At 39.6% G+C, this 115,343-nt stretch carries 98 protein-coding genes, 2 tRNA genes and 7 pseudogenes (1 of these 107 running past the window's edge); 41 read left to right on the top strand and 66 right to left on the bottom strand.

What is annotated here, in order from left to right; all coding sequences use genetic code 11:
* Both DTA23_RS15550 and DTA23_RS15545 read left to right on the top strand, forming a co-directional pair.
* Positions 1 to 126, top strand: the end of a protein-coding gene (locus DTA23_RS15550) for a DUF5712 family protein (protein WP_112375226.1). 852 nt of this gene lie to the left of the window's left edge; 126 of the gene's 978 nt are visible here — the last part of the coding sequence; its start codon lies off the left edge, out of view; it ends in the stop codon at positions 124 to 126.
* A gap of 643 nt (positions 127 to 769) precedes the next feature.
* The gene (locus DTA23_RS15545; RefSeq protein ID WP_112375225.1) at positions 770 to 1,204 is read left to right on the top strand and encodes a hypothetical protein; all 435 of its coding nucleotides are present in this window, start codon (positions 770 to 772) and stop codon (positions 1,202 to 1,204) included.
* 313 nt (positions 1,205 to 1,517) lie between these two features.
* Here DTA23_RS15545 and DTA23_RS15540 read toward each other — a convergent pair whose 3' ends face one another.
* The 3 genes from DTA23_RS15540 to DTA23_RS15530 form a co-directional block, all read right to left on the bottom strand.
* On the bottom strand, positions 1,518 to 1,979 hold the full coding sequence (locus DTA23_RS15540) for a hypothetical protein (RefSeq protein WP_146753084.1): 462 nt from the start codon (positions 1,977 to 1,979) through the stop codon (positions 1,518 to 1,520).
* Positions 1,980 to 2,078: 99 nt separating this feature from the next.
* Entirely contained in the window at positions 2,079 to 3,287 is a 1,209-nt protein-coding gene (locus DTA23_RS15535) for a hypothetical protein (protein WP_112375223.1), read from the bottom strand.
* A 414-nt stretch (positions 3,288 to 3,701) separates the two neighbouring features.
* A complete protein-coding gene (locus DTA23_RS15530; RefSeq protein WP_112375222.1) occupies positions 3,702 to 4,145 on the bottom strand; it encodes a hypothetical protein in 444 nt (147 codons plus the stop codon).
* Positions 4,146 to 4,908: 763 nt separating this feature from the next.
* Here DTA23_RS15530 and DTA23_RS15525 point away from each other — a divergent pair.
* From DTA23_RS15525 to DTA23_RS15510, 4 genes are read left to right on the top strand one after another with little or no spacing between them, the layout of a single operon-like run.
* Positions 4,909 to 5,700 (top strand): TlpA family protein disulfide reductase, encoded by a 792-nt coding sequence (locus tag DTA23_RS15525; RefSeq protein ID WP_112375221.1) that lies wholly within the window; start codon positions 4,909 to 4,911, stop codon positions 5,698 to 5,700.
* 12 nt (positions 5,701 to 5,712) lie between these two features.
* Complete coding sequence (locus DTA23_RS15520; protein WP_112375220.1) at positions 5,713 to 6,429, top strand: TonB-dependent receptor plug domain-containing protein; 717 nt, start codon at positions 5,713 to 5,715, stop codon at positions 6,427 to 6,429.
* Between the two features lie 31 nt (positions 6,430 to 6,460).
* Positions 6,461 to 8,914: a SusC/RagA family TonB-linked outer membrane protein gene (locus DTA23_RS15515; protein ID WP_112375219.1), complete on the top strand. Its 2,454-nt coding sequence runs from the start codon at positions 6,461 to 6,463 to the stop codon at positions 8,912 to 8,914.
* Between the two features lie 10 nt (positions 8,915 to 8,924).
* Complete coding sequence (locus DTA23_RS15510) at positions 8,925 to 10,319, top strand: RagB/SusD family nutrient uptake outer membrane protein (RefSeq protein ID WP_112375218.1); 1,395 nt, start codon at positions 8,925 to 8,927, stop codon at positions 10,317 to 10,319.
* Positions 10,320 to 10,391: 72 nt separating this feature from the next.
* Here the strand turns inward: DTA23_RS15510 and DTA23_RS15505 are convergent, their stop codons facing one another.
* From DTA23_RS15505 to DTA23_RS29255, 6 genes and pseudogenes are all read right to left on the bottom strand, one after another.
* On the bottom strand, positions 10,392 to 10,691 hold the full coding sequence (locus DTA23_RS15505; protein WP_146753083.1) for a hypothetical protein: 300 nt from the start codon (positions 10,689 to 10,691) through the stop codon (positions 10,392 to 10,394).
* Positions 10,692 to 10,870: 179 nt separating this feature from the next.
* A complete protein-coding gene (locus tag DTA23_RS15500) occupies positions 10,871 to 11,341 on the bottom strand; it encodes a MauE/DoxX family redox-associated membrane protein (RefSeq protein ID WP_112375216.1) in 471 nt (156 codons plus the stop codon).
* A 609-nt stretch (positions 11,342 to 11,950) separates the two neighbouring features.
* Entirely contained in the window at positions 11,951 to 12,229 is a 279-nt protein-coding gene (locus DTA23_RS15495; protein WP_112375215.1) for a hypothetical protein, read from the bottom strand.
* Between the two features lie 19 nt (positions 12,230 to 12,248).
* A pseudogene (gene cap12, locus DTA23_RS30895) lies at positions 12,249 to 13,219 on the bottom strand (CBASS system CD-NTase-associated NAD(+) hydrolase Cap12).
* A complete protein-coding gene (locus DTA23_RS15480) occupies positions 13,216 to 14,271 on the bottom strand; it encodes a nucleotidyltransferase-like protein (protein ID WP_112375212.1) in 1,056 nt (351 codons plus the stop codon). Before DTA23_RS15480 ends, cap12 begins: the two are co-directional and overlap by 4 nt.
* Positions 14,255 to 14,386, bottom strand: coding sequence for a hypothetical protein (locus DTA23_RS29255; protein ID WP_256603932.1), 132 nt, complete (start codon positions 14,384 to 14,386; stop codon positions 14,255 to 14,257). Before DTA23_RS29255 ends, DTA23_RS15480 begins: the two co-directional genes overlap by 17 nt.
* A gap of 609 nt (positions 14,387 to 14,995) precedes the next feature.
* On the opposite strand from DTA23_RS29255, the gene DTA23_RS15470 reads away from it, so the two are divergent.
* Positions 14,996 to 15,433 (top strand): hypothetical protein, encoded by a 438-nt coding sequence (locus DTA23_RS15470; RefSeq protein WP_146753082.1) that lies wholly within the window; start codon positions 14,996 to 14,998, stop codon positions 15,431 to 15,433.
* 96 nt (positions 15,434 to 15,529) lie between these two features.
* On the opposite strand, the gene DTA23_RS15465 is transcribed toward DTA23_RS15470, so the two are convergent.
* The gene (locus tag DTA23_RS15465) at positions 15,530 to 16,825 is read right to left on the bottom strand and encodes a site-specific integrase (protein ID WP_112375209.1); all 1,296 of its coding nucleotides are present in this window, start codon (positions 16,823 to 16,825) and stop codon (positions 15,530 to 15,532) included.
* Between the two features lie 247 nt (positions 16,826 to 17,072).
* A tRNA-Glu gene (locus DTA23_RS15460) sits at positions 17,073 to 17,144 on the bottom strand.
* A gap of 140 nt (positions 17,145 to 17,284) precedes the next feature.
* Here DTA23_RS15460 and DTA23_RS15455 point away from each other — a divergent pair.
* Positions 17,285 to 19,801 (top strand): family 20 glycosylhydrolase, encoded by a 2,517-nt coding sequence (locus DTA23_RS15455; protein WP_112375208.1) that lies wholly within the window; start codon positions 17,285 to 17,287, stop codon positions 19,799 to 19,801.
* 276 nt (positions 19,802 to 20,077) lie between these two features.
* On the opposite strand, the gene DTA23_RS15445 is transcribed toward DTA23_RS15455, so the two are convergent.
* The 3 genes from DTA23_RS15445 to DTA23_RS15435 form a co-directional block, all read right to left on the bottom strand.
* On the bottom strand, positions 20,078 to 22,567 hold the full coding sequence (locus DTA23_RS15445) for a TonB-dependent receptor (RefSeq protein ID WP_112375206.1): 2,490 nt from the start codon (positions 22,565 to 22,567) through the stop codon (positions 20,078 to 20,080).
* 161 nt (positions 22,568 to 22,728) lie between these two features.
* Complete coding sequence (gene nagB, locus DTA23_RS15440; RefSeq protein WP_112375205.1) at positions 22,729 to 24,657, bottom strand: glucosamine-6-phosphate deaminase; 1,929 nt, start codon at positions 24,655 to 24,657, stop codon at positions 22,729 to 22,731.
* A gap of 141 nt (positions 24,658 to 24,798) precedes the next feature.
* Positions 24,799 to 25,947: a methionine aminotransferase gene (locus DTA23_RS15435; RefSeq protein ID WP_112375204.1), complete on the bottom strand. Its 1,149-nt coding sequence runs from the start codon at positions 25,945 to 25,947 to the stop codon at positions 24,799 to 24,801.
* A 72-nt stretch (positions 25,948 to 26,019) separates the two neighbouring features.
* On the opposite strand from DTA23_RS15435, the gene DTA23_RS15430 reads away from it, so the two are divergent.
* Entirely contained in the window at positions 26,020 to 26,703 is a 684-nt protein-coding gene (locus tag DTA23_RS15430; protein WP_112375203.1) for a peroxiredoxin family protein, read from the top strand.
* A 153-nt stretch (positions 26,704 to 26,856) separates the two neighbouring features.
* On the opposite strand, the pseudogene radA reads toward DTA23_RS15430, so the two are convergent.
* The 3 genes and pseudogenes from radA to DTA23_RS15415 all read right to left on the bottom strand — a co-directional run bounded on the left by radA (position 26,857) and on the right by DTA23_RS15415 (position 31,363).
* Positions 26,857 to 28,243, bottom strand: a pseudogene (radA, locus tag DTA23_RS15425) (DNA repair protein RadA).
* Positions 28,244 to 28,481: 238 nt separating this feature from the next.
* Positions 28,482 to 29,642, bottom strand: a complete 1,161-nt coding sequence (locus DTA23_RS15420) for a dipeptidase (RefSeq protein ID WP_112375202.1) — start codon at positions 29,640 to 29,642, stop codon at positions 28,482 to 28,484.
* Positions 29,639 to 31,363 carry a serine hydrolase domain-containing protein gene (locus DTA23_RS15415; protein ID WP_112375201.1) on the bottom strand — a complete coding sequence of 575 codons (1,725 nt, stop codon included), beginning with the start codon at positions 31,361 to 31,363 and terminating at the stop codon, positions 29,639 to 29,641. The genes DTA23_RS15420 and DTA23_RS15415 overlap by 4 nt, the downstream gene beginning before the upstream one ends.
* A gap of 196 nt (positions 31,364 to 31,559) precedes the next feature.
* Here DTA23_RS15415 and xseA point away from each other — a divergent pair, with 196 nt between their 5' ends.
* Both xseA and xseB read left to right on the top strand, forming a co-directional pair.
* Entirely contained in the window at positions 31,560 to 32,846 is a 1,287-nt protein-coding gene (gene xseA / locus DTA23_RS15410) for an exodeoxyribonuclease VII large subunit (protein ID WP_112375200.1), read from the top strand.
* A 42-nt stretch (positions 32,847 to 32,888) separates the two neighbouring features.
* Complete coding sequence (gene xseB / locus DTA23_RS15405) at positions 32,889 to 33,110, top strand: exodeoxyribonuclease VII small subunit (RefSeq protein WP_075990493.1); 222 nt, start codon at positions 32,889 to 32,891, stop codon at positions 33,108 to 33,110.
* A 25-nt stretch (positions 33,111 to 33,135) separates the two neighbouring features.
* On the opposite strand, the gene DTA23_RS15400 is transcribed toward xseB, so the two are convergent.
* The 5 genes and pseudogenes from DTA23_RS15400 to DTA23_RS15385 form a co-directional block, all read right to left on the bottom strand.
* Entirely contained in the window at positions 33,136 to 33,780 is a 645-nt protein-coding gene (locus tag DTA23_RS15400; RefSeq protein ID WP_112375199.1) for an MgtC/SapB family protein, read from the bottom strand.
* 148 nt (positions 33,781 to 33,928) lie between these two features.
* Complete coding sequence (locus DTA23_RS15395) at positions 33,929 to 34,522, bottom strand: pirin family protein (protein WP_236586143.1); 594 nt, start codon at positions 34,520 to 34,522, stop codon at positions 33,929 to 33,931.
* Positions 34,519 to 34,641, bottom strand: a complete 123-nt coding sequence (locus DTA23_RS29250) for a hypothetical protein (protein WP_256603926.1) — start codon at positions 34,639 to 34,641, stop codon at positions 34,519 to 34,521. Before DTA23_RS29250 ends, DTA23_RS15395 begins: the two co-directional genes overlap by 4 nt.
* Before the next feature lie 98 nt (positions 34,642 to 34,739).
* On the bottom strand, positions 34,740 to 35,486 hold the full coding sequence (locus DTA23_RS15390) for an aspartate/glutamate racemase family protein (RefSeq protein WP_112375198.1): 747 nt from the start codon (positions 35,484 to 35,486) through the stop codon (positions 34,740 to 34,742).
* Positions 35,487 to 35,542: 56 nt separating this feature from the next.
* Positions 35,543 to 35,752 (bottom strand): annotated as a pseudogene (locus DTA23_RS15385) (DUF4973 domain-containing protein); the annotation flags it as partial.
* Positions 35,753 to 35,869: 117 nt separating this feature from the next.
* Here DTA23_RS15385 and DTA23_RS15380 point away from each other — a divergent pair.
* Entirely contained in the window at positions 35,870 to 37,216 is a 1,347-nt protein-coding gene (locus DTA23_RS15380; protein ID WP_112373584.1) for an IS5 family transposase, read from the top strand.
* Here the strand turns inward: DTA23_RS15380 and DTA23_RS15375 are convergent.
* From DTA23_RS15375 to purD, 6 genes and pseudogenes are all read right to left on the bottom strand, one after another.
* Complete coding sequence (locus DTA23_RS15375) at positions 37,196 to 37,996, bottom strand: DUF4973 domain-containing protein (protein WP_112375197.1); 801 nt, start codon at positions 37,994 to 37,996, stop codon at positions 37,196 to 37,198. The genes DTA23_RS15380 and DTA23_RS15375 overlap by 21 nt on opposite strands.
* A gap of 15 nt (positions 37,997 to 38,011) precedes the next feature.
* A complete protein-coding gene (locus tag DTA23_RS15370) occupies positions 38,012 to 40,069 on the bottom strand; it encodes a RagB/SusD family nutrient uptake outer membrane protein (protein ID WP_070562409.1) in 2,058 nt (685 codons plus the stop codon).
* 11 nt (positions 40,070 to 40,080) lie between these two features.
* Positions 40,081 to 43,058: pseudogene (locus DTA23_RS15365) on the bottom strand (SusC/RagA family TonB-linked outer membrane protein).
* Positions 43,059 to 43,182: 124 nt separating this feature from the next.
* Positions 43,183 to 44,649 carry an IPT/TIG domain-containing protein gene (locus DTA23_RS15360; RefSeq protein WP_112375196.1) on the bottom strand — a complete coding sequence of 489 codons (1,467 nt, stop codon included), beginning with the start codon at positions 44,647 to 44,649 and terminating at the stop codon, positions 43,183 to 43,185.
* Positions 44,650 to 45,382: 733 nt separating this feature from the next.
* A tRNA-Glu gene (locus DTA23_RS15350) sits at positions 45,383 to 45,454 on the bottom strand.
* Between the two features lie 89 nt (positions 45,455 to 45,543).
* Positions 45,544 to 46,818 (bottom strand): phosphoribosylamine--glycine ligase, encoded by a 1,275-nt coding sequence (gene purD / locus DTA23_RS15345; RefSeq protein ID WP_112375194.1) that lies wholly within the window; start codon positions 46,816 to 46,818, stop codon positions 45,544 to 45,546.
* A gap of 124 nt (positions 46,819 to 46,942) precedes the next feature.
* On the opposite strand from purD, the gene DTA23_RS15340 reads away from it, so the two are divergent.
* The 7 genes and pseudogenes from DTA23_RS15340 to DTA23_RS29245 form a co-directional block, all read left to right on the top strand.
* Positions 46,943 to 49,615, top strand: coding sequence for a carboxypeptidase-like regulatory domain-containing protein (locus DTA23_RS15340; protein ID WP_112375193.1), 2,673 nt, complete (start codon positions 46,943 to 46,945; stop codon positions 49,613 to 49,615).
* A gap of 36 nt (positions 49,616 to 49,651) precedes the next feature.
* Positions 49,652 to 50,416: an enoyl-CoA hydratase/isomerase family protein gene (locus DTA23_RS15335; RefSeq protein WP_112375192.1), complete on the top strand. Its 765-nt coding sequence runs from the start codon at positions 49,652 to 49,654 to the stop codon at positions 50,414 to 50,416.
* 17 nt (positions 50,417 to 50,433) lie between these two features.
* Positions 50,434 to 51,117: a hypothetical protein gene (locus DTA23_RS15330; protein ID WP_112375191.1), complete on the top strand. Its 684-nt coding sequence runs from the start codon at positions 50,434 to 50,436 to the stop codon at positions 51,115 to 51,117.
* Between the two features lie 32 nt (positions 51,118 to 51,149).
* The gene (locus tag DTA23_RS15325) at positions 51,150 to 52,886 is read left to right on the top strand and encodes a phospho-sugar mutase (RefSeq protein WP_112375190.1); all 1,737 of its coding nucleotides are present in this window, start codon (positions 51,150 to 51,152) and stop codon (positions 52,884 to 52,886) included.
* Positions 52,886 to 53,428 carry an NUDIX hydrolase gene (locus DTA23_RS15320; RefSeq protein ID WP_112375189.1) on the top strand — a complete coding sequence of 181 codons (543 nt, stop codon included), beginning with the start codon at positions 52,886 to 52,888 and terminating at the stop codon, positions 53,426 to 53,428. Before DTA23_RS15325 ends, DTA23_RS15320 begins: the two co-directional genes overlap by 1 nt.
* A gap of 79 nt (positions 53,429 to 53,507) precedes the next feature.
* A pseudogene (locus DTA23_RS15315) lies at positions 53,508 to 54,818 on the top strand (nicotinamide mononucleotide adenylyltransferase).
* A 249-nt stretch (positions 54,819 to 55,067) separates the two neighbouring features.
* A pseudogene (locus DTA23_RS29245) lies at positions 55,068 to 55,430 on the top strand (isopentenyl-diphosphate Delta-isomerase); the annotation flags it as partial.
* 75 nt (positions 55,431 to 55,505) lie between these two features.
* On the opposite strand, the gene DTA23_RS15305 reads toward DTA23_RS29245, so the two are convergent.
* From DTA23_RS15305 to gcvP, 3 genes are all read right to left on the bottom strand, one after another.
* Positions 55,506 to 56,333 (bottom strand): N-acetylmuramoyl-L-alanine amidase, encoded by an 828-nt coding sequence (locus DTA23_RS15305; protein WP_112375188.1) that lies wholly within the window; start codon positions 56,331 to 56,333, stop codon positions 55,506 to 55,508.
* Between the two features lie 226 nt (positions 56,334 to 56,559).
* Complete coding sequence (locus tag DTA23_RS15300) at positions 56,560 to 57,216, bottom strand: hypothetical protein (protein ID WP_070562550.1); 657 nt, start codon at positions 57,214 to 57,216, stop codon at positions 56,560 to 56,562.
* Positions 57,217 to 57,422: 206 nt separating this feature from the next.
* Positions 57,423 to 60,296, bottom strand: a complete 2,874-nt coding sequence (gene gcvP, locus DTA23_RS15295) for an aminomethyl-transferring glycine dehydrogenase (protein ID WP_112375187.1) — start codon at positions 60,294 to 60,296, stop codon at positions 57,423 to 57,425.
* Positions 60,297 to 60,870: 574 nt separating this feature from the next.
* Here gcvP and ctlX point away from each other — a divergent pair.
* Positions 60,871 to 61,821, top strand: a complete 951-nt coding sequence (gene ctlX / locus DTA23_RS15290) for a citrulline utilization hydrolase CtlX (RefSeq protein ID WP_112375186.1) — start codon at positions 60,871 to 60,873, stop codon at positions 61,819 to 61,821.
* A 141-nt stretch (positions 61,822 to 61,962) separates the two neighbouring features.
* Here the strand turns inward: ctlX and DTA23_RS15285 are convergent, their stop codons facing one another.
* The 7 genes from DTA23_RS15285 to rpmB form a co-directional block, all read right to left on the bottom strand.
* Positions 61,963 to 65,142, bottom strand: coding sequence for a TonB-dependent receptor (locus DTA23_RS15285; RefSeq protein ID WP_112375185.1), 3,180 nt, complete (start codon positions 65,140 to 65,142; stop codon positions 61,963 to 61,965).
* Positions 65,143 to 65,434: 292 nt separating this feature from the next.
* Positions 65,435 to 67,024 carry a bacillithiol biosynthesis cysteine-adding enzyme BshC gene (gene bshC / locus DTA23_RS15280; protein ID WP_112375184.1) on the bottom strand — a complete coding sequence of 530 codons (1,590 nt, stop codon included), beginning with the start codon at positions 67,022 to 67,024 and terminating at the stop codon, positions 65,435 to 65,437.
* A 361-nt stretch (positions 67,025 to 67,385) separates the two neighbouring features.
* Positions 67,386 to 68,723, bottom strand: a complete 1,338-nt coding sequence (rimO, locus tag DTA23_RS15275) for a 30S ribosomal protein S12 methylthiotransferase RimO (RefSeq protein ID WP_070562563.1) — start codon at positions 68,721 to 68,723, stop codon at positions 67,386 to 67,388.
* An 18-nt stretch (positions 68,724 to 68,741) separates the two neighbouring features.
* Complete coding sequence (gene ftsY / locus DTA23_RS15270) at positions 68,742 to 69,704, bottom strand: signal recognition particle-docking protein FtsY (protein ID WP_046672598.1); 963 nt, start codon at positions 69,702 to 69,704, stop codon at positions 68,742 to 68,744.
* Between the two features lie 139 nt (positions 69,705 to 69,843).
* Positions 69,844 to 69,972, bottom strand: coding sequence for a DUF4295 family protein (locus tag DTA23_RS15265; RefSeq protein ID WP_370445111.1), 129 nt, complete (start codon positions 69,970 to 69,972; stop codon positions 69,844 to 69,846).
* Positions 69,973 to 70,057: 85 nt separating this feature from the next.
* Entirely contained in the window at positions 70,058 to 70,240 is a 183-nt protein-coding gene (rpmG, locus tag DTA23_RS15260; RefSeq protein WP_002998409.1) for a 50S ribosomal protein L33, read from the bottom strand.
* Between the two features lie 76 nt (positions 70,241 to 70,316).
* Positions 70,317 to 70,550 (bottom strand): 50S ribosomal protein L28, encoded by a 234-nt coding sequence (gene rpmB, locus DTA23_RS15255; protein WP_046672597.1) that lies wholly within the window; start codon positions 70,548 to 70,550, stop codon positions 70,317 to 70,319.
* 217 nt (positions 70,551 to 70,767) lie between these two features.
* On the opposite strand from rpmB, the gene DTA23_RS15250 reads away from it, so the two are divergent.
* The 3 genes from DTA23_RS15250 (at position 70,768) to DTA23_RS15240 (ending at position 72,455) form a co-directional block, all read left to right on the top strand.
* A complete protein-coding gene (locus DTA23_RS15250) occupies positions 70,768 to 71,019 on the top strand; it encodes a signal peptidase (protein WP_112375183.1) in 252 nt (83 codons plus the stop codon).
* On the top strand, positions 71,003 to 71,725 hold the full coding sequence (gene recO, locus DTA23_RS15245; protein WP_112375182.1) for a DNA repair protein RecO: 723 nt from the start codon (positions 71,003 to 71,005) through the stop codon (positions 71,723 to 71,725). Before DTA23_RS15250 ends, recO begins: the two co-directional genes overlap by 17 nt.
* Positions 71,726 to 71,966: 241 nt before the next feature.
* The gene (locus tag DTA23_RS15240) at positions 71,967 to 72,455 is read left to right on the top strand and encodes a DUF805 domain-containing protein (RefSeq protein WP_112375181.1); all 489 of its coding nucleotides are present in this window, start codon (positions 71,967 to 71,969) and stop codon (positions 72,453 to 72,455) included.
* Positions 72,456 to 72,606: 151 nt separating this feature from the next.
* On the opposite strand, the gene DTA23_RS15235 is transcribed toward DTA23_RS15240, so the two are convergent.
* Positions 72,607 to 72,801, bottom strand: a complete 195-nt coding sequence (locus tag DTA23_RS15235) for a quinol oxidase subunit 4 (protein ID WP_112375180.1) — start codon at positions 72,799 to 72,801, stop codon at positions 72,607 to 72,609.
* Positions 72,802 to 72,977: 176 nt separating this feature from the next.
* Positions 72,978 to 73,169 (bottom strand): cold-shock protein, encoded by a 192-nt coding sequence (locus DTA23_RS15230; protein ID WP_046672593.1) that lies wholly within the window; start codon positions 73,167 to 73,169, stop codon positions 72,978 to 72,980.
* A 162-nt stretch (positions 73,170 to 73,331) separates the two neighbouring features.
* Here DTA23_RS15230 and DTA23_RS15225 point away from each other — a divergent pair, with 162 nt between their 5' ends.
* From DTA23_RS15225 to gcvT, 6 genes are all read left to right on the top strand, one after another.
* Positions 73,332 to 74,048: an SIMPL domain-containing protein gene (locus DTA23_RS15225; protein WP_046672592.1), complete on the top strand. Its 717-nt coding sequence runs from the start codon at positions 73,332 to 73,334 to the stop codon at positions 74,046 to 74,048.
* A 2-nt stretch (positions 74,049 to 74,050) separates the two neighbouring features.
* Positions 74,051 to 74,548 (top strand): DUF4112 domain-containing protein, encoded by a 498-nt coding sequence (locus tag DTA23_RS15220; RefSeq protein WP_112375179.1) that lies wholly within the window; start codon positions 74,051 to 74,053, stop codon positions 74,546 to 74,548.
* 140 nt (positions 74,549 to 74,688) lie between these two features.
* Positions 74,689 to 75,057 (top strand): DUF4359 domain-containing protein, encoded by a 369-nt coding sequence (locus tag DTA23_RS15215; protein WP_046672590.1) that lies wholly within the window; start codon positions 74,689 to 74,691, stop codon positions 75,055 to 75,057.
* A 1-nt stretch (position 75,058) separates the two neighbouring features.
* Complete coding sequence (locus DTA23_RS15210) at positions 75,059 to 75,751, top strand: pseudouridine synthase (protein WP_112375178.1); 693 nt, start codon at positions 75,059 to 75,061, stop codon at positions 75,749 to 75,751.
* Complete coding sequence (locus tag DTA23_RS15205; protein WP_112375177.1) at positions 75,745 to 76,563, top strand: DUF6929 family protein; 819 nt, start codon at positions 75,745 to 75,747, stop codon at positions 76,561 to 76,563. The genes DTA23_RS15210 and DTA23_RS15205 overlap by 7 nt, the downstream gene beginning before the upstream one ends.
* 80 nt (positions 76,564 to 76,643) lie before the next feature.
* Positions 76,644 to 77,726, top strand: coding sequence for a glycine cleavage system aminomethyltransferase GcvT (gene gcvT, locus DTA23_RS15200; protein WP_070562585.1), 1,083 nt, complete (start codon positions 76,644 to 76,646; stop codon positions 77,724 to 77,726).
* 33 nt (positions 77,727 to 77,759) lie between these two features.
* Here gcvT and DTA23_RS15195 read toward each other — a convergent pair whose 3' ends face one another.
* The 3 genes from DTA23_RS15195 to DTA23_RS15185 are packed head-to-tail and all read right to left on the bottom strand — an operon-like array spanning position 77,760 to position 78,607.
* Entirely contained in the window at positions 77,760 to 77,990 is a 231-nt protein-coding gene (locus tag DTA23_RS15195) for a DUF6358 family protein (protein WP_070562589.1), read from the bottom strand.
* A gap of 1 nt (position 77,991) precedes the next feature.
* Complete coding sequence (locus tag DTA23_RS15190) at positions 77,992 to 78,291, bottom strand: hypothetical protein (protein ID WP_046672585.1); 300 nt, start codon at positions 78,289 to 78,291, stop codon at positions 77,992 to 77,994.
* Between the two features lies 1 nt (position 78,292).
* A complete protein-coding gene (locus tag DTA23_RS15185) occupies positions 78,293 to 78,607 on the bottom strand; it encodes a rhodanese-like domain-containing protein (protein ID WP_070562591.1) in 315 nt (104 codons plus the stop codon).
* A gap of 247 nt (positions 78,608 to 78,854) precedes the next feature.
* Here DTA23_RS15185 and DTA23_RS15180 point away from each other — a divergent pair, with 247 nt between their 5' ends.
* Positions 78,855 to 80,159: a M20/M25/M40 family metallo-hydrolase gene (locus DTA23_RS15180; protein WP_112375176.1), complete on the top strand. Its 1,305-nt coding sequence runs from the start codon at positions 78,855 to 78,857 to the stop codon at positions 80,157 to 80,159.
* 9 nt (positions 80,160 to 80,168) lie between these two features.
* Here the strand turns inward: DTA23_RS15180 and DTA23_RS15175 are convergent, their stop codons facing one another.
* From DTA23_RS15175 to surE, 8 genes are all read right to left on the bottom strand, one after another.
* Positions 80,169 to 80,657, bottom strand: a complete 489-nt coding sequence (locus DTA23_RS15175) for a GNAT family N-acetyltransferase (protein ID WP_070562594.1) — start codon at positions 80,655 to 80,657, stop codon at positions 80,169 to 80,171.
* Positions 80,654 to 81,232, bottom strand: a complete 579-nt coding sequence (locus tag DTA23_RS15170; protein ID WP_070562597.1) for a hypothetical protein — start codon at positions 81,230 to 81,232, stop codon at positions 80,654 to 80,656. Before DTA23_RS15170 ends, DTA23_RS15175 begins: the two co-directional genes overlap by 4 nt.
* A 7-nt stretch (positions 81,233 to 81,239) precedes the next feature.
* Positions 81,240 to 82,430 (bottom strand): M20 metallopeptidase family protein, encoded by a 1,191-nt coding sequence (locus DTA23_RS15165; protein ID WP_112375450.1) that lies wholly within the window; start codon positions 82,428 to 82,430, stop codon positions 81,240 to 81,242.
* A 13-nt stretch (positions 82,431 to 82,443) separates the two neighbouring features.
* Positions 82,444 to 82,902, bottom strand: coding sequence for an SPOR domain-containing protein (locus tag DTA23_RS15160; RefSeq protein WP_088159759.1), 459 nt, complete (start codon positions 82,900 to 82,902; stop codon positions 82,444 to 82,446).
* Positions 82,903 to 82,922: 20 nt separating this feature from the next.
* The gene (gene secA, locus DTA23_RS15155; RefSeq protein WP_112375175.1) at positions 82,923 to 86,210 is read right to left on the bottom strand and encodes a preprotein translocase subunit SecA; all 3,288 of its coding nucleotides are present in this window, start codon (positions 86,208 to 86,210) and stop codon (positions 82,923 to 82,925) included.
* A 257-nt stretch (positions 86,211 to 86,467) separates the two neighbouring features.
* A complete protein-coding gene (locus tag DTA23_RS15150; RefSeq protein WP_070562601.1) occupies positions 86,468 to 87,337 on the bottom strand; it encodes a menaquinone biosynthesis family protein in 870 nt (289 codons plus the stop codon).
* A 48-nt stretch (positions 87,338 to 87,385) separates the two neighbouring features.
* The gene (locus DTA23_RS15145; protein WP_070562604.1) at positions 87,386 to 87,646 is read right to left on the bottom strand and encodes a hypothetical protein; all 261 of its coding nucleotides are present in this window, start codon (positions 87,644 to 87,646) and stop codon (positions 87,386 to 87,388) included.
* A complete protein-coding gene (gene surE / locus DTA23_RS15140; protein WP_046672576.1) occupies positions 87,636 to 88,436 on the bottom strand; it encodes a 5'/3'-nucleotidase SurE in 801 nt (266 codons plus the stop codon). The genes DTA23_RS15145 and surE overlap by 11 nt, the downstream gene beginning before the upstream one ends.
* A 585-nt stretch (positions 88,437 to 89,021) precedes the next feature.
* On the opposite strand from surE, the gene kduI reads away from it, so the two are divergent.
* From kduI to DTA23_RS15125, 3 genes are read left to right on the top strand one after another with little or no spacing between them, the layout of a single operon-like run.
* Positions 89,022 to 89,867 carry a 5-dehydro-4-deoxy-D-glucuronate isomerase gene (gene kduI, locus DTA23_RS15135; RefSeq protein ID WP_070562607.1) on the top strand — a complete coding sequence of 282 codons (846 nt, stop codon included), beginning with the start codon at positions 89,022 to 89,024 and terminating at the stop codon, positions 89,865 to 89,867.
* Between the two features lies 1 nt (position 89,868).
* A complete protein-coding gene (locus tag DTA23_RS15130; RefSeq protein ID WP_112375174.1) occupies positions 89,869 to 90,990 on the top strand; it encodes a BT3233 family polysaccharide utilization protein in 1,122 nt (373 codons plus the stop codon).
* 5 nt (positions 90,991 to 90,995) lie between these two features.
* The gene (locus DTA23_RS15125; RefSeq protein WP_172462444.1) at positions 90,996 to 91,760 is read left to right on the top strand and encodes an SDR family oxidoreductase; all 765 of its coding nucleotides are present in this window, start codon (positions 90,996 to 90,998) and stop codon (positions 91,758 to 91,760) included.
* A 26-nt stretch (positions 91,761 to 91,786) separates the two neighbouring features.
* On the opposite strand, the gene DTA23_RS15120 is transcribed toward DTA23_RS15125, so the two are convergent.
* The 9 genes from DTA23_RS15120 to dnaN all read right to left on the bottom strand — a co-directional run bounded on the left by DTA23_RS15120 (position 91,787) and on the right by dnaN (position 99,067).
* Positions 91,787 to 92,626: an SUMF1/EgtB/PvdO family nonheme iron enzyme gene (locus tag DTA23_RS15120; RefSeq protein ID WP_112375173.1), complete on the bottom strand. Its 840-nt coding sequence runs from the start codon at positions 92,624 to 92,626 to the stop codon at positions 91,787 to 91,789.
* Positions 92,627 to 92,686: 60 nt separating this feature from the next.
* Entirely contained in the window at positions 92,687 to 93,442 is a 756-nt protein-coding gene (locus DTA23_RS15115; RefSeq protein ID WP_146753081.1) for a hypothetical protein, read from the bottom strand.
* Positions 93,443 to 93,743: 301 nt separating this feature from the next.
* Positions 93,744 to 94,319 carry a nicotinate (nicotinamide) nucleotide adenylyltransferase gene (gene nadD / locus DTA23_RS15110; protein WP_070562618.1) on the bottom strand — a complete coding sequence of 192 codons (576 nt, stop codon included), beginning with the start codon at positions 94,317 to 94,319 and terminating at the stop codon, positions 93,744 to 93,746.
* 4 nt (positions 94,320 to 94,323) lie between these two features.
* Positions 94,324 to 94,893 carry a guanylate kinase gene (gene gmk, locus DTA23_RS15105; protein WP_070562620.1) on the bottom strand — a complete coding sequence of 190 codons (570 nt, stop codon included), beginning with the start codon at positions 94,891 to 94,893 and terminating at the stop codon, positions 94,324 to 94,326.
* A gap of 2 nt (positions 94,894 to 94,895) precedes the next feature.
* Complete coding sequence (locus DTA23_RS15100; RefSeq protein WP_112375171.1) at positions 94,896 to 95,771, bottom strand: YicC/YloC family endoribonuclease; 876 nt, start codon at positions 95,769 to 95,771, stop codon at positions 94,896 to 94,898.
* A gap of 83 nt (positions 95,772 to 95,854) precedes the next feature.
* Positions 95,855 to 96,427 carry a CAP domain-containing protein gene (locus DTA23_RS15095; protein WP_070562622.1) on the bottom strand — a complete coding sequence of 191 codons (573 nt, stop codon included), beginning with the start codon at positions 96,425 to 96,427 and terminating at the stop codon, positions 95,855 to 95,857.
* A 167-nt stretch (positions 96,428 to 96,594) separates the two neighbouring features.
* On the bottom strand, positions 96,595 to 97,242 hold the full coding sequence (locus DTA23_RS15090) for a DedA family protein (protein WP_070562625.1): 648 nt from the start codon (positions 97,240 to 97,242) through the stop codon (positions 96,595 to 96,597).
* Positions 97,243 to 97,269: 27 nt separating this feature from the next.
* On the bottom strand, positions 97,270 to 97,932 hold the full coding sequence (locus DTA23_RS15085) for a DedA family protein (RefSeq protein ID WP_083295820.1): 663 nt from the start codon (positions 97,930 to 97,932) through the stop codon (positions 97,270 to 97,272).
* A 13-nt stretch (positions 97,933 to 97,945) separates the two neighbouring features.
* The gene (gene dnaN / locus DTA23_RS15080) at positions 97,946 to 99,067 is read right to left on the bottom strand and encodes a DNA polymerase III subunit beta (RefSeq protein ID WP_046672565.1); all 1,122 of its coding nucleotides are present in this window, start codon (positions 99,065 to 99,067) and stop codon (positions 97,946 to 97,948) included.
* A gap of 209 nt (positions 99,068 to 99,276) precedes the next feature.
* On the opposite strand from dnaN, the gene DTA23_RS15075 reads away from it, so the two are divergent.
* From DTA23_RS15075 to DTA23_RS15045, 7 genes are all read left to right on the top strand, one after another.
* On the top strand, positions 99,277 to 100,419 hold the full coding sequence (locus tag DTA23_RS15075; RefSeq protein WP_070562628.1) for a DNA polymerase III subunit: 1,143 nt from the start codon (positions 99,277 to 99,279) through the stop codon (positions 100,417 to 100,419).
* Positions 100,420 to 100,429: 10 nt separating this feature from the next.
* A complete protein-coding gene (locus tag DTA23_RS15070; protein WP_172462425.1) occupies positions 100,430 to 101,803 on the top strand; it encodes a PSP1 domain-containing protein in 1,374 nt (457 codons plus the stop codon).
* 53 nt (positions 101,804 to 101,856) lie between these two features.
* Positions 101,857 to 102,327 carry a gliding motility lipoprotein GldH gene (locus DTA23_RS15065; protein WP_112375170.1) on the top strand — a complete coding sequence of 157 codons (471 nt, stop codon included), beginning with the start codon at positions 101,857 to 101,859 and terminating at the stop codon, positions 102,325 to 102,327.
* A complete protein-coding gene (gene lpxK, locus DTA23_RS15060; RefSeq protein ID WP_112375169.1) occupies positions 102,324 to 103,373 on the top strand; it encodes a tetraacyldisaccharide 4'-kinase in 1,050 nt (349 codons plus the stop codon). The genes DTA23_RS15065 and lpxK overlap by 4 nt, the downstream gene beginning before the upstream one ends.
* Positions 103,374 to 103,635: 262 nt before the next feature.
* Positions 103,636 to 103,902, top strand: coding sequence for a hypothetical protein (locus DTA23_RS15055; protein ID WP_112375168.1), 267 nt, complete (start codon positions 103,636 to 103,638; stop codon positions 103,900 to 103,902).
* 347 nt (positions 103,903 to 104,249) lie between these two features.
* Complete coding sequence (locus DTA23_RS15050; protein ID WP_112375167.1) at positions 104,250 to 104,633, top strand: DUF4890 domain-containing protein; 384 nt, start codon at positions 104,250 to 104,252, stop codon at positions 104,631 to 104,633.
* A gap of 54 nt (positions 104,634 to 104,687) precedes the next feature.
* Positions 104,688 to 105,089 (top strand): hypothetical protein, encoded by a 402-nt coding sequence (locus DTA23_RS15045; RefSeq protein WP_070562646.1) that lies wholly within the window; start codon positions 104,688 to 104,690, stop codon positions 105,087 to 105,089.
* 148 nt (positions 105,090 to 105,237) lie between these two features.
* Here DTA23_RS15045 and dnaA read toward each other — a convergent pair.
* Both dnaA and dxs read right to left on the bottom strand, forming a co-directional pair.
* Positions 105,238 to 106,660: pseudogene (gene dnaA, locus DTA23_RS15040) on the bottom strand (chromosomal replication initiator protein DnaA).
* A gap of 548 nt (positions 106,661 to 107,208) precedes the next feature.
* The gene (dxs, locus tag DTA23_RS15035; protein ID WP_070562653.1) at positions 107,209 to 109,137 is read right to left on the bottom strand and encodes a 1-deoxy-D-xylulose-5-phosphate synthase; all 1,929 of its coding nucleotides are present in this window, start codon (positions 109,135 to 109,137) and stop codon (positions 107,209 to 107,211) included.
* Positions 109,138 to 109,296: 159 nt separating this feature from the next.
* On the opposite strand from dxs, the gene DTA23_RS15030 reads away from it, so the two are divergent.
* Entirely contained in the window at positions 109,297 to 110,085 is a 789-nt protein-coding gene (locus DTA23_RS15030; protein ID WP_070562657.1) for a segregation and condensation protein A, read from the top strand.
* Between the two features lie 33 nt (positions 110,086 to 110,118).
* Here the strand turns inward: DTA23_RS15030 and thiL are convergent, their stop codons facing one another.
* From thiL to nadA, 4 genes are all read right to left on the bottom strand, one after another.
* A complete protein-coding gene (gene thiL / locus DTA23_RS15025; protein WP_070562660.1) occupies positions 110,119 to 111,171 on the bottom strand; it encodes a thiamine-phosphate kinase in 1,053 nt (350 codons plus the stop codon).
* A gap of 225 nt (positions 111,172 to 111,396) precedes the next feature.
* Complete coding sequence (locus DTA23_RS31090; protein WP_502263827.1) at positions 111,397 to 111,783, bottom strand: quinolinate synthase NadA; 387 nt, start codon at positions 111,781 to 111,783, stop codon at positions 111,397 to 111,399.
* A complete protein-coding gene (locus tag DTA23_RS31085) occupies positions 111,780 to 112,148 on the bottom strand; it encodes a quinolinate synthase NadA (RefSeq protein WP_502263826.1) in 369 nt (122 codons plus the stop codon). The genes DTA23_RS31090 and DTA23_RS31085 overlap by 4 nt, the downstream gene beginning before the upstream one ends.
* On the bottom strand, positions 112,141 to 112,392 hold the full coding sequence (gene nadA / locus DTA23_RS31080) for a quinolinate synthase NadA (protein WP_502263825.1): 252 nt from the start codon (positions 112,390 to 112,392) through the stop codon (positions 112,141 to 112,143). The genes DTA23_RS31085 and nadA overlap by 8 nt, the downstream gene beginning before the upstream one ends.
* Positions 112,393 to 115,343 lie beyond the last annotated feature (2,951 nt).

The following is a 115,343-nucleotide window of genomic DNA, read 5'->3' as shown; positions in this document are numbered from 1 at the left end:
AATGGCCTTGGACTCCTGGATATGCTTCTTGATCCTGTTCAGGAGTTTGGCGGTCAGGGAACGGTCACTGATGAGGAAGAAAGAAGAAGAAAACGAAAGAAGAAAAAAAGGGGCCTGCGGAGATAAAAACGCTATTCAATTAATTATGGAAGTGGATAGAACAATGATCCAGCATGATACAAAAATTATCTGCTGGATCATTATTTCGGCTTTCCCCAAGCTATCACGCTTCATTTTTTCGGCAAATGTAGGATAGATATATAGTTTACTGAATATAACCAAAAACTTATATACAGTAAAAGATATAGACACATATCTACGGTTACATATTGCTGGCAATATGGATATTCATCTTCACCGCTTCTGCAAATTTACCCAAGATGGCACAAAGGTCAAGGGTATATTAAACGCCCCTACGCACGCATCCATCGCTTGCGCCCTTGACCCAATTGTGCCGTCTTGGTTTTTGGTGGCCTAAGCGGTGAGGATGGAATGGTGTGTCCCGACCATCGGGCAACAAGGGGGGAGTAAATATGTATTTATCAGAACAGTAATAAGCTATTTCAGAGTAACAATCGAAAATGGATGAATAGGGAATGTTATTTTTATAAAGCTGACCATGATCAAGACCGATAGAGGGAAAACAATAAAAAAGATAGACGCCCCAACATATAAAAATGTCAAATAGACCAAATAAATCGTATATTAGGTTTATTTGCTCAATTTCACAGGTTAAGTTGGTGCTACCAACTTATTAATAACTTAAAGCATGAAAAAATTAAAATCATTAGTATTTATCCTATTGATTGGAATAGGAATTTGTAGTGCCCAAACCGAAAACCACTTTGTCGACCTGCCTTCAACCGATCCGAAAACGACTTTTGAGAACGTATTACAGCTTTTTCTTTCGAGCGATTATTTTGTCCTTTCGGCGGATAAAGGCTCGGGGCTTATACAATGTAAAATCGTTAACGATGACAGCAAAGTTTTTACAAAGCTAAAGGTAGAGATTCTCGAATACAATCTCCTTTTACGAGAAAACAAAGATAAAGGTACACGGATATATATTCAGGCCAACCTTAAACAAAAAATTCGTTCTGCGAGCGTGAATAACGACGGAGTTTACAATGATGATGTCGGTGTCACTAAAAAGCCAAAATATTATGAACCCTTGATAACATTCCTCAAATCCAATTTGAACTAGAGCTTGTATCGGCATACGGATAAACCTCATCACTGTTACAGGGTTTTGGCAGAAAACTGCGTATTACGCATAGAACGATTAAACATAGTTTATTTTTAGTTTTCGTATCTCTATAAATTAATCGAACGGATCGTTTTTTGTTATTTTCATCTGTTTACACTCCTGCCCCAACTGAGACATCTTACCTTTTGGTTGCCTTAGCGATGACAATAGTATCGATTGTCCCAACCTATTTGGCCCAAGTTCTTAATTCTTCAATTTTATACATCATCTGTGACACTCAAACAATCCGAAAAATCAGCTAAAATGTGATTTAACTCTTTTGTTTTTTTTGTCCCAGATAAAGAATCTTTCCACTTTTTAGGATAACTCTTAAACTATATCGCCCCTGGAGAACAAAATAGTTTCTGTTACGGAGCAGATCCAAGCCATAGATCCGATAGAATTTTGTCCGTTTATGTTCCACCAGATAAGCTTCTTTTATCGCGTACCATGGTATAATCACGAAATGCGGGTATAACGGAAAGAACCGAAATTGAATCTCCCTGGATGTGATCCGTAATTCCATTTTGATCAGAAGAAAATAAACGGTAAACAGGACTGACAACGGGGCACCTGCAATAAAAAGAATATTACCGGCAGGAACATTGCCAAAAGGCTGCCCCAATACAACCTGGACTATAAATTCCGCGACAAATAGAATGTTTAAACCAATCTGGATGATCCAGAATAAAGAGCTGGTAATTTTTTGTTTTTCCCGGTACAGTATTGCCATATTATTCATTGTATTATTTTGGGTGAAATAATGTGCCTAGAGGAAATCAACATTGATAAGGCTTCCTTATAGTATTTCAGACAGGTTCATTAATTCTTTTTACTTCAACTGTGACATATAGCGGTATATAAAATCGGGGCTCTTGAGCCGCTCTTTACCATATTTATTGATCTGGTCGGCATATTGCATCAGTGACCCGCAGCCGGCTTTATTAAAGAGTTTTCGGAGACCTTTATCCCCTGAAATATCATAAAGCAGAAAAGCATCCATGCAGTCGATCATAAGGTGTTTTTTGTCCAGCAGTTTGAGCTTGGTCATTTCTTCCAGCTTATTGCCCTCCGGTGTTCCCGAATTGGTCAGGAAGAGAAAAGTCCGGATCAGCCACTTGTCCCGCTGGAGCGAGATGATAAAGTAGCCCACTTTGTAGGTAGCAAGATAACATTCCAGCAGTACATAATCCTTTTTTACAATGGTTTTAGCCGTGCCTTCCCGTATGACATATCCAATATAGGCCTGCACATAACCCCGCCAAAAAACTGCCCGCTCTTCGAAACGTTCAAGTGCATGCTGCTGGGCGTATATTGGTAGGGCGATATCATCGTCGACATTGATTAATCCCAGCTGGCTCGGTCTGATGGAGATCCAGTCAAACTCATCTACTTTGGTCGCTGAGGGCACTCCCATGCGGACAACCGTTCTCTTCTTTCCGTCAACATCCTGCAGGGCGGTGGAATGGGACAGCCTGTGCACATGGATTTCGTTTGTCCCGCCGAACTGTTCAACCGCCATCCGGTCAAAACTGAACCGTACAGTACCTTTATAAAAATCATAGAGCTGCAGGTCATTGAGGCTCATGATCTGGATAATCTTCATCCGCTGCTCGGCGAACCATTCGGTAGTGGTAAAATAGGGTGCGAAAACTTCCCTTAATCTGGAAAACCCTTTTATCCTGCCACCGACCCTATACTGGATATAATGCAGGAGTACCAATGCATCGGTCAGAAAACGGGCATAGGAAATCTTCTCGCCCAATAAGGTCTCGATATGTTGACCACTGAGCAGCTCAGCCAGAGTCTGTTTATAGCTTCTCAGCTCTTCGGCATTCAGGACACGTTTGCCGTGGGGTATCACCCTAATATCGGGATAACGGTATAGGTATAAAAGACGGAGGCTACTTTCTGGCAGTAGTTCGAAATATCCGATACCGACCATTTTCTCACAGATAATGCGTAAACGATGGTAAAACACCTGCCGGCGGGCCTGTTCTTTTTGGCCAAAATTGGTTTTTCTGTGGCTGGATCTACTCATACGCATTTCTTTTTATCTGACAAGCAGATAGCTTATTTTCACTTTTGGTGTGATATAAATACTCATTAAGTTAATAAAATTTGGGTATAATACCAACTATTAGAAGGCGGAAGTGGACTGTGGCTAAATTGGTGTCACTTTTTGGATTGAGGGAGGATAGTAAGCATAAATAATATTTTGGGCGAAATCTAAAGTAAACCTAGCATAAGGATTCATATTGAGCATGTGAAGAACAGATGCCTAGATAGCCAATAAGCTAGTCCAATAATAGGTAACTTTGTTATTAGGCATGTAAGCAGATAAATTAGTAAAGCACTTATCAGACAGGCTAATGCCAGTAAAGAAAAAAGGCCCCCACCCCGAGAGATAGAGACCAAGTTCTCAATTTTAAATTTCTTGAAATGAAGATATTGTCTAATTAGTCTTTAAAGACCGAATCTCTTTTTTCAACTCTTCTATTGTTCGATTTGCTTCAGATAATTCCTCTCTACAAATTGTATGCGCTCTTAACAATTCATTATGACTTTCAAGCAGATTAGTATATTTCTGTTGAACTCCTTCAAACTGTAATTTCAACTCTGTATAACTCTTCTCACCTCCAACTGGATTGGACCGGAAATAGGGTGCCAATTCAGGGAAATCAATGGAGAAATCATGAGGTATAGCCTTCCCATATTTTACCATGATTGAATCGGATAAAAATTCCTTTTTAAAATGATTATACAATGTATTAGATTTATACCCAGCTCTTTGAGCGATACTCTCATTCGTATCTGTACTCAACGACACTGCGATATATAAAGCTAATCCTCTCCCTATATATTCTTTATCAGTTACTCTGCTATTCTTTTTTCTCACAAAAAATATTATCTCAATTGATATAAAGATACGCAGGCTTTATGTTGATAATAAAATTGAAAATAAGTTGATTTATATTGATTTTTATTTATATTTGTAATATAAAGTGTTTGTAAAACTATTTTTTTATTGATTTTAATGGAGTAAAATAGAATTAAATCAATAAGATTGGATCAATTGAAGTTAACGAACTCTCGTATCTGAATTTGGCGATTTGCAATGCGAGTGTGAGTACTGCGTCAATTTTCCTATCTTTGAGAAATCTTTTCTCAGGGTAGGGTTGACGCTTGCTTAGACCATGCATTGCAATATAATCTTCGGGTTATACATTGAAAATTACTTCCCTGAGAGTAGTGAGTAAAGGTTTCGCCAAAGCCTCAGATGCAAAAGGAAGGCAAGTAGTCAACCCACTTTTAGCTTTTCGAGAGTTCTTAGAAATAAGAACTGATGAGAACAACAAGAATACAAGATAAGCATTATTGTATGCCATCAAAGAATGGCACCAATAGCGCTTATCTTGTTTTTTTCTCTAGCAAAAAGCAACTGCTTCAAAAATTAGCTTGTCCCCCCGAATAATCAGGTGAGATAACCCTATACCGCTCCCTCTTTGTCCCGACCGAATCCGTCATAAATTTTCCAAGGGCTGGGAGCGGCTATTTTATAGCCCTAAAAAAAACAGACCAATTTTCATCGAAGAAATGAACGCTATCAGCGTAACGGGCAAACCATACCCTGATTTTTTCGACCACAAACAGACCCTATTATGATCACACTTATACTATTACTACTAAAAGATATCCTAAAAACACGCCTTTACAGGGGGAACAACCTGTTAAAGATGCTCACGGCAATTTTCGTTTCTATGTTTAGTTTATGCTCAGCACAGTCCGTGGAAACACGGGCTGATGCCGGGCAGACTACCACGAAGATAACACGGGAGACTATCCCTTATTTCGTTACAACCACTGATAAGGATGATATCCGGGGGCAGATACTACATTTTAACCCTGATGCCAACCTGGCCAAATATCCCTTGTTTGAATATAATGTGAAGATGGACCGGATACCTCCGCTTAAAATAGGACAAAAGGTACCAGACGATATTATTGATCTACCTATACGCATAGCTGGCGATAGATACGGCAGGGACAGTGTCACGCTAAGGGAACTCTCTGCGGGCAGGATGCTCGTTCTTGACTTTTGGGCAACCTGGTGTGCTCCCTGTCTCGCTTCGATGGACAAATGGAAGCAGCTACAGCCAAAGTATGGCGATCATGTTCAGTCTGTCGGTCTCATGCTTGACTATGATTATAAAGCTGAACTCACCGCCAGAAAAAGGGACTGGACTTCGCCACAGCTTATAGGCCCCGAGGTATACCTGCTAAATGCCTATTTCTGCGGCACACCGGTTACGGGCCCCTCGGCATGGATAAAAGACGGAATCTTGGTCGGTATTACCGATGCGGCAACCAATATCGAGCCCATCCTCGAAAAAATGGATACAGGGGAAATTACCGCCATTCCCGAGAAGTATATGTGGAAATCACCATTTTAACAGAGAGGAGATATGAAAGAACGAATTATTATTACGATCCTATTTATTCTGTCCATTCTAACTGTAGAAGCACAGGTTTCGGGCCACGTAAGGGATGAAAACAGTGCTCCCCTGCACGGTGCCACACTGGCACTAAAGGGGTCAGGTATTTCGGCAAAGACAGACAAAAACGGCTTCTTTTCTTTTGGTAAAATGGAGCTACCGGACAGCCTGACCATCAGCTTTATGGGGTATAACACGCAGAGAATAGCGGTTACCTCAGCCAATGGCAACATATCTATTGTTCTACAGAAAAGTAGCCATACTATTGAGGAGGTACAGGTTGTCAATACCGGATTTTACAGTATCCCAAAAGAAAGGGCTACGGGATCTTTTACAGTCGTTGACAATAAACTGCTGAACCGTTCGGTGGGTGGCAATATCCTCCAGCGGCTCGACGGCGTCACTCCCGGAGTTCAGTTTATCACACCAAATGGCACCAAAGCATCCGACATCCGAGTAAGAGGACTGGCGACCATACAGTCGGATGCGAGCCCGCTCATTGTTGTCGACAACTTTCCCTATGACGGTGATATCAGCTCCATAAATCCCAATGATATTGATAACATCACGATCCTGAAAGACGGTGCCACAGCATCTATATGGGGAGCACGCGCGGGAAATGGTGTGATCGTGATCACAACAAAAAAAAGGACAATATGGACAGAAAGGGCAGCTTTCCATCAATAGCAATGTAACTATTGGCCAAAAACCCGACCTGATGTACAGCCGGAACCGTCTACCCTCTGAGACTGTCATGGCGATTGAAAAAGAGAAATACGAAAAAGGAGGGTATTATCTGGAAAATGCACAGCAGACTGCTTTTCCAGCGTATGTGGAAATGCTGATCGCACGGAATGAGGGAACACTCAGCCCCGAAGAATTTGCGCGGCAAGAAGCTATTTTAAAAAATACAGAGGTTCGTCAAGAAGCGATGAAGTATCTTTACCAGCCCGCCATATACCAGCAGTATGCGCTTAATGCACGTGGAGGTGGTGATAGTTTTACCTATTATGTCTCGGGCGGATATGACAAAAATCGCTCCAGCGAAGTTGGAGCCTTCAATGACCGAATAAATCTCAACCTACAAAACACCTTCAGGCCATTTCCCCATCTGGAACTGTCCACAGCACTTTGGTACAGCAGACAGGCGAATCAGAACAATCAGATCACATTGGACGATCTCAGGGGAAATGCCACCAATATTGGTCTTTCTCCTTACACCCGCTTATTTGATGAAAACGGAAATCCTGCATCTGTCATTAAAGAGTACAGACAGCCTTATGTGGACCAGGCAGCGACTAACGGCTTACTTGACTGGCAATATCGCCCACTGGAAGAGCGAGGTCTTATGGACAGACGGGGAAACAGCGACGAGCTCAGGGCAAACCTTGGGTTGAGGTACGATTTTCTCCGGCATTTCAACATCAACGCTACTTATCAATACATAAGGGGAAGCTCATCCAGTACAGCCGAGTATGATAAAGACAGCTATTACGCGCGCAATATCGTCAACCGCTTCACACAGGCCGACGGCACACGGATTATCCCCTATGGCGGAGTATTCCGCGAGCTGCCGTCCACCTTTTCGCGGAGCCATTCCGCACGCGCACAGCTGGACTATTCACAGAAATTTAGCGAAGAACATGAGATAACGGCACTGGCAGGTGCTGAGATCAGGGAAATGATACAGCTTACCGACCCGGGCTATACGCTCTACAATTATGATCCCGATCTGATGATCGGGGATAATAATTACAACTATACCGAAAATTATAAGACACGGCCCAGCGGCAGGTCAAGACTACTTGCCCCTCCTTCTGCAAAACAGCAGCTTACAGACCGTTACCTGTCCTATTTTGGAAATGCGAGCTACACCTATAAAGCCAGATATATTCTGTCCGGTTCACTCCGATGGGACGGGTCAAATCTGTTCGGAGTAAAAACCAACCAGAAAGGAACGCCATTATGGTCCGTGGGCGGAAGCTGGGAGCTTACCAAAGAACCCTGGTTCAGATTGCCTGCCATGGATTATCTACGCCTGAGAGCAACTTATGGAGTCGCAGGAAATGTCAATAAAAATGTAAGTTCCCTTCCAACTATTGAACATGCTGCAACCAATGAAAACACCGGGCTTCCACAGGCGATTGTGCGAAGTATCGGAAATCCATCCCTGCGCTGGGAACAGGTAAAAACATTTAACCTGGGGCTGGATACACGATTGCTAGATAATCGCATTTCGGTAAGCGCCGATTATTACGTAAAAAATGCAAACGACCTGATCGGAGCAAGCGTACTTCCACCCAGTAGCGGAATTTATCCGGAAAGCTTTGCTGAAAGCTCGAATCTTGTCAACTATGCGAACCTGAAAACAAAAGGAATGGACTTACAGATCAGCAGCCGAAATATCCGTGGGGCTTTTAACTGGAACAGTATGCTTCTTTTTAATATCGTCCATAATGAAGTCACCCGATATTCAGCAAATAATAATATAGGATTATACAATTATCTGCTTCCACCTTCTTTTCCCGTAGTCGGTAAAAGCAAAGATATTTTATATGCCTTACCTAAATATTCGCTCGATCCTGAAGATGGTACAGTGCTCATGTTTATAGATGGACAACGTGCCCGGAACGGAGTGGAATATTATAACAGTCTTTCGCCAGGAGATCTGATTGGCGCAGGCGTCACCGTTCCGACCGCTTACGGCTCCTTACGGAATGAGATCAGATGGAAGAAAATGAGCCTGTCTTTTCTTATTTCATGGAAAATGGGGCATGTATTCAGACGTTCGACAACTGTTCCCGACGGAGAATATAGGTTGCAGTATCATATGGATTATCTAAAACGATGGCAAAATCCGGGGGACGAACGCTGGACAGACATACCGGCAACATCGCCTAACCCTTCAGACAATATGTACAGCATGTTTGAACAGTATGAAAATTTTGTGACCAGCGGCAATCATCTGAGGCTCCAGGATCTCAGCTTTTCCTATGATTTCCCTGCATCCATGTTACCAAAATCGGTGTTTAAGAATATGCAGTTCTATGCATATGCCCGGAACCTGGGGATAATCTGGAAAGCTAACCATTACGGTATAGATCCTGATTATCCTAATGCAGATTATGTTGCGCCAAAAAGTTTTGCTTTTGGGCTGAGGTTGGACTTTTGATAAGGAAACTATGAAAGATTTAAGAAACTATTTGATTTTTTGCCTTGCCATTATTTTGACAGGCTGCGGAAAAGATTTTCTGGATGCGAAGCGGACATCCAATCAGGTTGTGCCCAAGACTGCTAAGGATTATCTGACGATCCTGAGTAGGGATAACATGTATTATACTTCAAGCGATCTGGCCTATCTTGGAGCCGACGAATATTATGTCAAAAATTCCGCAGACCTTGTTGCGGGCTCACAGTATACACCATTCCATCAGTATGCCTATACCTGGCAGGACAATCCCTATGGAAACCAGCGAAATATCAAGGACTGGGATTTAGCATATGAAAGGATCATGTACGCCAATCTCGCCCTGGATGTTGAGTCTGCCCCAGCCGGTCAGGGTGAGACCGCTGACAGGGACAGGGCAAGGGTGGCCGCCCGCTTTCACCGGGCATGGAATTTTTATCAGCTAGCCCAGCTGTTCTGCAGTCCATATAATGAACCAACTGTTGCACAGGATCCAGGTTTACCCCTGCGACTAGATTATGATGTTTCAGTCAGATATGACCGCTCATCATTGAAAGAGGTTTACGACCAGATAATCAATGACCTGACGGAAGCAGAGAATATTCCAATAGTAGACGATACCAACCCCTATATGCCGGGCACCACCGCAGTGCAGGCACTTTTGGCAAAGGTTTATCTCCAGCAGGGAAAGTTTGATATGGCACTCCGATATGCAGATATTGTTTTACAAAAGAAAAAGGTGCTGATAGATTATAATAAGCTGACGGGGTCAGTCACTGATATCTATGGAAGCTATTTTGCGCCTTATGGCAAAAATAATCCGGCTATCATTTTCTACTCGGCTGCAGCTGTCGGTGGTGTATTGGGAGCTACAAGAAGAACCGCAGACACCATGTTTTCTCGTTCTCTTGACCAGCATGATCTCAGGAAAAAAATTTACTTCTTCAAACGGCCCGATGGCACCCAGGCATATACCGGTTCATACTGTGGTTATGGGGCGAATGAATCCTTTACAGGACTCAGCGTAGAGGAAATGTTACTGATCCGTGCAGAATGTCGGGCCCGCTCGGGTATGGATCAGCAGGCTTTAGATGACATCAACCTACTTAGAAAACACCGAACTGACGCTGACGCATATCATGAACATAAACTTTCCGATGTGTCCGATATATTAACCTATGTTCTGACTGAAAGAAGAAAGGAATTATACATGCGCGGTATAAGATGGGAAGATGCCCGAAGGCTGAACCAAGAAGGGAGATATCCGGTCTCTTTTACCAGGATTTTAGATGGTATAAAATACTCGTTGGCGCCAAATAGTAAAAAATGGGTCTGGCCAATTCCGCAGTCAGAAATTGATGCAAATGGAATCGAGCAGAACCAGAGATAGGAAAGGGAGGCAAATTTGCCTCCCTTTTTTGGATATGAACCGGTTTGATGAATTTTAATTAGTTAATAGGTACTATTGATGCTGGCGGAAAGCTTGGGAAGTGAAACCGTCATCGTTCGCTTCCTTGACTGTCGCGGGCATATCAGTCGGATCAAGGGCGTCGCTCAGCTGAACAGCACAGGTAGCTCCCGGCGAAGTGTTGCAGCTACCGCTCGGTGCGCCACCCGGATATAAACCGTCAATCTTCTGATTGGTCGCAATATTTCCCCCTGCAGGGTTGATCAGGCTCACCTGATACCAGGTTGGGGTTGCCTTTTTACTTTCATGGTTCTTCCATGAAACAGTAAGTGTCACAACCGACGCCAAGACCACTAGTGCGCCGAAGTTCAAATTTTTAAGTAATGATTTCATAACAAAAAATTTAAGGATTAGCATGCGCTGATTTCATCAGGCCCATTGCATGGCCTGCCCCTATACCTTCATAAGGTCCCGGTTTTGGGGTAGTTCGCAGATGATGGCAGGGGAACCTTTACCCTGCACGTTCAGTCGTGTTATGATAAGACCGTATCCTCCTTTCTGCCAACCCCGGAAATGACGTCTTTTTCCGTGTGGCTTTTATGGTCCGATATCCAGTATATTAAACCTAATAGGATAAACAGAGTATTGAGTGCGATATGCAGCCAGTGATTATTTGTCGGCCAGATGCCTGCACAGGCACAGGGCGTGTAACCGAGTACCCCAGACACGCCGACCAGTAGATACAATGTAAAAATAGTCATCACGATGGTCGATAGTCTGACCCCGAGCTGTACAGTTGCTTTATAGAGCAGCAGTAGGATCAGGACTATATACAGAGCTGGAAGGCCCCACAAAAGGCTGCGTTCCAACCATTGTGGAAATGACTGCAGTGCCAGCTCACTTTTGGTCTGCTCCCAGCCCGAGAGTTTCAGCGTGACAGTGATCCCCCACAGCAATATAAAGCTGTACTGAGCAGTAACTTTTATTATCTTTCCTGTTTTCATAACCTTGCTTTTATAATGTCTTGCTCCCTAAACTTGGGAGTCTACAGACAAAAGATTTATAATGCTAAATTAAAGCTATTCGCAAACCACCGTTAGGCAGAAACGTACCTATCGATAGGCAGAAAATGACCTATGGCAAAAATTGAACAACTGGCTTATATTTTATCGTCGTTGTCAGCTATAGTAAAGTTCAGGATATGGATTGGATCACAGGTAGGTAAAAACAAACCAAATACTTTAATTTCTTGTTGATTATCAACAATACTGGGTGTGTTTTGTATACTTTAGTTAGTTAATTGGATTTTTTGATCTCCGGCTATGTTAGAATAAATTTAGAAACTGGAGAATAGCTTATTAGAGCTTTTAACCAGCCTATTAACAAGCGAAGCCGTCAAATTGACGGCCGCTCATAAATTTAAATAGGGTGTTTTGAAAAACCGTGTCAAATTACTTTTTTCCAGGGAGTTTTCAAAACATAAATTCTCCCATAAAATTTTCTATGAAAATAACTGGACATCTGATTCTGAATCTCAGGTTTAATTAAAAGTGACCCCGGTACAAAATCTAAATTTTCTTACCAGGGTCCTAAGCTAAAAAACAAATAGGGGATTATCTACCGTTCCAGTTAAAATCTACAGCCAATTCGGCACAAAATATATTGTCCAGCCCACCGTTGTGTTCATTGATTACACCAACAACAAAATTCATGACATCTAATGTATTTGATGCATTGTACTTTATCAAAGTTGTGTTTGGTAGCTTTTGATCAACCGGAGTTCGATCGTTAAGACTTACTCCACTTATTGTATCCTTATAGCCCAAACGTTTAAGTTCATCTTTTATCTCGGTATGATTTCTTTTTATATCATAAGTGATTATAATATTCATATAATTATCTTGGTTTAGTTTACAATTTGACATTTGTCACAACATTCACATAGCCTTTGGTCGCTGCATTTCTGCCAATAAGATATTTCAGCGCTTTTGCGAAATTTTCCAGTTCCCGCATTTCAAGATAATCCATATCAAAATCCTGTCCGATCTGGTTTGATGGTAGGTACAGCTTCAGGCTTTCAACAATAGTACTCAGGGTCGAAGGAATATCCGATAGATGAATATCTAAGGGACTTTCCTGATCAGCATCCGGAGGATCAACCTTAAAATGGAAAGGATAACCTCTAGTGCCTAATACAGCAGGATTGGTACATGTTGTTGCCTTACTCAGCCCATAACGCTTATTGTAAAGCGTTGTAAAACTCCCTACACCATTATCGTCGAGGGTTTCCGGAATGATAACATCGATCTTGAAACTTTTAACTTTCATTTTCTTCCCCTCAAGTTCAATACACTCAGAGCTGTGAATTTCCTCACACACACGCTTGATAAAACTATTATAATAACCTATTGCCAATGCCGTTGATGGCAATAGGCCCAGCTGACTCGTTTCGGCGACCCTTTCCACCTGAGCCACTATGGACTCAACAATTTTATCAAGAGAATTGTACTGGCCATTGTTACGTGTAAATTTAGCGACAGTGATACCATCGAGATCCGTTGGTAGGTCTGTATCTTCTTCTGCGATTAAGTAACATTTTTCCGGTCCTGCAGCCCCCAAAAATAACCCGAATTCAAAATAACATTGTCGCGTGGTTTTGTTAAAGATTCGCCGCGCTGTTTGGTAAGGTCATCTTTTGTTGCAATCAGAATTGAAAAATCTGCCAGCCTCGTCTGTTTGATCAGGGAGTCCAGTCCACTTTTGTTCAAAGCGAAAGCATCTGTCCATGGGATACATTCAATACGATCCCCAAAAAGATCTACAATCTCGTTTAATGTTGTTAGCTGTTCGGATGATGATCCTATAAATATTCTTTTTTTCATAATAATAGCCGCGCATTTTTTAGGTCTAATAAAATAGCATTAATTTCAATGAGCAGATTCTGAAGACTCTTCATCTTATCAGGTTTACCACGAAAGATATATTCTCGCCCATCAACAGATAACAGATTGTTTGCCAGACTCGTATTATTAGCCAGTCTCGTCAGCTGCTGATATAGCACAGGTACAAGTTCATAAAAAGCCGCATGGCGGTAGTCTGAAATATCAATATCATAACATATTGCATTAAAATCAAAGCTTGATAGATCAATCTGCAGGTCTGATTTTGCCTTCAGGTTCTTAAGAAAGCGTATCATTTTTTTAAGCCGACCAAACGTTTCTGCGCTCCTTGCGTTGATACGGTCAATACTAACAAAAGGAAAGTCTACTTTTCCTTTTTGATGAAGTTCTTTATTATAAACCTGAATTCCTCTGTTTGTACCTTTATCATTGACGATCGAGGTAACATCATCATACCAATTCGAAATAACGACATCAACTTCCCTTTTTAGATCTCTATTCTCAATTTTAATGGATTTAGGTTTAGAAATATCACAGGCGATATATTTTCTCTGGAGGATTTCTTCACTATCCAGCCGTAACCGGCGAAGATCATCGAGTGCATTGCCGGTATAGCTACCCACTTCCTTCTCAGTACGGAGCTTTTGAAGCTGGGAAGGCTGATAGTAATCGCTTTCATTTAAAGCTTGGGTTACCCCAATACTGTCAAAAGTGTAAAATAAATCTGAAATAACTAATAGATCTATATCGCTGTATCCACGGATATGTGTATCGGTCATAACTGATCCCTGATAACGAAAAGTAGCACTGGTTATTCCACCATTATAAAGGTGGGTCTTCACTCTTTCTCCCGCCTCTTTGCTACGTTGAGTATAAGCAGGCTCTACGCCGTTCATTGCGTAACGGACATATTCGAGTACGTCCGAATAGCTGATACTTGATAATTCTTCATTAATTGATTTTTCAAGGATCTGATTTTCTGGGTCAAGTCTGTTCCGAAGCTGCCGTGTGAGTTCTCTATAGTTTTGTGCCATAGTAAACCTCCCTTCCAATTATAGTTAGATAATCAATGCTGTAGCCGGCTACTGCTCCAGCAGCCCTCCCGTTTGTCTCTGGAAGTGCCAGAATGAACTGTTTTAATTTTTGCATAAACTGAAAATTTGTTAAAAAATTCCCCGCCCATTTCTTGAAAGGCGGGGGCTTGATACGTACCAGTGTTTGGCAGGAAGTACCACCCCAGCTTAGCATTGCGATAAGGAACAAACTATAAATCGTTGTTTAAAATACTTTTTTTAGTTTTACGCCGTTATAATTGAACATAAGAAGCATACTAAGCTTTAAAAATCATTGCCCCGAAGTATTGCTGTACCAAGGGGCTTTTTAAGCCAATTAATGTGATCATAGTCCATGCCAACCCCCAATTTGAGATTTCTCCTTTTTATACGGATATTTCACTTTTTAATGAAATAAACACAATAACGACATAATTGATGATTTTAAAAAGATTTTCAATTGACACATTGTCATTATTTAAGTGTTTGTATGTCAGCAATTATTAGTTCACATGGAGAATAACTGACAGAATTACCTGCTTCAGTAGCAATGCCTCCAAAAAGGTTCAAGTATCCAAAATTGTTATCTCGAGGCAATAAGACCAAAAATCAGAAACCTTCAACATAGATTATTTTATAAATAATTCAACAGCACATATAACAAGATATGAAAGTGGCTATCTTCGTATAATTAATACTTAAAAATATGTCAGAATTTATACTCCACCCACTTAATATTACTATAAATCAAATGTCCATCGGAAACAAAAAACTGACAAAGACTATTTTTAACCAAATCGAAGAAGAAAATTATTTCACCAGATCGCTTGATTTTAAAGGAGATGCAATAATTGGATATATCAATGACAGGAACAATCGTTATCTGCTATGGTCAAAGAATGGTAAATTGCGGAAAACAAACATCACTTTATATTATAAGTTGGAAAGAGATCCTTCTTATGCAGAGCTTAATCGTGTAGAGTGGTTCTTAAAGAAAGTAGGCATAAAGTATTCTGTCGATCAGAGTGACCGGTATGATATAAAGATCCATCATGTGCTAGAAAACACACAGCTATATAGTGAACTGGTCGATAAAGCGGACAGTTTTCTCCAAGAATTGACTGACAAGCAGATATACTTGTAGAAACATATTTATGGCTGATTTTCGATTTATTAGTCGCCAAAGCAAGGAAGCAATGTCTTAGATATTGCTTCCAGTAAAATTTAAGCAATGGTCCGATCAACAATGATCTGTTCTTAAAAAGACAAAAGCTTGAGGAGTACATAGGTCTGCTATTCTAGCCTTTTTAAATTGCTCTATTTTATTCTCAATCTTTCTCTCCAGTTTATCCATATCCACAGCAACTCTATTATCCAAAAGTTTCGCATAATGCTGTGTGGTCTTAATATCCGTATGTCCAAGCATCTTTGAAACGGTTTCTATTGGAACACTATTGGCAAGCGTCACAGACGTAGCGAACGTATGGCGAGACTTGTGAAAGGTCAGTTCTTTGGAGATTTCGCACAGATCAGCTATTTCCTTAAGATAACTGTTCATTTTTTGATTACTCAGAACAGGTAGTACAATATTTTTTGCCACGCATGGTGGATAGTCTCGATATTTTTCAATGATTTCAAGCGCCTTGGGAAGCAATGGAATATTCGATGAAGTTTCAGTTTTCTCCCTGCTAGTGAATATCCAGAGCTTTCCATCCACTCCCTCAGCAATATCGGCCCATTTTAATTTCTTTACATCGGCATAAGACAGACCGGTATAGCAACAGAAGACAAAAATATCACGCACATGCGCTAGACGCGGTATCTTGAATAATTTCCCCTCTATCCTCCGAAGTTCTGCATCCGTCAGAAACTCCTTTTCTTTAGCTTTCGCCTTGATCTTATAAAAAGTAAATGGATCGTCCGTTATCCATCTATGCGCAATGCAGATCTTGATAATCTTTCGCAAATGCTTCATATATTTTGCTGCCGACACGGCTGAACAGCCCATAGCGGCACGCAAAAAGAATTCATACCCTGTGACAAAAGCATGGTCAATCTTCCTTGTGTCGATATCTGCTAGTCTAAATTCTTTCTCTAAATACCCTTCAATATGTGAAAGCGAGGTTTTATACCCTTTGAGTGTATTGGGTTTGAATCCATTTCCCAGAAGTGTTTCCATCTGCATATTATGTTCTCTAAAAACATCAAGAAATTGCTTTCGTTTGATATCCTTTCCTTGATACCTCAACTTGATGGATTCTGCTGTAATTTCCTCCGCTGCAGCTGTCATAGCGGTATGGATCGCACTTACTTTGCTGACGAGAGTGTCAAGGTAAGAGTTTAGAGTCTTGACAGCTTCGATAGTACCTTTCATACGATTAGCTTTGGAGTTCCATCTCGACGGATCGCATTCCCGTCCTGTGGAAACTTCTTTTGGGATACCTTCTACAGTAATCCGCATGTAGATCGGCCTAGGACCGCTAACATAATTTTGGGGTTTCTTCAAATAGAAGAGTAAGGAATAATTTGTACTCATGATAACATCATTTAAGTGAAACAAAATTAGCCTTGCAACTAAAACGGATCAAGATGTTTAATATTTGAATAAGCTGATAATCAAAATATTAAATATGTTTCAGTGAGTAACCATGTCGGAGAAAATGACTCACTGAATGACTCACTTTTTTATTGGGAATTCGTGTAAGTTTTGTAGATACTGAAAAACAAAAAAGCCTGCAAACGTTTAATTTGCAGGCTTTTGTATGTTTTGACTTTTAGACGTGTAGCCCGTAGGGGAATCGAACCCCTGTTTCAAGAATGAAAATCTTGCGTCCTAACCCCTAGACGAACGGGCCGTTTTCTGTTTCGGTGTGCAAATATAGAAATATTTATAAATGTGTCAAAATTTTTATCTTTTTTTTATTCATTTTTTTTGAAATAGATCATAAAACCCTCTAGAATAGCTATATTTAGAGTCATTGAAAAAGTAACCAACATGACTAATTTTAAAAAAATCAAAAAACCGCTACTCTATGCCGGACTAGGCTTGGCTTTATTAAGTCAGGAAGCCTATGGCCAGAAATCGAGCGCTATCGCAGATCAACTGCAACTCACCTGGAAGGTCAAAGACGGACAGAATATCCGTAAAAATCCGGTATCCACCCTAATTTTAAAAAACAAGGGGAAAAGTGCTGTTCAACTCAACGACTGGAGCATCTGGTTTAATTTTATTCGCTCTATTGATCCCGATAAGGTCGACAAACGTTTTGCGATAGACCACCGAAACGGAGATCTCTTTCAGGTTAGCTTTAAGAAAAATAACTTTTTATTAAATGCGCAAGATACAGTCCACATCGATTTTATCACGACTGGACTGGTCAATTATACGGATGGACCAATTGGTCTATACCTAAAAAATAATAAGACTGGGCTTGCAACAAATATTTCGGATTATGCTGCGGTTAAAATTGCTCCCCAGTCGGACGCTGAAAAAACAGCTTACTTTGCTTATAAATACGATCAAAATAAGCTGGTAGACGGTATAGCAGCACAGTATATCATCCCTTTACCAAGCAATATCAGCATCAATAATAACGAAAAATTCAACTTATCGACAGGTACAAAACTGTTTGTTGACCATGAATTTGCTAGCGAAGGAGGCTTTCTGACAGACTTCCTGAACGGCTATTCAGGCGTTAAGCTAGCAGCTTCATCCAGTCCACAAGGCGGCATTGAAATTGTCAAAGCAAACAACTTAAAGCCCGAATCCTATCACTTGACGATTGGTGCGAAAGGTGTGCGAATAGAAGCATCAGATAAAGCTGGTGCATTTTATGCCATACAGTCGTTAAAATCGTTGATCAATCACAGCCAATGGAATAAAGCCGCAAAATCGATCACATTACCATTGGGTAACATTGAGGATAGCCCGCGCTATAGCTACCGTGGATTTATGCTGGATGCTGCCCGTAATTTCCATAGCAAAGCCGAGGTTTTAAGAATATTGGATCTCATGGCTTCCTACAAGTTGAACAAGTTCCATTTCCACTTCATTGACGACGAAGGTTGGCGATTGGAAATTCCGGCCCTACCCGAATTAACGGCTATCGGAGCCAACCGTTCGGCCAATTTTGAAGATGGAAAGGCAATACAGTCTGCTTATGGATCTGGCGCTACCGCTAAGCCGCATCAATTCTACAGTGTTGCTGACTATATAGAAATTTTAAAATATGCTCAGGCAAGACATATAGACGTCATACCCGAGGTAGAAACTCCTGGTCATGCCCGCGCAGCGATCAAAGCGATGCGCGCGCGTTTTGCACATTACTCAAAACTTGGTGATAAACAAAAGGCGGAGGAATTCCTGCTTGACGATGCAGAGGACAAATCTGTTTATAATTCTGCACAAAACTGGAATGACAATGTCATGAACCCTGCCCTACCGTCAACCTATCACTTCCTGAGCAAAGTGATCGATGAAATCAAAGCGATGCATGATCAAGCTGGAGTTCCGTTGAAAATTATCGATCTGGGCGGCGACGAAACGCCAAGTGGTGTTTGGGAAAAATCGCCAAAGGTATTGGCCTTTATGAAGGAAAATAATATCGCCAATGTACTCGACGTATGGCCGCTGTATATTACCAAAATTAATACCCTTGTTCAAGGAAAAGGGTTAACGATGTCTGGATGGGAAGAAATGGGTATGCGCAATAAAGGAAAAGGCATGGTTGTCAATGCCGATCTAGGAAAATCCGGCATCTATTTGAACGTATGGAACAATCTCCCTGGCCAGGGACAGGAAGACCTCGCTTATCGATTGGCAAATGCAGGATATAAAGTTGTTTATACGAGTGCTGCAAACAACTACCTGGATATGTCTTGGGACCGTGATTTTGCTGATCCAGGACACAGTTGGGTCGGTACGGTTAATCTGAATAGAACTTATTCGTTTTCTCCTGAAAATTTCTTCATCAATCTGCGCAAAGATGACACCGGAAAAGATCTTAGACCTGAGGCATACACCAATAAAGAACAGCTTACAGCGGAAGGGAAGAAAAACCTCCTCGGTATCAAAGGCGCCTTATGGGCAGAAAAGGTATCTACTGACCAGCGTCTTGAGGAAATGATATTTCCACGTTTAATAGGAATTGCTGATCGCGCGTGGGCACCCGAACAAACCTGGGAAAAAGGAAATTCTTTTGACGAGGCCACTTATCGTAAATCGTATACCTCCTTTATCAAAAAATTAGGTGAGGATGAATTGAGAAAACTGGATAGGATAAATGGAGGCTATACCTATCGACTTCCTAAAATTGGAATCAAGAAAGAGGGTAGCCAACTCCTTATCAATACCGATTATCCTGGTTTCAAAGTCTATTACAGCGACAACAGCACTACGCCAACTTTGAAATCCAAAATAGTGAACGGTCCGATACCATTTCAGACTGGAAAGAAATACTTATTTAAAGTATTTGATGCGAAAGGACGATCAGGTGATGTAATCAGCTATTAATTCATTGGTCCGCAAAATGATAAACGCTATTGGCATTGACAATAAAAAAAAGCGGCCTAAAATAACATCAGTCACTTCAAAAATCGGCTGTTTGAACTGGCACTTAAGCTGATAAAGGCAAAATAGAATAAAACCTTCATGACTTCGCAAGACACCAACAGCGATGAAAGCGACAGAAGGTTCTTTCTGGCCAATAAGATCAGACACGTTCAGAAAAAAATAGGGCTGTCCAAACTTCTTTGGACAGCCCTTCTATTTTATATCGATATTGTATCCTTAAAACTTATAACTCAATGCAACAGCAGCATTTCTTGGATCGATCTGATTAATAAAACCACCTCGGAAGTATGAATTCAATCCAATCTCATTGGTGATATTATTTACAAAGACTTTCGCATCAAATTTGCGCCATTTGTATCCCACCTGTGCATTTAATGTGGTATATGCTGGCATATTGAAAGGTTCTGTACCATAATATTCACCATGTCCATTTGGTGTTAAGCTATATTCATTGACAGGTCGGTCTCCAACATAATAAACACCCGCACTTAAACTCAGGTTCCGAAGAGCTCCTTGATTAAATACATATTGTATCCATGCATTTGCCGTATGTTTTGGCGCATTCATCGGTGCCGATCCATCCATATAGGAAGGTGAATTTTTATATCGCGCATCTAAATAGGCATAACCAAACATCACAGTCAAATTTTCCAATACACGACCGTTCAACTCAGCCTCAATACCATCGCGTACCAGATCCCCTGCCTTAAAGTATAATCCTGTAGCAACATTAGTGCCCGGTGTATACTCAGCGTTGGTCAAGTTAGAGGTATAAATATGGAAATAGGTTAAATTGAAACGTAACCGATTATTCAGCCAATCGGATTTAATCCCCCCTTCAAATTGTTCGGTTTTAGAAGCACCTGCTGCTGTACCATCGGTTAATGGATTTGCAGCATTCCTTAAATTCGTTGAGTTTGTATAAGACCCAAATACATTAAAATTCTCAAATGGCGTAACAATCACCCCCGCCATTGGATTCCATGCAGACTCCCTTTTATTACCGTTTGATGTGAAATCTTTTGTTGTAATTTCGGAATAACGTAAACCTAATACAGCCTTAATGTATTTATTAAATTCAATAACGTCTTGCCCCATAAATCCTATAGAAGAATAATAACTCCGTACAGGAGTTCCTGCTGTATAGACAATTTGCTTTCCTTTCCGCTGGTTACCCAACGAATCGACGTATACCACTTCCGAAAGATCATTCACCCAATCACCATGGATATCAATAATATCAATTACATTGCTATTTTGATCGGCTTTTTTCAAAAGAACATTTTTCTCCAGTGGACTTAATTTTCCGGCAAAAGAAGTTGTTGTCGCATCAGCAATACGATAGTCCACCCCTGCCTGAACCAAATGTTTTACTTTACCCGTATAAAGATCTTTTCCGATCAAGTCAAACTGAAAAGTTTTATTCTTGTCATCGCGCAGGCTTTTGCTCATTGAGCGCGAGAATGTATTATATTGTTTTGCATCGTCTTTAATCAATGTGGAAGAAGATGACTGGTTATCAACCTGATAAGAGGACGTTGCAATAGAAGCTCTGATGCTCCAGCGATCGGTCAATTCATGATTGATCTGGGCCATAAAGCTCTTCATCTCTGTATTATTATTATCGGAATTGAAGCCCAAAAACTTATTGTTCGGGATAACATATAGCGCATTCACCCCTTGCGAAGGATTTAAATTGACTGCGGAATTAACGGGCGTACGATTATCATTAAAATAATCACCCTCCAAAGTAACTGTCGTCTTATCCGTTGGTTTCCAAGCTAAGGATGGATTTAGATAAACACGGTTGGAGGATACACTTTTGCGGTAGCTATCACTACGTTCATAAGCGCCATCCATTCGAAAAGCAACGGTCTCTTTCTTATCTAGTACCGTTTGGAAATCAAAGGTTGGGCGGAATTGCCCCCAGCTTCCTGCACGGACACCAATCTCTCCAGAATTCGTGAAATTAGGGGTTTTAGTGACCACATTAATTACCCCTCCTGCATTACCGATATCCGTAATAACACCCTGCGTAACCGCAGCAGACCCTTTAATCATCTGAATAGACTCCACACCTTGCATATCAACGACTCCAGATGCAGTCTGAAATTGAGAGTCCATCCGCACACCGTTCTTCAAGACAGGTACCCCTCTGAAACCACGTGTTGACAAAGATTCTTTAACACCGCCATAAGAACCGAACAAGGTTACACCCGGAATATTTCTTACAGCATCCGTCAACGTAAGAATACCCTGATCTTGAATGACCTTATTGGAGATGACAGAAATACTCTGAATTTGATCCGAAGGTTTTAATGGCATACGTGTAATCATTTCCAAGCCTTTTGGCTTTTTGTTGCGTTCACCAAACACTTCCACCTCATCAATCGCCTGCTCATTGCTCACCAGGATAATTGGATCAATAATCACTTCAGGGCTCTTCGTGCTAAAAACATAATCAATAACGGTTGTTTGGTAGCCCATATAAGTGAATTTAATGACCGTATTTTGGTCGATGCCATGTAGTCTAAAATGACCTCTATGGTCTGTACGGACCTTTTTATCTCCGATTGAAACGGTTACTGAACTTAAAGGATTATTTTGTGTATCGACGACTTTACCTTTGACGATTCCCGAGGTTTGACCATATACTGCACCTCCGATTAAAAATGTAGAAGCGAGAGCTCGTAAGTGTTTGTCCATGTTAATAATTTTGGTAATTATTTTTAATTATTCTAAATAATAGCGCAAAGGTATAAAAAATAACCTATTTAGAATGATTAAAAACAAAAAAGTCCTGAACCACCTCAGGCTCAGGACTTTTTTATGTCGTCAGACAGTTATTATATAGTCAGATAGTTATTTTAGTCAAATTTCCATCTTACGAACGCTTCAATAGCTTCATAATTTGCAAGACCTAATTGGTCATATAAAGCTGCGGTTTCGCTTGTACGGTCTTCAGCACGTACCCAGAATTCACGCGGATCATCTCCAGGGAATACAGGTAAATCTTTTTGAGATTGGTGTTTGAAGATCGCTAAACGTTTGCGATAAACTTCTTGTGGAGATAATGGAACGGCCATTTGGATCTCGTGGATTGGGTATTCATGCCATGCACCTCTGTATAACCATAACCAACAATCTTTGGTCCATTCATCTGTTTTGCTCAATCTGCTCAATGCTTCAAACAAGATATCGAAACATACTTTATGCGTACCGTGTGGGTCAGCAAAGTCACCTGCAGCAAATACCTGATGTGGTTTTACCTGACGCAACAATTCCATTGTTTGTTGAATATCATCTTCAAAAGATACATTTTTTGAAAACTTTTGTCTATCATAGAAAGGCAGATCCTGGAAATGGATATTTTCATCTGGCAAACCAACCAAACGAGCTCCTGCGATCGCCTCACCCTTACGGATCAATGCTTTGATTTTACGGACAAGTTCAGTATCGATCTGATTTGGTTTTTTTGTCGCAAAAATTGCTCTTTCCTCATCATAAATTCGACCGATCTGAGAAGCTTCCGCCTCTGCCCCTATTTGTTTTGCTAAATCTTCAGCAAACTCCAGATAACGTACCACATCATCATCCCAAACAGCTGTATTACCACAAGTTTGATAAGCAACATGGACATTGTGTCCTTGGTCTGCCAGACGAATAAATGTACCTCCCATCGAAATCACATCATCATCAGGGTGCGGCGAAAATACAATCACATTTTTCTTCGCTGGATTGGCACGCTCAGGACGTTGTGAATCGTCAACATTGGGTTTACCTCCCGGCCATCCCGTGATCGTATGTTGAAGTTCGTTGAATATACGGATGTTGATATTATATGCCGGACCGGTTTCTGTAACCAACTTCGCCATTCCGTGTGCATTATAATCCTCGTCGGTAAGTTTCAGGATTGGTTTTTTGATCTCTAAAGCTAACCAAACAACTGCTTTTTTAATTAACGAAGGCGTCCAAGTAACATCTTCTGCCAACCAAGGAAGATCAAAACGTGTCAACAATGAAGCTGCAGCTTCATCAAGAATAAATTCAACGTTATCCGATAATTGTAGATAAGTTGCAGGAATCTCTGAGGAGATTTCACCTTCAACTGCTTTTTTAATGATCTCAGCCTTTGTTTCGGTCCAAGCCATCAAAATGATCTCTCTCGCTTTGAAAATTGTACCTACGCCCATGGTAATCGCTTTTGTTGGTACATTTTCTTTTCCACCAAAAGCACGGGAAGCATCGCGACGAGTTAAATCGTCCAACGTTACCACACGTGTACCTGAGTTAGGTGCAGAACCTGGCTCATTGAAACCGATATGGCCGGTACGGCCAATACCTAATAATTGAATATCTAAACCTCCAGCTGCCGTAATCTTCTGTTCGTACGCCTCGCAGAATGCATTTACTTGGTCAGGAGCTAAGGTACCATCTGGAATATTTACATTGGCCGCATCAATATCTACGTGATCGAACAAGTTTTTGTTCATAAAGGTCACATAGCTCTGATCAGCATCAGGTTGCATCGGGTAGTATTCGTCAAGATTGAAGGTAATCACGTTCTTAAAGCTTAAACCTTCTTCTTTATGCAAACGAATCAATTCTTGATAGACTTTTACCGGTGTGGCACCAGTAGCAAGGCCCAGAACAGCTTTCTCACCTTTCTCTTGCTTTGCACGAATAATTTCAGCAATACGATTTGCAACGTTTTTCGAAGCTGAATTTTGATCTGGATAGACGCTCACAGGGACTTTTTCGAAGCGCGTTTCTTCCAATAAATTTAATCTAGCCATTTTATGGGTATGTTGATAAACGTGAATTACAAATTTATAAAATTAGTACCTCAAGTTGAAGTAAAATTTTAATAAAGTGGTTCTTTCTTAGCAATATTTTAAATAAAACCTTTTAGCTATTCTTTTAGGTCAATAATACGATTATACCCTATTCAAAATCTCGACGGCTTTTAATAGCGTTTCATCCTTTTTAGCGAAACAGACCCGCAAAACGTGTTGATTTGTAGCTTCTTTATAAAACGCCGAAAGTGGGATTGTTGCAATTTTGTGTTGCCTGGTTAACGAACAAGCAAACTCAAATTCTTTCTCCTGACTGATAGCACTATAATCTATATTAAGGAAATAAGTTCCTTCGCAAGGAAGAATCTTAAACCGGGATCCCCTTAATCCGTCCTTCAACAATTTCCTTTTCCGCTCAAAAAAATCCGATAGGCCTTTGACATAGCTTATATCCTCCAAATATTCCGCGATAGCGAATTGCATGGGTGTATTTACGCTAAATACATTGAATTGATGCACTTTTCTAAATTCCTGCGTTAATTGCGGCGGGGCAATGCAATAACCAATCTTCCAACCCGTGGTATGCAACAACTTTCCAAAGGAAGCAATAACAAAGCTTCGCTCGCGCAAAGTCGGGATTTCCAGCACCGATTGTGAGGAAGCACCATCGAAAACAATATGCTCGTATACCTCATCGCTCAGCAACAACGCATTGGTACCTGATAACAAATCTCCAAGTTTAATCAATTCTTCTCTACCAAGTACTTTGCCTGTTGGATTATTCGGATTATTGATGATGATTAAACGGGTTTTGGAATTAATTAACGTAGCGACGTAATACCAGTCAATCTGAAAATCCGGAGCCAATAATCGCACGGGAACAACTTTACCGCCGAACAATTCGATCGTCGGCGCATAACAATCGTATGCCGGTTCAAAGATAATAACCTCATCTTGTGGCCTAACAACTGTGGCAATAGCTGTAAAAATTGCTTGTGTACCGCCAGATGTCACAGTAAGCTCCGCTGTTGCATCAACCGCCACGTCATAAACTTCACGATATTTTTTAGCGATCGTATCACGTAATGCCTGTGCCCCAATCATTGGCGCATATTGGTTATGCCCCTGTTCCATTGCCTTAGACACTAATTGAACCAACTTCGGATCAGTCTCAAAGTCAGGAAAACCTTGCGACAGATTTAAGGCTTGCTGCTCATTGGCAAGCATCGTCATTTTGGTAAAAATCGTCGTGCCGACATGTGGAAGTTTAGAAGTTAGGTTGAAGTTCATTTTTTGACATTTTATTAATCTACTAAATTAGTGGATTTTCTTATATTTGTAAATATATATAAGAATAATAACATGATAAAATACATCACACTACTTTTTTTAGTTCTGCCATTCTTTGGTTCTGCACAAAAAAAAGAACTTACCAAAGAGGAGTATATTGCACGCGTTAAGGCCGCCCCGGATTCTATATCGACATTGGTTGACTTGCGTAGAGTCGGCGGTTATGACCCTGTATACCCCGAGCTTCAGGCGCTTTATAATACCTTGAGTAAAAATGTCAAGAATTCAAGTGAAGGGAAAGAGTTCCAAGACTACTTAAATACATTGGAAACGGTTCAAGTTGGAAAAACAGCTCCCGCGTTTACGCAAAATGATACTACTGGTAACCCTGTAAAGCTTTCGGACTTTAAAGGAAAGTATGTTCTCCTTGATTTCTGGGCATCTTGGTGTCCGGATTGCCGTGTCGAAAGCCCAGATCTTGTAAAAACATACCAACAATTTAAAGGTGAAAACTTTGAAATATTGGGTATATCCTTTGATAAGGATCGCAATTCTTGGATTAAAGCCATCCATGCAGATAAATTGCACTGGCGTCATGTTTCGGATCTCAAACGTTGGCAAAATGATGTCGGAACATTATATGGCGTAAAATCTATTCCTCAGAATGTACTGATCGATCCCAATGGGAAAATCGTCGTCAAGAATTTACATGGTGATGCTTTACGCGCAAAATTGAAAGAAGTCTTGAAAAAGTAAACTATAGACGATCCATAAAAAAGACCATGTTTTAGTAAAAGCATGGTCTTTTAATTTTTATTCTTTGAAGAAGGCCATTTTTCTGAAAAAATATATTTTAAGATGATCCCAGTAAATTAGGATATTAAACGATTGATTGCCCCTTTTTCTCGTTTAGCCAAACAAAGCACTGAAGATGTCCTCCAATTTGGCAACCGGACGAATGGCAATATCATATTTTTTAGCATCCAATCCTTTGGTATTGAATTTAGAAATAAAAATACCATCAAAGCCCAACTTCTCGGCCTCCTGTATACGCTGTTCAATGCGATTTACGGCCCTTATCTCGCCCGATAAACCAACCTCACCGGCAAAAGTCAGATTGGATCGAATCGCGATATCTTGTTGTGAAGAAATAATCGCCACAACAACAGCCAAATCGATCGCAGGATCTTCGACACGTAACCCACCGGCAATATTCAAAAACACATCCTGTGCACTTAACCTAAAACCAAAGCGTTTCTCCAAAACAGCCAGCAGCATATTTAATCGTTTCGTATCGTAGCCTGTAGAAGAGCGCTGAGCATTTCCAAACGCCGAATTACTCACCAGTGCCTGCACTTCAATCATCATAGGGCGCACTCCTTCGAGCATCGCCGCAATGGAAACGCCACTAACAGGTTCATCGCGCTGGGAAATCATAATCTCCGAAGGATTTGACACTTCCCTAAGCCCCGACCCCTGCATTTCATAAATACCTAGTTCTGAAGCAGATCCAAAACGATTCTTTACGGCCCGTAAAATTCGGTATACATGATGACGATCACCCTCGAATTGAAGCACCGTATCCACCATATGTTCTAAAACCTTGGGACCTGCAATAGATCCGTCCTTGGTAATATGTCCTACAATAAAAACTGGTGTACTGGTTTCTTTTGCAAACCGCAGCAATTCTGCGGTACATTCGCGTACCTGAGAAACCGATCCTGGCGCCGATTCAATTTGTGCGGAATGTAAAGTCTGTATAGAATCTATTACAATGACGTTCGGCTGTACCGTCTCGATCTGCTTGAAAATATTTTGAGTCGATGTCTCGGTAAGGATATAACAATTTGCTTTAGAAGATTGTGACAATCGCTCTGCCCGCATCTTAATTTGCTGTTCGCTTTCTTCCCCAGAAATATAAAGTGTCTTGACTTGTGGGATCGATAACGCGAGCTGTAACATCAACGTAGACTTCCCAATACCGGGGTTCGCCTCCGATAAGTACCAAGGATCCCGGAACGATACCACCACCAAGAACCCGGTTAAATTCCTGATCAGGAGTCAATATCCGTAATTCATCCTGATAGACAATTTCGTGGATGATCGCAGCTTTATTCGCTCTTTTCGTGCTTCCGCCTGTGGTAGAACTACGCCATTCGGGCACTTTTGAACTCGCCTTTTCGACGACTTCCTCAACAAAACTATTCCATTGCTTGCAAGAAGGGCATTGTCCCATCCATTTGGGCGATTCGTAGCCACAGTTTTGACAGAAGTATGCTGATTTTGATTTTGCCATGCTACGAAATTACAAATTTATAGCTGTTAAAAGCGTAATATCATGCCCCATACGTATTATATTACCCAGGATATTATGCAAGGAATGATCAGCCTTCCCATAATGCTACTCCTATGGCGGCTTAAGTCAATATACAGTATATTACATTACTAGATACCACATCAGTATTTTAACAATACCTCAACACTGCTGTGTATATACTGGAACCTTACTGACAAACTTTAAAGAAAGGAAGTGTCTATTCTTCATTTTCCTTTAAGATCCGCAAGAAATTTTGTCCCATGATCTTCGCAACATCTGTGTTTGTATAACCTCTCTCCAACAGCGCTTTGGTCAGTAGTGGAAATTTAGAAACATCTTCCAGACCTTGGGGTGAGGATTCTATGCCATCGAAGTCCGAGCCTACGGCAACATGATCAATACCCACTTTTTTGACCAAATAGTCGATATGATCCAATAATTTCGACAGTGGAGCATCGGCTTGCCGTTGAAGTTCTTTTGGCAACTTTTCATACATAGACCAAGTACTCAATTTTGTATCCCCGGTATCACCAAATTTACCCACATACAAATCCTTAAGCCTTGTTTCATAGGCCGGATCCAAAAAACCTGAATAAAAATTTACACCAACAACGCCCCCATTTTTTTTCAAAGCTTCCAATTGTGCATCTTTTAGATTGCGGAAATGTGGACATAATTCATAGGCGTTGCTATGGGAAACCAAGATCGGCTTGGTCGTTATCGCCAGCACGTCATAGAAAGTCTGCTCTCCTCCATGAGACAGATCAATCATCATCCCCAATTCGTTCATTTTGCGAATAATTGCTCGCCCTTGCGCTATCAATCCCTTATCTTTGGAACGCATATCTCCCGATTCCATCGCGGCACAGCTTGCCCAAGGCAAATTGTAGTTCCAGGTCAAAGTGAGGTATTTGGCGCCGCGCTCATGAAGCCGGACCAGATGGTCAACACTTCCTTCAATCATATTTCCACCTTCCACACCGATCAACGCAACTATTTTACCTGTTTTTAAGATCGCATCGATGTCACCTGAAGATTTTGCCAAACTTATTTTATCGGCATTTGCTGCAATCATCTTTTCTAATGCATCGATCTGGTCATTGGCGTGCTTAAATGCCCCGGATTTCCACTTCGCATCATCGGACCACACAGCAAATACCTGCACATCGACACCTCCCTCCCGCAGTCGCGGTAAATCAGTAGCTCCCGTACTTATTCGCTGACCAATATTTTTCCCTGGGAAAATGGATTCGTAAATCACATCATTGTGTCCGTCGACGACCACCAAATCTTGGTGTATCTGTTTATAGTCTTGACTATATCCAACATTGTTGAGTGTCGTCATTGCTAGTCCAAGTAATAAGAGGCTTTTTATCATTTTTGACTTTCATTGATCGTTTCATAAATAGCGTCCTGAATCCTGCTTCTGATATTCAGATCCAACAGCCTAGTACTCACCTGAGGATGTACGCGATTAGACAAAAAGATATAGATCAGTTGATTTTGTGGATCAATCCAGATACATGTCCCTGTATAGCCAGTATGTCCAAATACAGAGCTATTTGCTAACTTAGATGGATATTCATTTTTTGGGTTTGGATCCCAACGGTCAAAACCTAAGCCTCGACGACTGCTTGTCGATTGCCTGGAGGTAAATAAATCTATTGTTTCGGTTTTAAAGTAGCGCTCCCCCCCGTACTCTCCTCTATTCAATAACAGTTGACCATAGATTGCCAAATCATTTGCTGTAGCAAATAATCCGGCATGCCCGGCAATACCGCCAGCCATTGCCGCACCCTGATCGTGGACATAGCCTTCTAGTAATGTTTTCCGAAAGGAGGTATCCTGCTCGGTAGGAACGATTTCATCCTTTGCAAAACGCTCTCGGGGAAGGTAACCCGCACGCGTCATCCCCAATGGCCTGTAAAAGTTCTCCTGCACATAATCTTGCAGCGGTTCAGCGGTCTGATGTTCTGCAACTTCCTTCATCACGTACATACTGATATCACTATACACATAATTTCCAGTGGGTTTTACAGGTGATTTTAGCATCTCGGGCCACATGACATCGCGGTAATAATTGTTGAGGATATAGCTATTGTCGGCCATTTTTACTTGATGGTTATCATCGCGGACTGAAACAACGTCTCCAACTTTCAGATATTTATAGAAGGGAATAAAAGGTGTAAATCCTGCTTCATGCAACATGACGGAACGAAGCTTGATATCCTTTTTATTGGTATACTTTGCCTGCCATAGGTAATGTCCCATGGTACTATCCAAATTAATAATATTCCGCTCGGTAAGACGCATAATCACAGGAGTAGTACCGGCAATCTTACTGACAGATGCGAGATCAAAAATATCAGTTGTTTTTGTGGAAATAGCTTTCGCATACGTGTGAAATCCGTAAGATTTCTCCAAGAGTACTTGCCCGTCTTTCACGATCATGACAACAGCTCCCGGTGTTGCTTGCTTATCGATGGCTTCTTGTGCAATGGCATCAATTTTCTTCGTCAATTTGGTCAGGTTCAGATTAGAACTTGATGCAGCGCCATATTGCAGCCTTGTCTGTGTGGTTTTGACCTGACCGGCGGTTATAGGAATCCCACCAAAAATAGACATTGCCATCTGACGCTGTCCCATTTCTGAAAAAGGAGCAAGTAATTCGATCAAATCAGACTGTGGGTGCTCCGATAAACTCTTTTTGTTCTTTTCGTTTTCAAAAAAATGACAAAGGATAACTTTTTTATTGTTTAATACGGCCTGCTTCAACTGTGCTAGACAATCTGCATCTAAGTCATCTTCCTTTCCAGCCACAATAATGGTGTTATAATATTTGATGTCCTCATCAAATTTATTAAAATCAAAAATTTTGATGTTTGCATAGCGGGCCAACTGTTCTGTGAACATCGCATATTTTGCAGCGTTAGGAACGACAACTGCAATACGAAGTTGATCCAGGTTTTCTAAAGGCAGCAACTGATCGAGGTTATTAAACAGTATCGTTTCGTTCTTAATCGTAGACTTATATTGAGCAAACAGGGGGCTAATACAGAACAAACCTGCAAATAAAGCCCCAAAAAATCGTTTTTTCATTCTGCTTTTATCGTTTTTTAGGTTCTATCAAATAAAAATACGAATTAAATAACGAAGGAATATACTCGCTCGAAAAAAAATCAATTTTGTTACTCGACTTGACTATCGGGGTTAATAAATTCTGTCTCCCTTTGGTCATAGCAGATTCAACCATCCCCGGATTGCATCATGAAGGTTTTTTCTGTAAGTTTGACTAATGCCAGAATTGATTCAAGATAAAACAATATTTTCCTTGCTGGAAGTCAGCCGCAGTATCCAAAAGACACTTGCAGAGCGGTATAAGAGTTTGTACTGGATCAAAGCTGAAATGAACAAGCTCAATCATTATACGCATTCTGGCCACTGTTACCCTGAGCTGGTAGAAAAACAGGATGGTAAAATTGTCGCTGAAATTCGGTCGATCCTATGGAAAGCTGATTACAATCGTATCAACAACAATTTTCTTAAAGTCGCCCAAGAACCTTTGCGAGAAGGGATCACGATGTTATTTCAGGCAAGTATTTCCTATGATCCCATGTACGGATTAAGTTTGCGCATTGTTGATATTGATCCGACTTTTACCTTAGGTGAACTTGAAAAGGAGAAGTTAGACAGTATTCGAAAGCTGAAAGCAGAGGGCATATATGAGTCCAATAAATTATTGGGCTTTCCGGTGGTTCCCAAAAGATTGGCGATTATTTCAGTAGAAACAAGTAAGGGACTTTCTGATTTTTACAAAATTATTAATCAAAACCCTTGGGGTTACCGCATAGAATGCACGCTCTTTCCGGCATTATTACAAGGAGACAAGTCAGTACCTTCTATTATCAATCAGCTTACAGTTATTGCTGAAAAAATCGACAAATACGATGTCGTCGCCATCATACGTGGAGGGGGTGGTGAGGTTGGGCTTTCCAGTTATAACAACTACTTATTGGCACGTGCTATCGCTATCTTTCCAATCCCTGTATTGACGGGCATTGGACATTCGACGAATTACACGGTTAGCGAAATGGTCGCCTATAAAAACGCGATCACTCCCAGTGAGCTCGCCGATTTTCTGATTCAGAAGTTTCATAACTTTGCTATTCCGGTTGATAAGGCAGCGGAAAGTATACAGCAACTCATTCTTACCCGATTTAAAGAAGAGCGCAATGTACTATCTCAGCTCGCAACACATATACAATGGATTGGCAAAAGGGAAATTCAGACCTCGAGAGCCGCTGTTCAGCAATTTCAACATGAGCTGAACTCCTTGATAAAATTACGGCTTTACGAGCACAAGACGGCTTTGGCTCATACCGAGCGAATTATTCAACTCTCTGATCCAATTCGGTTATTGAAACAAGGTTTTTCAATTACTAAGGTTAACGGAAAACTACTGCAGTCGGTGACACAGGTATCACCGGGCGATGTGATACAGACGATACTCGAATATGGTGAACTTACCAGTACTGTAACGGATAAATCTCCGAAAGAAGGTCTGGATGCGAACCAGGCTTAATTTGGCCATCGGTACACAAAATTTTAAAGAAAGCATATCATAATGGAACAAAATTATACCTATACAGACGCCTTTAACGAGTTGCAAACAATCGTAAGGGAAATTGAAAATGGCACAACAAATATTGATGAGCTCGCGGGAAAAATCAAAAGGGCTTCCGACCTCATTCAAGTCTGCAAAGCCAAGTTAACAGCGACGGAGGACGAGGTAAACAGTTTATTACAGAAAATATCCCCTGCTCAGGAAACGGATGATGACGAATAAATAAAGCAGATAATGTCGTAATTCCTTAATATTGATAAGCCACCACCTGTCTTTCGCGCCGCAGGGTTTCTACAAGCGCTCTATGCTGGGTAACATTACCCGTCAATCGCCAAATGGTATTCAAACATTCTTTGTTATAGCGTTGACTTACAATGACAGCCTTAAAACCCATCCGTCTGATTAACTGCTCGGTATGTTCAAAATCTGCCTCAGATGAGGTCTGCAGTTCATAGTCTTTTATCTTGTGGTAATTGTCAATATAGGTTTGCAAATAAGTTAGCAGCGCTAAAATCATCAGAACCAAGCCTACACCAATAAACGCTAAAAATATATATCCGGCACCAACACACATGCCCAAAGAAGCTGCAGCCCAAATTGTCGTAGCGGTTGTTATACCACTTACTTTATTGTCTTCTTTGAAAATCACGCCTGCTCCTAGGAAACCGATACCAGTAATAATGTTTGCCGCCAATCGATCTGGATTTGCCAATCCAATTTTTAACGAAAGAATAGTAAAAAGACAAGATCCAAAGCTCACCAATATAAACGTCCTCAAACCCGCGGATTTATTGCGATATTCACGTTCAATCCCAATCAGCAGACCTATTAAGACTGATAACATGATAAGTAAAACGTCACGCGATTCAAAAGGTTGTAATAGGCTATCCATGAGTTTATTTCTTCTTCATCCAATTTAAGAAAAATAGGGAGATCTATCAAATGACCCCCCTATTCAAGAATAACTTTTTATCGATCTAATACATCGGAACTTTAATCAGCAATAACGATATATCATAGTAACCTTCATTTTCATCGACCTAATACATTGGTACTTCAATTAGCAGTAATGATGTATCATAGTAAGCTTCAAGCGCTATTTTTTCAGTTTCGTATAAACCAATGGCATCTCTTCTTGATAGCATTTCATTTGCTACGGCGATCTTTCCTTCCAAAACAAAAAGATAAAGCCCATTTTGCTCCGAATGAACAGTATATTCTATCTTTTTACCCACCTCGATGTCTGCCAAGTTAAAATATGCATCCTGATGTATGTGTACAGCATTGTTATCCATTTTATCCGGTGAAACAATCGTTGCAAATTTATTGTGTCGATCCAGTTGAAGGTAGGATTTCTGATCGCATCTGGGCTCCAACCCTATTTCGTTGGGAATTACCCAAATTTGTAAAAATTTAACAAGATCCTTCTGATTGCTATTAAACTCGGCATGCTGCACACCTGTACCTGCAGACATGATCTGCACATCTCCTGTTTGGATCGTACAGCCATTGCCCATACTATCTTGATGCGCCAGCGCCCCCTCCAGTGGTATGCTAACAATTTCCATATTATCGTGTCCATGCCGATCAAAACCTTGACCACCTTCCACCTGATCATCGTTCAATACCCTCAAGGCACCAAAATCATCCCTTCGGGATCAAGATATTGTCTAAAACTGAATGAATGCGCACTTTTCAGCCAGCCGAAATCGACGTGGCCACGATCACCTTCCCGATGTATAATCTTTTGCATGTTGTCCTCCTTACTGCATAAGCTTCTAACTATCAAGGACAAAACCCATACCAACAGGAATATAAACACAAAATCTGACAATTTGTCAAAAGAGAGGACTACAGTGGCTTTAATTTATCCGGAGCGAACGAATGAACAAGTGCACGAGCGAGAATTCTATTCGGGTCTATAAGAATCATCCCATTGTGATCCCTTTCGGGAATAGCCAAAGGCAACTCTGCACAACCCAAAATAATGACCTGTGCGCCTTTCTTTTTCAGGTCGTCCATAACCAACAATAGATCTTCCCTTGCTTTATTCGCAATCGGTACGGGTTGGGCCTTTATTCCATAATCCTCATCATAGATTGCATTATTTACCTTCTCTTGCTGCGATCCTTCTGGTTCAAGAACAACGAAACCTTTTCGAATAAATGCTTCCCGATATAAACTGCAGATCTGTTCTCCTGCGGTAGACAAAATCCCGACTGTCGTGTCGGGATAGTTTTCCACTACAAACCGAACCGTTTCATGAACGATATGCAATAGTTTTAACCCACTCCCCACACGCGCCATTTCATCTTGAACGACGGAAAAAATAGGCTCTGCATGTGCTGTATTGGACGGAATCGCGGCTATGGTCGCTCCAGCCGTTTCAAGTTGTCTTAAAATTGCAGCAATAGCCTTACCTGGATTAACATTGGATTTATCCAATAAATACGCCGTTCGGTCAGGGATCAAATTTGGACATGAGAATAACAAGAGCGGCAAGTGTTCCTGATCGGATCTTGCCGCCGTCTCATCTATAATTTTCTTCGTAATATCCAAGCCGCCATAAGGGCCTAGTCCACCTACTATTCCAATCATAAAACTATTTTTATATCATAGATATAACCAATAGTCTTACAAATGGTTTGTAGAAATTACCATTCTATCGCTTGGTCCTCGTCAGGAATCTGCGTATTTAACTTTCGTTCTAAAGTAAGCGATCCAGCAACTTTATAGCGAATCGGCACATTTGGAATCATGGTATAATCCGTAAATTCATAATCAATATTATTGATCGTAAGCCAACGCCATTTCAAATAGGGGCGAACTTTGTCCATTGCTTCTGAGATGGTATAACTTGCGTCTTTATTTAGTCTCTCCTTAAACCACCTATAATTTACTGATTATTAGTATTTTGGGTTTAAAATAGCTTGTTTTTTATTGCAAGAATTTGTATCTTCGAGCTTTAAAACCTTGCAAATATGTTGGGGAAAAATCCAGAAAAGAAGCCAGAATTATTCCGCCCAATGTTGGTGGATTTTATTGACCACGAGCATGAACTTGTTCTACTTTCAGAAAAAATAGATTGGAATTATTTTGAGAAAGAATTTTCGCCCTTGTATTCCAAAGTGGGCAATCCGAGCCATCCGATTCGGTTTATGGTGGGTTGTTTGCTACTGAAACATTTGTATAATTTGGGCGATGAGACGTTGGAAAAAGCCTGGATCATGAATCCTTATATGCAGCATTTTTGTGGCAGGGTTTTCTTTGAACACGAATTTCCTTGTGACCCGAGTAATTTTGTTCATTTCCGAAAAAGAATTGGCGAAAAAGGTATCGAAAAAATCTTTGCCTACAGCGTAAGAATGCACGATGCCAAGACGAACACCTCAAATTTTGTTTTGTCCGATACTACCGTTCAGGAGAATAATACCTCTTTTCCTACCGATGCAAAATTGTGCAAAAAAGTGATCGATTATTGCAACAAAATAGCCGGAAATGAAGGCATAAAACAAAGACAACGCTACACAAAAGTCAGCAAACAAATGGTGCGCAACACCTACAACGGAAAACATCCCAAGCGGGCAAAAGCGGCAAGGAAATCTCAAAGACAGCTCAAAACCATCGCCATGAGACTGATTCGTGAATTGCAACGGAATTTTAATGCAGAACAGCAAGAATTTTATAAAGATTTAATGACATTGTACACCAAGGTTGTCACACAAAAAAGAAACGATGCCGATAAAATTTACAGCATTCACAAGCCTTTTACCCGATGTATTGCCAAAGGAAAAGCGCATAGCCAGTATGAATTTGGGAATAAGGTAGGTTTGATAACCACCGCCAACAAAGGCAAGAAAATCATTCTCGGGATTAAAGCATTTTTGCAAACTCCTTACGATGGTCACACCATAGAACCACTTTTGGAACAGATGGAAACCGGTGGTCAAAAGCTCCCAAAAGAACTCCTTTACGATAGAGGTGGCAGAGGAAAATCAGAAATAAAGGGCGTGAAAATCTCCATCCCAAGCACTCCAAGAAAAAAAGACACTGCTTATCAAAAGCAGACAAAGCGCAAAAAATTTAGAACCAGAGCGGCAATAGAACCTATCATCGGACATTTAAAAACCGATTTTAGGCTGGCAAAAAATTACTTCATGGGAGAAACGGGACCACAAATCAATGCATTACTAGCTGCAACCGCTTGGAACATGAAGAAAATGATGGAACTACTGAAACAGAAAATTATTTTCTTATTTTATAAGATACAAATTATGCTGTTTTCTAATCCTGTTTTTAAAAATAAATTAAATAGTGGGTTTTGTTAAGGAACGACTATTTACAACAAATTTAATACTCGGGTTATCCGACCGGAAGGTCACTGTGCCAGTCTTGGTAAAGGTTGCATATATTTTGTAATTCCGTCGGTCTTGTCGTTCTTCGTCAATATTTCCTGCATAGAAAAAAACAGTATTTTCGTCGACGACATAGCTCCTAATTTCACTTTTCACTACGGGGGTTTCATTCTCTTGTCCCTCCATTCTGGTTAAGAGGGCAGCCCCCGAATAATTACCCGAATAATCGTTGAAGGGATTAACGCGAAGAATCGCTTTCCTGTAGTACTTACGCGGATGTCCTTTATAATTCGCTGAAGGGTCGTCCATAATCGTAAGCGGCAATACCCACTTTTCAGTCATATCAATGCCCTTTAAAGAGAAATCTATAGCCAGTAAGCCTGTATTTTCCCCGGCATTAATGTTTACTGTAGCAGGGAACGAATAATAATTGCTACTTAATTGTTGATAATAGAAATCTTTCCGGTTTTGAAATCTTTCAAAATTCAGCACATTCAAAGTATCCGCATCCACTCCAACCTGAACCGAAAAATTTGATTCATTATTGGTCGATCCGCTCACAATCAAAGGTTGTAAAAAGGTGCTTTTAGCAGCATCCTTATAACGAACATGAATATTAGCGACCCCGTTGTTGTCTAAAGGAGCTTTAAAGGAAATATAATGTTCATATTGTTCTTCCTTCCATTCATCATTGCATGCTCCAAAAATGGAGAGAATCAGCAATAGAAAGAATTGTATATATAACTTGTTCATAAGATATCTATTTGATTAATCGTTATAAGTCCATCCTGGATTTTGTGTTAAGTTCTTATTGCGTTTTAGTTCGCTATGACTAATCGGCCAAAACCACATTTTATCTGCAAAAGTTGTTTTCAAAGCCCATACCGCAACTGGCTGATGAAAGAGATCCCGATCTTTTTGGTTCATGAGGATATTACAACCATAGATAGGCAGAGCCTCTTCGACGGGAGCATCCATCCAACGGCGTAAATCATAGTAACGTTGCCCCTCTCCCATAAGCTCGATAAAACGCTCGCGTTTTAATGTTTTTCTCAGCTCGACTTTATTGCTATATACACTTACACTGTAATCTGGTACGCCACCGCGAATCCGTACAGGCTGTATTCCTTTTTTCATCTCTGCAATATCTCGGCTAATGGTGTAAACACCACCTCGCCAAGATGGAATACTATAGGATCCGCCCAGCTCATTTAATGCTTCAGCGTACATGAGTAAAATATCCGCATATCGAATTGCCGGCTCCGCTTTTGGCACGATACGAGCCATACTTCCTCCTTCATAAGTATCATTTTGATGAACAAACTTTTTAACACCGAAACCTGTGCGGAGCCAATAGGCATTGGACGAGTTAAACCCATTCCCCTTGTCATTATCGCGGTAATAAAACACCTGTTGGTTCCGATTGCGTTCTTGTGTTTCGTTCAACAATGTCCAGAAACTACCATTGAAAGCAACAGAAGCATAAAAGCGAGGTTCGCGATTCGCATACTGCAAAGAGACTCCCGGGCGCAAGGGCTTGTATTTTCCCTTGTCATAATCTTCTTGTGAAACATAGCCGCTCAAGCGATTTGAACCATTTCCACGACCGATTTCTTTATCCATTCCCGGTACATCCAAACCATTATCCATATAGTAAGCGTCTACAAGTTTTTGCGTCAGCCCGTGTGTGTTCCATCCAGTTGCCGAACGTGGAAGCTGATGGGCAACCATAGCATCAATCCCTTCGTTCTCCTGATTGGTACCACGTGTGAAGATTAACTCAGGGTTTCCAGAGGCTGGCAACGTACCGTCAAATACCTGGGCATAAGATTTAGCCGGGTCGATATTTGCCCAGCCATCGGGCCAGCTCTTTTCCGAGAAATTGTTGTCTTTAGGCGGTATTACTGTGGCATCATTTCCTGTTGTTTGTAATCCTGTCCAATACAGTTGATACACGCCTAGTTCCATAACATCCCGCGCCGCTGCCGCAGCCTTAGCCCACTTCTCTTCTTTATATTCTGCGGAAAGGAGACGTTTTCCTTGATTGTCAACCAACCTTGCCCCAATACTTGCATTATTACCATTGGCCAGCGGACTTGCAGCATACAGTAAGGCTTTGGCTCGCGTTGCCAAAGCTGCACCTACACTCGGACGGGCAGAGCCATCTTGGCTCCTTTTCATACCCAAAGCTTCCATTTCTTTTGCCGCCAACAACATTTCATCACTAATATAGTTAGCGCACTCTTCATACGTATTACGTGGAACCGCCAAATTATCATAGCTATCCGTATAGTCTAAGCCCTCATCTGGCAACAATGGAATCGGTCCATATTTACGAAGCAAAAGCCAGTATAAATAGGCCCGTGCAAAACGCGCTTGCCCGCGGTAATCCGCAATTTCAGCAGTAGACATTTCAGTATTCATATAAATATGCTGAATAAAGGTGGTTGCATTCCGAATCCCACGGTAACATTGCGCCCATGTCCCCTGTTTATCATTCTCCGTATAAAGGCCCATCTTAAACATGTTGTAAGACAATTCATTTTTTGATGGATCATAATCTTTATCGCGATCACCATAGTACATATCATCTGCAAAACAATGCGGAGTAAGCCCTTTACTTGCTACATCTGCATTTTCACCCTTGAATTCTAAAAATACATTGGCAAGCCACTCTTCCGAATAGAGCTTGCTCTTAAAGACTTTCTCGGTTGTGAGGCGGTCTTTGAAATATTGATCAGACTTTAAATAATCTTTTGTACAGGAAGAAATGACGCCTGTGCCAAGTAGAAGCATCAATACAACATATAATTTCTTATTTTTCATTTCTTTAAATTTTAAAGGTTAACATTGACACCAAAAGTGAACGACTTTGGCAATGGATAATCTTCTCCCCTTGGGCTTGCTAATTCGGGATCCCATAATTTAAATGTTGACCAAGTCAGGAGGTTGCTACCAATGACAAAAAATCGAATGCTATTTGCCCGGATACGATTGGCCAGATGTTTGGGCAAGCTATAACCAATATCTACAGTTTTAAGTCGGAGATATTGACCATTACGCAGCCAAAAGGTAGACTCCCGGAAGTTATTCGGATTAGGGCCATAACTCAGCCGCGGGTACGAAGCATTCGGATCTTCCGTCGCTGGATTTCCAGAAATATCGGCTGAAATCCACCGATTATCGCCCATACTACCTTTCATCACTTGCCCCCACTCGCCTTCACTAAAGGCATATACAGTCTTTCCATAGGTGAAGAAAGTAGATTTACCTGCTCCCTGAAAATACACACTGATATCCAAATTTTTCCAGCTTGCCGACGCGCCCACACCATAGATTAGATTGGGTCTTCTGGTTGCTCCGACAGCGACCCGATCGCCATCATCGATAACGCCGTCGCCATTTACATCTTTGTATTTGATATCACCTGGTTGGTAGGTCCCAAATGTTTGTTTTGGACTATTGCGGATATCATCGTAATCTTTAAAAAGCCCTAAAGCGATCAATCCAACCGCCTGATCTACACGGTAGCCTTTTCGATTTTGATAACCATACACATTATTTTCTTCATCGATTGTCGTAATTTCATTTTTACTATAGGTAATATTACTTCGCCCTGTCAGATTCACCTCGCCCAATTTTCCCTTATACTCCAACCGTCCATCGAAACCACGTGATTTAACCGCCCCCACATTTGCCCTTGGTGTACTTTCCAAGCCCACCAAGCTTGGCAAATACCTACGTTCCATATAAATTCCGGTCCGTTTTTCATCAAAGAAATCCAAGTTGGCAATAACTTTATCCTTAAACAAGGCGAGGTCAAAGCCTAAATTTTTCTTGACAGCCATCTCCCAGGTCACATATGGCGAAGCAACTTGGCTATATCTTAAGCCCGTATAATTCCGATCAACGCCATAGTCTCCCCACTTGTAAACACTAGAAATTCCAGAAATTGTGTATAAATAAGGGAAACGCTCTTGATCGTTTCCAATTTTTAGCTGATCGTTCCCCACTTTACCCCAAGAATAGCGGATCTTGAACATATTCATCCAAGGCATATTTTCTTTGACAAATGTTTCTTCTGAAACATTCCAAGCCCCTGAAATGCCGGAAAAAATCCATACTGCTGACCAATGGCAAAGTTCTCTGATCCATTATAACCGAAGTTAAAATCAACAAAATAACGTGATTTCCAATTGTAGGTAACTCGACCGGCCATTCCTTGATTACGTCTTGCTATACCATTTTTTATATCATCGCCGAGATCTACCGTTTTTACAAGAGCATCGCGTGTAAATCGAGCAACCGCTCCGATATTATGATCACCAATATTTCTATCATAATTAAACATCAGATCATAGAATTCACGTCGATCTCCCTTGGAGAAACTGTATTGATACATTTCTCTCGGATCTGATATATGCCGATAAACTATTTGACCATTTTCATCTCTTGCACGTTCGGCAAGCCATTGCTCAGGCCATTTTCGTCGCTGAATATTATTCTCATTAAAAGTGTCGTAGCCGACAATTCCCCGGAAACGAAGGCCTTTAGTAATAAAATCAAAATTTTGTTCGAGGGTAATATTGGTCTGCACTTTATTGGTCCAGTTCTCATTGAACCCTGTTTGTGTTGCTACTACCCATGGATTTGTCATATTACCTTCACCGATCGCAGGAACCCGGCCATCAGAGTACATTATCGGGGTTCTTATGGGTGAATATCCAAATAGTACTCCCCAAAAGAAATCATCACCTAATCCGGGGCTATTCCTTTTACTGAGATCTCCAGCCACACCAACTTTAAGCAAAGTTGATTTGGTCACATTGATATCCGTATTTAAGCGATAGTTCCAACGTCTAAAATTCGCATTTGTATTATAGTCTTTACGCAGGGCTTCATCTGTTTTGTACATCCCGCCCTCATCAACGTAACTTCCTGACACAAAATAACGGGCAGTTGGTCCGCCGCCACTTAAATTTAAATTCGCACGATAGGTCATCGCTCCTTTTTTGAGCAACATATCTTTCCAGTTCACATTCGGATAAAGATCGGGGTCTAGGCCCAATCGCAAGATTTCGAGTTCTTCAGGTTGATAGACCGGAGCATTGTTTCGCGTAATACGCGCTTCATTCAGTAGGTTTGCATAAGTTACACCGTCCTCAAACTCGGGCGTAATGGTCCGCGTGTTGTAAATATTTTCATCTTTTACGTTAATGCTGATTTTTCCCTCTTTACCATGTTTGGTAGTAATTAAAATAACACCATTAGCCCCCTTAGATCCATAAATCGCCGTTACAGCGGCATCTTTGAGCACTGTAATGGTAGCAATATCTTCGATGTTGATATCATTGATATCCCGTTCAATATTGTCAACGAGGACCAAGGCAGCGGTCCCACCGCCAAAAGTTGAGATCCCACGTATCCAAAATTCAGAAATGTTTTTACCGGGTTGGCCAGATTGCATCATCGCCATCACGCCGGGTACATTTCCGGCGAGCGCATTTGTAATGCTGGATGTAGGATTTGATTTCATGGTCTCGACATCCACTGTACTGACAGCCCCTGTTAATGTCAACCTTTTTTGTGTACCAGTACCCGTTACAACAACCTCATCTAACACACTCGTTTCCGCCTCCAGCAAGGTTACGTTGATAGTCAAGTTATCTTTTACCAAAACCTCCTTTTTTTGATAGCCAACAGAGGAAAAAATAAGTGTTTTATAGCGATCGACTTTAATTTTATATCGTCCATTATTATCGGTTACCACACCCCATCCCGGAGCATCTTTTACCGACACGCTCACACCGATCATAGGTGTCTTCTGAGCGTCGGAGACTAGCCCAATAACCTCCACGCTTTCTTGGGCCATGGTTAAGCCAATTACCGTGAGCAGTAGCGTACATAGCAGTAATAATCTTTTCATAATTCTTTTTAGTTTATTGGTTTTGGCTAGCTTGGTCCATCTCTTCTAGCGCAATCTTACGAATACGACGATTGGCTTGATCTCCAATATAAAACGCTCCTTCCGCTTCATTATAAGCAATACCTGAAGGGCGATCAAAACGCGCTTCTAGTCGCAGGTCCCCGTTTACATAACCGTAAGGATTACTATTGAGGCTAGAACTTCCCCTACCTGCAAAGGTTGTAACGCTTGCTTCAGGGGTTAAAATCCGTATCGCATGGTTCATCTGATCCGTGAAATAGAAATCATACGCATCATTCTTACCCGCATCAACATAGGCTTGATTTTTTACAAATACACCTTGATAGGGATTATTTAAGCGCGCTGAAGAGCCGACGCCATCTTGATAACCAAAAGCTCTAATTTGACCACACACGAGGTAGGGCTGTGTAAATCGTTTCTTTTCCCAGTTGTAGTTTACCCGGAGAATATAGCCTTGATTAATGACAACGATATAGGCATAGTTGCCCGTCGGATGGATGAAAATCTTGTACTCCCACTGTGGATCATGCACCACAAATAATGTCTCATAATCTTTAACACCCAGCACTTCGCTAAAATATTTATTGAGGTCGAATCGAAAAAATTGTCCCTTTTCATAACTATTGAAATACATTTCTCCATTCACAGGATGGATTGAGGCACCATTACACTGTTTATAAGTCGTTAGAACTTCTCTATCCTGCCAGTTTCTGTCACGAGATAAGCGATAAGTCGCCCGATCATTTTCTCCGCCACGATCCTCTGCAATAATCATATACTTTTTATCGAGCGTAAAATCAACACTACGGGGGCGGTCAAAATCCGAACGTTTTTTGGTGATGGTACTATCCTCGAAATTGACGAGGTATAAGCCATTATTGTTATCAAAGGTCATCCAGAGATGTTTGGGGTTGGCAGGATCAAACTTCATAAAAGAAGGTTCCCAAAAACCGCTGGCCATTTTATTTTCATCAGCATGCTTAAATTTTCCATCCCGCCAGGGTTCATCACCACGCGCATTTCTATAGCCTGCAAGCGTTGAGACAACCATCTTACGTTGATAATCGAACAGCCTTTCTGCTTTACCAACAATCTGTTTGTCCTGATTACCCACGCGAACCTCAATATCCCCTCTAAAAGCCTGTTTAGGCACAAGGCAGTACAGAGACTCACCCAATACATTGACAACGACTGCTTTCTTTCCGCCAATAAGGACCGAAACATTCTTTGGATCGTTTCCAAAGTTTTTGCCATAGATAACAAGGCGCTGGCCAACACCTCCGGATGTCGGTGCAAAATCAGACACAACTACAGGCTGAGAAGGATCAAAAGGAATTCCTTCATTTACAGCGGCAGGCTTATCCTCTTTACAACCTACAACGCTTAAGCTTAGCCAGACAATAGCCCAGATTAATCGATACAATAGCCAGCAGCCGCTTGCTGCTTGTTTAGTTTTCATAAGATATTATTATTGGTTAGAATTTATTCTATAAACATTACATATAACCGCCAATGAATCCCAGAGTCATTGATCTTCTGATACATCCATTAAAATTTCGTCAGCATAAAAGCTATTTCAGGGGGTATTTTTAGGACGAACGGATTGAGGCTCGCCTCATCATCGAGCGAACGATTAGTTTTAATTTCCACATAATTGGTTACTTTTATATAAAGCTAAATGGTATTAGCTATCTTAAGCTAAAAAAAGACTTTCTGACAATCGATTCAAAGTCTTCCGGTTTTTAAAATTACTTTTCTACTTATTTTTCTATTTTAAACTCACAATAGCTATCGACCTTAACGGTTCTCATTCCCCGTGCTCTACACTATTTTTTCTTCACGAAGAAAATGGACGAATGATTTCTGATTTAACTTTCTAAATGCTTCTCTAAGGTTTTCTTTCTATAATTGATTACTCAAATTTAGGGATTGTAAAGATTCTGATACTATAGAATTATCTCAATAAACTGCTTATTTGTATCACAGCAAATAAAGATGACCACATACTTGCGTACACACCACTTCTTGGATATTATTTTGAAAAAAGGTTGGCATGTGAAAAGCATTTTGCTTTGGCTGACTGGAGAATTAGCCCGCTATTCGGAGATCTTATGGATCAAGCTGTATCATTTGCTGCTCGCTTGGGTTCAAACAAAAAAACCTGCAAAATATTTGCAGGTTTTTATCTTTTGTAGCCCGTAGGGGAATCGAACCCCTGTTTCAAGAATGAAAATCTTGCGTCCTAACCCCTAGACGAACGGGCCTTTTAATGCAACTCCAATAACATTGTTGTTTTTGGAGTTGCAAATATAGACCTTAAAATCAGTATTCCAAAAATAATTTTAAATATTTTTTAAATAAGGTCGAAACCGATATCTCTTCTGAAGTATTTACCTTCAAAATATATCCTTCCGGCATCTGCAGTTGCCTGCTGAAGGGCTTCGAACAGCGAATCTTGCAATGTGGTAACAGCAATTACACGTCCACCTGCAGTAACAATCTTACCATCTACTTCTTTCGTACCTGCTTGAAATACGATGGATTCTTTGACATTTTCAATATTGGCGATCTCTTTTCCCGACTCATAATCTCCAGGATAACCTCCCGCAACCAACATGACAGTTACGGCAGTTTTAGGAGATACCGTATAGGAACGTTGCTCCAGATTACCCTGTGCAACACCTTCCAGCAAATCTAACAGATCCGATTCAATACGCGGCAATACAGATTCAGTCTCTGGATCTCCCATACGAACATTATACTCGATGACATAAGGCTCTCCTTCCACATTCATCAAACCGATGAAAATAAATCCTTTATATGGAATGCCATCTTTTTTAAGTCCTTCAACTGTTGGTCTGATAATACGCTCTTCTACTTTATTTAAAAATGTCTCATCTGCAAAAGGAACCGGAGATATCGATCCCATACCACCCGTGTTTAGGCCTGTATCCCCCTCTCCAATACGTTTGTAATCTTTTGCAGAAGGAAGCACTTTATATGAATTCCCATCTGTCAAAACAAAAACAGACAATTCAATTCCTTTTAAGAATTCTTCAACAACCACAACTCGGCTAGCTTCTCCAAACTTTGAATCTGCGATCATCGCCTTTAACTCTGCTTTAGCATCTTCCAGCGTCTCACAGATCAACACTCCTTTGCCTGCAGCTAAACCATCGGCCTTAAGCACAATCGGCAATTTTTGCGTTTCAAGGTAAGCCAATCCATCTTCCAACGATGTTGCATCAAACGATCTTGAAGCAGCCGTAGGTACGCCATGGCGATCCATAAATTGCTTTGAAAAATCTTTTGAGCCCTCCAATTGAGCCCCCTCCTGTTGCGGCCCTATTACCGGGATATCTTTTAAATCTTCCCGATTTAAAAAATAATCATGAATACCTTTTACCAAAGGCTCTTCGGGACCGACGAGCACCATTTGCACGTTATTCTCCAAAACGAAGGAAGCAATAGCAGCAAAGTCAGTAACTTTAATATTTACATTCTGACCATACGCACCTGTTCCAGCATTTCCTGGAGCAATAAACAATTGATCTAAACGTGGACTTTTCGACAACTTATAGGCGAAGGCAGATTCACGACCTCCTGAACCGATTATTAGGATATTCATAACACAAAGATATTTTTTTTATGCTAATTTTAAGGTATCAGATCGTTTAAAATGAGACTAATATTTTGATTTATAAATTGATTAAAGGAAAAATATTTTCTAATTTTCATAAAACATTAGTCATATGTACGCTAAATTACTGCTGTTAGTAAACTGCCTGTTATTCGCTTTGCTGGCGTCGGCCCAGATCGATCAGACCTTGCAGAAACTGGATACTTACCATGAACGGCACATCAAGGAAAAGATTTATCTCCATTTGGACAAAAATGATTATTCGGCTGGCGAAACTATGTGGTTTAAACTTTACTGTACCACCGCCCCTTTTAATTATTTGAGCAACATCAGTAAAATTGCTAATGTAGAATTGATTTCTCCCACCAATAAGATCATTAAGAGTATCAAAATTCCTATTACACTCGGTCTAAGTATAGGCGACTTCAATCTGCCGGACACTTTGGAAGAAGGCTCCTACCGCGTTAGATCATTTACCCGATGGATGCAAAATGACTCTGTAGCCAATTTCTATGAACGCGTCGTCCCCATTACAAATGGTCGATCTGATCATATCATAACGAAAAGTGAACTGGTCAAAAACGGAACAGAAAACATGTTCCAGATTAATCTGAAAACCATTCAGGGAGCCCCGCTGATTAATAACAACATCAGTTATACCCTACAACCGAACAACAATAAAGAGAAATCCGGCCGACTGAAATCAAACGATAATGGAACAATAGCGCTGGAATTGAAAGATGATTTTAAAGGCGGGACACTGTCTTTACAATTTCTTTCGCTGGATAAAAGACGTATTCTAAAAAGTTTTGTCATCCCGGATCCAAACAACCAAAATAGCATCCAAATTTTCCCCGAAAGTGGCGAACTAGTCAACAACATATTATCCAAAACTGGGTTCAAAATCCTTAGCCCTAATGGTTTAGGAAAAAAAGCAAAAATAAAAGTTGTGGAGGAAAATCAAACAACAGTTGCCGATTTTGAAACCAATGCACTGGGAATGGGAAGTATCCCGCTCGTCTTACAGACAGGAAAAAAATACGTCGCTACAGCCCTCTTCGAAGATGGATCGTCAACAAGTGCGTCATTACCGCCTGTACAGAATTCCGGATATGTTCTAACCGTAAATTCGGTACTAAAGGATAAGATTGCAGCGCAACTTTCCGCTACTGCAGACTTGGTCAATGGCAAAGATATTTATCTAATAGCCCAATACAATGGCCTTGTACTTCATGCCGCCAAGCAGAAACTAAACGGAGCGGAGATCCTATTCAATATTCCCAAAAAAAACCTGCCATCCGGAGTTTTACAGTTGTCTATCTTAACAGACCAAATGATTCCTATTGTGGAAAGACTCGTGTTTAACTACAATACGACATCGACTTTACTTCCTGTCTCCGTAGAACTCAACAAACCCAGCTTCTCAACACGCGATAAAGTGATCGCAAATCTTTCCGTTAACTATGAAGATAGTGACACCACGAGGTTTGCCGCGCTTTCTGCATCAGTGGTAAACCTCAGTAAGGTTGATTCTACGACAGACCGTTATTATTCATCTATTGTCTCGGAGCTCCTATTGAAATCTGATCTTCGTGGCTTTATTGAACGTCCCAATTATTACTTTGAGGATTTAACGAACATTAAACTGACAGAGCTGGACAATCTTATGTTGATCCAAGGTTGGCGCAAGTTGGACTGGAAGAATTACATAAGTACATCAACAACTTCGCTCCTTCCTGAAAAAGGACTTACCATCGCTGGGACCATCAAGAAAACGGCCCGAAAGGCTGTGGTTCCAAATGCTAAAGTAACCCTAATACCGACGAGCAATATGTTGCTGAGTGTAGATACGCTGACAGACAATAATGGCCGATTTTCATTTGACGAACTTTTATTTGCAGACAGCGTCAAGTTTATTGTGACAGGTGATGGCCCTAAAGAGAAAAAAAGAGTTGATATTGTTATCGACAACCCGCTTACCCCTCCTCTAAATCCGAGTAAAGATCAACCCTTGTTGGTCAACGACATCAATACCACGCTGCTTACACAACTGAAAAATAGCCAACAATTCCTTGGCGAATTGGAAGCGGCGGGCATAATCCAAAAGAGCATTCGGTTGGAAGAGGTACAGGTCAATAGAGTACGAACAAATAAAGCTGACAAGAACTCCAGAAACCTCAATGGGCCAGGAAATGCCGATCAAGTGATCTCTGCAGACGAATTATCTGGCTGTGCTACATTTGCTCAATGCCTCAATGGACGGCTAAATGGTGTTATTTTTCGAAATGGAATCCCTTACAGCACAAGATCGATGAATAGTCCGATGCAAGTTGTTCTCGATGGAATGTATATTGAACCCGAGCAAATAGATATGATCAATACTGCGGACATTGCGAGTGTTGAAGTCTTGCGTAGCATTGGAAACACGGCAATTTATGGCATGTATGGAGGCAGTGGTGTTATTGTGATTACCAGTAAATCCGGAGATGCAATTGCTTCATCTTATACACCCACAGGCATTGTAACCATCACGCCAAAAGGGTTATATGTACCCCGAACCTTTTTCAAACCCCAATATGATGCAACAATCCAACATAAGCTTACACGCGATCTCCGGACAACAATCGCATGGGAACCAAATCTGATTACACAGAAAGAAGGAAAAACACATTTCGATTTCTTTACTTCTGACGAACCTGGGACTTACAAACTAACCGTTGAGGGAATAAGCATGGATGGAAAAATTGCTCATCTGGAGTATTTAATAGCGGTAAAACCACAATAGCAGCGCAAACAAATCGTTATATTTAAAAACAAGGTTATGCAACATATTAAAACCAAAATAGAAGATCATATTTTAAGTATTTTCCTCGACAGGGGGAAGTCAAATGCCATCGACACTCAGCTATTGAAGGAACTGATAGACACCTTGGAATCTTCCCAGCAAAATGAAGCCATTTATGGTGCACTATTGATTGGCAAGGAAAACTTCTTTAGCGCAGGACTCGATCTAATTACCTTATTCCAATACGATGAAGAACAGATTCAGGAATTCTGGAATTTATTCTTGGAGGCGACATCGCTACTGGCCGCTTTTCCAAAACCAATAGTTGCGGCAATATCTGGTCATAGCCCCGCAGGAGGCTGCGTACTTGCGCTCTGCTGCGATTATCGGATTATGGCCGAAGGGAATTTTGTGATTGGTCTTAACGAGATTCCTGTCGGACTAATCGTCCCTGAAAGTATATTTCAGCTTTATGCGTTTTGGATCGGAAAACGGAATGCGTATCAGAATTTGCTCGAAGGTAAATTGCTTTCTCCTGTAGAAGCAAAAACACAGGGTCTTATAGATGACATTGTTCCCGCTAATATACTCTTCAATACCGCAGCAAAAAAATTAAAACAGATCACGCAGTTCAACCAAAAGACATGGCAGACATCCAAATTGAACTTCCGAAAGGAAATAATCCTTAAATTGCGCGAGAATAGGGAAGAGACAATCCAGCGCATCCTCGAACAATGGTGGCTTCCGTCAACACGCTCTATTTTAAAGTCAATCATTGAAAACTTGACTTCAAAGAAGTAATATTAAACAAAATCATCATGAGAAATCTCTTTTTCTTTATTCTTATTTGTCTCACTGCTAGCACGATCTCCTGTAGAAATAGCAAAAAAGAGGATAAGGCTGTAAAAATCATTCAGGATTCAATTCCTGTGGATACCCTACAAAAACGTGACACGACTGAAAAGGAAGTAAAGAAAGAGAACTCCGAAACGCTGGAGGAGGTACTGGAGAAACTTGCCAAGGCATATGCAGAACAGGACAGTAAAACAATAAATTCCTATGTACATCCCAAATTGGGAATTTATATTATCTATCGTCCCGGCGCGCTAGACTCCTATGTGCACCAAAATAGCTTTAATTTTTCTAAACCTGTGCCAGAATATCATTCTTATGAAAAGTTAACGTACAAGGGCCCTTTGAAGTCCGGAAAACTACCTATTTTTGATTGTGGTACGATGAAGTGGGATAAATCCGGATTCTATTATGATAAAAAGTCCCGCCCTAATGAACTATCGCAAACAGCAAAGTTCATGAATGAAATTCTTGATGCCAAAATTAGTAATACTGAATTACAGCGACTAAGGAACATAGAATCCAGAAGTTATAGAGCCATTATGACCTCCAATGAGCATGAGGAACCTTTTGTTTTTCATGTGACAAAAGAGGGAGAAAAATGGTATATTACAGTCATAGACCGCGCTTATGCCGGATGTGACGCATAGTATTTTGTAAATTTTAACCAAACTTAACGATAATGAAAAATTTAGATAAGGACATACAAAAGAAAATCGAAGATTGGTTAACCCCAAGTTATGATGAAGGAACTCGAAAAGCAGTTCAGGATTTAATCGACAATAATGAGGAGACGGAACTTACGGATTCTTTTTACAAGGATCTTGAATTTGGAACCGGAGGTTTAAGAGGCATTATGGGCGTTGGCTCTAATCGTATGAATAAGTATACGATCGGCAAAGCAACTCAAGGATTAGCCAACTATCTAAAGAAACAGTTCCCAGATCAGGAGATTAAAGTAGCGGTATCTTATGACAGCCGTAACAATTCGCAGGCTTTTGGCCAGCTGGTTGCCAACGTGTTTGCAGCCAACGGCATCAAGGTACATCTGTTCACGGCATTGCGCCCGACCCCAATGCTGTCGTTCGCCATCCGCCATTTCGGCTGTCAGAGCGGTGTTATGCTAACGGCTTCGCACAACCCAAAGGAATACAATGGTTATAAGGCTTATTGGAATGATGGATGCCAGCTGACTGCGCCACATGATAAAAATGTAATCGATGAAGTAAACGCAATCAATGCTGTGAACGACATTAAATTTGAAGGGAACACACACAATATCATTCCCGTCGGCGATGAAATTGATCAGCTCTATATTGACGCCAATAAAAAATTAAGTATTCATCCTGAAGCGGTACTCGCTCAAAAAAACTTGAAAATTGTTTTTTCGCCGATACATGGAACCGGAATTACTATTGTCCCTAAAATGCTGGAAGCCTGGGGATTTGAAAATGTTTCAGTCGTTGCTGAACAAGCCACCCCTGATGGCAACTTTCCAACAGTAATCTATCCAAACCCCGAAGAGGAAGATGCGATGGCCTTAGCAAAGAAAAAAGGAGAAGAAATTGATGCTGATCTTGTATTAGCAACAGACCCTGATGCCGATCGTGTAGGTATTGCCGTAAAAAATAGTAAGGGCGAATTCCAACTGCTCAATGGTAATCAGATCGGAAGTCTACTGATATATTATGTCTTAAGCGCAAAAAATGAGCTAAAGCAGCTAGGGGCAAATCCTTATATTGTAAAGACTATCGTAACAACAAATCTAGAGTCAGAAATCGCAAAATATTTTCGGGTCCCTTGTTATGAAACCCTTACAGGCTTCAAATATATCGGTGAATTGATCACAAATTTAGGTGATTCAGCACAGTATCTGGTGGGCGGGGAGGAAAGTTATGGTTACCTAGTAGGTGATCTCGTGCGGGACAAAGATGCGCCGAACTCTTGTGCTTTCCTAGCCGAAATGACCGCCTATTTCAAAACAAAAGGAAAAACAGTTTACGAAGTCCTGTTAGATATCTACAAAGAATTTGGCTGTTATCAAGAAAAGCTCATTTCTCTTACAAAAAAAGGAAAAGCTGGTGCCGAAGAAATTCAAGCCATGATGAATGGCCTACGTCACAATCTACCAACGACACTGGGAGGAATAAAAGTCAAAGAAATCAGGGACTACCAACTTTCCCAAACCACAGATATGAGTACAGGGGAGCGAAGAGCAATCTCGTTACCGAAGTCTGATGTGTTACAATTTATAACAGTAGATGGCGATGTGATCTCTGCCAGACCCTCAGGAACAGAACCCAAGATTAAATTTTACTGTTCTGTAAAAGAAAACTTAACGGATACGGCAGATTATGTAGATGTGCAAACTGTTTTGGAAGAGAAGGTTGACCGTATGATGAAAGATATCGTAGGCTAATGGAAAAATGGAAACTATTATCCTCTGCATATATCTGTAAAGAGCCTTGGGCCACGCTACGTAGAGATACTTGTGAGCTTCCGGATGGACGGATCAACGATCATTATTACGTACTGGAGTATCCCGATTGGGTCAATATGATCGGAATTACTGAGCAGAACGAGCTTTTGGTCATTAAGCAATACCGCCATGGAGCCGGCATTATTGCATTGGAGATTCCCGCAGGGACAACAGAAGCGGGAGAAGATCCTAAAAATGCCGCTGTGCGTGAAATGCTTGAAGAAACAGGCTATCAATTTGATCAGATTGAAGAGATCGCCACACTTTATGCCAATCCGGCGACAAGTGGCAATATCACTTATACTTATCTGATGACAGGCGGCAAAAAAGTTCAGGAACAGGCATTGGATGAACATGAGGAAATCGATGTCTATCGTATACCGCTTGAAGAAGCGAAAAGGATGCTACTGGACAACAAATTCAACCAGGCACTCCATGCGAGTGCGCTATTCTATGCTTTTAATAAATTAGGCTTGTTATAAAACAAGCCTAATTTTATTCTGTTTTTTTCATTCATACTTTTAATTTTCACTAGCATGCTGATTTTTGTACCTTTGCGTCATGGCAAGAGAAATTTTTGAAACCAAACGAAAGGCCCTGAAAATAAATCTGAACCCAGAGATTTATGGAACCTTTGCAGAAATCGGTGCTGGACAGGAAGTCGCACGTAACTTTTTCAACGCAGGAGCAGCATCAGGCACAATTGCTAAAACAATGTCGGCTTACGACATGGCTTTCAGTGATGCGATTTATGGTGAAGAGGCTGATGGTCGTTACGTCAGCAGAACACGTTTAAAGAAAATGCTCTCCCATGAATTCGATCTTCTTACCCAACGGCTTCATGGCGATAAATACTGCAACAAAAAATTCTTTGCCTTTGCAGATACCGTAACAACGCTCAATTTCACGAAGACAAATGAACCTCATGGCTGGATCGGACTTCGCTTCCAGCATGAAGTGGGAGGCCCTACAAATGATATTATTGTCCATGTAAGACTGCTAGACAGCGACAACCAATTACAACAAAAAGTTTTAGGTATCATTGGTGTTAACCTGTTATTTGCAGCTTATTATTATACAGACAATGTGCAGACCATGATCGAATCATTGGTCGATAACCTTTCTGTTGGTTCCGTTGAGATTGACCTGGTTAAATTAAACGGACCGCTGTTTGAAAACGTCAACCAACGTCTCATCAACTTATACCTGATCGCAAAGGGATTTGCTAAAGCCGCAATATTCCAGCCTGATGGCAAAGCAGTACAAATCAAAGATTATCTGTACAAAAAGAACATTATTTTACTTCGTACCAAATACCGTCAGAAATCCCTTCCAAACTTTGATCTCTTCAATCTTGCCGTTGAACAGTTCAAAAAAAATACGGGTGCAACTGACGCAGACACCATTGTATTAATTGAGGTGCTGATGGGAATGTCCTGGAAGACACGCATGAAATTACGGGTGAGGACCTTCAGGAATTTGCTTCTAGAGCTGACGAATTATGTGCAACAGGCAATAATATTATCGTGAGCAACTTTAGAAGAAATAATCATTTAGCAGAGTTTATAAGCAACTTTAAGCCCAAAAACATTGGAATTGCAACCAACGTTTACAATTTAAAGAACATTTTCAATTCAGATAATTATAATAAAGAGCTATACACAAATGAACTCCTTTCCTATATCTCTGGAATGTTCAACAAAATGTGAAACTCTATGCATATCCTTATCTCTTGAAAAAGAAAATAAGATTATTACGACGCACAATATGCCGGTTTCTGAAGAAGCCAAACCTTTATTTGAATTCTTAATTAAAAACGGCTACATCATTGATATTGAAAATTACGACGAAAAATTTGTAAAAACCGTATAAGCAGATTATCTCCAAATTATAATTTATTATATAGCCCTATTTTCTTAAATTGGGCTATATTTATTTTTGTGCCTTATGAAGCAAGAAAATGTAATACTGGTTGACAGCAATGACAGGATGATTGGTAGCATGGAGAAATATGAAGCCCATGAAAAGGGCTATTACACCGTGCTTTTAGTGTATTTTTGTTCAATGAGCAAGACGAATTGCTCCTGCAACAAGAGCATTAAGTAATACCACTGTGGCGGACTTTGGACCAATAGCTGTTGCTCGCATCAGCGTCTGGGAGAAACTAACGTAGAGGCCGCCAAAAGGCGCTTAATGGAAGAACTGGGCATTACAGCAATGGACCTTCAAGATACCTTCTCGTTCGTTTATAAGGCTCAATTTGACAACGGACTTACGGAGCATGAATTCGATTATGTCTTATTTGGAAAATTTAATGGAACTCCAGAATTTAACGAAGAAGAAGTTGCCGAAACAAAATACATGAATCAACGGGAAATTCAAGATGCAATACAACAGGCACCCCAGCAGTTTACGCCCTGGTTCAAACTCATCTATGAACGTGCTTTTGATACGTATTTCAGTATATATAAAAACAAATTATAACGGTCATATACCATACAAAAAAGATCCTGCCTTTTAAAAAGCAGGATCTTTTTTTTCCTTTAGTTTAGCGAATCGCTATAAGAATTTTTTATAGATGGAATACAGAATTTTAAGATCATTCTCTCCCATGAACGCTGTATTTACGTCCTGCTGAACGTAGTGAATCTTAAATGCTTTTATTGCTGCATCCAGGTTACTCACATCGTATCCGATGATACGTAATGCCATTTTTGGGTTAAAGTCTGCTGGAGGCACCTCTAAATAGTCCTCATACCAAAAGCCGAATCCTTGATCAGCCAGTTTTTTCCAAGGAAAACGTGACGGATCATTTTTTCGGGTTGGTGCCAGATCCATATGTCCAATAAAATTTGCCTGCGGAATTCTATAAGTCGTTTTTAAATAAGTCAACAACTGCGTCAAGGCGTTTATTTGGGCATCGGTCCAAGGATCAGTAGTCCCATTATTATCGAGCTCGATACCAATGGAAGAAGAATTGAGGTCCGTATCATTGCCCCATTTCCCCAAGCCCGCATGATGTGCACGATAGAGGTCATTGACCATCTGCACTACTTGTCCATCCCGACCAACCACATAATGGGAGCTTACACCTGCTTTCGCGGAATGAAATGTACGGATGGTCTGTCCCAAGGAATCCTGTGCTGTATGATGAATAACAACAAAATTGGGCTTACGGATACCGAAATTAATCGAGGCGATCCATTGTTGATCTTTGACATTCACCTTCTCCAATTGACCGGTAACAGGCGATTGTTTATAGAGTTTTGACAATTCTTTTGCTTGCTTCTTATATACCTTTTCAGTCTTTGCGTATTTCCCCCCCGCACAGGAAGCCAATAATGCCGTTGCGACACAAAGATTGATGGAAAATTTTAGTATCTTCATATTGAAATGTTTCAGCACAAACTAAGGCAAATTTGCCAATAAAAACAAATTTATTAAGTCCATCTTATTGTCCGGGATATTTTCCAAACGCTCTTTTCTCATGCATATATGGGACAATGTTGGTTGTTAAACTGGGACAATACAGTTTAAAAAAAAGCCCAAACCAATGTTTGAGCTTTTCCCTATCAACTATGCATTTCTTCTTTATAGTATAATTACGTTTTTATTATTTTAGTGCGCTGAGGTTTAATTTTGTCAAAAAACCTTTTAGCTCGTCCAGGCTATACCCATTTCCCCGAAGGGTAATTAAATAGCGATCTTTCTCGAGATAACTTATTTCGGAACTTTTCGCCGTTGAGCCTTCCACTCCTTTGCTATCCGTTGTTTTTGCCCGTTTGCCTTCAAACTCGCCAGTTTTTTCTATTTCAGTATCTGTAATTTTCTCTGAATCTACCATGAAGCCCATTTGCGCTAAGCCCACAATTGCCGAAGCTGTCTCGCCCGCCCCATCAATAATATTGACTTTAATTTCCTTTTGGTTATCTACAGTATATGTCGCCTCTCCAGATACAACCTCTGCCCCATACATGGATCCGCCAGAATAGGAAGTTCTTTTTAAACCATCTAAGCTTTCCGGTAAAAAAGCCTTCAACTCTTCCGAACTTAATGGTTTTTCGGATTTAAGTTTGGCTTGAAGGTCTTCCAATTTTTTTGCTCCATCACTCAGGTTATCCAAGTTGGATACTCCTTTAACTACATCCGAAATCCCAGCCTCTTTCTCCTTAGCATCTTCACTCCCTTCACTGGATTTGCTGTTGCCGCAGCTCGCGACCAAAAGGCCCAGTCCTAAGAGAACAGGCATTACTTTCCATTGTCTTTTCATGATTATCAGTTTTAATTAAAACGCCAAAAAGAACAAAATAATATAATTAATCTAAATTTTAAAATCTGTTTGTATACGATCCTTCGCCGGTAGAATTTAACCAGAGTACCGTTCTATTTTTCTTTTACACACGCACCTGAACAGATTGCACAAAAAAAGGCCTCTATACGAATATAGAGGCCTTCATTATATTATAGCTACCGAGACTATGCTTCGGCGTACTCTTCAATTGATGGACACGAACAAATCAATGTACGGTCACCTTGAGAGTCGTTTACACGTCCTACCGAAGGCCAGAATTTACGTTCTCTTACATACTCCAATGGGTATGCGGCTGTTTGACGGCTGTAAGGTCTATCCCACTCGTCTGCGGTTACAACCGAAGCAGTATGTGGTGCATGTTTCAGTACATTGTTAGCTTGATCTACCGCTCCTGCTTCAACCGCTGCGATCTCTTCACGGATAGCAACTAATGCATCACAGAAACGATCCAATTCAGCCTTAGACTCAGATTCAGTAGGCTCAACCATCAATGTTCCTGCAACAGGGAAAGAAACAGTTGGTGCGTGGAAACCATAATCCATCAAACGTTTTGCAATATCTGCAACCTCGATACCAAAGTTTTTGAATCCACGGCAATCTAAGATCATTTCGTGTGCACAACGTCCGTTAGTACCTGAATAAAGTACTGGATATGCATTTTCTAAACGCGCTTTAATATAGTTTGCATTTAATATTGCTGTTCTTGTCGCATTTGTCAAACCTTCACCACCCATCATCGAAATATAGGCATGGGAAATAAGCAAGATTGATGCTGAACCAAATGGAGCTGCAGAAACGGCAGAGATGCCCTCTTCACCAGAAGTAGAAACCACTTCGTGGTTAGGTAAGAAAGGAACCAAGTGTTTTGCAACACCGATAGGCCCCATACCTGGACCTCCTCCACCGTGAGGAATACAGAATGTTTTATGGAGGTTCAAGTGACAAACATCAGCGCCAATATGGCCTGGGCTTGTCAATCCAACCTGTGCATTCATGTTAGCACCGTCCATGTAAACCTGACCACCATTTGCATGAACAATTTCACAGACTTCAATAATAGACTCTTCAAATACACCGTGTGTAGAAGGATAAGTCACCATCAGTGAGTTCAAGTTTGCAGCATGTTCAGTCGCTTTTGCTCTTAAATCTGGAATATCGATATTTCCCAATTCATCACATTTCACAACAACCACTTTCAATCCAGCCATAGAAGCAGAAGCAGGGTTCGTTCCGTGTGCAGAAGCAGGAATCAAACAGATATTACGTCCGTGATCACCACGGCTTTCATGGTAAGCGCGAATAACCATCAGACCAGCGTACTCGCCTTGTGCTCCTGAATTTGGCTGGAAACTCATCTTCGCAAAACCAGTGATCTCAGACAACCAATCGTTCAATTCGCCAATCATTTGCATATATCCAGAAGTTTGATCTGCAGGAGCAAATGGATGCAAACCACCAAATCTCGCCCATGTAACTGGCACCATTTCAGCTGTAGCATTCAATTTCATCGTACATGAGCCCAATGGAATCATCGAGTGGCAAAGCGATAAATCTTTTGCTTCCAACGATTTGATATAGCGCAACATCTCATGTTCAGAATGATAGCTATTAAAATTTGGATGTGTTAAGTAGGCAGAAGTACGTACTAAATCGGCAGGAATTGAAGAACCTAAATTCTCTTCTAATGCATCGAAATCTACGTCATTCAATGTTTTACCTTGAATTTTAGCAAATACTTTGACGATCGTCTTAATATCTTCGTATGTGGTTGTTTCGTCGATAGCAATTGAAACTTCCGAACCATTGTAATAGAAGTTTAATTCGTTATTTAATGCTTCAGATTTCAAAGCACCAGCATGTGCACCTAAGTCTACACGTAAAGTATCAAAATAAGCCGCATTCAATTGCGTATAACCCAACGACTGTAATGCTTGATCCAACAGATTGGCCAAAGCATTGATACGTGATGCTATATTTTTGATTCCTTCTGGGCCATGGTACACGGCATAGAAAGAAGCCATAATCGCTAAAAGAGCTTGTGCAGTACAAATATTTGAAGAAGCTTTATCACGGCGGATGTGTTGTTCACGAGTCTGCAAAGCCATACGCAATGCATACTTTCCATTTGAATCGGAAGTAACACCGATGATACGACCAGGGATATTACGTTTAAAGCTGTCGCGTGTCGCAAAATAGGCTGCATGAGGACCACCAAAGCCCATCGGTACACCAAAACGTTGGGAATTACCAACAACAACATCTGCACCCCATTCTCCCGGAGGCGTTAATAATGCTAAGCTCATCAAATCTGCCGCCGCACACACGGTAATATGCTTACTGTGAGCTGTAGCCGCAAATGATTTATAATCGACAATGGAGCCATCAGCAGCAGGATATTGAACAAATGCAGCAAATACATCGTCTGTTAATTCTGATTCAGCAATAGCCGCAATTTTAAGCTCGATACCAAAAGACAAAGCACGGGTCTTCAATACATCAATCGTCTGCGCATAGGCATTGTTCGACACCAAGAAAACATTAGCATCTTTATTTTTCCGAGCTGAATAAAGCATAAACATGGCTTCAGCTGCAGCCGTAGCTTCATCCAACAAAGAGGCATTGGCAATTTCTAAACCTGTGAAATCACAAATTACAGTCTGGAAGTTCAATAAAGCTTGTAACCTACCTTGTGCAATCTCCGCCTGATAAGGCGTATACTGCGTATACCATCCTGGGTTTTCAAATACATTGCGTTGAATGACGCCCGGAAGGATTACATCGTAGTAACCTTGACCAATAAAAGATTTAAAAACTTTATTTTTCTCAGCGATTTCCGCAATACGCTTTAAATAGGCTACCTCAGACAATGCTTTGGGAAGATTTAAAGGCTTTGGAGCACGAATTTGAGAAGGGACCGTTTGGTCAATAAGCTGGTCAATTGACGAAACGCCTAATTTAGCCAACATTTCATTCGCTTCAACTGGACTTGGGCCATTGTGGCGACTTTCGAATTTTTCTTGGAAGTGTATATTGCTCATGTGTGCAAAAAGTTAACGCTTATAGATAGTTAGCGACATAATAATTAGGCAATTAACTCTCTTATAAACAGTCGTTTTTTGGATGAGCAAAGATAGCAAAATAAATGACTGAAAACGAAGCAAAAAAGTGGATAAAAAGTCAGTTTTACTGAGCTACCGAAATGCAATCGATTGTCTTTGTCAATTAATTTTTGGAATAACCTCAAACATACAGGTTGTTCATTATAAATATAACAAACAATACAACAATCGCTTGCCACAATTTTAAAAAAAGATAGGGTTATCTGCTATTTCACCCCCGCATTTCTTTCATTACTTCACTATCCTTTTTGCAATGCCCATGAATTTTCAATAAATTAGTATATGTACCAATTGTAAAGTGACTTCGAAATAACGATATACACTTTTTTGCTAAGAACAACTGATATCAAGGGTATGTTGCGATCAGAAATCTTAACAAAGAAAACATTATCCAGCTAGGGAAGCATCTCTTTTGACAAATGTAAATTATCACAAAAAACGAATATCATTTCTTTTTAACGAATATAAAACAGCGAAGTAACGATTATAAACCATGAGAAAACAGGTAACAGACAGCGTTCTTTTAGTAAGACCCTCTGTCTTCCGTAAAAATGAACAGACTGCGGTCAACAACTTCTTCCAAAAGGATATCGAAAATCTCAGTACAGAAGAAGTCAACAAAGAAGCGCAAGGAGAATTTGACGCGCTAGTAAATGAATTGAAGTCACATGGAATTTTGGTGACTGTCATTCAGGACGACGAAAAATCAGAAAGCCCCGACAGTATATTCCCCAATAATATTGTCTCCTTTCATCAGGATGGAAAAATAATTTTCTATCCTATGTTTGCTCCAAATCGTCGAAAAGAACATTTATTGGATTTCGAAGGTCCATTGAAGCAAAACGGTTATTATGTAAAACTAACTAAGGATCTCAGTGAAGCCGAAAACAACAAACAATATCTGGAAGGCACTGGCGCACTCGTTTTGGACCGTGCGCACCGTATAGCCTACTGTGCCTTATCCGAAAGGGCAGACAGAAGTATGCTCGATGAATATTGCAGAACTGAAAACTATACACCTGTTGTATTTCACGCCTTCCAAACTGTCCATGGAGAGCGGAGACCTATCTATCACACCAATGTGGTGCTAGCCGTAGGCGAAGACTTCGCTATCTTATGTCCGCAGGCAATTGACGATCCCGCCGAGCTCAAAACCCTGCTGAAAAGTTTGAAAGATACAGGCAAGGAGATCATTGAAATCAACGAGAACCAACTCGAATCTTTTGCGGCAAACTGCCTCCAAGTGAGAAACAAATATGGGAATCGGTTTATTGTCCTGAGCAATCAGGCTTTATCCTCATTGACTTTATACCAAACAGCGCAATTAGAAAAGCATGGCAAAATTATTCATCAGGATCTTCATGTTATCGAAACATGTGGTGGCGGAAGTGTGCGTCACATGATGGCCGAAGTTTTTCTTCCGAAAGAAAAAGTCCTTGTATAGCGATTAAAGATCTGCCTACAAACCCTATTGCATGTAGACCTCGATAAGCTTAGATCTAATGAATATAAAAGACGAATCCCTCAAAACTATTGCTTTTGAGGGATTCGCCATGAAAAGTGTATTTTATATCGTTTTATGTGATTAGAACGAATACCTTAATCCCAATTGGAATTGATAAGGGTTACCCGAAGGTGATACAATTCCAGAGTTGTTTACATTATAATTAAACTGCTGTTTCGTAACATCAAAAGGCACCAATTTCTCTCCCGCGGCATCCTTTCCGCCTAAAGCATATAGATTTTGATTACCCAAAGACTCATTTACGCCCCAAGTCTTCTTAAATAAGTTGGCAACATTGAAAAGATCTCCCGATACCTCCAATGCATGGTTTTTATATAAATTGAATTTTTTAGCGATTCTAAGGTCGATCAAGCCATAAAAACCATTCACTCCACCATTACGCTCAGCTATTTTACCTTGATATTTTTTAATAAAATCTTTAAGGCTCTGACTCGCTTCTGGATTATTCAACAAATTATTCAATCCAGTAATCAGCTGTTTTGACGTATTGGGATTATTGGGATCAAAGATAAAGGCCAGATCATTGTCCCCAGCAACAAAGTCTCCATTTATATTTCCGCCGGCCAACAAACTGTATCGCGTACCGCCAATACCGGAGTACCGTACTCCCACGCTGACACCATAAAATGTTGGTAAAGTGCCATAGATCACAATCTTATTGCGGAATTGATTGTTCGAATAACTCATCTTGCTCAAATCGCGCGGATCATCTTTTACTGCCAAAGATAAGGTCGCTGTATTCGCCACGTTTCCATTGAAAGAAGTATTATCTTTCGCATCATTCCAGGTATAGCTAACCGATATAGATCCATCTTTGTAATATTGATAACTTGCATCCAATACGACTGCAAACTGATTCACTTTTCCTTCAGAGTTCAATTCTAGTACGCGGCCGAATTTATTGGAAATCCTTCCTTTTTTCCAATCCGGAGCCCCATCAACAATCGATGCCGCAGGAACAAAAACTCCCCTATTGTCTTCATTCGCTAATCTGAAGAACGGATCTTTCACCATATTACGATCCACATACATATAGTTATTACGCCCAAGATTCATATACCCTGAAAGACTCGCTTTTAACTTTTCGGTAAAGAAATGCGTATAAGATACATTTGCCTTGTAGACTACTGGAATTTTAGCGTCGGGTCCATAGGTATTGATCGTAGGTACTTGAAACTGCGCCAATGTTGGTGTTGTTAACGGGTCCTTTCTATAGCCCACAAAATTAGGTGTAGGTACATCATTACCTCGGACATCAACCGTCGCAAAATGCTTACCGTCAAAAGTCAAGTTATTGATGGTCATATAATTGTTAATATCTGAAGCGAAAACACCTGCTCCTATCCGGAAAAAGTCCTTTCGTTCTTCATTCACATCCCAAGTCATCTGGAAACGCGGCTGTACAACAAAAGATTTCAATTTATGATCTGTACGTACCCCAACTTCTTTCAGCAATTCTTCATTCAAAGGAGAGGTTGGATAATGACCATAATCCAATCGTAATCCCGCAACTAGATCCAACCCCTGTGCCAACTTGGTCTGTAACTGACCATATGCACCGGCATTGAATATCTTACCGACCACAGCTGGATCACTTACCAAAGGAACTTCACGATAATAAGCATATGGCTTCATGTCGTCAAAGTTTTGCATGGCTGTCTTTCCATCACTCGGCCTAAAGTGAAAGCGTCCATTGACCTCACTTCCATAAATCGAGTTTGCATGGGTATACATCAAGTCGACCCCAAAGGTATAATTGATATTATCGGTACTGTAATAGATATTATTAACAAGCTGAAATACATTATTTTTAAAAGATTCCTGTGCAAAACGATGTCCGCCCAATTGCAATGTGGTCTTTTTATCTTCTCCAGCGACCTTAGATACTGCATCCTCTACAATTGCACGGGGAATATTTTGACTAGGTAAAAGATCTCCTGGACTACTTTTTTGATAGGTATAGAGATGTTGTACTTTCAATTCATTTGTTACCTTAGGTGAAATAGTCGTACGCAAAGTTGCCAATAGACTGTTATCAATGTTTTTATCATTTCCGTAAGATTCATACAAGGTAATTGGCTTATTATCCTGTAATCCCAACTTATTATTATCACTTGTAAAGTTATTTCGGATCGTCAATAAGTTTTTCTCATTAATTTGCCAGTCAATTCTTCCAAAAATCGCGTCAGACCCTCGCTTTTTATCAAAAGCGCCATATTGACGTTCATTGCCCAATCCATACTTGTTACGTCCAATATTAACAAACTCATCCAAGGTGGCATTAGTAACATTAAATCTCTTCTCGTCGGCCTCAGAATTGATATCCGCAATAATCAGTGGGCGGGCATCCCGTTGATGATCCCATGCAACAAAATAATGCAATTTGTCTTTAATGATCGGACCGCCCAATGTAAATCCATATTGATAGGTAGAAAAATCATTGCTTCGTTTGTTTCCTCTGATATCGTAGGGACTGGACAACCAATCGGCCCTTGAATAAAGCCAAGCGCTTCCGTGCGTTTGATTTGTTCCCTGTTTGGTCACCGCACTAACGGTTCCGCCGCCCGCTCTTCCGTAGGTTACGTCATACTGGTTGGTGACCACTTTAAATTCCCGGACTGCTTCTATCGAAATGGAGAAAGGTGCGCCGCTACGGCTGGTTGTCGAACCTGCAGAAGTCGGATTTTTGGCATTCATACCATCGATGGTAAAATTGGTAGAAGAGCCCAACTGGCCACCGATATTATCTCCCTTACTCAAAGGAGACAAATCCATTAGCGACGTAAAATTCCGGCCGTTGACAGGCAACTTCGCGATATCCCTGGCTGTAACCGCGGTAGCGGCACCTAGATTTTCTATTTTATTCTTCAGCGTACTTATTCCTGTTAATTCAACAGTTTCCAATACATTCGACGTGTTTTGAATAGGAATGGTCAAGCGTACAATATCACCCTGATTTAAATTAAATCCCGAACGAACTTGTTCGCCATAACCTATATAAGTTACTTTGACGGTATAGGGACCACCTAAAGGCAACTCCTTAAAGTTGAAATCACCATTTGCATTGGTTGAGGTCTTCGTTGTGAAACCGGTCGATTCATTCCGTACTTCGATGGAAGCACCATGAACCCCTTTGTTGTTCTCGTCCGTAATCTTTCCGGAAAACCCGGCTTGGGTCGTTTGTGCGTACAACCCTGTTCCAAGTGCGATGGCACACGTTGTAAGTAGAAATTCTTTCATTTAGTTGTTGGTTGTGATAATGAAAGCAAAACTACATCGGAACTGTAAACAGAAGCTAAACGAAATATTATGAAATTATAAACAAAGCATTTCAACGTGTATATAAACAAAATGAAACTTCTTTAGGAAAAAAAGACAATATCGGAAAAGGCAACAAAAGTATTTTAATATAGGGATAGAAATATCCCGATACTGCAAACATCATGATTTAGCAGACAGTAACAAAAAGAACGCAAACTGAAAATTCTTTCTGGCCAATAATATCACAAAAAAGTCAGCCGAAGCTGACTTTCTAATATAAAATTGTAAACTTAAAATCCAATGGATTAAAGTACTTGTAAAGGTCCCTAAAGAGGCTATCACCATATTTGACATAAAGCAAAGCGAAATTTTCAGAGCGCTCCTGCAGTCCTCCACCCGGAAAAAGCTTTTCCTTCACGTTATCAATATCCGTTAAAGCATGCTGATGGTTCCGCTTCTCAGCTTTCATCAGCTTTTTCTCCAAATTATTGATCGCTTTCTTTAACCTTGCTTTTACGGCTTCAGTGCTAGGACCCAAACTTGGATCTATTTTATGAGTTCTTAACCTTATCTTACCAAAAATGGCGTTCAGCTCCATCCATTCGTCATTGAGATTCAGTCGTTCTTTGGTATGACGTCGAACATACTCTTTTTTCAGCACTTCTGCCGGCCGAAAAATACTCTTAAATGTAAGATCAACACGAAACAACTTAGCTGCAACGTTGTCCTCGGTAATCATTGCTGAGTTACGAGGGATCAAAATTGGAAAATCTACCTGATATTGGTCAAAGTTGGATTTTAACTGCATCCAATAGACCATTTCGGCGCCACCGCCAATATAAGCAAGATTGGGAAGTATAATTTCTTGATACATCGGCCGCATGACCACATTTGGACTGAAACGCTCTGGATAACGCTCGATCTCCTGCTCCAGCTCTGCTTTGGTAAAATAAATATGCTGGTGCAATACTTCGTATCGGCCGTCAGCAGTCAGTACTAAACGCTCTCTAAATTCGTCCGTCAAATAAAAGAAATTAATCTCACGGGCATGCACTTGGGTAGAGAAACCATTTGATTCCAACTCTTCCGATCGCGCTGTTATTGCCTTAAAGCTTTTTTCAGAGAAGATATCTTCCTTAATAATTGGCTTGAACAGTTCCTTCAATTCCCGGTCATCTGCATCGACGATCAAAAGACCGTAAGACTTAAACAACTCATTGACCATATACCGTGTTGCATCTGCTAATCGATCATGGTTCAAATAGGCTTCTTCTACAATGCGTGTCAGCCTGGTCGAATTTTCGGAAAGCCCTAAAATATTGGTATACTGCTTCACAGCATCAACGATTGTTGCGGTATCCATTCGCCCCGTAGCAGAAACAGCAGGAGTATCCCAAGCAATTTTCTTACCGAAGACTTTGGTGTGGTTGATCTCTTCAAAATCATGATCTTCAGTTGCCATCCAATATACTGGAATAAACGTTTTATCAGGATGCTTGGCATGTAAATCTTCAGACAAACGTATTGCCGTCATGATTTTAAAAATAAAATATAAAGGCCCTGTAAAAATATTGAGCTGATGCCCAGTTGTAATGGTATAGGAATTTTGGTCGAGCAACAGTTCTATATTGGCCGCTACAGCAGGAGAATCCTTTAATAGTTCGCCATATTGTTTTTTAAGACGCTCAACAAGAATTTCCCTGTGTTCAAATTTCTTCTTTTCGTTCAATTGCTTTTCAAAACCAGCCCAGGTAGGCCAATTCCCAACAAAAGGTTTTAAGGCTTCATCATGTGCCAAATAGGCTAATAAAGTCTTGGAGAAGCTATTTGTTTCACTATATTCAATATAAGTTGCCTTCATCTGCAAATTTTATTAATTATTCTCTATTCTTAATTGATAACGAAATCCCCCAAAGCAACCTGACATGGCAGTGAATCTTTTCCGTTAATAGAACCTATTTTCAATTTCAATCAGAAGGCTGATTCATCCTGAAACTACAGGCTTTCTTGAATCTGATTTTAAACGGCTATAGATTGTTTAAAATGGGGATTGTACGTTTACAAATGTATCTAGTTTGCCCCGACAAAATAGTGAATTTTCACAAAAAGCTTGTCCCGCTTTTAAATTATATCATTTTACTGACAATTGCCTATAAACAAACGGGCCTCCCTTGACTAAGGGAGGCCCGTTTGTTTATAGTATCATCTATAAGCTTTTATACTTATTTCCTTACAATCTCACCATATAGATCGAAATCTTCAGCTCGGTCGATTTTTACCTGAACAAAATCACCAATGCGTGCATAAGAATCTACCGCGGGAATCAAGACCTCATTGTCGACCTCCGGAGAATCGTATTCTGTCCGGCCAATAAAGTAATCGCCGTCTACCCGATCAACCAGTACTTTATAGGTATTACCGACTTTGGACTGATTGATATCGTACGAAATACCTTGCTGTATTTCCATGATGGCTTCCACCCGTCCTTCTTTTACTTCCTGTGGAACATCGTCCTCCAGAGAATGTGCGTGCGTCTTTTCTTCATGAGAATAGGTAAAACACCCTAATCTGTCAAAACGGGTTTCTTCAACCCAATCCAACATCTCCTGAAAATCCTGTTCAGTTTCACCTGGATAACCACAAATTAATGTTGTACGCAAAGCGATATCTGGAACTTTGTCACGTATTGCGTTGACAAGATCAATCTGTTTCTGTTTTGTTGTACCTCTTCGCATAGACTTCAACATCGGATCAGATATATGTTGTAGTGGCATATCCAAGTAATTACAGATATTCGAACGTTCGTTCATTGCGTCCAAAATATCCATTGGGAAACCCGAAGGATAGGCATACTGCAGTCTGATCCATTCGATACCATCAACATCTGACAAATGGCGCATTAAATCAGAAAGATTGCGCTTTCCATAAATATCTAAGCCATAATAGGTCAGGTCTTGTGCAATCAGAATCAATTCTTTCGTGCCGTTCGACGCAAGAAATTTTGCCTCTTTGACAAGATCGTCAATGGATTTAGAAACGTGTTTACCACGCATCAGGGGAATTGCACAAAAAGAGCAGGGACGATTACATCCTTCAGCAATCTTAAAGTAAGAAAAATGCGAAGGTGTTGTCAATAAGCGCTCACCCAATAACTCGTGTCGATAATCAGCACCAATGGATGACAATAGCTCCGGTAAATCGTTCGTACCGAAAAAGGCATCAACATTGGGGATTTCAGCCTGTAACTCCGGCTTATATCGCTCAGAAAGACAACCTGTAACGATCACTTTGTTGATTTTACCCTGATCTTTTAGATCCGAATATTGTAAGATCGCATCAATTGACTCCTGTTTGGCATTATCAATAAAACCGCAGGTATTGATTACGACAATATCATTCGCTTGTATATTGGATGCTTCATGCACGACTTCCATCTGATTGCCCTTTAACTGGCCCATCAGGACTTCACTATCGTGAATATTTTTCGAACAGCCCAAGGTTACCACATTGACACGTGGTTTATTTATCAAAGGGGCTGGTTTCGCGTATTTTGTCTTCATATGATTAGACGGTAGACTCTATTTGAAAAGGGAGTCGACAAATTCCTTTTTGTTAAACAACTGAAGATCACCAATTTTTTCACCTACACCAATATATTTCACCGGGATCTTAAATTGATCAGATATACCAATAACCACCCCGCCCTTCGCCGTTCCATCGAGTTTCGTCAATGCTAAAGCGTTCACATCGGTTGCCTGTGTAAATTGCGTACATTGCTCAATGGCGTTTTGCCCTGTTGATGCGTCCAAGACCAACAAGATTTCATGTGGTGCACCTGGAACAACCTTTTGCATAACATTCTTAATCTTCGTGAGCTCATTCATTAGCCCAACCTTATTGTGCAAACGGCCTGCGGTATCAATGATACACACATCTTCGCCATTTGCTACTGCCGATTTCACGGTATCATAAGCCACTGAAGCAGGATCCGAGCCCATGGCCTGAGCGACAACACGCACGCCAACACGCTCACCCCATAATTTAAGTTGATCAACAGCAGCCGCCCGAAAGGTATCCGCTGCCCCCAATACAACTTTGCTTCCAGCTTGTTTCAGCTGATGAGCCAGTTTGCCAATAGTCGTTGTCTTGCCAACCCCATTGACACCTACAACCATAATAACGTATGGTTTATGATCGCCATAATTGAAATTCTCGAAATCAGCACTATTGTTCTCTGCCAGTAGCGTTTGAATTTCTTCTTTCAGGAGATTGTTGAGCTCAGAAGTAGAAACGTACTTATCTCGGGCAACACGGGCCTGTATGCGATCAATGATTTTTAAGGTAGTCGTAACCCCAACATCAGAAGTAACCAAAACCTCTTCCAGATTATCCAGCACATCGTCATCTACTGTTGATTTACCAACGACAGCTTTTGTAATCTTGGAAAGAAAGCCTTCTTTTGTTTTTTCCAAACCTTTGTCTAAGGCCTGTTCTTCTTCTTGTGTTTGTGGTTTTTTCTTAAAAAAATCAAATAATCCCATGGAGTGTAGTAGTGAAAATTGATGTTCAAATATAAACAAATGTCCTCAACAAAAAAAGCCCTTTCGGTAGGATACCAAAACGGCTATTTTTATCGAATTCTTTTTAAAGAAAAACTTTAAAAAAGGAAAATGCTACTCGTTATTTTTGAGCTGCAGCAACGACGTCTTTCACTTTATCGTTGTGAACCATACCTTCTTTGAAAGTATACGCGCCAGTTTTTTGCAGATTTAGTAGTAATAATAACCTTTGTAAATTCTTTACCGCCACCTTTTTGTAACGATGCAACTGCTTTCTTTGCCATGGTATATTAATATTTTACTTAGCCTCTCTTTCAAGTGCTAAGATGTGTGACTTACTTAATTTCTTTATGAACAGTAACTTTTCTCAATACTGGGTTGAATTTTTTCAATTCCAAACGCTCAGTTGTGTTCTTTTTGTTTTTAGTAGTGATGTAACGAGACATTCCCGGAAGACCACTTTCTTTGTGTTCAGTACATTCTAAGATAACTTGTACTCTATTTCCTTTTTTAGCCATTGTTTTACTTTATTTTGAATCCTATTATAGGATTGAAATTCATGAATAATCTTAATGTAACAGGCGCGACAATCAATTAGATTGACCCTTTAACGATAAATTTATTGATCGCTGCTGTAATCCCGTTCTTATTGATAGTCTTGATAGCAGAAGTAGATACTTTCAACGTAATCCAACGATCTTCTTCTGGAATGTAAAAACGTTTCGTTTGTAAATTTGGATAGAATTTACGTTTAGTTTTAACGTTTGAGTGAGAAACGTTATTTCCTGTTAACGCCGCTTTGCCTGTTAAATCACAAATTCTTGACATGATATTATTTTTTTGTTGTCTTTATTACAATATGTTAATCCTTTGCACTCTCTGCAAAGAGTTTGCAAATATCTATATTTTTTTTTGGATAAGCAACAAGATAATTGGAATTATTTTTAAAAATAGTTCTACATAGGAATGGTAAGGGCAAAAATAAAGGATTTTATTGTATTATATTTGCTCTGTAAAGAAAAATAGTTTTCAACAATTCACATTTATGAACAAATATCTTCGCAAGGGCTTAAGGGAAATAATCATTGGTGTCGTACTTGTGATCTTGGGATATTATCTCATGGAACAGCGTTCCAACTGGTATAAACTTGCTATGCTTGTCGGAGTTATTGCATTTAGTATCGGTGTCCTGACTTTAATCTATCGCATGATTCGTAAGGTAGACCGAAATGCCATTATGGAGATGCGTGAAGAATCGCATAAAAAAGATAAAGAAGGAGATGCTGAACAAAACTAGGGGTATAGTCTTAAAAACAACCAACTATTCGGAGAGTAGCCTTGTGGCGCAGATATACACCGAACAGTTTGGTATGCAATCCTATCTCATTACGGGCGCAAGGAAGCCCAAAGCAAAGATCAAGGCCAATATTCTTCAACCCTTACATTTACTGGAAATTGTCGCTACACATAAAGATAATGGTTCTTTACAGCGGATCTCCGAAGCGCGTCAAGTCCCTGTCTTGCAAGAAATACCTTATGATATTGTTAAAAGCTCGCTCGCACTTTTTCTGAATGAAATACTCTATAAAATTCTGAAGGAACAAGAAAATGACGATTATCTTTTTGAATTCATCCATCAGTCTGTACGTTGGCTAGATGAAACGCATTTAAATCTGGCCAATTTCCATCTTGTTTTTTTAATCAAGCTAACCCGCTTTCTCGGGTTTTATCCCGCTGAATCAAAACAGGCCCACCCTTATTTTAATCTTCATGAAGCTACCTTCTCCGATAGCCTTCCTGAACACCCGCTTGTATTACAGGAACCACATACGTCAATTTTCAGAAATTTAATCGAATCCGAATATTCGAATTGTGACCGCATAAAAATGACCGCTTCTGATCGACAATTCCTGCTGGAAAAAGTGCTCGACTTCTATCGTCTCCACCGCACAAATTTTAAAGAAATAAAATCGCTCTATATCCTCGAAGAGATTTTTAGATAAATTAATTTCAGCTTTCTATTTAAAAGGTCCAATAGGCGCCCCTTGGATAACGGGGAATAAATATCTCCGGTGAAACGTGAAACATCCTAAACAAAAAAACAGGGCAAACACAGCGCTGGCAATCAACCACTTGCCAACATAAACTATCCTCCCAGATAAATTCTTGGTACATTTATTGTAACAAAATTGAAATAACATTTTGATTTACTAGCATCATTTTCACCTAAAAAAGTCTTAAAATATGGAACTTAAAGAAAACTTTTTAAAGGTTGTTCGAGACAACTATGCCAACTTTGAAGGAAGGGCTCGCCGTAAGGAATATTGGATGTTTTTCCTTGCAAATCTCATCATTAGCGCAATATTTGCAATACTTGGACAAATTGCAAGCTTATTTACGTATGTCTCAGGTTTAGTAAGTTTAGCTTTACTAATTCCTGGAATAGCCGTTACGGTCCGAAGATTACATGACACCAATAAATCAGGCTGGTTTATATTAGTTGCATTGATTCCATTTATTGGTTGGATCTACCTGCTTTACTTATTGGTACTGGAAGGCGACAAGGCTTCAAATCAATATGGTCCAGATCCCAAAGCGCTGGAAAACGTAACAAATCATCCTTTTACTCAAAGCCAAGATCCCTTCGGTTCTTCTCTGCCACAGGACCCATTTGGAAGTTCACAACCATCAAATCCTACGCCACCAGCACCTGATAAAGATCCTTTTGCTTAGATGCTAACAGCATAAAAAAAGCTTTCACAATTGTGAAAGCTTTTTTTATATTATTTTGCTTCTTCTCTATACCACATCAATGGTCGTCAAAAGAAAATATTCGATAGCCTACAAACATGTATACGCTCGTCGAATGCAATCCAATAAAAAATTAATGTCTATGCTTTTTCTTTTGTTGTCCTGGAGCAAAATCACGTGCCGACTGCTCACCATAGTATTTTTTAGCATGCCCAGGAGGCATTCTTTTCGGACCACGGCCATGACCATGGTGATGATGGGCAGAATAACAGGCCGACATGGATAGCGCGATAACAACAGACAGCCCCAATACTATAATACGTTTCATCTTCACTAACTATTTTTAAATACCCTATTACAATTATCAGTCCAAATTATTTACTGAAGCAAATAAATACGCCCTGCCCTAAAATTTCCTTTTCTAAGGGCGCAGATTTCCCATAAAATAAAAAAGCCCATGCTGTTCGCATAGGCCTTTTCACAATAAATATATCTTGAATCTAATTAGATAACTCTTACATTTACCGCATTAAGACCTTTACGGCCTTGTTCAACTTCGTAAGATACATTGTCATTCTCACGAACTTTGTCTACTAATCCAGAAACGTGAACAAAAATTTCGCTCTCGCCTGAGTTAGGGATGATGAAACCGAAACCTTTGGTCTCATTAAAGAATTTTACTTTACCTTCTTGCATGGCACTATATTATTAATTTCCCTAAAGGTAGAGAAATAAAATCAAAAATCTTAACCTTTTTATTTTTTTTATCCGTTAAACTTTTTCATAAACTTTGGCTCCAATCTTGTAGCAATGCGATAATGGCAATCGTATTATTATAAAAAGTTAAATACGAAAAATATGAAAAAAATACTATTAGGACTAGCCTTTTTAGGTTTGATGACCCAAGTAAACGCGCAACAAATGGTTAATAAAGAATTTGTATCTACGGTAGGCCGTGCAGAAGAAGAAGTAACACCAGATATTATCTATATTGATGTTACCCTAAAAGAGTTTTATGAGAACGGTAACACGAAGAAAAAGGCCGCAATAGAAAAGCTAGAAAAAGATCTGTTCGATTCGGCGACAAAAGCGGGTGTAAAAAAAGAAGATTTTACCATCCAGAATATCTGGAGCTATAATGTTCCGGATAAAAAGAAAAAAGACACCGATATCTTGCTCTCCAGACAATACCGTATTAAGGTAACCAACTTGAACAATTTGGGCCAACTATTAGACGGTGTTGACAAAGCCGGTATCCAAAGCACCTATATTAGCGAATATGATTATTCGAAGAAAAAGGAGTTGGAAAAAAGTTTAAAAACCAAGGCGGTATTGGATGCAAAAGTCAATGCTCAAATTTTGGCAGAAGCCGCAGGCCAAAAAATTGGTAAAGCGATCGTATTATCTGAAACACCACAACAAATTATATTTGGCGTACAACCGATGATGCGTAATGCCATGTATAAAGGTGCTATGGCCGAAGCAGCAGACAGCGCTGGTGACAGTGGGTTAGATTTAAATATCAGACCGATGAAAGTTACGAGTGAAATCAGCGCTTCATTTGAGTTATTGTAATCATGCATAGGGAAAAAACTCCAGCAGATAAATTAAAACAAATTGACCAAGATTTCGGTTGGATTGACCGAATATCTTGGTTAATGGATAATCAATTCAAGATTGGAACCTTTCGCTTCGGACTTGATCCAGTCTTGAATCTCATCCCCTTAGGTGGCGCGATAGCGGGCTTCGGAACCTCTCTGGTTCTTGTCATAGCCATGTGGCGTAATGGCGCCAGTCCAAAATTAGTCATACGCATGTTACTCAATATCTCGATTGATGCTGTTTTGGGTAGCATTCCTTTCCTCGGAAACTTTTTTGATTTTTTTAGCAAGGCCAATGAAAAGAACATCAAATTATTACGACAACATTACTACGAAGGCAAGCATTCAGGCTCGGGTATCGGTATAATCATCAGTATTCTAACGGTCTTCTTCTTATTCATCGGTGTTACATTTTATCTTATCTGGACGTTGTTCTCTTGGGCATTCTCGCTATTGAATACCCTCGGATTCTAAATAAACCTCCTTGCTTCACCTATAGGGCAGAATCCTTCGCATTTCTCTTAAAACAGTTGCCCATATCTAATATCTATTTAATAATTTTGATCGCGATAGTCATCGTGTTATGACATCCAGAACTTAATCTCAAATTTAAAATGAGCAAAAAAAGAATATTTTCACTGATTTTGATCGTCATCATGCTGGCCGCAATTTTGACTAACCCAAGCAAAGAGGAACACGAAAAGGTTGTACGCGCGAAAGCTGAACAGCTATTGAAAAGCCAGCTTCATGCGAAAGATCAAGAGTTTTTCGGATTGGGGATGCAGCTCTTCGGAAATGACATCGTCGATAAATTTATCCAAAGTTCCGTTGTGGTCGACAACTACTATTTGTTTTCGCTAACCAAAATAAAATGGCAGGGTACAGAACAGATTATCGGTGGCGGAGCTTTTAAATACATCTGGCTGAGCCCAAAAATTGATGAAAAGGCCGACGAAATTATTGCTGCATTGAAAAAGATTTAACATGCCTTTAGAAATACTTTATCAAGACGAATCCATCGTTGCAATCAATAAACCACATGGACTATTGGTGCACCGATCTGCTATTGCGCGCGATGCTTCAGCGTTTGCCCTACAGCTCCTTCGGGACCAATTAGGAAAAACCGTTTATCCCGCACATCGTTTGGACCGGAAGACCGGAGGCATTCTGTTATTTTCATTAAATAAGGAGACGGACCAATACTTACAAAAAAGTTTTCAGGAGCGTAAGATCGACAAAAAATACCTCGCTGTTCTGAGGGGCTTCGCGCCAGCAGAAGGCCTGATTGACTATCCCTTAAAAAGGGACGATGGCACCGTTCAGGAAGCACAAACATCTTTTCGCTTACTTGCTCAAGGCGAGTTGGCCGTTCCCTTCGGAAAATTTCCGACAGCACGATACAGTCTCGTCGAAGCCAACCCAATTACGGGTCGTATGCATCAGTTACGTCGCCATTTTGCACATATCTTTCATCCCATTATCGGCGATCGTCCGCACGGATGCAACAAACAAAACAGGTTCTGGAAAGAAGCCTACCAAATGGATACCATGCTATTGCATGCGTCGGAACTGACCTTTAAACATCCATTATCGGGCGAAGACGTTCATATCAAAGCACCCCTACAACCCGATTTCATCCGGGTATTGGAAATATTAAACCTCAACGCGATATGTTAAAATTGATTCTCGAAGCCTTTATCAGCATATCCGGTATTACCGCAGCTTCCGGTATCGTCTACCAGAACAGGCAGATACATATCGTTTCTGACAATAGCAATTATATCTACAGCTATAGTATCACAGACCAAAAGTTGTCTAAAACGGCACTACGGCAGTCTGATCCGATGGAAAATAGGGCTAAAGCAGCTAAAATGGATTTGGAATCGATCACTTTCGATGGAAGCCGCTATTATCTTTATGGCTCTGGTTCTACCCCAAACAGAAACACTCGTTTTATTTGGGACGGCAAAACAGTCCTTCAGGAAGACTACAGTAACATCTATTCTTCCTTAATGGAAAAATTCAATATTTCCAAAGAAGACTTCAATATTGAAGGCGTAGTTCATTTAAAAGATAAGATCTTATTTTTTAACCGGGGAAATGGCCCTAAAGGCATAAATGCCATTTTAGAGTATCATCCGCTTGCTGCCGAACAATCCCGCTGTATCCCGATTGAACTACCCAAGCTCAATGGCATATCGACAGGTTTCTCAGATGCGACCCTGGTTGGAAATGAAATCTATTTTATTGCTACCGCCGAAAATGCAAAATCGACTTATCTGGATGGAGAGATCAGTGGTTCTCTTCTTGGAAAAATACCTTCCGATCTTTCCGGCAAACCCGAGACATTCGAAATTCCCGAAAAGCATAAATTTGAAGGAATCACATTGAAAGAGGAAACGGCCCAAGGCCTAATGTTCCTGCTATGTGAAGATACCGATAGCGAAGATGATCATATGACCATCTATTCGCTCCGGGTAAGCAATTAAATCGATTGTTCTAAAATGGATTCACAGTGAGGAATCACGTATATTTTATTAAATTTGTAGCTGATTAAAACTTAATTTTTATGTTAAAAAATACTGCCCTTTCGGAGACGCACATTGCTTTAGGAGCAAAAATGGTTCCCTTTGCAGGCTTCAACATGCCCGTACAATACACAGGCATCAATGATGAGCACGAAACAGTTCGCACAGGTGTAGGAGTTTTTGATGTAAGCCACATGGGTGAATTCATCCTAAAAGGGGAAAAAGCCCTGGATCTACTTCAAAAAATCTCTTCCAATGATGTGTCAAAATTATACGATGGCAAAGTTCAATATGCTTATATCCCCAATGAAACTGGCGGTGTAGTTGATGACTTCCTAACATACCGTATAGACGATAAGACATATTTTTTGGTTGTGAATGCGTCAAATATTGAGAAAGACTGGAACTGGATCTCCAAATACAATACAGCTGGTGTGGAGATGAAGAATATCTCTGATCAAACCTCCTTATTCGCGGTACAAGGTCCTAAGGCTGCAGATGCACTTCAATCGCTTACCGACATCGAATTAGCTCCAATGGAATATTATACCTTTGCAAAAGGTACATTTGCGGGCGTAGAGAATGTGTTGGTTTCTGCAACAGGATATACGGGAGCTGGAGGTTTTGAAATCTATGTGGCCAATGAAGATGCCCAAAAAGTATGGGATGCTATTTTCGAAGCCGGTAAAGCTTATGGAATCAAACCTATTGGTTTAGGTGCCCGTGATACTTTACGTCTAGAAATGGGTTTCTGCCTATACGGAAATGACATCGACGATAATACCTCTCCTTTAGAAGGCGGTTTAGGCTGGGTAACGAAGTTTACAAAAGACTTTGTGAATTCTGCGGCGCTTAAAGCGGAAAAAGAAGCTGGTCTAAAGAAAAAGCTAGTTGGTTTCGAAATGATTGACAGAGGCATTCCTCGTCATGATTACGAAATTGTTGATGCTGATGGAAATGTAATTGGACGTGTGACTTCAGGTACACAATCACCAACATTGAAAAAATCAATCGGTTTAGGTTATGTGGACACAGCCTTTTCAAAAGACGGCACCGAGATCTTCATTCTGATCCGTAATCAAAAAATAAAAGCAAAAGTAACAAAACCACCATTTGTGAAGTAATAAAAAAAGCCTGCTTAAAGCAGGCTTTTTTTATTACTTCTTCTTTTGTTTTGTAATAAGTTGTTGTTTACCGCTTTCTTTTTGCTGAATAAGTGATCGAACCCGTTTGCTTAAAACAACACGGAGATAGATCAAAACCACCAAAAAGGCGATGGATAATCCCGTTACCAGCATGTTGCCGGCCTTATACCCTTCAAAACCACTGTAAACTAAAAATACAATAGCCAAACTCAACACTATATTTAGAAAAAAATACTTTAACATATCACTTTTTTATTAATCCCAATACCCGCTGTCTCCATCCGCCAAAGAAATAGAATGCTCCACCAACAATGTTTAATAAAACAATCGTCAAAGCCATCAGCATCCTTTCTGTGTTAGAAATTGTCCTCGAAAGCATGATTTCCCGTAGAACCAATATTACCCATAGGAGAGACAATAGAATGGAAAGGCTACCTAATATGGGGAATATACCAAGGTTAAATAATCGCGCTAAAATAGCTACGCTATAAAAAGCAAGACTAAACAAGAAAGCTTGCTTAGTCTGATGCTCCAAATTTTTCATCTTAATAAACGTCTAACTCTGGATCGATTTCCTCTTTCCAAGCTAAAATTCCGCCTTTTAAATTTGCAAGATTGTCAAAACCCTGTTGTTCCAATAACATAATCGCCTGTGCAGAACGTTTTCCAGAACGGCATTGTACGATAACAGGTTTATCTTTCGCAATCTTATCAGCTTCGATCAGTATACCTGAAAGTGGAATATTCAATCCATTTAAATTGGATACTTCATACTCAAAGGATTCACGAACGTCTATCAACTGAAAATCTTCGTTGTTATCGATTTTATTCTTTAATTCTTGTACAGATACTTCTTTCATTTTCAAACAATTTAATAGTCAAATATACTACATTTTTTCCGAAAGTGTTCGCTTTCCTGGATGCTCAAAATCAGTCGATGTTGCTAAGAGTAGGCTCAATTTTTAGTGTATTAACGGCATTAGAAATCTTAGATGGGTTTTGCCTGTCATCGGATCATTTGAAATGGATCATTTTAGGAAGTTTATTGTCTGCACAATTCGCTTGTAGAATTTTCCTTATCTTCACCCAGACTTTACTAAGCTTTATATGAATTCAATACCTAAAATTATACTGTCTATATCTTTACTTGCACTCTCGGCAGTAAGCTATGGACAGCAAGTTATTTCCGAGCAGGAACGCCAAGATGTGAGCCGCATACTCAATACCCTAGCCGCTGACGATATGCGTGGGAGATCGGCTTTGACAAAAGACATCGAACCAGCTGCAGATTTTATCGCTGCCGAAATGAAGAGAATAGGCCTTAGCCCCTACGCAGAACAAAATTACAGGCAAACATTCCAATTGGATAAAATCTCTCCGGTAAGCAAATCCGCAACCATCAATAAGCAGCTGATCCCAGCTGACCATGTTATTTCACTTGGAAACCACGTTGATTTACAGTGGGATAATCGAAGTAGCCTTAACATCGTCGAAATAAAATCGGGCGATGATTTTGCGAAAGTATTTAGAGAACATTCTCTAGCCAAAGAAAATACACTTGTATTGGTAGACCCCTCCTTTGAAAGCTATTTTGTGCGTTTTGGTCAAATGCTCAACTCTCCTAAATTTATAGAGGACCCCTCCAAACAAAAACCATCAATTGTCTACCTTTTAACAGCGGAGAAACCCCAAACTTTTCAAATTCATATTGAACGGAAGCTTCAAAATTTCCCCTTGTTTAACGTGGCAGGAATAATCCCCGGGAAAAGTAAACCGAACGAATACGTTATCTTTTCGGGACATTACGATCATATTGGCATCCTTAAGGCAGTAGGCCAAGATTCTATTGCCAATGGCGCCGATGACGATGCCTCAGGTGTGACCGCAATGTTAACCCTGGCAGATTACTACAAAAAACAAAATAATAATGAAAGGACCCTTATTTTCGTCGCTTTTACGGCAGAAGAACTGGGCATGTATGGCTCAAAATATTTTTCCAACCACATCAATGCTGACCAGGTAGTCGCTATGATCAATATGGAAATGATCGGAAAAGATTCCAAATTCGGTCCCAATACAGTGTATATTACAGGATACGATCAGTCGAATCTTGGTGAATTAATGCAGGAAAATTTAAAAAATACAAATTTCCGATTCTATCCTGATCCATATACCAAACAAAATCTCTTTTATCGAAACGATAATGCGGTATTGGCAGCCAAAGGTGTGCCTGCGCATTCATTTTCAACATCCCAAATGGATAAGGATGAATATTACCATACCGTAAAAGATGAAGTGTCTACATTGAATGTTCAGAATATCATTTCCAGTATAGAAGCGATCGCCATAGGCACCTCCGGAATTGTAACAGGCAAACAAACACCTTCACGGGTCGAAAAACTAAAAGATTAGGCGACAGGCCTAAGCTTTTACTTCTTTTTGCATGACATAATCGTTTAGAACATAATCATAATAAGGAATATCAATCGTTTCAATGATCTCAAAGCCCTGCTTCAAATAGAAATGGTAAGCAGGGTTATTTCTATTTACGTTCAATTCAAGAATCCCTTTACCCTTTAAGATGGTTTTTTCTGAAGCGAAGTCTATCAGCGCCTTTCCGAAGCCTTTTCCTTGCACATTGGGCATCAAATAGAGCTTTTCAATACGTACACGATCCTCAAGAGTTCGCAAGGCAATAAATCCCTGACCGATACCATCTTCTTTCAAGACATAAAAAAATTGGCCATTAACCATACTTTCTGCAAGTCCCTCAACGGTATAGCTTTTTTCGAGCATAAAGTCAATTTGATCTTGTGAAAGTATCTCTCCATAAGTAACAGGCCAAATACTATGCGCCATATTTGAAATGCTTCTGATATCGCTTTGTTCTGCCAATTCTATTGTTATCATGCAATCTTTTCTCCTATTAAAATGTATTTTATATGGGAAAATTTAAGGACAAATAAGCCGTCTTTTTCCATTTCGTATTCGTTGTCATTGATCTTAATCAAGCCTTCGTGCGTGTTTTTTTCATCAGCATCAAGGCCCTCAATTCGGATTCTTTCCCCTGTAGGCTTCCATTTGGTGAAGCCTGTTGTCACAAAACAATAGCGAACTCCTTTAGAGATAAGCACAATATTAATCTGCTCCAGATAGGGCTGGTAATAAGCCACATCAAGCTGATCAGTCAGGATATTCACCGCTTTGTATTGATGTGCTATCAGGTATTCTATAGCCGTCTTTAGAAAATCATTATCATAGGAAATGATCTTTAAATTTTCCTGTGAATCGTTAATGGATTTTTTTGTAAAAACGATATCGAACTTATAACCACGCGCATCCAATAAATCGATGGTTTCCGCCTCAATGACAATTGTGGGGCTCCATTCCAGCAGCTGCCCCAAGCCCTCTTCGTCGATGAGGAAAAGGTCTTCAATCAGTAATGCAGGTTCCTGATTCTCTCGAACAATGTGATGAGATGACATATATAATTTAATAACCGAGCCTACGCAAGGTAATGTATGCCATCAACCCCGTACTAATCTCCAAAGAAGTCTCATCCACGTCAAAGGTCGGCGTATGGACAGCTGAAGAGATACCACGTGCTGCATTACCTGTACCCAAACGATAGAAACAAGCATTAATTTCTTGTGAATAATAGGAAAAATCCTCCGCAGCAGGCCATAGATCTAAGTCTACCACATTTTCCTTACCGAGATACTCTTCTGCAAATGTCCGTGCACTTTTAGTCAATTGGGGCTCATTGATTAGAAAAGGATAGCCCTTACGGACTTCAAATTCACAAGTCGCTCCCATACTTTCAGCAATGCTCACAGCAATCTTTACCATGCGCGCATGTGCTTCAGCACGCCACTCCTCATCAAATGTGCGAAATGTACCTTCCAGATAAACCTGGTCAGGAATAATATTTGTAGCTCCGTTGGCCATAATCTTTCCAAAAGATAGCACAGTCGGTGTACGTGGATCTGCAAAACGACTAGCAATCTGCTGCAAAGCGGTAATGATCTGTGCTGTAATAACAATTGGATCAATATTTTGATGCGGGTGCGCACCATGCCCGCCCCTGCCTTTGACTGTCATAAACAGTTCATCGCAGGAAGCCATATATTTTCCCTCACGGAAACCAACCTTGCCTACCTCAATAAAGGGCATCACATGCTGACCTATTATGGCTGAGGGGGCAGGATTCTGCAAAGCGCCCTCTTTGATCATTAAGGAAGCTCCTCCTGGCAAGCGCTCTTCGCCAGGCTGGAAGATCAATTTGATCGTTCCTCCAAATTCGGCTTTTAGGCTATTCAATATTTTAGCTGTCCCCAAAAGTGAGGAGGTATGTACATCATGGCCACAGGCATGCATCACTCCTGGGGTGTTGGAACCATATGAACGCCCCTCCACTTCTTGAATTGGTAAAGCATCCATATCTGCGCGCAACGCGATAACTTCATCTGAGGGTAGGTCACCTTTGATTAAAGCGACAATCCCCGTATCAGCTTTAGCCTCATAAGGAATTCCCAATTCATCCAATTGCTTTTTTACAAATGCCGAGGTATTGTATTCTTCGAAGGAAAGTTCAGGATTCTGATGAAGATGTCTACGGTTGGAAACCGTATCTTCAAAATATTGATGAGCTAAGGCCAGGACTTTTTCTTTCGTACTTGCCATAAGGTTGATTGATTTATTGATATACAAAAACGTTCTCTGAAAAAACAAAGACGTTGCTAAAATATTGACGTAACTCGCGCATGAAGGCATTTGCTTCAGAGCGACTTCTAAAATCACCTACCTTGACGCGATAATTGGGTTCATCATAGGTGATATAGGTATCAATATCTTTATACATACTTCGGAAACGTGTCTGCTCCGAAAATGCCTGATTCCGATTCGATCCAGCAAAGATCTGTACACGGAATCCCCTTACTTTGACCCGCGTCGCCGCTGAGCGGACAACGGGTTTAGCAGGAACTACTGTCGCTTTGCTTTCGACAGGATTGATCCCCATAGCTGCCCTGAAATTTTGAAGCTGTGTAATCAATGAATCTTTGGTTACAATTACTCCACCTTTTTCTTGTGCGTTTACCTGAACTAGCGCAAACAACACAAGTGCATGTATGAAAATCAATCCTCTCTTCAGCATAGTTTAACCTTTCTTATCGATTAGTTATTTGCGCCGTGGCAATTTTTATATTTTTTTCCTGAACCACAAGGACATTCGTCATTGCGTCCAACAGTATTCTCGTTACGAACAGGTTCTTTTGGACCTTCATTCACATCCTCCTCACTCACACCTGTAGGCGAAGCCAATTCAGCTTTCGTTTCAATCGTTTTTACTGGAGCCTGCTGTACTTGTCTCGCTTGCATAGAAGTCGGTTCTTGACCAGGGATCTCTCCTTTGAAAATAAAGCTAACGACATCCTTATTCATTGAAGCCAACATCGATTTAAACAAATCAAATGCCTCCATTTTATAAATGATAATCGGATCCTTTTGTTCATAAACAGCATTTTGAACCGATTGTTTCAAATCATCCATTTCACGCAGGTGCTCTTTCCAAGCCTCATCGATTAATGCCAATACGATTCCTTTTTCAAAAGATTTGAAAACTTCTTTACCGTTGCTTTCGATGGCTTTTTTCAAATTCGCCGAAACTTGAATGCCACGGATACCATCCGTAAATGGAATAACGACATTTTCGACGATCTGACCTCTTTCCGCATATACATTATTCAATACAGGAACTGTCAAAGCACCAACGGCCTCAATTTTATGGTGGTAAGCGTTAATTGCATGCTCAAAAAGACGATCAGTCAAGCCTTCAATTTTACCCTGTGCAAATTCTTCTGCTGTAATTTCTGGTGTGATCGCAAAAATACGGATTACTTCGATTTGGAAATCTTCGTAATTACCTTGCTCTTTTGCTTCAACGACAATTTCTTCTGCAACATCAAAAATCATGTTGTTCAAATCCACGTCTAAACGTTCTCCAAACAAAGCATTTTTACGTTTCGAATAAATTACGGTACGTTGGGAGTTCATTACATCATCGTATTCCAATAGACGTTTACGGATACCGAAGTTATTCTCCTCCACTTTACGCTGTGCGCGTTCGATGGATTTGGTCAACATACTATGTTGCATCACCTCGCCCTCTTCAACACCCATTTTCACCATGATGTTAGAGATTCTCTCTGAAGCGAATAAGCGCATCAAGTTATCTTCCAAAGAAACGAAGAATTGCGAAGAACCTGGATCTCCCTGACGACCGGCACGACCACGTAACTGACGGTCAACACGACGAGATTCGTGTCTTTCGGTACCGATAATGGCAAGACCACCAGCTTTTTTAACTTCTTCGGTCAATTTAATATCCGTACCACGACCAGCCATGTTCGTCGCAATGGTTACTTGTCCTGGGCGTCCAGCTTCAGCGACGATATCAGCTTCTTTTTGGTGTAACTTCGCATTTAATACGTTATGCTTGATCTTACGTAATTGAAGCATACGGCTCAATAACTCCGAAATTTCAACCGATGTGGTACCGACCAATACTGGCCGTCCCTGCTCTGTTAATCGTTGGATTTCTTCAGCTACAGCATTGTATTTTTCACGGGCCGTACGATAGATCAAATCTTGACGATCATCACGTTGGATTCCACGATTTGTCGGAATTTCTACGACATCCAATTTATAAATTTCCCAAAGCTCACCGGCCTCTGTCGACGCTGTACCCGTCATACCCGAAAGTTTGTGGTACATGCGGAAGTAATTTTGCAATGTAATCGTTGCGTAAGTTTGTGTCGCATCTTCTACTTTCACATTCTCCTTTGCTTCGATCGCCTGGTGCAGACCATCTGAGTAACGACGGCCATCCATGATACGACCTGTTTGCTCATCGACAATTTTCACTTTACCTTCATCAACGATATATTCAACATCATTTTCAAACAAGGTATATGCTTTTAACAACTGGTTGATCGAGTGGATACGCTCTGCTTTAATCGAATAATCGCGCAACATATCTTCTTTCTGAGCTGCCTTTTCTTCCAAAGTCAACGAAGACTTTTCAATTTCGGCAATCTCAGTACCAACATCCGGTAAAATAAAGAATGAAGGATCTTCGCCTGTTGCTGTAATCAACTCGATACCTTTTTCTGTCAATTCTACTTGGTTGTTCTTTTCATCAATCACAAAATAAAGTTCTGCATCTACTTTAGGCATATTTTTATTTTGCTCTTGCATATAGTAGTTTTCTACTTTTTGTAAGATCGAACGATTAGCGCCTTCGCTTAAGAACTTGATTAATGCTTTATTTTTAGGCAAACCTCTGTACGCTCTTAATAATGCCAAACCGCCGCCTTCAACGTCAGAATCACCTGCCGCCAGCGCTTTTTTAGCATCATTCAAGACGGTATTGATGTACGCTTTCTGTACATGCACCAAACGCTCGATACGTGGTTTTAATTGGTAGAATTCGTGTTGATCGCCACGAGGAATCGGACCTGAGATAATCAATGGTGTACGGGCATCATCAATCAATACGGAGTCAACCTCATCGACCATGGCAAAGTGTAATTTTCCTTGCACCAATGCGTCCGGAGTCTGAACCATATTATCACGTAGATAATCGAAACCAAACTCGTTATTCGTACCATATACGATATCCGATTGATAAGCTTTACGACGTTGCGGGGAATTCGGCTGATGTTTATCAATACAGTCAACAGATAGCCCATGGAACTCAAATAACGGAGCATTCCACTCCGAGTCACGACGAGCAAGGTAATCATTCACCGTTACAATGTGTACGCCTTGACCAGAAAGAGCATTTAGATAGGTCGGTAATGTTCCTACCAACGTTTTACCCTCACCGGTTGCCATCTCGGCAATTTTACCACTGTGCAATACAATACCACCGATTAATTGGACATCATAGTGTACCATGTTCCAAGTGACCTCAGTACCTGCAGCCATCCATTTGTTTTTCCAAATCGCCTTATCACCATTGATGATAACGTTTGATTTGTAAACAGCCAATTCTCTGTCAAAATCGTTGGCAGTAACTTCTAATTCTTCGTTTTCTGTCAAACGTCTTGAAGTTTCTTTTACCACGGCAAATGCCTCCGGCAAAATATCCTTCAATACCTCTTCCAACTTCTTGTCACGGTCTTTGGACAATTTGTCCACTTGCTCGTAAATAGAAGTTTTCTTTGCCATATCGTCCTCGTCTTGATCCGCTTCTTTTTTAAGCGTGTCAATTTCTTGGTCAATATCGGCTAGGTAATTTTTAATTCTTTCTTTGAAATCAACGGTCTTGGCACGTAACTCGTCATTGGTTAGATTTGAAAGCTTCTCATATTCAGCTTTGATTTGGTCTACCACAGGCTGAATTCCCTTGATATCTCTCTCGGATTTACTTCCAAATAATTTACTTAAAAACTTTAACATAATTTTTTTTCTATCTCAACTTAAGATTTTGTACAATAATGACTCCAAAGTAAAATTGCAGACAATTTGACACTAATCGGGCAAATTTAGTTATTAGATATGATATCTAACAGCTTACATCCATTTTTTTTACGTTATTTTTATTGAAAATGTCAGTTCCTTACAGCCTGCAAGAATCCTCTACCTATTTATCCCCTTTTACGCCATCTTGACGTGAAGTTTTTCTGAGCAATATGAGCTTTAAACCGACAGTCAATTTATGATAAAAACAACTTACGGTCTGAATGCGGAATGAATCCCAGTTCCTGTGCCTTTTCAAACATCTTCGTAATTGCATCACGTCCTTCAAGCCCCAATGCTACTGAATATTTATTGACATAAAGTTCAATATGCTTGTACATCACCTCTTCACTCATTTCCTGTGCATGTGCACGAATGAATTCAAGCCCAGATTTCGGATTGGCAAATGCAAATTCTACACTTTCTTTCAAAATCGTATTCAACGTCTCCTTCACTTCTTGTGGCAGACTACGTTTTACGACAATTCCTCCAAGAGGAATCGGAAATTTTGTCGTCTTCTCCCAATACTCACCCAGATCCACCACCTTATGCAGTCCTTTTTCGGCATAGGTGAACCTATTTTCATGAATAATCAACCCTAAGTCGATGGATCCATCCAGTAAAGCTCCTTCAATATCCGAAAAAACAAGTTCTACTTTATTTTTTAATTCGGGGAATGCCAGGCTTAACAAAAAATTAGCCGTGGTATATTTCCCTGGATACCCTACTTTCAATTGATCAAACCCATCTAAACTTTCGGCCCGATCTAATTTTTGCTGCAGCAATTTTGCTAATTTCGGATCCTTCGTAATCAGCATAGGCCCTACACCAAATCCTAAAGCACTCCCTGCATCGAGCAACTCATAATCTTCAACAGCGTAGGCAAAGGCATGATAGCTCAGCTTGGTAATGTCAAGATCGCCTTGAAAAGCTTTCAGGTTCAAGGTCTCCACATCTTGATATTCCACCTCAAAATCCAGTCCTTTGGTATCTATCTTATGATGAATCAATGCATCAAAAATAAATGTATCGTTTGGACATGGAGAAAATCCTAATGTTAATTTCATGTTGTACAAAATTTTTCCCGTGGGTCAGATGGGGTTTATGAATTTTAATCAAACTGTAATTCTATGCGTGATCAGGTATAGTATCATAGCCAAAAAAGTACTTGCAATAATTCCTTTTCCCAGGTGATCTTTCCCCGATCGATACGCAAAACGTAAAAGCACTAAATTAACCAATACAGCTATAGTGTAGATGGCCATAGGCTTCTCGGGTAAAAAATGAAGTTCAAGATCCGTAAAACGTACTAAAATATAAGCCAATACTGGAGATACAATACCGATACCCAATCCGATCCAGCTATTATTTTTCACGTTTATCGCCTCCCCTTGTATTTCCCAAATGATCAAAGCTCCATGAATTCAATTCTGGAATGGCGTGATGTGCCGTCATATCGAACTGTGTCGGAACGACAGATACATAACCATTGGCCAATGCAAAACTATCGGTATCTTCTCCTCTGTCCTGCAAGACAAATTTACCCGTTGTCCAATAATAATCACGATTGTGTGGATCAATACGTTCATCAAATTCTTCTACCCAATGTCCTCCTGCCTGTCGGCAAATTTTAATACCTTTAAAACCTGCTGTTTGGGGAAAATTAACATTCAGCAATGTATTTTTAGGGAGACCGTTAGCCAGCACCTGCTCGGCAATAGAAATCACGTAGGGTCTGCAATAGCTAAAATCCGCATCGTGAGAAAAATTATCAAGCGAAAACCCCACAGAAGGAATCCCTTCAATGGCCCCCTCTACCGCAGCAGACATCGTACCGGAATATAAAACATTGATTGAATTGTTGAGCCCATGATTGATCCCCGATACACATATATCAGGCTTTTGCCCTTTAAAAACTTTATTTACAGCAAGTTTTACACAATCTACTGGCGTTCCTGAACACTGGTACATTTCAACCCCTTCATATAAATTGATTTTATCCAAACGTAGTGGCCTACCAAGTGTAATGGCATGCCCCATTCCAGATTGTGCCGAATCAGGAGCAACGACAACTACATTTCCGATTTTCTGCATCTCTTCCAACAGCACCTTAATACCTGGCGCTGTAATACCGTCATCGTTAACAACTAAAATATTGGGTTTCATATGTAAATAATTTGCTTTTTAGATGGTCATAAGGGACCCCCAGTCCTCTCGGTCCGTGTTTATGCGTTTAGAATATGGGAATTTCTTCTTTACCATACACGAAGTTAGTAAATCTGAAACCGAGATGTAAATAATATTGACACAACAGGTAATTATTATCTGCAAAGGCCGCACATTAGGACGCCAAACAGTAAAAGCAACTGTGGAAAACAGCGGTTCAAACGAACACATGGAAGTCGGAAAAGAGCGATGAGATTTGGGCGCATCAAATGAGGATCAGATGGTGACCAAATTCGATGTTTTGACAGTGCTTGTTCAGTGCTCGTTCAGTGCTTGTTCAGTGATCATTCAGTGAACACTGAAGGAATACTGACTGATTACTGTTTAAAAATTGGTTAAAAACTGTTATTAAGTAGAATTTGGTCGAAGTATATTGCAGTCATAATAGCCATGTCGATTATCTTAAAGTTGCTACCGCTTTCGGAAAACCAACCGATCACTACGACATCGTTTGCGTAAGATTGTATCGCAATTGACAAATATTAGCCCTAAATTTAGCATTCAAACAAAAATAATAATTCAGTTATGAGCATTAATTTTGAATCCCGCTATGCAATAGGGCCAAAGGAATACAAAACTTTAGATACACAAGGATTAAGGGAGAATTTTCTAATTGAAACAGTTTTTGAAGCAGACAAAATTAATTTTGTCTATACCCACTACGATCGCTATATGGCCGGTGGAGCAATGCCTGTAAGCTCAAAAATCAAATTAGACACCATTCCCGCATTATTAAAAGAACCTTACTTCCTTTCTAGAAGAGAGTTGGGTATTATCAATGTCGGTGGGAACGGTCAAGTCGAAGTTGACGGCATTATTTATGATCTCAATACCAAAGAAGCCCTTTATATCGGTCAAGGTGCTCAGGAAGTTTATTTTTCAAGCCAGGATGCTGCAAAACCAGCAAAATTCTATTTAAACTCTACACCTGCACATTGCAGCTATCCAACTAAAAAGGTAACGAAAGAAGATGCGAATAAACTAGAATTGGGTTCATTGGAAACTGCCAACCACCGTACGATCAACCAGATGTTATTGAACAAAGTGGTACAAACCTGCCAATTACAGATGGGCATGACTGAGTTAAAACCCGGATCTGTATGGAATACAATGCCATCCCACACCCACGATCGTCGTATGGAAGTCTATTTCTACTTTGAATTACCTGAAGGTCAGGCTGTATCACATTTTATGGGACCTATCGATGAAACCCGCCATATTTGGATACACAACGATCAGGCTGTAATTTCACCGCCATGGTCAATTCACTCAGGAGCTGGAACGTCCAATTATACATTTATATGGGGAATGGCAGGTGAAAATTTAGATTATGATGATATGGACAAATGTGCCATCACAGAATTGAAGTAATATGAAAAAAACACTCGTATTGAGTTTAGCGCTAGGGCTTTCAACGGTTGCTTTTGCGCAGAACAACAAAACCATTACTGTAAACAACTCTTCCGCTAGCGCAAGAACAGAGTTGATCAGTATCCCTTATACCACATTTGAAAAACACTTCGCATTAAAAAACAGTGTATTTACTATTGTGGACAAGGATAAAAAGGAACTGGCCTATCAGCTCGAAAAACTAGGAAAACCGACGGCACAAAATATTTTGATTCAAATAACCGTTGCTCCTAGAAGCTCAACAACCTTTGGGGTTAATGGAAATAAACCCGCAACTGTCACTCCAAAGACTTATGCGAGATACGTCCCTGAACGAAAAGATGACTTTGCATGGGAAAACGATATTGCAGCGTTTAGAGCCTATGGAAAAGCTTTAGAAGGCAGCTCTGAGGATGCACAAGGTTTTGATTTCTGGGCAAAACGTAGCAATGATCTTATTGTTGACGAATGGTATAAAACTGGGGACTATCATGCCGATCATGGCAAAGGATTAGATTATTATTCCGTCGGACAAACCTTAGGTGTCGGCGATGCAACGCCATTCATTGACGAACAGGTCGTTTACCATAAGCATTATCGTCAATACGAGGTCTTGGACAATGGTCCGCTACGATCCACATTCAAACTTATTTATGAACCGGAAAATGTAAAGGGTCAACAGCTACAAGTCGAAAAAACAGTTTCTTTAGACGCTGGGAGTCAATTGAACAAGATAAGCTATTCCATCAAAAACACAACCGCTGCCGCTACGCCAATTGTTGTGGGGATCGCTAAAAGAAAAGAGGAAAAACCTCAAATTCTAAATGATGTAAAGAATGGCATTTTAGCCTATTGGGAGCCTGCAGAAGGAGATAAAATTACAGGAACAGCCGTTATTTTACCAAAAGTAAAGTATGTGTTCAAAGATAGCCCAAAACAATTTTTACTGGCAACCACCGTCAAAAATGATAAACCCTTAGTTTATTTTGCGGGTGCTGCGTTCAATAAAGCTGGCAAAATAGGGAATTTTGAGCAATGGCAGTCTTATGTAAAAACATTCAAAAACAATTTAGATCAACCATTAACAATAAAATATTCAAAATAATGTCCATACTGCAATCTTTTGACTTAAGTGGGAAAGTAGCCTTGGTAACAGGCTGCAAAAGGGGAATTGGCAAGGCAATTGCCGAAGCATTGGCTGAAGCTGGGGCAGATATTATAGGCGTTTCGGCGTCATTGGAAATTGAAGGCTCCGCAGTAGAAAAATCCGTAAAAGCATTAGGCAGAAATTTCTATGCCTACCAGTGTGATTTCGCCAAACGGACAGCGCTTTACGCGTTTATTGAAAAGGTAAAATCAGCGCATCCTGCGATTGATATACTTTTTAATAATGCCGGAAATATACTTCGAAAACCTGCCGCTGAGCATCCTGATGAATACTGGGATGAAATCATCGAAATCAATCAAAATGCACAGTTTATATTGACGCGCGAGATTGGAAAGGACATGATTTCACGTGGAACTGGAAAAATCGTATTTACAGCCTCTTTATTAACTTTCCAAGGTGGCATCAATGTTCCAGGATATGCCGCTTCAAAAGGTGCCGTAGGATCCATGGTAAAGGCTTTTGCAAATGAGTGGGCTTCCAAAGGTGTCAACGTAAACGGGTTTGCTCCGGGGTATATCGCCACGGATAATACCGAGGCTCTGAGAGACGATCCCGAACGCTCAAAGTCCATTTTGGACCGTATACCTGCAGGACGTTGGGGAACTCCAGAAGATTTTAAGGGGCCAGCTGTATTCCTCGCTTCAAAAGCTTCCGATTATGTTCATGGAACCATCCTAACAGTCGATGGTGGCTGGATGGGAAGATAAAAGTCAATCTTTACGATGAGTTTGTTTTAAAAGTCTTTATTCTCAGGAGTAAAGGCTTTTTTTACAATTCTAAATCCCAGATTACTAAAAGATGCATTGGGACTAACTGAACCTATATATACGGTATTAAAAGCGGCACAGCTATTTTTACTACACCACCAGGACCCTCCACGGGCATGTGCAATAGAGCGGTCGCCATCTCTTTCGAGCTTTCCGGTGCAAAATTCAAATACATTACCAAAGATATCATAAAGTCCCCATGGATTGGGTTTGAATTTTCCGACCGGAGAAGTATAGAGATAACCATCGGAATAATCAGCTTTCAAATGATCTCTACCATGCCATACATTTGCATAATCGCCCATATTCTCTTTACTGAAACCTTCAAAATAATAGTCTTCGCTTCCGGCTCTAGCTGCCACCTCCCACTCATCAAAAGATGGCAATCTACAATTTGCCCATGTACAATAGGCCAGCACATCTTTATAAGAGATACAGGTAACTGGGTGATCCATCTTGGCCGCAATTCCGCCACGAATTACACCATTCGGAAAGCGCCAATAGGCCGTACTATCCTGCAACCAGCGAAACTCCGCCAGGCCAGGCTCAAAGACCATGGCATTATGGTAGCGTTCTGCTAATGTCTTGTAACCCGTTGCCTGAACGAATTTTTCAAATTCGGCATTCGTCAGCTCAAATTTCGAGATCCAGAACGATTCGATATGCACTGTTCTTTTGGGATTATCTAAGCTTGCTGTATCGCCCAAATGATAGTCTCCAGCTGGAATTTGGATATAGTTTCCAGCTTGGGCTTCACATTGGAGATGTAAAACAATCAATCCTATCAAATAGAGTAATTTGCTCATCCTCCTTGCCGTTTGTTATAATACAAATTTGACGTTTCGAATACTAAAAATCCAACTGCACTACTTGCTTTTTTTCTCATCGTAATATTTAAGCGCCCGACTAAAGATCAGCGCCTCATTTTCTTTGTTGTAATTTAGATACGAATAATAATTACTGTCCTCTCCATACAACTTTTTAAATGAACTGGATTTTATAAATTCACTGTATTCACCACGTTTCATCAGTAATAACAGCAACGTCAGTGCATCTTTATCCTTTGGTGTTTTCTTGGCATAATCAACAATAAAAGGGATCATCTGCCAGCCATTAATCTCCACTATGGCATGCTTATAATTTACCCCCATCCGTTTGCTCCGGACAACAGATTCCTGAATAAGCTTCATCACCGAATCCCTATTTTCCTGCAAAAAATCAGTCTGTCTTTGCGACCAAGAGGATTCATTAAAGCCGTCCAATAATGTAGCAAATATTTTTTTGTCGATCTGTGTCTGGTACTCGGGTATAGCACAATTTTGCGCATATAGCTCAGCATGAATCATGGTATAGGTGAACTTTTCACGCAGCGTTAGCTGTTTAAAATCAACGGCTGAAATCGCATTTATTCCCGCATCTGTTGTTTCCTTATCTTCTTCGGGGATTATTGTTGAAATTAATGCTTTTACTTTGTCCAAACCGTAAGGCGGTATGGTCATTTTGCTCCGCAGCTCAATAGCAGCAGGATCCATAAAAAGACTATTGTCATCCGCACTATCCGTCTGTGCCAAACCGGTCCCCCAATACACGAAACACATAAACAATAAAACGATTTTTCTCATAGCATACGAATTAATATATTTTTCTCTATCATAAACCTCCCCAAAAAGCCCAGAATTAAACTTGAGACTCATACCGCTAACTAAACAAGCCTGATAGGTAAAAAAACAGGTTCTCACGAATGATTGCTTTTATTTCCAGGCTATTTTAATTATTCATTAAAGATCGTCTTATCTGAGCTTAAAAGTGAAATATTATTCCTGCAAAAATTATTCCTTAATATTTTCTTGAGATACCTACAAACAAAAATCCCCGGATTTAATAAAACCCGGGGATATCATGCTTCATTTACTTCCATATATATCAAGAATATAAACCTTTCTTATCAATAAATTCAATCACCTTTTTAGGTGTAAAGAATTGAATATTCTTGTTTTCCTTGATTGCATTTCGCAAAAAGGTAGAGGATAATTCCATTAGTGGGGTGTCGGTCATCGTGATAGCGGGATGATCTTTAAATTTTTCATTATCGAACCCTGGTCTAGGATAAACATAAATCTGGTAATCACGCAAGATAATATCCGCATTCTTCCACTTTTCCAGCGATTCCAAATTGTCTTGTCCCATAAGTAGCACAAATTCCCGGTTTGGATATTTCTCGCTAAGATGCGTTAAGGTATCGATGGTATACGATGGTATTGGCAAATGGAATTCAATGTCACTTACTTTCAAATGATCACAGTCTTCCAAAGCCAGATTTAGCATTTCCAAACGGTCATAAGGGTCTGCTAAGGTAGACTTCTTTTTAAATGGATTCTGTGGAGAGACCACAAACCAAACTTCGTCAAGTCCAGTAAAATTGGCCATATAGTTAGCTATAATCAAATGCCCTATATGCACCGGATTAAAAGAACCAAAAAACAAACCAATCTTTCGCATGAACTTATTTATTGATAAATCCCATGACAATTTCTTCCGCATCGGCACATGCTGTAGCTAAATCAAAATTGTTCAATATGACATCAAATTTATTGGCATAGGTAAGTTCCAATTCTGCTTTCGCAAAACGCTCTTTCAGCTTTTCTTCCGAATCCGTTCCACGTCCTGTCAAACGCTCCTTAAGCACCTCCAATGATGGCGGTTGTACGAAAATAGAAATTGCCTGTTCTGGGAATTTTGATTTCAAACGTAATCCACCGACAACGTCGATATCAAAAATAACATGTTTACCTTCTTTCCAAATACGCTCAATTTCTGAACGCAAAGTACCATAGAAAGTCCCTGAATATACTTCCTCAAATTCGATAAACTCCTGTTTTGCTACCTTATGCAAAAATTCTTCTTTCGACATAAAATAGTAGTCCTTTCCATTTACCTCCTGCCCTCTTGGATCACGTGTACTTGCTGAAATGGAAAATTCAATCTTATCACCGTGTTTACTTAAAAGATCTCTTACTATTGTCGTTTTTCCAGCTCCCGATGGTGCCGAGAATATAATTAATTTACCGCTCATTCTTATAATACGTTGAGCAATTGCTCTTTTATTTTTTCCAATTCTTCTTTCATTCTGACCACGATCTGTTGAATGCCGGCATGGTTAGCTTTGGAACCTAAGGTATTGATCTCCCGCCCCATTTCTTGTGAAATAAATCCCAATTTTTTCCCGTTTGAATCCGCAGAATCAAATGCCTTTAAAAAGTAATTGCAATGGGCGCGCAACCGGACTTTTTCTTCGGTCACATCCAATTTGTCAATGTAGTAAACCAACTCCTGTTCAAATCGGTTCTGATCCACATTATCTTTACCCACCGTATCATTTAAAAATTGTTCAATACGCTGTCTGATCAAAGGAATACGTTCTACTTCTAAGGCCTCTACTTCTCCAAGGTAAGTTAAAATAAGCTCCGCGCGCTTCTTTAAATCTCCAGCAAGCACATTACCCTCGTCTTCACGAAATGTAGTAAAACGTTTGACCGCATCATAGAAAGCATCCATCAATACTTTGGATTCTTCATCATCAACGGAATCATCATTATTGGTAATTACCTCAGGCATATTTAACGCCAGTTCAAACAGATTGACATTGGTATCGTTAAGTTCCAAAGCGATCTGCTGCAATTGACTGTAATATTTTTTGAGTAAATCAGCATTAATAGAAGATGCCTTCGCCGTTTGATCCGTGTATTCAACAGTTACATTCATGTTCACTTTACCACGCTCAATAAGTTTACTGCTCTCAGTGCGCAGGGTCAATTCTTTGTCCGAAACAACTTTGGGCAAGCGAAGATTTAATTCAAGGAATTTTGAATTTAAGGACTTTATTTCGACACTATATTTAACTTTACCGTTATCAGCGGAAGCCGTGCCATATCCTGTCATGGATTTTATCATATGCAAAGGTATGACTTTTCAGTAAAAATTGAATACCCTGCGTCGATTAATTGCTGATACTCCCCAAATTACCTTTCATTTATCTACCAGTCGTGCTTGGCTATGATAACAACTAAATAACTTTCATAAGGTTTGGCACCTTTACACTCGACGTAACCAATTCCGACATCGTATAGCGAAGCATTCCACTGATCCATGCCCAGTAAATGTGTGCGATGATGATAACCCGGAGCTTCCTTTCCAATAATTAGAGCCTTAATGCCAGCGGTAGCACTAGATCGGTTGGCCGCAATAGACTCAAAATTGTTTGCATTTCGTTTGGACAGCCATGTTGGGTTAAGTTGATATCCGGCTTCGTCAATGAAATAATTTGGTCCATACCCCTCAGGTGAAACATGGTCAAAATAGGAGCGCTTGGCCATATCTTTTGCCCGATAAACTGCAACCTCCGCCAACTCCTTATTCCAATTGAGTTTGGTCCGTTTAATCTTCTGCAAGTTGAAGAGCTTCAGCTCTTTCTTATACCGTTCTGGATTCGTACGGATTTTGTTCAGTAATTCATAGGCCTCGGTCGCCTGATGATGATCGACAACGATACGTTGGGCAAAAATAGACTGTGTAAAAAGCAGGGTAAATGCTAAAACCAAATAGTTCATACGTAAATAATATCTTCTTGAGTGAGCTGACGAGATATCCAAACTATCGTCTCCCCTTCGCTTTTATAGAGTCTAACCTCTTGTTTATAGGCAATGTTTGTACTTTTTGATAGGGATATTTCGTACCAATCCTTTAACCTTAAAAGACTACATTTAGTATGTAACGTTTAATCTTTTTTTGTTTTTGTCTGCGAAAAAAACTGTATAAGCATGGGTATTAAGCTAATAAAGATAACCGCCAAAATAACAAGGGAAAAATTATGCTTAAAAAATGGTATTTGTCCAAAATAATAGCCAGCCAAAATAAATAACGAAACCCATAATATGCCCCCAAGTATATTATATTTCCCGAAGGTTGTATAGGGCATACGGCCAATGCCTGCCACAAATGGTGCAAAAGTCCTTATAATCGGTACGAATCGGGCATATACAATAGTCCTTGTTCCATGCTTAGCATAGAAATCTTGCGTTTTTTGCAGATAAGCCGGTTTAAATAACCTTGATCCAGGCTTAAAAACCCGAACTCCAAAATATTTGCCAATTTCATAATTCACAAAATCACCGAAGATAGCGGCAAAAATAAGAATGACTATAAATAATGGTAAGGAAAGCTGACAATCCGGACGGGCAATGATTGCTCCCAAGGCAAATAAAACGGAGTCACCAGGGAGGAATGGGGTAACAACAAATCCTGTCTCCGCAAAAATGATTAAAAACAAAATCAGATAAGTCCAATTTTCATAACTATTGATCAGTTGCAATAGATGCTGATCGATATGCAGGATAAAATCAATAAGCTGTGAAATGAATTCCATTTTTTTGATCTATAAAAAAAGGGAATCTTATTGGATTCCCTTTTTAGTTTTTATCTTTTCTTTTACAAGCTCGAAGATTATTGGCAATATGGATATAAAAATAATAATCAATACGACCTTCGAGAAGTTATCTCTTATAATAGGGATATTTCCTAAAAAGTATCCTGCTAGGGTTATACCTCCCACCCACAAGACGGCACCTACGACATTATAGGTAATGAAAGTACCATAATTCATCCTTCCAATACCACCAACAAAAGGCGCCAAGGTCCGTACGATTGGTACAAAGCGAGCGATAACAATTGTTTTACTGCCATATTTCTCATAAAAAGAATGTGTTTTGGCAATTTGCTCGTCTTTGACAACCTGTTTACCAAAGAGCTTAAATCTTGTAAGGCGCATACCAAAATGTTTACCGATAGCATAATTTAAGGAATCTCCAGAAACTGCGGCGATCAATAAAATGAGAATCATCAACCATACGTTAAGATCATTCGGTTGTGCGGCAAGCATACCTGCAGCAAACAACAACGAATCTCCTGGTAAAAAAGGCATTACAACCACTCCAGTTTCTACAAAAATGATGAGAAACAGAATAAGGTATGTCCAAGTCTGATAATCATTGACTATTTCAACCAAATGTTTATCGATATGGAGAATAAAGTCAATAAGATGCGTAACTATTTCCAAAGCGAAAAGACGATTAAGCGTTGTTTAACATAACCGGCATCACCAACATCAAAATATCTTCATGATCTTCAGATACAGCCGGAATCAATAAACCAGCACGATTTGGTGTACTCATCTCCAAAACAACTTCTTCACTTTCCAAGTTATTTAACATCTCGACCAAGAATTTAGCGTTGAAACCAATTTCCATATCATCGCCTTCAAATTGACAGGATAAACGTTCATGCGCTTCATTCGAGAAATCAAGATCTTCTGCAGAGATATGCAATTCACTACCCGAGATCTTTAGGCGAACCTGATGTGTGGTTTTATTAGCGAAAATCACCACCCGTCTCAATGTATTTAAAAACAATAGTCTATCGACAGTCAACTTATTTGGATTGACTTGAGGAATTACAGCAGCATAATCTGGGTAACGCTCATCAATCAACCGACAGATCAAATTGATATTACCAAAGCTAAAGAATGCATTGGTTTGATTATATTCAATAGATACTGTAATATCATCGGATGGCAATGAAGATTTAAGTAAAGAAAGTGCTTTTTTCGGTAAAATAAGGGATGCGGGTTTCTCCGCTCCGATATCCGTTCTTGAATAACGCACTAACTTGTGCGCATCAGTAGAGACAAAAGTCACATTCTTTTCAGCTAATTGGACCAAAACACCAGACATAGCAGGCCTCAACTCATCATTACTGACGGCAAAGATCGTCTTACTGATTGCTTCAGACAGAATAGGCGCTGGCATCTGAATGACTGAACCATTATCTATTGAAGGAATTTTAGGAAAATCGTCAGCATTCTCTCCACTCAATTTATATTTCCCATCACCGGCACTGATCTCAATAGCCAAGGTATTCATGTCTACTGAAAATGCTACTGGTTGATCTGGCAAAGTTTTTAATGTCTCGATCAAAATCTTCGACGGCATGGCTACTCTTCCCTCTTCCTTTGCTTCGATCTGTAAAGAAGTAACCATACTTGTTTGCAGATCCGTAGCAGAAATAGTCAAGTTATTGTCTTTTATTTCAAAAAGAAAGTTTTCCAAGATTGGCAAAACAGTACTTGTACTGGATGCACCATTGATAGCTTGTAACTGCTTTAATAAAATTGATGTTGATACAATGAATCTCATTTCCTGAATACTAATTATTATGTGCAATAATACACAAATTAATCAATATTTTTCAGTTTTATGGGCGCCTTTCTTTCCACATCAGGCGATTTCAATCGTTCAAATAAGCAATTGTATTTCAATTAATAAGCACAGCGCCAAAAGTATAGAAAGCAAATTGGGCCCAATAAATCACAATATTTATTACATTTGTATAATAGCAGTATTGTATGCAGTTTAAAGAGATCATTGGGCACAAAGACATCAAGGAACATTTAGTTCGCACAGTTCAAGAAAACCGTGTGAGTCACGCGCAATTATTTCTTGGTCCTGAGGGTTCAGGCAGCCTTGCTCTTGCTTATGCTTATGCGCAGTTTTTGAATTGCGAAAACCGGCAATTGACAGACAGTTGTGGCGAATGTCCATCGTGTCGAAAATATAGCAAACTGATCCACCCTGATCTTCACATGTCGTATCCTTTTATAGCCAAGCATAAGGAAGATACAGCAACAGATTATGCGGACAGCTGGCGAAAATCTTTTCTATCCAATCCCTACATGGGACTGGAATATTGGCGCAATCAGTTGGATGCGGACAATAAACAGGTGAATATCAATATTGCAGAGGCGCATGGTATCATCAAAAAATTAAGCCTAAAGTCCTTTGAAGCGGAATATAAAGTTTTAATTATGTGGTTGCCCGAATACTTGGACACACAAGGCAATGCGCTGTTAAAGTTAATCGAAGAACCACCCGAAAAAACGCTCTTTATTCTAGTTGCAGAAAATCAGGACAAAATATTAAATACGATCATATCACGTACGCAATTGGTCAAAATAAAGAAGTTGGATCACATGGAGGTCGCACAACATCTCAAGAGCGTATATCATCTTTCGGATCAGGAATCAGCTGAAATTGCGTTTATAGCGGATGGAAACCTGCAAGAAGCCATGAATCAAATTCAATCGCAAACAAATAATCATTTTGGCATTTTAGTCAATTGGTTGCGTTTCATTGTTTCAGATGCTGGAACCAATATGATCTCGTTAGTGGAAGAAGAACTCTCAAAAATGGGGCGAGAAAACCAAAAAAGCTTTCTTTTTTATGCAATTAATATGATGCGTCAAATTATATTAATCAAAGAAGGGCTTTCCAGTTTAGTGTTCTTACCGGCCAAAGAATTGGATTTTGTTCAGAAATTTGCAGTACACTATACCGTTGAACAAATTGAAGCAACAATAAATCTATTTGAGGAAACACATTATTTTGTAGAAAGAAATGCAAATCCCAAAATATTATTTTTAGATTTATCTTTGCAGTTAACATTAATATACAAGTACAAAACGTTTCCGAAAGGAACTCAATATATATAAATAGAAAACTATGGGATGTGGCAGTTGCTCATCCGGCGGAGGTTGCGGTACTACCACGACAAATGGTACACCAGCAGGATGTCAGAACAATGGCTCTTGCATGACTAGCGGATGTAATAAATTAGATGTATATGACTGGCTTTCCGATATGGATATGCCTTCAAACTATAAACCATTTAATATCGTCGAAGTACGATTCAAGGGATCACGAAAAGATTTCTTTATTAATGTAGACAATACCTACCTAGAAATGGGGGAAATGGTGGTCGTAGAACCTTCTACCGGTGGCTATGATGTCGGACATGTCTCCTTAACAGGTGAATTGGTCAGACTACAATTAAAAAAGAACAATGTTACCCCAGAAATGGTAACTAAAAAAATCTATCGGAAGCCCAATGAAATGGATGTAGAGAAGTATAACGCAGCAAAAGATCTCGAATGGGAAACGATGCACAAAGCCCGTAAACTGGCTTTGGACCTGGGTTTGTCCATGAAGATTTCTGATGTTGACTACCAGGGTGATAAAACCAAGGCTACCTTCTACTACACAGCTGAGGGCCGCGTGGATTTCCGTGAGCTTATCAAAAAAATGGCCGAATCTTTCAGGATACGCATAGAAATGCGCCAGATAGGTATGCGACAAGAAGCTAGCCGCCTCGGTGGCATCGGCTCCTGTGGTCGCGAACTTTGCTGTTCAACCTGGTTAACGGATTTCAAAACGGTTTCTACATCGGCAGCACGTTATCAAAATCTTTCGTTGAATACGTTAAAATTAGCGGGCCAATGCGGAAAATTAAAATGCTGTCTCAATTATGAATTGGATAGCTACATGGATGCTTTAAAAGACATCCCAAATAATATCGACCGCATCGAAACACAAAAAGGAGTTGCTTATCTTCAAAAGACCGATATCTTCAAGAAAATGATGTGGTTCTCTTTTCCTGGAGCTGAAAATTGGATTGCCATCCCCGTTCAACAAGTCAAAGAGCTTGTCGAAATGAATAAGCAGGGAATCAAACCGGAAGCTATTTCGAGTGCAGTAGATAACGATGAAGTCAGAGAAGAGAAAAATATCAACTACGATTATGAAAATGTGGTCGGCCAAGATAGCTTAACGCGACTTGATGATCGGAATAAAAGAAAGAAAAAAAGAAAATCAAAAAGCAACACAGTCAAACCGGAAAATAAGGCTGGACAAAAGACTGAAAAGTCGGACCCAAATCCACCCAAACAAGGGGGAAAACCTCAGGTAGCGAACGATTCTACAGCACCTACGGTGAATAAAGACAATAAAGAAGGTGGGAATAGACCAAAGAAACGTTTTAACCGCCATCGGAATAAAAACAAAGGTAATAACAACAATGCTGCTCCAAAAGCAGAATAAAAAAAAATATGCCTTATTTTAACCCATTAGGCATATTCTTTTTATAAATAAACATGAGACTCAAACGCACACCATTTCTTATTGGTATATTATGTATTTGCATAGGGGGTTCTTGTGAACAGACTTCCATTATAAATGATAACAAACCCATTGATAATAAAGCTTGGTTGAATACATCACCGCCTAGCTTTCAATTTCATATTAGTGATAAAACCAAACGATATGATGTATTAATGGATGTCCGTCATACACCGGAATATGCCTTTTCGAACCTTTTTATCCTGATCTACCAACGTGGTCCAGGTAAGAAGCAATCTATTTTCCGCAAAGAAATAAAAATGGCTCGATCCGATGGAAAATGGCTCGGAAAATCCTCAGGGAGCTTATATAATAACCAATCCATAATCCATAAAGATTACCTATTTCCGGATACAGGTATGTATACTATTTCCATCATGCAGAATATGAAAGAAAATCCGTTGAAAGAAATCACCGACGTCGGACTAACGGTTATTCCAAAATGATTGCTTTTTTACGTTATCTATTATTCCCCTTTTCGATCCTATACGGCTTAATCGTATGGCTAAGAAATAGACTATACGATTTCAAGCTGCTCAGCTCAAAGTCATTTGAAATTCCCACGATTGTAATCGGTAACCTTTCTGTCGGAGGTACAGGAAAAAGCCCAATGACTGAATTTGTTGTTTCGAGCCTCAAAGATCAGTATAAAACAGCAATACTTAGTCGAGGCTATGGGCGGGTGACTAGCGGATTTCATTTGGTAAAGACCGATTCGCTAGCAAACAATGTTGGCGATGAACCCTTACAATTCAAAAATAAATTTCCATCGGTTACCGTTGCGGTTTGTGAAGACCGCTGTACGGGAATAGAAAAACTTCAATCAGATCATCAACTGATTATTCTGGATGATGCCTATCAGCATCGAAAATTATCGCCGCTTTTTAATATTCTATTGTTTGATTTTTTATCATTTGGTAGTCCCATGTTTGTTTTTCCTACAGGAAACTTTAGGGACTTACTGATTGAAGCCAAACGGGCGCAGATTATAACAATTACCAAATGTCCAATAGATCTCTCGAACCCTGATAAAAAGCGTATAGAACATAAAATCAGACGCTATAATAAGAACGCATTAATTACTTTTAGCCATATAAATTACTTTCAAGCCATTGACAGCGTCGGAAATACGATCGATTTCAACGACAACGATGTTATTTTGGTTACAGGCATTGCCAAACCGCAACCGCTCGTGGATTATATCAAAAAGAAGGCAAATTTGGTCAAACACCTATCTTTTGGGGATCATCATACTTTTAGTGAATCAGATATTGAACAAATTACAAAATCCTACCGAAGCCTAGCTAGTAGTAACAAAATGCTGTTGACTACCGAAAAAGACTTTCAGCGGTTAAAACCATTTCAACAACAATTGGCGGCTATTGATTTGGCCTATCTTCCAATAGGCCTACAATTTCATGATCCTATCCATAAAGAACTATTCCTTAAAACAATCCATAATGCAGTAGCTCAAAGTGTTAATCAACCTTAAATTTTGTTAAGATAAATTGCTATACTAGACTTTTTCCTCAAATTTATATTCAATAGGTAAACGAAACTACTTTAAAGTCTTTTCTGTCCATAGGGATGGACAATAAACAAATAGAGTGCACAATTACAATGATTGGCATTCATGATATAAACTATACAAAGATGAAAAAGAAAATTTTAATGCAGTAGCCTGTTTATTATTAAGCGCTACAGGAGTTTTTGCGCAACAACGTCAACAACGCAGTCCTGAGGAACAAGCTAAAATGCGTGTAGAGCATCTTGACAAATTACTTAGCCTCAATCAAACACAAAAGGATTCGATCTATAACATTACATTGACCCAAGCGCAACAACGGGCTGCTCTTCGAAACGATGGCGGAGATCGCAAGGCAAATATGGAAAAATTCAAACAGCTTCAGGAAATACAAACAGCTAAGATCAAATCTTGGCTTAGTCCCGAACAAGGTAAGTTATTTGACGAACAACAAGAAAAAATTAAGGAAAGAATGTCTAAACGTTCCGATAATTAATGATTAAAATTCTTTTAAAGAAAGGCTCTTGTTTTATGTACAGGGGCCTTTTTTATTGCTTGTATCTATTTTGTGTATACCATTATTTACCCATACAAGTCTTAGTCAATGCAGTATATTTTAATCATCACGAGGTGATCGCGCCGAACAAGATATCCGGCATCGGATAAATCATCGTTACCTTGTTTTGTTTATCCTAAAACAAAACCAACGTATTGTTTTACAATCTATTAACACATTATCCTGTGTTAAAAATTTGTTAAAGTAACAACTTTAATACAATATAAATACCAATTCAAAGTTTTATAGTAAAACAGTTTAATTGTAACTTTTTAAATACAATAGATATGAAAAAGCTAATTTTAACAGGAATCGGATTCTTTTTGGCCCTCAGCCTAACATTTGCCCAACAGGGTACTCCGGAGGAAACTGCGGCAAAAGCAACAACTGAACTTGTTCAGAAACTGAATCTGAATGATGAGCAAAAGACTGCAGTATCAACTATATTATTGGATCAGGCAAAAACCGAGCAAACGATAACAAAAGACAGTAGCTCCTCTGCTGAAGTAAAAAATGAAGCACTAAATAAGCTTCAAAGCGAGGTAGACACCAAAGTCAGCCAGCTGCTAACCGAGGATCAAAAAGCACTTTACCAAAAAATAATTGCTGAGAGACCGGCGAAATCAGCCCCTGGGACAAAACAACCAGTAACAACTGACCCCACGCGTTAATAGTGAAAAAAATAGAGAATAAACATTGAATAATTTCATCTAAAATTAAACATCATGAAAAAGCTATTTTTAACAGGTATAGGTTTCTTTCTAGCAATGAGCCTAACATTTGCACAACAAACAACCCCAGAAGAGAATGCAACCAAAGTGGTGACCGAATTAGTGACAAAGCTAACATTAAACGAAGAGCAAAAAACAGCTGTGTCAACCATCGTATTAAACCAAGAAAAGGCTATTGCAGCCGTTATCCAGGACGCGACAGCTACAGCTGATGCCAAAAAGGAAAGCATAACCAAAATTCAAGGTGAATCCGATACTAAGATAGCACAACTGCTCACCGATGAACAAAAGACAGCTTATCAGAAATATGTCACAGAGAGACCCCCAGTAAGTATTCCTGCGACTCAAGAAAAAACTGAACAAAACGAATCCGGCAACGGACAGAGCAATCAATAACAACAATCGTTCTATTAAGAATGAAAAACCTCTGGACTAGATTATGTCCAGAGGTTTTTTAATACCTTACAAGAGCTTAAATGCATTAAAAAGGGCTATCCAATCATCTTGGACAGCCCCTTTTGTTTACTGCTTACGGTAATTGACATTAAGATTTCAATTTTTTCATAATGTCACTTACATAAGTCTTAAATTTCTTGTCAGTTTCAATTAAATCCTCTACGGTTTGACATGCATAAATGACTGTCGAGTGGTCTCTTCCTCCGAAGAAAGCTCCGATCGATTTTAGTGAAGATTTGGTATGAGCTTTTGCTAAATACATCGAAATTTGCCTGGCCTGCACGATTTCACGCTTCCTAACTTTCGACTTTACCATATCTACAGGAACTTCAAAATATTCACAAACCAATTTCTGAATAAAGTCCATTGAAATTTCCTTATGGGTATTCTTCACAAAGTTCTTCAACATCGATTTTGCTAAACCCAAATCGATCTCTTTCTTGTTCAATGTAGATTGAGCCAATAATGAAACCATAGCTCCTTCCAATTCACGAACACTGTTATCGATTTGTGTTGCGACATATTCCACTACATTTTCAGGTAATCAATACCGTCAGAATACATCTTCTTCTTCAAAATTGCCATTCTCGTCTCAAGATCAGGAATCTGAATATCTGCAGATAATCCCATTTAAAACGACTAAGCAAACGTTCCTCCAAACCAGCTAAATCCTTAGGCGCCTTGTCTGAAGTTAAAATAATCTGCTTTCCAGATTGATGCAAATGATTAAAAATATGGAAGAAAATATCCTGTGTTTTTTCTTTACCAGCAAAATTATGCACATCATCCATAATGATGACATCCATTGCTTGATAAAAGTTAACGAAGTCATTGATTGTGTTATTTTTCAATGAATCCACAAACTGTTGACAGAATTTTTCACAAGACACATAAATGACCAGTTTATCGGGAAGATTTCTCTTGATTTCATTTCCGATTGCTTGGGCAAGGTGTGTCTTTCCTAAACCAACATCACCATAAATCATCAAAGGGTTGAATGAAGTACCACCCGGTTTATTCGCCACAGCATATCCTGCAGAACGAGCAAGACGGTTACACTCACCTTCGATAAAATTTTCGAATGTATAGTTTTGATTCAATTGCGGATCAACCTGCAATTTTTTCAATCCAGGAATAACAAACGGATTTTTGATATCCCTATTTAAAGATACCGGCACAGGGATAGATTGCCTTTTCCCTTCTGCTCCATTGCCATTCGATGGAAGATTAGTCGTATAAGGATGAGAAGCTGAAGACTTCTCCACTACAATATTGTATTCCAATCTACCTTGTTCTCCTAGGAATTTCTTTACGGTCTTGCGAAGAATTCCTACATAGTGTTCTTCCAACCACTCATAAAAAAATAAGCTAGGCACTTGAATAGTCAAAACGTCACCCTCCAAACGGACTGCTTTCACAGGTTCAAACCAGGTCTTGAAACTTTGTGCTGGTATATTATCTTTGATAATCGAAAGACAATTATTCCAGACACTTGAATACGTTTTTTCCATTCTAAAATTGTTAATAAGTTGATTTACAATACGCGACAAAAAATATGTTGATAACTTTCTCTGAGAACGAAGATGACAAAAAAAAAATCAGCTAAAAAACTAAAATATAAAATAATTGATAATACATTATATATCAGTATTTTACCGTGTAAATTGTGGAAAACTAGCGCTAAAATTGATCTCTAAAAATAATTATTAACATTCCAAATTTATTTCAAAAAAAAGAACAAAAAAAGTAGCAAACTTACTACCTATCAGTCCTTAAGGTCTAAATCTAAATTAACCAAAATAATAGCTAATTACAATCTTTAGTTCATATATTTTAATCTTAAATTTATAAGAATTTAAAGCCAACTTAACATCATTGTCAGAGGACTATTAAAGTTATTTACGCACAACCTTAAAACAAAAATCAATGCGGATTATAGGACAGAAAAAAACAAATTGTAACAGATGAGATGAGTTCTAAATTCAAACATCCTACCCTTGAAAAATGAAAAAAGGAGATCAAAATTGATCTCCTTTTTCATTTTTCAAATGTATAGCTCTTATCCGACCATTGAGCTGGTCAATTTTCCATTGCAAAGTTTTTTGGCTTCTGATACGATAGCATCAGCATCGTAGTGTGCATGCTTCCACTGTGCATTTTGTTCAGCATGCTCAATGATCTTATCCGGAATACCCAAACGAACAACCTGGCTATGATATCCGTGATCGGCCATAAACTCCAATACAGCCGAACCTATGCCCCCCTGTAAACTTCCATCTTCAACCGTGATAATTTTATCAAATTTCTGAAAGACCTGATGAAGCAAAGCTTCATCCAATGGTTTAGCAAATCGAAGATCATAATGCGCTGGATGTATTCCCAGTTCATTTAACTGCTGTACCGCTTTAACAGCTTCATTTCCTATCGCTCCAAAACTTAAGATAGCAAGCTCCTCACCTGCTGATATAAGACGCCCCTTTCCTATTTCTATTTCTGTAAATGGGCGACGCCAGTCTGGCATAACACCATTTCCTCTAGGATATCTAATAACAAACGGACCTTTATTGGGTAACTGCGCTGTATACATTAAATTTCGTAACTCTTCCTCATTCATCGGCGCAGAAACCGTCATATTTGGAACACAGCGCATAAAAGCGATATCATAAGCGCCATGATGTGTCGCACCATCCGCACCGACCACTCCCGCACGATCCAAACAGAAAACAACATTCAGATTTTGTAATGCAACATCATGGATGACTTGATCATAAGCGCGTTGCATAAACGACGAATAGATATTACAGAATGGTAATAATCCCTGTGTTGCGAGTCCCGCACTGAATGTAACTGCATGCTGCTCAGCAATACCAACGTCAAATGCACGGTCAGGCATAGCTTTCATCATAATGTTCAAGGAAGAACCAGAAGGCATTGCAGGCGTGATCCCCACAATCTTATCATTTTCTTCCGCAAGCTCAACTAAAGTATGTCCAAAAACATCTTGAAATTTAGGTGCTACCGGTTTATCATTCAAAGACTTCTTGATCTCACCCGTAATTTTATCGAATAGACCTGGAGCATGCCATTTCGTCTGATCTTTTTCAGCTAGCGCAAAACCTTTTCCTTTGATGGTGACGGCATGCAATAATTTAGGCCCCGGTATATGCTTAAGGTCTTCAAGGGTCTTAGCCAATTTCTTGACATCATGCCCATCAACCGGTCCAAAATATCTAAAATTTAAAGATTCAAAGAGATTGGCATTTTTTAATAAAGTTCCCTTTATGCTTTTTTCCAATTTTTTGGCAATACCAAGTGCATTTGGACCAACTTCCGAAATCTTGGTCAATACAGCTGCGATATCGTCTCTAAAACGATTATAGCGCTTGGAGGTTGTTATACTTGTCAAATACTCCTTCAATGCGCCTACATTAGGGTCAATGGACATGCAGTTGTCATTCAGAATAACCAAAAGGTTTGATTTCGAAATACCGGCATGATTCAGTGCTTCAAATGCCATTCCACCAGTCAAGGCACCATCACCGATAACCGCGATATGCTGACGATCCTTTTCACCCTTTATTTGGGAAGCGACTGCCATGCCTAATGCTGCAGAAATAGATGTTGACGAGTGTCCAACACCAAATGCATCGTATTGAGATTCAAAACGGTTAGGAAAACCCGAAATTCCGTTCTCAATTCGATTTGTATGAAATATATCGCGACGCCCCGTTAGGATTTTATGCCCATAAGCCTGATGACCTACATCCCAAATCAATTGATCGTATGGGGTATTCATTACGTAATGTAACGCCACCGTTAACTCGACGACTCCCAAACTTGCTGCAAAGTGACCACCATTAACCGAAACCTGATCAATAATAAATTGACGTAATTCCTGACTTAACTGTTCTAATTGGTCTTCCTTTAGCTTTTTAAGATCAGAGGGATCGTTTATTTTACTTAATAGTTCTCCAGCCTCAAACTGCATAGTACTGCTATTTACATGATATGTTCGTACAAAGTAACGACAATTTTATTTAATCTTTAAAATAAATCGCATTTACATATTGATGAACAACAAATAAAATAATGAATAGTTTGTATCGAAGTTATTCCAAAAGATTTTATATGTAAATTTGTATAAGATATGCAAGTAGAAGAAGGCTACGAAATCAAGCTTCCTCAATTTGAGGGACCTTTTGATTTATTATTATTTTTTATCGAACGGGATGAACTAAATATCCACGATATACCGATCTCAAAGATTACAGATGATTTTTTATCGTATGTGAGCCAAATGCAAGCGCTCAATATGGAAATGGCAAGCGAGTTTATCTTTGTTGCTTCGACACTGATGCGTATTAAAGCTAAAATGCTCTTGCCTCGTCTGGATCTGGACGACAATGAAAATGAAATCGATCTTAGAGAAGATCTTGTTCAAAAACTTATTCTCTATAAGCAATTTAAAGAGACCTGTGAAGAATTGAGGGTCTTGGAAGAAAATCGTCTCAAACTATACAATCGAGGCAACATACGCTATGATATCCAACAAAGACTAAAATTAGATTCTACCGGAGAAAATTTGGATAGCTTCGACCTCTATGGTCTAATGATGATTTACGAGCAAATGATGTATCAATTCCGTAATCGTCCCCCTGAAGTAACCCATACAGTTGTCAAATACCCATACACCATTGAACAACAGAAGAAAGCAATTGCCGAACTGATTGAAATCAATAAAAAATTAGATTTTCAAGAAATTCTTAAAAACTCAGAAAATAAAATACAGTTCGTCTATAACTTTTTAGCGATTCTCGAAATGCTCCAGCAGCGATTATTACAGATCGAAGTGGGCTTAGGCTATAACAATTTCAATGTAGGTGAAAGAGATCCAAATGAGACGGAGGAACTCCTGTTTGAGGAGGAAGAAGCATAAAAAAAGACCTGTTTTGAACAGGTCTTTTTCGTATTAATCTTTTTTCTTAAATGCATTCCAGCCTTGTGCCGTTATCGGATAAAGATTCCCAGATTTGGAAATCATCTCACAACCTTCCGATCTTGGCGTCATATAACCAATAATACTAATATCAGGTAAATTCTTAATTTTATCGTGATCCGATTGCGCTATTGTAAACAATAACTCATAGTCCTCACCACCATTAAGTGCAGCTACGGTTGGATCAATGCCAAATTCCCGCCCCGTATCATAAGTCATCTGATCCAATGGAATTTTTTCCTCATATAATCGGCATCCTTTATCTGATTGTCGGCAAATATGAAGAATTTCAGATGCAAGCCCGTCCGAAATATCCATCATCGCTGTGGGCTTGATCCCTAGCTTGGCAAATAATTCAACAATGTCTTTCCGGGCTTCAGGTTTCAATTGGCGTTCAACGATATAATCCTTTCCTTCCAAATCAGGTTGTACATTCGGATTTTCTAAATAAATCTCTTTCTCACGTTCCAAGAGTTGTAAGCCCATATAAGCTGCACCGAGGTCACCGGACACACACAATAGATCTCCTTCCTGTGCTCCACTACGATAAACGATCTGATCTGCATCAGCATAGCCTATACTTGTCACAGAAATAACCAGCCCCTGTGCTGAAGCCGAAGTGTCACCCCCGATTAAATCGACATTATACTTCTTACAGGCAATCAAAGCTCCTTGATAAATTTCCTCTACGGCTTCTAATGGAAATTTAGAGGACATACCGATTGAAAAGGTAATTTGAGAAGCTATTCCATTCATCGCATAAATATCGCTCAAATTGACTTGAACAGCTTTATAACCTAAATGTTTTAATGGTACATACCTAAGATCAAAATGAATCCCTTCCAACAATAGATCAGTCGATACCAAAGTCTTCTTACCTTCGAAATCTAAAACAGCCGCATCATCCCCAATCCCCTTCACAGTGGATTTCTCTGTCAATTCAACAGCCTTACTTATATAATCAATCAGTCCAAACTCGCCCATTTCCTCTAGATTGGTCCGCTCGGTATTATCAAAATCAAACATGCTAAAAAGTTTAAAAGTTTAATATAGGTAATGCCGGATAATCATCTTTGACTGATGCATTAAGATGGCATTACAAAACAAGTATAGCTATAAGTCCAATGAATTTATATGCTTATCCAGCTAAGCGTCTTAATTACAAGCTAGGACAAACATTCATAAAAATTGTTTGTATTACGTTAAAAATCAATAATCTACGATAGCTAATCGTAGCAAAATACAACAAATCTATAGTCCTAAGCGCGCTGATATTTCCAACATACGTTCAATAGGACGTTGTGCACGAAGAATCACATCCTCAGTAAGAAGAATTTCAGGGGACTCATACTTTAGACAGTTGTATAGCTTTTCAAGCGTATTAAGCTTCATATGCGGACAATCATTACATGCACAGGCATTATTAGGAGGAGCAGGAATAAAAGTCTTATGTGGACTCGCTTTTTGCATTTGGTAAAGAATGCCTGATTCTGTAGCAACAATATAAGCCTGGGCTTTATCTGTTTGGGTAAATTTAAGCATTCCAGCAGTCGATCCCACATAATCAGCTATCGCGAGTATATGATCTTCACACTCTGGATGGGCAATAAACTTAGCCTCGGGGTGCTCGCTTTTCAACGGTCAATTTTATCTTGAGAAAAAATTTCATGCACCATACAAGCTCCATTCCAAAGTACCAGGTCACGTCCTGTTTTCTTCTTAACATATGCACCTAGGTTGCGATCTGGACCGAAAATGATTTTCTGATCCTCCGGAAGACTCTCAACAATCTGAACAGCGTTGCTTGATGTGCATACAATATCTGAAAGAGCTTTCAATTCAGCCGTACAATTTACATAGGTAATCACCAAATGATCAGGATATTGCTCTTTAAATTTAGCAAAAAGATGTGGTGGGCATGAATCTGACAATGAACAACCGGCTTTAGCATCTGGCAAAAGAACCTTCTTCGTCGGTGAAAGTATTTTAGCCGTCTCAGCCATGAAATGTACTCCAGCAAAAACAATTACATCTGCATCGGTTTTTCGCAGCTTCCTGCGATAAGCCAAGACTATCTCCTATATAATCTGCTATATCTTGTATTTCAGACTCTTGATAATAGTGAGCCAAGATGACAGCCTTCTTTTCTTTCTTTAAGCGTTGGATCTCTTTAATCAAATCCAGTGAGGGATCAATCGGAGCATCGATATAACCTTTTGCTTGAAGCTCATAATTTACAATTTCCATGCGAGTAGTTTCAACTTTTATGAGCAACAAAAATAAGCATTGTTATATATATAAAAGTCAATTAAAAGCAAATTAATCAAGTCGTGGTAATATAGCTCTCGCTTCCATTTGATCCATTAGTAGATTATAGTGAATAAAACACTGATATAAAACCTATTATTAATTAGTAACAGATTACAACGTGTTTTTTAAGTCGAGCTCATTGGATAATGTAAGTTTGTAAATTTGATCGAACAATGGCGACTTTTGTCCAATTACATGATTTTGTAGAACTGACAGCAATATATGTACTTGATCATGCAAAACAAACATTAACAAACTTTAATAGTTAAATTAATTTATATACAGTTTAATTATACAGTGTTATGCCCATATAAACTCTTTTAGACTTGGATATTTGGAAAACTATTCAAGCTCTTCGTTTATAACAAAAACTGAAAGGGTTTATTTCACATTATTTCGATCTTCGAAAATCAGTTTCATCCATAACTTACTTTCGTAGCCTAAGAAACGTTTTTAGGCATATTACAAAACAATGAAAAATATGGCACAAAAGGAAGCTTTATTTATTAACATTTCAGATAAGAAAACGGTTTTGAGGCCGTATAGGATAGATTAATAAATCTTGGATTGATGTATAATTTTATATCAAATTCTCAGCGAGTTTATTTTCGCAAATTTTGAGAGAATTGTCTATACGTGCAGCACGGAAAGCATATAAATAGCACCGAAAATGAAATAAAGGCTCTTAGAATCGTCTATAGCATATTTTATCACTGCCTAACCAATATATGGCATTCTAATCGCGAGTAGCTGAAGTTTATATATTCTCATTTGCCAACTCATACAGCAACGATGACCAGCGTAGGACCAAAATCAATTTTCCTAAATCATAATACGCCGCAAATAACCAATAGAAGGCATTATTTCCAAAATAAACCCGTCGAGAATAGCATATATAAGAATTATTAGCCTGTAAAAATGAATATAGGAATATAACAGGGATAAATTTATCGGATCAGGCCTAATAGGGTTGAATAAAATAATTCAGAATAAACACGATAAGAATTAGATATTTATAAAAAGATCAAATGAGTCGAGTAGAAGCGACTTTAAAAGGCACTAATTCCCGCAAATTGAAATCCGACTAAAATAATGTGTATAGTATCCAAAATAAACTGGATGAGAATTAAAAATTGACCGCTGTGATCTAGAGTAGTGCTTTTATTTAATTCTAAGAAGCTTAATAAAACTTTTTTTGCTATCTAATTACAGGAAATTTTACAGCAATCACAAATTCAGTCGAAATAACACAAAATAAAGTTATTAATACCTTGTATCTGGATAAAAATCCTGTAAATAGCTCTATTCTAAACTCAATATAACACAATCGGAGCGTATATCCCGCTAGAATAATCATCTGGCAATAACTATCGCATAAAATACAATAAACTAAAAATATATAACTTAAAAGATATTAATTCATATAAAATAAAAATAAATTATTCAAAATTTAGGCAATTATAAAATTTGCGGATTATAGTACTTGACATTCAAATACATAGATAATATTAAAAAAAATACTAAATATGCAACTGATAAAGCGCTTTAAAAACGACAAACTCGCTTAGAATTAAATATCCCATACAAATAACGAATCAACAAAATATATTCAATCTATAAGAGCTTTATTTTAGAAAAATAAACCCTGAGAATGATCTAAAAAATTGCCAGATAGCAATAATCCAAAATATTCTAATGTCACTGATCTAAATTTGGATATTTCCTCCATTTAGCCGATGTTGGGCTGCAAATATAGTAAGATTGTTTGTTCTGCAATAAATTATTTGAAGAAATTATCTGCATTCCAAAATTATTAACAAGTCAATCTTCGAATTTCACTTAGATCTTAAAAAATTACTATTTAAGGCCATAGAATGTATTAAAAAGCCCTGAAAACAAATTTTTAAAAAATATCCAATTCTAAACAGGTATATTTTTAAACAATCGCCTTGAGATTCTGTTTAAAATTCAATCCCGCGAAAACCAAACAAATATCGTAGCCAAATCTGAATATAAACAGGCAGATCCAGGAATAAAAAATTCCAATAACCAAATACCTCTCAATTTCCATTTTTGAAAACTTTGCTTATAAAGTACAGAAATTTTTGACGCCAATTTTACCTCGTTGAGAAAGCAAAATTCACATATTTTTGAAAAAAATACGCAAATAAGCAAACCTCAAACAGTTTAAAATCCAAATATCAAAATCAATTAAATTGCCTTTTTCATATCAATTTTAAAAGCAAAGATTAGCAACTATTAGAATTCAATAAAGGAATTTATCTGCTCTAAAGACAGAAATATTAAAATCTCATAGCATCCATATTAGAATTAAAACTTTTCTGATCCGATTTCTATCGGTTACAAAGCGATAAAATTGAAATAAGATCCCAAACGGGAAAATATCCAAGTATAAAACGACTTAAACCTATATTTTTTTTAAAAAAATTATAAATAACGCGCTGAAACTAGATTAAATCCATATACAAAAAAAAATAAAATAAATAGTCAATCCTAAAGCGCTTTAAAAGTCAATAGGAAATTCAAAAAATAAAATAAACTCAATTAGAATTAAATATTTCAATAGGGGACTTTATAATTCCCGAATATCGAAATCTAACCGCTTCTAATCGAACTTGACAAAACTAAACAAAGATTTTCGAACGTATTCCACAATCTTTTTTTTCAATAAATACCAATTATTTAAAATAGAAAATCTCTTATTGTTTATTATGGTGTGGAAAAGTGGTATAAATTAGGTTATTTCGATTTTGATTTTAGGTTTTTATAGAGTTTTCAACAATTTTTCAACAGAATTTATTCATTAAAGACCTGATTTTTAAAATTCTAAATTATCTTATTTTTTATTTTCCATATATTTTTGTTGA

This window comes from Sphingobacterium multivorum (assembly GCF_900457465.1).
Lineage (GTDB): Bacteria > Bacteroidota > Bacteroidia > Sphingobacteriales > Sphingobacteriaceae > Sphingobacterium > Sphingobacterium multivorum.
The sequence above is the reverse complement of the archived record's forward strand: the minus strand, read 5'-3'. Positions and strand labels throughout refer to the sequence as shown.

What these genes read in the sequence shown, in the direction of transcription:
- DTA23_RS15545 (WP_112375225.1), top strand. Translation starts at nt 770, where the DNA reads ATGAAAAAATTAAAATCATTAGTATTTATCCTATTGATTGGAATAGGA.
- DTA23_RS15540 (WP_146753084.1), bottom strand. Translation starts at nt 1,979, where the DNA reads ATGGCAATACTGTACCGGGAAAAACAAAAAATTACCAGCTCTTTATTC.
- DTA23_RS15535 (WP_112375223.1), bottom strand. Translation starts at nt 3,287, where the DNA reads ATGAGTAGATCCAGCCACAGAAAAACCAATTTTGGCCAAAAAGAACAG.
- DTA23_RS15525 (WP_112375221.1), top strand. Translation starts at nt 4,909, where the DNA reads ATGATCACACTTATACTATTACTACTAAAAGATATCCTAAAAACACGC.
- DTA23_RS15520 (WP_112375220.1), top strand. Translation starts at nt 5,713, where the DNA reads ATGAAAGAACGAATTATTATTACGATCCTATTTATTCTGTCCATTCTA.
- DTA23_RS15515 (WP_112375219.1), top strand. Translation starts at nt 6,461, where the DNA reads ATGTACAGCCGGAACCGTCTACCCTCTGAGACTGTCATGGCGATTGAA.
- DTA23_RS15510 (WP_112375218.1), top strand. Translation starts at nt 8,925, where the DNA reads ATGAAAGATTTAAGAAACTATTTGATTTTTTGCCTTGCCATTATTTTG.
- DTA23_RS15500 (WP_112375216.1), bottom strand. Translation starts at nt 11,341, where the DNA reads ATGAAAACAGGAAAGATAATAAAAGTTACTGCTCAGTACAGCTTTATA.
- DTA23_RS15495 (WP_112375215.1), bottom strand. Translation starts at nt 12,229, where the DNA reads ATGAATATTATAATCACTTATGATATAAAAAGAAATCATACCGAGATA.
- DTA23_RS15480 (WP_112375212.1), bottom strand. Translation starts at nt 14,271, where the DNA reads ATGGCACAAAACTATAGAGAACTCACACGGCAGCTTCGGAACAGACTT.
- DTA23_RS29255 (WP_256603932.1), bottom strand. Translation starts at nt 14,386, where the DNA reads ATGCAAAAATTAAAACAGTTCATTCTGGCACTTCCAGAGACAAACGGG.
- DTA23_RS15470 (WP_146753082.1), top strand. Translation starts at nt 14,996, where the DNA reads ATGTCAGAATTTATACTCCACCCACTTAATATTACTATAAATCAAATG.
- DTA23_RS15465 (WP_112375209.1), bottom strand. Translation starts at nt 16,825, where the DNA reads ATGAGTACAAATTATTCCTTACTCTTCTATTTGAAGAAACCCCAAAAT.
- DTA23_RS15455 (WP_112375208.1), top strand. Translation starts at nt 17,285, where the DNA reads ATGACTAATTTTAAAAAAATCAAAAAACCGCTACTCTATGCCGGACTA.
- DTA23_RS15445 (WP_112375206.1), bottom strand. Translation starts at nt 22,567, where the DNA reads ATGGACAAACACTTACGAGCTCTCGCTTCTACATTTTTAATCGGAGGT.
- nagB (WP_112375205.1), bottom strand. Translation starts at nt 24,657, where the DNA reads ATGGCTAGATTAAATTTATTGGAAGAAACGCGCTTCGAAAAAGTCCCT.
- DTA23_RS15435 (WP_112375204.1), bottom strand. Translation starts at nt 25,947, where the DNA reads ATGAACTTCAACCTAACTTCTAAACTTCCACATGTCGGCACGACGATT.
- DTA23_RS15430 (WP_112375203.1), top strand. Translation starts at nt 26,020, where the DNA reads ATGATAAAATACATCACACTACTTTTTTTAGTTCTGCCATTCTTTGGT.
- DTA23_RS15420 (WP_112375202.1), bottom strand. Translation starts at nt 29,642, where the DNA reads ATGATAAAAAGCCTCTTATTACTTGGACTAGCAATGACGACACTCAAC.
- DTA23_RS15415 (WP_112375201.1), bottom strand. Translation starts at nt 31,363, where the DNA reads ATGAAAAAACGATTTTTTGGGGCTTTATTTGCAGGTTTGTTCTGTATT.
- xseA (WP_112375200.1), top strand. Translation starts at nt 31,560, where the DNA reads ATGCCAGAATTGATTCAAGATAAAACAATATTTTCCTTGCTGGAAGTC.
- xseB (WP_075990493.1), top strand. Translation starts at nt 32,889, where the DNA reads ATGGAACAAAATTATACCTATACAGACGCCTTTAACGAGTTGCAAACA.
- DTA23_RS15400 (WP_112375199.1), bottom strand. Translation starts at nt 33,780, where the DNA reads ATGGATAGCCTATTACAACCTTTTGAATCGCGTGACGTTTTACTTATC.
- DTA23_RS29250 (WP_256603926.1), bottom strand. Translation starts at nt 34,641, where the DNA reads ATGCAAAAGATTATACATCGGGAAGGTGATCGTGGCCACGTCGATTTC.
- DTA23_RS15390 (WP_112375198.1), bottom strand. Translation starts at nt 35,486, where the DNA reads ATGATTGGAATAGTAGGTGGACTAGGCCCTTATGGCGGCTTGGATATT.
- DTA23_RS15380 (WP_112373584.1), top strand. Translation starts at nt 35,870, where the DNA reads ATGTTGGGGAAAAATCCAGAAAAGAAGCCAGAATTATTCCGCCCAATG.
- DTA23_RS15375 (WP_112375197.1), bottom strand. Translation starts at nt 37,996, where the DNA reads ATGAACAAGTTATATATACAATTCTTTCTATTGCTGATTCTCTCCATT.
- DTA23_RS15370 (WP_070562409.1), bottom strand. Translation starts at nt 40,069, where the DNA reads ATGAAAAATAAGAAATTATATGTTGTATTGATGCTTCTACTTGGCACA.
- DTA23_RS15360 (WP_112375196.1), bottom strand. Translation starts at nt 44,649, where the DNA reads ATGAAAACTAAACAAGCAGCAAGCGGCTGCTGGCTATTGTATCGATTA.
- purD (WP_112375194.1), bottom strand. Translation starts at nt 46,818, where the DNA reads ATGAATATCCTAATAATCGGTTCAGGAGGTCGTGAATCTGCCTTCGCC.
- DTA23_RS15340 (WP_112375193.1), top strand. Translation starts at nt 46,943, where the DNA reads ATGTACGCTAAATTACTGCTGTTAGTAAACTGCCTGTTATTCGCTTTG.
- DTA23_RS15335 (WP_112375192.1), top strand. Translation starts at nt 49,652, where the DNA reads ATGCAACATATTAAAACCAAAATAGAAGATCATATTTTAAGTATTTTC.
- DTA23_RS15330 (WP_112375191.1), top strand. Translation starts at nt 50,434, where the DNA reads ATGAGAAATCTCTTTTTCTTTATTCTTATTTGTCTCACTGCTAGCACG.
- DTA23_RS15325 (WP_112375190.1), top strand. Translation starts at nt 51,150, where the DNA reads ATGAAAAATTTAGATAAGGACATACAAAAGAAAATCGAAGATTGGTTA.
- DTA23_RS15320 (WP_112375189.1), top strand. Translation starts at nt 52,886, where the DNA reads ATGGAAAAATGGAAACTATTATCCTCTGCATATATCTGTAAAGAGCCT.
- DTA23_RS15305 (WP_112375188.1), bottom strand. Translation starts at nt 56,333, where the DNA reads ATGAAGATACTAAAATTTTCCATCAATCTTTGTGTCGCAACGGCATTA.
- DTA23_RS15300 (WP_070562550.1), bottom strand. Translation starts at nt 57,216, where the DNA reads ATGAAAAGACAATGGAAAGTAATGCCTGTTCTCTTAGGACTGGGCCTT.
- gcvP (WP_112375187.1), bottom strand. Translation starts at nt 60,296, where the DNA reads ATGAGCAATATACACTTCCAAGAAAAATTCGAAAGTCGCCACAATGGC.
- ctlX (WP_112375186.1), top strand. Translation starts at nt 60,871, where the DNA reads ATGAGAAAACAGGTAACAGACAGCGTTCTTTTAGTAAGACCCTCTGTC.
- DTA23_RS15285 (WP_112375185.1), bottom strand. Translation starts at nt 65,142, where the DNA reads ATGAAAGAATTTCTACTTACAACGTGTGCCATCGCACTTGGAACAGGG.
- bshC (WP_112375184.1), bottom strand. Translation starts at nt 67,024, where the DNA reads ATGAAGGCAACTTATATTGAATATAGTGAAACAAATAGCTTCTCCAAG.
- rimO (WP_070562563.1), bottom strand. Translation starts at nt 68,723, where the DNA reads ATGAAGACAAAATACGCGAAACCAGCCCCTTTGATAAATAAACCACGT.
- ftsY (WP_046672598.1), bottom strand. Translation starts at nt 69,704, where the DNA reads ATGGGATTATTTGATTTTTTTAAGAAAAAACCACAAACACAAGAAGAA.
- rpmG (WP_002998409.1), bottom strand. Translation starts at nt 70,240, where the DNA reads ATGGCTAAAAAAGGAAATAGAGTACAAGTTATCTTAGAATGTACTGAA.
- rpmB (WP_046672597.1), bottom strand. Translation starts at nt 70,550, where the DNA reads ATGTCAAGAATTTGTGATTTAACAGGCAAAGCGGCGTTAACAGGAAAT.
- DTA23_RS15250 (WP_112375183.1), top strand. Translation starts at nt 70,768, where the DNA reads ATGAACAAATATCTTCGCAAGGGCTTAAGGGAAATAATCATTGGTGTC.
- recO (WP_112375182.1), top strand. Translation starts at nt 71,003, where the DNA reads ATGCTGAACAAAACTAGGGGTATAGTCTTAAAAACAACCAACTATTCG.
- DTA23_RS15240 (WP_112375181.1), top strand. Translation starts at nt 71,967, where the DNA reads ATGGAACTTAAAGAAAACTTTTTAAAGGTTGTTCGAGACAACTATGCC.
- DTA23_RS15235 (WP_112375180.1), bottom strand. Translation starts at nt 72,801, where the DNA reads ATGAAACGTATTATAGTATTGGGGCTGTCTGTTGTTATCGCGCTATCC.
- DTA23_RS15230 (WP_046672593.1), bottom strand. Translation starts at nt 73,169, where the DNA reads ATGCAAGAAGGTAAAGTAAAATTCTTTAATGAGACCAAAGGTTTCGGT.
- DTA23_RS15225 (WP_046672592.1), top strand. Translation starts at nt 73,332, where the DNA reads ATGAAAAAAATACTATTAGGACTAGCCTTTTTAGGTTTGATGACCCAA.
- DTA23_RS15220 (WP_112375179.1), top strand. Translation starts at nt 74,051, where the DNA reads ATGCATAGGGAAAAAACTCCAGCAGATAAATTAAAACAAATTGACCAA.
- DTA23_RS15215 (WP_046672590.1), top strand. Translation starts at nt 74,689, where the DNA reads ATGAGCAAAAAAAGAATATTTTCACTGATTTTGATCGTCATCATGCTG.
- DTA23_RS15210 (WP_112375178.1), top strand. Translation starts at nt 75,059, where the DNA reads ATGCCTTTAGAAATACTTTATCAAGACGAATCCATCGTTGCAATCAAT.
- DTA23_RS15205 (WP_112375177.1), top strand. Translation starts at nt 75,745, where the DNA reads ATGTTAAAATTGATTCTCGAAGCCTTTATCAGCATATCCGGTATTACC.
- gcvT (WP_070562585.1), top strand. Translation starts at nt 76,644, where the DNA reads ATGTTAAAAAATACTGCCCTTTCGGAGACGCACATTGCTTTAGGAGCA.
- DTA23_RS15195 (WP_070562589.1), bottom strand. Translation starts at nt 77,990, where the DNA reads ATGTTAAAGTATTTTTTTCTAAATATAGTGTTGAGTTTGGCTATTGTA.
- DTA23_RS15190 (WP_046672585.1), bottom strand. Translation starts at nt 78,291, where the DNA reads ATGAAAAATTTGGAGCATCAGACTAAGCAAGCTTTCTTGTTTAGTCTT.
- DTA23_RS15185 (WP_070562591.1), bottom strand. Translation starts at nt 78,607, where the DNA reads ATGAAAGAAGTATCTGTACAAGAATTAAAGAATAAAATCGATAACAAC.
- DTA23_RS15180 (WP_112375176.1), top strand. Translation starts at nt 78,855, where the DNA reads ATGAATTCAATACCTAAAATTATACTGTCTATATCTTTACTTGCACTC.
- DTA23_RS15175 (WP_070562594.1), bottom strand. Translation starts at nt 80,657, where the DNA reads ATGATAACAATAGAATTGGCAGAACAAAGCGATATCAGAAGCATTTCA.
- DTA23_RS15170 (WP_070562597.1), bottom strand. Translation starts at nt 81,232, where the DNA reads ATGTCATCTCATCACATTGTTCGAGAGAATCAGGAACCTGCATTACTG.
- DTA23_RS15165 (WP_112375450.1), bottom strand. Translation starts at nt 82,430, where the DNA reads ATGGCAAGTACGAAAGAAAAAGTCCTGGCCTTAGCTCATCAATATTTT.
- DTA23_RS15160 (WP_088159759.1), bottom strand. Translation starts at nt 82,902, where the DNA reads ATGCTGAAGAGAGGATTGATTTTCATACATGCACTTGTGTTGTTTGCG.
- secA (WP_112375175.1), bottom strand. Translation starts at nt 86,210, where the DNA reads ATGTTAAAGTTTTTAAGTAAATTATTTGGAAGTAAATCCGAGAGAGAT.
- DTA23_RS15150 (WP_070562601.1), bottom strand. Translation starts at nt 87,337, where the DNA reads ATGAAATTAACATTAGGATTTTCTCCATGTCCAAACGATACATTTATT.
- surE (WP_046672576.1), bottom strand. Translation starts at nt 88,436, where the DNA reads ATGAAACCCAATATTTTAGTTGTTAACGATGACGGTATTACAGCGCCA.
- kduI (WP_070562607.1), top strand. Translation starts at nt 89,022, where the DNA reads ATGAGCATTAATTTTGAATCCCGCTATGCAATAGGGCCAAAGGAATAC.
- DTA23_RS15130 (WP_112375174.1), top strand. Translation starts at nt 89,869, where the DNA reads ATGAAAAAAACACTCGTATTGAGTTTAGCGCTAGGGCTTTCAACGGTT.
- DTA23_RS15120 (WP_112375173.1), bottom strand. Translation starts at nt 92,626, where the DNA reads ATGAGCAAATTACTCTATTTGATAGGATTGATTGTTTTACATCTCCAA.
- DTA23_RS15115 (WP_146753081.1), bottom strand. Translation starts at nt 93,442, where the DNA reads ATGAGAAAAATCGTTTTATTGTTTATGTGTTTCGTGTATTGGGGGACC.
- nadD (WP_070562618.1), bottom strand. Translation starts at nt 94,319, where the DNA reads ATGCGAAAGATTGGTTTGTTTTTTGGTTCTTTTAATCCGGTGCATATA.
- gmk (WP_070562620.1), bottom strand. Translation starts at nt 94,893, where the DNA reads ATGAGCGGTAAATTAATTATATTCTCGGCACCATCGGGAGCTGGAAAA.
- DTA23_RS15100 (WP_112375171.1), bottom strand. Translation starts at nt 95,771, where the DNA reads ATGATAAAATCCATGACAGGATATGGCACGGCTTCCGCTGATAACGGT.
- DTA23_RS15095 (WP_070562622.1), bottom strand. Translation starts at nt 96,427, where the DNA reads ATGAACTATTTGGTTTTAGCATTTACCCTGCTTTTTACACAGTCTATT.
- DTA23_RS15090 (WP_070562625.1), bottom strand. Translation starts at nt 97,242, where the DNA reads ATGGAATTCATTTCACAGCTTATTGATTTTATCCTGCATATCGATCAG.
- dnaN (WP_046672565.1), bottom strand. Translation starts at nt 99,067, where the DNA reads ATGAGATTCATTGTATCAACATCAATTTTATTAAAGCAGTTACAAGCT.
- DTA23_RS15075 (WP_070562628.1), top strand. Translation starts at nt 99,277, where the DNA reads ATGCAGTTTAAAGAGATCATTGGGCACAAAGACATCAAGGAACATTTA.
- DTA23_RS15070 (WP_172462425.1), top strand. Translation starts at nt 100,430, where the DNA reads ATGGGATGTGGCAGTTGCTCATCCGGCGGAGGTTGCGGTACTACCACG.
- DTA23_RS15065 (WP_112375170.1), top strand. Translation starts at nt 101,857, where the DNA reads ATGAGACTCAAACGCACACCATTTCTTATTGGTATATTATGTATTTGC.
- lpxK (WP_112375169.1), top strand. Translation starts at nt 102,324, where the DNA reads ATGATTGCTTTTTTACGTTATCTATTATTCCCCTTTTCGATCCTATAC.
- DTA23_RS15055 (WP_112375168.1), top strand. Translation starts at nt 103,636, where the DNA reads ATGCGTGTAGAGCATCTTGACAAATTACTTAGCCTCAATCAAACACAA.
- DTA23_RS15050 (WP_112375167.1), top strand. Translation starts at nt 104,250, where the DNA reads ATGAAAAAGCTAATTTTAACAGGAATCGGATTCTTTTTGGCCCTCAGC.
- DTA23_RS15045 (WP_070562646.1), top strand. Translation starts at nt 104,688, where the DNA reads ATGAAAAAGCTATTTTTAACAGGTATAGGTTTCTTTCTAGCAATGAGC.
- dxs (WP_070562653.1), bottom strand. Translation starts at nt 109,137, where the DNA reads ATGCAGTTTGAGGCTGGAGAACTATTAAGTAAAATAAACGATCCCTCT.
- DTA23_RS15030 (WP_070562657.1), top strand. Translation starts at nt 109,297, where the DNA reads ATGCAAGTAGAAGAAGGCTACGAAATCAAGCTTCCTCAATTTGAGGGA.
- thiL (WP_070562660.1), bottom strand. Translation starts at nt 111,171, where the DNA reads ATGTTTGATTTTGATAATACCGAGCGGACCAATCTAGAGGAAATGGGC.
- DTA23_RS31085 (WP_502263826.1), bottom strand. Translation starts at nt 112,148, where the DNA reads ATGGCTGAGACGGCTAAAATACTTTCACCGACGAAGAAGGTTCTTTTG.
- nadA (WP_502263825.1), bottom strand. Translation starts at nt 112,392, where the DNA reads ATGGAAATTGTAAATTATGAGCTTCAAGCAAAAGGTTATATCGATGCT.